The 88677-nt window shown below is 64.8% G+C and carries 50 protein-coding genes and 59 pseudogenes; 50 read left to right on the top strand and 59 right to left on the bottom strand.

Features of this window, described 5'->3' with window-relative positions; all coding sequences use genetic code 11:
* Window positions 1-126 precede the first annotated feature (126 nt).
* The 5 genes and pseudogenes from CSV86_RS33620 to CSV86_RS28970 all read right to left on the bottom strand — a co-directional run bounded on the left by CSV86_RS33620 (window position 127) and on the right by CSV86_RS28970 (window position 4416).
* Window positions 127-755 (bottom strand): annotated as a pseudogene (locus tag CSV86_RS33620) (efflux RND transporter permease subunit).
* Window positions 670-1725, bottom strand: coding sequence for an efflux RND transporter periplasmic adaptor subunit (locus CSV86_RS32840; protein ID WP_311985897.1), 1056 nt, complete (start codon window positions 1723-1725; stop codon window positions 670-672). Before CSV86_RS32840 ends, CSV86_RS33620 begins: the two are co-directional and overlap by 86 nt.
* Before the next feature lie 10 nt (window positions 1726-1735).
* Window positions 1736-1903 carry a hypothetical protein gene (locus CSV86_RS28960; protein WP_170395233.1) on the bottom strand — a complete coding sequence of 56 codons (168 nt, stop codon included), beginning with the start codon at window positions 1901-1903 and terminating at the stop codon, window positions 1736-1738.
* A 28-nt stretch (window positions 1904-1931) separates the two neighbouring features.
* On the bottom strand, window positions 1932-2606 hold the full coding sequence (locus CSV86_RS28965; RefSeq protein ID WP_311985898.1) for an acyltransferase family protein: 675 nt from the start codon (window positions 2604-2606) through the stop codon (window positions 1932-1934).
* Between the two features lie 685 nt (window positions 2607-3291).
* Window positions 3292-4416: pseudogene (locus CSV86_RS28970) on the bottom strand (serine hydrolase domain-containing protein).
* A gap of 237 nt (window positions 4417-4653) precedes the next feature.
* Between CSV86_RS28970 and CSV86_RS33925 the strand changes: the two are divergent.
* On the top strand, window positions 4654-4770 hold the full coding sequence (locus tag CSV86_RS33925) for a LysR family transcriptional regulator (RefSeq protein ID WP_311985907.1): 117 nt from the start codon (window positions 4654-4656) through the stop codon (window positions 4768-4770).
* Here the strand turns inward: CSV86_RS33925 and CSV86_RS33930 are convergent.
* On the bottom strand, window positions 4733-4954 hold the full coding sequence (locus CSV86_RS33930; RefSeq protein WP_240160669.1) for a hypothetical protein: 222 nt from the start codon (window positions 4952-4954) through the stop codon (window positions 4733-4735). The two genes, CSV86_RS33925 and CSV86_RS33930, sit on opposite strands and share 38 nt — an antisense overlap.
* A gap of 69 nt (window positions 4955-5023) precedes the next feature.
* On the opposite strand from CSV86_RS33930, the gene CSV86_RS33935 reads away from it, so the two are divergent.
* Together CSV86_RS33935 and CSV86_RS28980 are read left to right on the top strand one after the other, a co-directional pair.
* Window positions 5024-5362 carry a LysR substrate-binding domain-containing protein gene (locus CSV86_RS33935; protein ID WP_311985899.1) on the top strand — a complete coding sequence of 113 codons (339 nt, stop codon included), beginning with the start codon at window positions 5024-5026 and terminating at the stop codon, window positions 5360-5362.
* A gap of 474 nt (window positions 5363-5836) precedes the next feature.
* Window positions 5837-5992: a hypothetical protein gene (locus CSV86_RS28980; protein ID WP_158487737.1), complete on the top strand. Its 156-nt coding sequence runs from the start codon at window positions 5837-5839 to the stop codon at window positions 5990-5992.
* A gap of 279 nt (window positions 5993-6271) precedes the next feature.
* Here the strand turns inward: CSV86_RS28980 and CSV86_RS28985 are convergent.
* Window positions 6272-7274: pseudogene (locus tag CSV86_RS28985) on the bottom strand (AbrB family protein).
* Window positions 7275-7456: 182 nt separating this feature from the next.
* Between CSV86_RS28985 and CSV86_RS28990 the strand changes: the two are divergent.
* Window positions 7457-8354, top strand: a pseudogene (locus CSV86_RS28990) (LysR family transcriptional regulator).
* Between the two features lie 434 nt (window positions 8355-8788).
* On the opposite strand, the pseudogene CSV86_RS32845 reads toward CSV86_RS28990, so the two are convergent.
* Window positions 8789-9677 (bottom strand): annotated as a pseudogene (locus tag CSV86_RS32845) (LysR family transcriptional regulator).
* 146 nt (window positions 9678-9823) lie between these two features.
* On the opposite strand from CSV86_RS32845, the pseudogene CSV86_RS29000 reads away from it, so the two are divergent.
* The 14 genes and pseudogenes from CSV86_RS29000 to treS form a co-directional block, all read left to right on the top strand.
* Window positions 9824-10892, top strand: a pseudogene (locus CSV86_RS29000) (4-oxalomesaconate tautomerase); the annotation flags it as partial.
* 276 nt (window positions 10893-11168) lie between these two features.
* Window positions 11169-11306: pseudogene (locus CSV86_RS32850) on the top strand (dicarboxylate/amino acid:cation symporter); the annotation flags it as partial.
* A gap of 139 nt (window positions 11307-11445) precedes the next feature.
* Complete coding sequence (locus tag CSV86_RS29005; RefSeq protein ID WP_283811628.1) at window positions 11446-12063, top strand: cation:dicarboxylate symporter family transporter; 618 nt, start codon at window positions 11446-11448, stop codon at window positions 12061-12063.
* Window positions 12064-12080: 17 nt separating this feature from the next.
* The gene (locus CSV86_RS32315) at window positions 12081-12236 is read left to right on the top strand and encodes a hypothetical protein (RefSeq protein ID WP_240160638.1); all 156 of its coding nucleotides are present in this window, start codon (window positions 12081-12083) and stop codon (window positions 12234-12236) included.
* Window positions 12237-12375: 139 nt separating this feature from the next.
* A pseudogene (locus CSV86_RS29010) lies at window positions 12376-13675 on the top strand (CitMHS family transporter).
* A 225-nt stretch (window positions 13676-13900) separates the two neighbouring features.
* Entirely contained in the window at window positions 13901-14041 is a 141-nt protein-coding gene (locus tag CSV86_RS33875) for an OprD family porin (protein ID WP_240160639.1), read from the top strand.
* Window positions 14038-14229 carry an OprD family outer membrane porin gene (locus tag CSV86_RS33880; RefSeq protein WP_446532482.1) on the top strand — a complete coding sequence of 64 codons (192 nt, stop codon included), beginning with the start codon at window positions 14038-14040 and terminating at the stop codon, window positions 14227-14229. The genes CSV86_RS33875 and CSV86_RS33880 overlap by 4 nt, the downstream gene beginning before the upstream one ends.
* A gap of 130 nt (window positions 14230-14359) precedes the next feature.
* Window positions 14360-14718, top strand: a pseudogene (locus CSV86_RS33640) (OprD family outer membrane porin); the annotation flags it as partial.
* Between the two features lie 73 nt (window positions 14719-14791).
* Window positions 14792-14944: an OprD family porin gene (locus tag CSV86_RS33645; RefSeq protein WP_240160670.1), complete on the top strand. Its 153-nt coding sequence runs from the start codon at window positions 14792-14794 to the stop codon at window positions 14942-14944.
* A gap of 24 nt (window positions 14945-14968) precedes the next feature.
* Entirely contained in the window at window positions 14969-15358 is a 390-nt protein-coding gene (locus CSV86_RS32860) for a methyl-accepting chemotaxis protein (RefSeq protein WP_283811629.1), read from the top strand.
* Window positions 15292-15767, top strand: a pseudogene (locus CSV86_RS32335) (methyl-accepting chemotaxis protein); the annotation flags it as partial. The gene CSV86_RS32860 and the pseudogene CSV86_RS32335, both read left to right, overlap by 67 nt.
* Window positions 15768-15794: 27 nt before the next feature.
* A complete protein-coding gene (locus tag CSV86_RS33650) occupies window positions 15795-16889 on the top strand; it encodes a methyl-accepting chemotaxis protein (protein WP_376699784.1) in 1095 nt (364 codons plus the stop codon).
* Window positions 16890-17087: 198 nt separating this feature from the next.
* A pseudogene (metC, locus tag CSV86_RS32345) lies at window positions 17088-18094 on the top strand (cystathionine beta-lyase).
* 166 nt (window positions 18095-18260) lie between these two features.
* Window positions 18261-20323: pseudogene (treS, locus tag CSV86_RS29030) on the top strand (maltose alpha-D-glucosyltransferase).
* Window positions 20324-20434: 111 nt separating this feature from the next.
* Here treS and CSV86_RS29035 read toward each other — a convergent pair.
* From CSV86_RS29035 to CSV86_RS29055, 6 genes and pseudogenes are all read right to left on the bottom strand, one after another.
* Window positions 20435-22617: pseudogene (locus CSV86_RS29035) on the bottom strand (malate synthase G).
* A 28-nt stretch (window positions 22618-22645) separates the two neighbouring features.
* Window positions 22646-23044: a heme-binding protein gene (locus CSV86_RS29040; protein ID WP_009407955.1), complete on the bottom strand. Its 399-nt coding sequence runs from the start codon at window positions 23042-23044 to the stop codon at window positions 22646-22648.
* A 146-nt stretch (window positions 23045-23190) separates the two neighbouring features.
* Window positions 23191-24406 (bottom strand): annotated as a pseudogene (gene glcF / locus CSV86_RS29045) (glycolate oxidase subunit GlcF).
* A gap of 6 nt (window positions 24407-24412) precedes the next feature.
* The gene (gene glcE, locus CSV86_RS29050) at window positions 24413-25465 is read right to left on the bottom strand and encodes a glycolate oxidase subunit GlcE (protein ID WP_009407957.1); all 1053 of its coding nucleotides are present in this window, start codon (window positions 25463-25465) and stop codon (window positions 24413-24415) included.
* Complete coding sequence (locus tag CSV86_RS33655; RefSeq protein WP_376699785.1) at window positions 25465-25704, bottom strand: FAD-linked oxidase C-terminal domain-containing protein; 240 nt, start codon at window positions 25702-25704, stop codon at window positions 25465-25467. Before CSV86_RS33655 ends, glcE begins: the two co-directional genes overlap by 1 nt.
* 80 nt (window positions 25705-25784) lie before the next feature.
* Window positions 25785-26961 (bottom strand): annotated as a pseudogene (locus CSV86_RS29055) (FAD-linked oxidase C-terminal domain-containing protein); the annotation flags it as partial.
* A gap of 208 nt (window positions 26962-27169) precedes the next feature.
* Here CSV86_RS29055 and glcC point away from each other — a divergent pair.
* The 4 genes and pseudogenes from glcC (at window position 27170) to CSV86_RS29075 (ending at window position 31532) form a co-directional block, all read left to right on the top strand.
* Window positions 27170-27928 (top strand): transcriptional regulator GlcC, encoded by a 759-nt coding sequence (glcC, locus tag CSV86_RS29060; RefSeq protein WP_009407960.1) that lies wholly within the window; start codon window positions 27170-27172, stop codon window positions 27926-27928.
* Window positions 27929-28122: 194 nt separating this feature from the next.
* On the top strand, window positions 28123-28524 hold the full coding sequence (locus CSV86_RS29065; RefSeq protein WP_009407962.1) for a YybH family protein: 402 nt from the start codon (window positions 28123-28125) through the stop codon (window positions 28522-28524).
* 72 nt (window positions 28525-28596) lie between these two features.
* Window positions 28597-30095 (top strand): annotated as a pseudogene (locus CSV86_RS29070) (purine-cytosine permease family protein).
* A gap of 7 nt (window positions 30096-30102) precedes the next feature.
* Window positions 30103-31532 (top strand): annotated as a pseudogene (locus CSV86_RS29075) (aldehyde dehydrogenase family protein).
* 137 nt (window positions 31533-31669) lie between these two features.
* On the opposite strand, the pseudogene CSV86_RS29080 reads toward CSV86_RS29075, so the two are convergent.
* Window positions 31670-33059 (bottom strand): annotated as a pseudogene (locus CSV86_RS29080) (aldehyde dehydrogenase family protein).
* A gap of 126 nt (window positions 33060-33185) precedes the next feature.
* Between CSV86_RS29080 and CSV86_RS32350 the strand changes: the two are divergent.
* The 4 genes and pseudogenes from CSV86_RS32350 to CSV86_RS33660 all read left to right on the top strand — a co-directional run bounded on the left by CSV86_RS32350 (window position 33186) and on the right by CSV86_RS33660 (window position 35081).
* Window positions 33186-33349: pseudogene (locus tag CSV86_RS32350) on the top strand (helix-turn-helix domain-containing protein).
* A gap of 56 nt (window positions 33350-33405) precedes the next feature.
* Window positions 33406-34116, top strand: a complete 711-nt coding sequence (locus CSV86_RS29085; RefSeq protein ID WP_311985900.1) for a LysR substrate-binding domain-containing protein — start codon at window positions 33406-33408, stop codon at window positions 34114-34116.
* An 84-nt stretch (window positions 34117-34200) separates the two neighbouring features.
* On the top strand, window positions 34201-34557 hold the full coding sequence (locus CSV86_RS32355) for an alpha/beta fold hydrolase (RefSeq protein ID WP_240160640.1): 357 nt from the start codon (window positions 34201-34203) through the stop codon (window positions 34555-34557).
* 71 nt (window positions 34558-34628) lie between these two features.
* Complete coding sequence (locus tag CSV86_RS33660; RefSeq protein WP_376699786.1) at window positions 34629-35081, top strand: alpha/beta fold hydrolase; 453 nt, start codon at window positions 34629-34631, stop codon at window positions 35079-35081.
* Here the strand turns inward: CSV86_RS33660 and CSV86_RS32365 are convergent.
* The 10 genes and pseudogenes from CSV86_RS32365 to CSV86_RS29105 all read right to left on the bottom strand — a co-directional run.
* Window positions 35017-35671: pseudogene (locus tag CSV86_RS32365) on the bottom strand (efflux RND transporter permease subunit); the annotation flags it as partial. The gene CSV86_RS33660 and the pseudogene CSV86_RS32365 sit on opposite strands and share 65 nt — an antisense overlap.
* A 64-nt stretch (window positions 35672-35735) precedes the next feature.
* Window positions 35736-36472: pseudogene (locus CSV86_RS32865) on the bottom strand (efflux RND transporter permease subunit); the annotation flags it as partial.
* Window positions 36454-37253: pseudogene (locus CSV86_RS32870) on the bottom strand (efflux RND transporter permease subunit). The pseudogenes CSV86_RS32870 and CSV86_RS32865, both read right to left, overlap by 19 nt.
* Before the next feature lie 67 nt (window positions 37254-37320).
* A pseudogene (locus CSV86_RS32875) lies at window positions 37321-37680 on the bottom strand (efflux RND transporter permease subunit); the annotation flags it as partial.
* Window positions 37668-38051, bottom strand: a complete 384-nt coding sequence (locus CSV86_RS33885) for a hypothetical protein (RefSeq protein ID WP_446532483.1) — start codon at window positions 38049-38051, stop codon at window positions 37668-37670. The gene CSV86_RS33885 and the pseudogene CSV86_RS32875, both read right to left, overlap by 13 nt.
* On the bottom strand, window positions 38036-38323 hold the full coding sequence (locus CSV86_RS33940; RefSeq protein WP_240160641.1) for an efflux RND transporter periplasmic adaptor subunit: 288 nt from the start codon (window positions 38321-38323) through the stop codon (window positions 38036-38038). Before CSV86_RS33940 ends, CSV86_RS33885 begins: the two co-directional genes overlap by 16 nt.
* 48 nt (window positions 38324-38371) lie before the next feature.
* A pseudogene (locus CSV86_RS33945) lies at window positions 38372-38536 on the bottom strand (hypothetical protein); the annotation flags it as partial.
* Between the two features lie 205 nt (window positions 38537-38741).
* Window positions 38742-38966 (bottom strand): annotated as a pseudogene (locus CSV86_RS33950) (efflux RND transporter periplasmic adaptor subunit); the annotation flags it as partial.
* Between the two features lie 161 nt (window positions 38967-39127).
* Window positions 39128-39280 carry a hypothetical protein gene (locus CSV86_RS33955; protein WP_240160642.1) on the bottom strand — a complete coding sequence of 51 codons (153 nt, stop codon included), beginning with the start codon at window positions 39278-39280 and terminating at the stop codon, window positions 39128-39130.
* 17 nt (window positions 39281-39297) lie between these two features.
* Window positions 39298-40453: pseudogene (locus tag CSV86_RS29105) on the bottom strand (TolC family protein).
* Window positions 40454-40703: 250 nt separating this feature from the next.
* Here CSV86_RS29105 and CSV86_RS32390 point away from each other — a divergent pair.
* From CSV86_RS32390 to CSV86_RS32400, 4 genes and pseudogenes are all read left to right on the top strand, one after another.
* Window positions 40704-40991 carry a hypothetical protein gene (locus tag CSV86_RS32390; protein ID WP_240160643.1) on the top strand — a complete coding sequence of 96 codons (288 nt, stop codon included), beginning with the start codon at window positions 40704-40706 and terminating at the stop codon, window positions 40989-40991.
* Window positions 40992-41091: 100 nt separating this feature from the next.
* Complete coding sequence (locus CSV86_RS32895; RefSeq protein WP_283811633.1) at window positions 41092-41157, top strand: hypothetical protein; 66 nt, start codon at window positions 41092-41094, stop codon at window positions 41155-41157.
* An 11-nt stretch (window positions 41158-41168) separates the two neighbouring features.
* A complete protein-coding gene (locus CSV86_RS32900) occupies window positions 41169-41354 on the top strand; it encodes an OprD family outer membrane porin (protein WP_311985903.1) in 186 nt (61 codons plus the stop codon).
* Between the two features lie 147 nt (window positions 41355-41501).
* Window positions 41502-42137, top strand: a pseudogene (locus CSV86_RS32400) (OprD family outer membrane porin); the annotation flags it as partial.
* A gap of 637 nt (window positions 42138-42774) precedes the next feature.
* Here the strand turns inward: CSV86_RS32400 and CSV86_RS29115 are convergent.
* The 3 genes and pseudogenes from CSV86_RS29115 to CSV86_RS29120 all read right to left on the bottom strand — a co-directional run bounded on the left by CSV86_RS29115 (window position 42775) and on the right by CSV86_RS29120 (window position 44570).
* A complete protein-coding gene (locus CSV86_RS29115; RefSeq protein ID WP_311985904.1) occupies window positions 42775-43452 on the bottom strand; it encodes an MFS transporter in 678 nt (225 codons plus the stop codon).
* On the bottom strand, window positions 43422-43643 hold the full coding sequence (locus CSV86_RS32405; protein WP_240160644.1) for a hypothetical protein: 222 nt from the start codon (window positions 43641-43643) through the stop codon (window positions 43422-43424). The genes CSV86_RS29115 and CSV86_RS32405 overlap by 31 nt, the downstream gene beginning before the upstream one ends.
* A 226-nt stretch (window positions 43644-43869) precedes the next feature.
* Window positions 43870-44570 (bottom strand): annotated as a pseudogene (locus CSV86_RS29120) (GntR family transcriptional regulator).
* Between the two features lie 195 nt (window positions 44571-44765).
* On the opposite strand from CSV86_RS29120, the pseudogene CSV86_RS29125 reads away from it, so the two are divergent.
* The 3 pseudogenes from CSV86_RS29125 to CSV86_RS29135 all read left to right on the top strand — a co-directional run bounded on the left by CSV86_RS29125 (window position 44766) and on the right by CSV86_RS29135 (window position 48131).
* Window positions 44766-45815 (top strand): annotated as a pseudogene (locus tag CSV86_RS29125) (Rieske 2Fe-2S domain-containing protein).
* Window positions 45815-46735: pseudogene (locus CSV86_RS29130) on the top strand (PDR/VanB family oxidoreductase). The pseudogenes CSV86_RS29125 and CSV86_RS29130 overlap by 1 nt, the downstream one beginning before the upstream one ends.
* A gap of 376 nt (window positions 46736-47111) precedes the next feature.
* A pseudogene (locus CSV86_RS29135) lies at window positions 47112-48131 on the top strand (gamma-aminobutyric acid-binding protein).
* An 85-nt stretch (window positions 48132-48216) separates the two neighbouring features.
* Here CSV86_RS29135 and CSV86_RS31480 read toward each other — a convergent pair.
* The 3 genes and pseudogenes from CSV86_RS31480 to CSV86_RS29150 form a co-directional block, all read right to left on the bottom strand.
* Window positions 48217-48378: a 2OG-Fe(II) oxygenase gene (locus CSV86_RS31480; protein ID WP_205346504.1), complete on the bottom strand. Its 162-nt coding sequence runs from the start codon at window positions 48376-48378 to the stop codon at window positions 48217-48219.
* Between the two features lie 163 nt (window positions 48379-48541).
* The gene (locus tag CSV86_RS29145) at window positions 48542-48682 is read right to left on the bottom strand and encodes a hypothetical protein (protein WP_170395236.1); all 141 of its coding nucleotides are present in this window, start codon (window positions 48680-48682) and stop codon (window positions 48542-48544) included.
* A pseudogene (locus CSV86_RS29150) lies at window positions 48669-49365 on the bottom strand (2OG-Fe(II) oxygenase). The gene CSV86_RS29145 and the pseudogene CSV86_RS29150 overlap by 14 nt, the downstream one beginning before the upstream one ends.
* A 358-nt stretch (window positions 49366-49723) precedes the next feature.
* Here CSV86_RS29150 and CSV86_RS32905 point away from each other — a divergent pair.
* The 5 genes and pseudogenes from CSV86_RS32905 to yfcF all read left to right on the top strand — a co-directional run.
* Window positions 49724-49879, top strand: a pseudogene (locus CSV86_RS32905) (gluconate 2-dehydrogenase subunit 3 family protein); the annotation flags it as partial.
* A gap of 175 nt (window positions 49880-50054) precedes the next feature.
* Entirely contained in the window at window positions 50055-50375 is a 321-nt protein-coding gene (locus CSV86_RS32910; protein WP_311985905.1) for a gluconate 2-dehydrogenase subunit 3 family protein, read from the top strand.
* Window positions 50376-50412: 37 nt separating this feature from the next.
* Window positions 50413-52179, top strand: a pseudogene (locus tag CSV86_RS29160) (GMC family oxidoreductase).
* Between the two features lie 11 nt (window positions 52180-52190).
* Window positions 52191-53518: pseudogene (locus CSV86_RS33665) on the top strand (c-type cytochrome).
* 183 nt (window positions 53519-53701) lie between these two features.
* Window positions 53702-54241, top strand: coding sequence for a glutathione transferase (yfcF, locus tag CSV86_RS29170; protein WP_376699782.1), 540 nt, complete (start codon window positions 53702-53704; stop codon window positions 54239-54241).
* Window positions 54242-54243: 2 nt separating this feature from the next.
* Here yfcF and CSV86_RS29175 read toward each other — a convergent pair.
* A pseudogene (locus CSV86_RS29175) lies at window positions 54244-56415 on the bottom strand (ATP-binding protein).
* Between the two features lie 399 nt (window positions 56416-56814).
* Between CSV86_RS29175 and CSV86_RS32915 the strand changes: the two are divergent.
* Window positions 56815-58404 (top strand): annotated as a pseudogene (locus CSV86_RS32915) (SulP family inorganic anion transporter).
* Here the strand turns inward: CSV86_RS32915 and CSV86_RS33125 are convergent.
* From CSV86_RS33125 to CSV86_RS32450, 5 genes and pseudogenes are all read right to left on the bottom strand, one after another.
* Window positions 58405-58848 (bottom strand): annotated as a pseudogene (locus CSV86_RS33125) (DUF421 domain-containing protein).
* 9 nt (window positions 58849-58857) lie between these two features.
* A pseudogene (locus CSV86_RS29190) lies at window positions 58858-59365 on the bottom strand (hypothetical protein).
* A 52-nt stretch (window positions 59366-59417) separates the two neighbouring features.
* Window positions 59418-59867: a CinA family protein gene (locus CSV86_RS29195; protein ID WP_446532484.1), complete on the bottom strand. Its 450-nt coding sequence runs from the start codon at window positions 59865-59867 to the stop codon at window positions 59418-59420.
* A gap of 265 nt (window positions 59868-60132) precedes the next feature.
* A pseudogene (locus tag CSV86_RS32445) lies at window positions 60133-60817 on the bottom strand (IS3 family transposase); the annotation flags it as partial.
* A gap of 129 nt (window positions 60818-60946) precedes the next feature.
* Window positions 60947-61114 (bottom strand): hypothetical protein, encoded by a 168-nt coding sequence (locus CSV86_RS32450; protein WP_240160650.1) that lies wholly within the window; start codon window positions 61112-61114, stop codon window positions 60947-60949.
* Between the two features lie 790 nt (window positions 61115-61904).
* Between CSV86_RS32450 and CSV86_RS29205 the strand changes: the two genes are divergently transcribed.
* From CSV86_RS29205 to CSV86_RS29215, 3 genes and pseudogenes are all read left to right on the top strand, one after another.
* Window positions 61905-62171 carry a hypothetical protein gene (locus CSV86_RS29205; RefSeq protein ID WP_170395241.1) on the top strand — a complete coding sequence of 89 codons (267 nt, stop codon included), beginning with the start codon at window positions 61905-61907 and terminating at the stop codon, window positions 62169-62171.
* A 31-nt stretch (window positions 62172-62202) separates the two neighbouring features.
* A complete protein-coding gene (locus CSV86_RS33670) occupies window positions 62203-62451 on the top strand; it encodes a hypothetical protein (RefSeq protein ID WP_170395245.1) in 249 nt (82 codons plus the stop codon).
* 93 nt (window positions 62452-62544) lie between these two features.
* Window positions 62545-63055, top strand: a pseudogene (locus tag CSV86_RS29215) (ferritin-like domain-containing protein).
* Between the two features lie 43 nt (window positions 63056-63098).
* Here CSV86_RS29215 and CSV86_RS29220 read toward each other — a convergent pair.
* Window positions 63099-63970: pseudogene (locus tag CSV86_RS29220) on the bottom strand (manganese catalase family protein).
* Window positions 63971-64061: 91 nt separating this feature from the next.
* Window positions 64062-64416, bottom strand: a pseudogene (locus CSV86_RS29225) (con-10 family general stress protein).
* 332 nt (window positions 64417-64748) lie between these two features.
* On the opposite strand from CSV86_RS29225, the gene CSV86_RS29230 reads away from it, so the two are divergent.
* Window positions 64749-65054: a hypothetical protein gene (locus CSV86_RS29230; protein ID WP_009406421.1), complete on the top strand. Its 306-nt coding sequence runs from the start codon at window positions 64749-64751 to the stop codon at window positions 65052-65054.
* Between the two features lie 45 nt (window positions 65055-65099).
* Here CSV86_RS29230 and CSV86_RS29235 read toward each other — a convergent pair whose 3' ends face one another.
* From CSV86_RS29235 to CSV86_RS33970, 4 genes are all read right to left on the bottom strand, one after another.
* Window positions 65100-65396 carry a DUF6555 family protein gene (locus CSV86_RS29235; protein ID WP_009406423.1) on the bottom strand — a complete coding sequence of 99 codons (297 nt, stop codon included), beginning with the start codon at window positions 65394-65396 and terminating at the stop codon, window positions 65100-65102.
* A 103-nt stretch (window positions 65397-65499) separates the two neighbouring features.
* Window positions 65500-65718, bottom strand: a complete 219-nt coding sequence (locus CSV86_RS33960; RefSeq protein WP_512700236.1) for a hypothetical protein — start codon at window positions 65716-65718, stop codon at window positions 65500-65502.
* The gene (locus tag CSV86_RS33965) at window positions 65688-66023 is read right to left on the bottom strand and encodes an MmyB family transcriptional regulator (protein WP_512700237.1); all 336 of its coding nucleotides are present in this window, start codon (window positions 66021-66023) and stop codon (window positions 65688-65690) included. The genes CSV86_RS33960 and CSV86_RS33965 overlap by 31 nt, the downstream gene beginning before the upstream one ends.
* Window positions 65909-66364 carry a helix-turn-helix domain-containing protein gene (locus tag CSV86_RS33970; RefSeq protein ID WP_512700238.1) on the bottom strand — a complete coding sequence of 152 codons (456 nt, stop codon included), beginning with the start codon at window positions 66362-66364 and terminating at the stop codon, window positions 65909-65911. Before CSV86_RS33970 ends, CSV86_RS33965 begins: the two co-directional genes overlap by 115 nt.
* 58 nt (window positions 66365-66422) lie before the next feature.
* Here CSV86_RS33970 and CSV86_RS29245 point away from each other — a divergent pair.
* Both CSV86_RS29245 and CSV86_RS29250 read left to right on the top strand, forming a co-directional pair.
* A pseudogene (locus tag CSV86_RS29245) lies at window positions 66423-66754 on the top strand (DUF2834 domain-containing protein).
* A gap of 29 nt (window positions 66755-66783) precedes the next feature.
* Window positions 66784-67712, top strand: a pseudogene (locus CSV86_RS29250) (LysR family transcriptional regulator).
* Here CSV86_RS29250 and CSV86_RS29255 read toward each other — a convergent pair.
* Window positions 67713-68988: pseudogene (locus CSV86_RS29255) on the bottom strand (MFS transporter).
* Between the two features lie 133 nt (window positions 68989-69121).
* On the opposite strand from CSV86_RS29255, the gene CSV86_RS29260 reads away from it, so the two are divergent.
* From CSV86_RS29260 to CSV86_RS33680, 5 genes and pseudogenes are all read left to right on the top strand, one after another.
* A complete protein-coding gene (locus tag CSV86_RS29260) occupies window positions 69122-69298 on the top strand; it encodes a DUF2986 domain-containing protein (protein WP_009406434.1) in 177 nt (58 codons plus the stop codon).
* An 18-nt stretch (window positions 69299-69316) separates the two neighbouring features.
* Entirely contained in the window at window positions 69317-69853 is a 537-nt protein-coding gene (locus CSV86_RS29265) for a sigma-70 family RNA polymerase sigma factor (RefSeq protein ID WP_037062101.1), read from the top strand.
* A gap of 49 nt (window positions 69854-69902) precedes the next feature.
* Window positions 69903-70790 (top strand): FecR domain-containing protein, encoded by an 888-nt coding sequence (locus CSV86_RS29270; RefSeq protein WP_240160651.1) that lies wholly within the window; start codon window positions 69903-69905, stop codon window positions 70788-70790.
* A 170-nt stretch (window positions 70791-70960) separates the two neighbouring features.
* A pseudogene (locus CSV86_RS33675) lies at window positions 70961-72063 on the top strand (TonB-dependent siderophore receptor).
* A pseudogene (locus tag CSV86_RS33680) lies at window positions 72030-73315 on the top strand (TonB-dependent siderophore receptor). The pseudogenes CSV86_RS33675 and CSV86_RS33680 overlap by 34 nt, the downstream one beginning before the upstream one ends.
* 420 nt (window positions 73316-73735) lie before the next feature.
* Here CSV86_RS33680 and CSV86_RS29280 read toward each other — a convergent pair.
* The 15 genes and pseudogenes from CSV86_RS29280 to cyoB all read right to left on the bottom strand — a co-directional run bounded on the left by CSV86_RS29280 (window position 73736) and on the right by cyoB (window position 88640).
* A pseudogene (locus tag CSV86_RS29280) lies at window positions 73736-74358 on the bottom strand (glutathione S-transferase family protein).
* Between the two features lie 93 nt (window positions 74359-74451).
* Window positions 74452-76966: pseudogene (locus CSV86_RS29285) on the bottom strand (TonB-dependent siderophore receptor).
* 88 nt (window positions 76967-77054) lie between these two features.
* A pseudogene (locus CSV86_RS29290) lies at window positions 77055-78042 on the bottom strand (FecR domain-containing protein).
* On the bottom strand, window positions 78012-78527 hold the full coding sequence (locus CSV86_RS29295; protein ID WP_009406446.1) for a sigma-70 family RNA polymerase sigma factor: 516 nt from the start codon (window positions 78525-78527) through the stop codon (window positions 78012-78014). The pseudogene CSV86_RS29290 and the gene CSV86_RS29295 overlap by 31 nt, the downstream one beginning before the upstream one ends.
* Window positions 78528-78840: 313 nt before the next feature.
* Window positions 78841-80199 carry an 8-oxoguanine deaminase gene (locus tag CSV86_RS29300; RefSeq protein ID WP_009406447.1) on the bottom strand — a complete coding sequence of 453 codons (1359 nt, stop codon included), beginning with the start codon at window positions 80197-80199 and terminating at the stop codon, window positions 78841-78843.
* 335 nt (window positions 80200-80534) lie between these two features.
* A pseudogene (locus CSV86_RS29305) lies at window positions 80535-81010 on the bottom strand (surface-adhesin E family protein).
* Window positions 81007-81651, bottom strand: a complete 645-nt coding sequence (locus CSV86_RS29310) for a hypothetical protein (RefSeq protein WP_009406450.1) — start codon at window positions 81649-81651, stop codon at window positions 81007-81009. Before CSV86_RS29310 ends, CSV86_RS29305 begins: the two are co-directional and overlap by 4 nt.
* Before the next feature lie 154 nt (window positions 81652-81805).
* A pseudogene (locus CSV86_RS29315) lies at window positions 81806-82084 on the bottom strand (ASCH domain-containing protein); the annotation flags it as partial.
* A gap of 40 nt (window positions 82085-82124) precedes the next feature.
* Window positions 82125-83103, bottom strand: a pseudogene (gene metE, locus CSV86_RS33685) (5-methyltetrahydropteroyltriglutamate--homocysteine S-methyltransferase).
* A pseudogene (locus CSV86_RS33690) lies at window positions 83037-84073 on the bottom strand (5-methyltetrahydropteroyltriglutamate--homocysteine S-methyltransferase); the annotation flags it as partial. The pseudogenes CSV86_RS33690 and metE, both read right to left, overlap by 67 nt.
* Window positions 83967-84407 (bottom strand): hypothetical protein, encoded by a 441-nt coding sequence (locus tag CSV86_RS33695; protein ID WP_376699783.1) that lies wholly within the window; start codon window positions 84405-84407, stop codon window positions 83967-83969. The pseudogene CSV86_RS33690 and the gene CSV86_RS33695, both read right to left, overlap by 107 nt.
* A gap of 106 nt (window positions 84408-84513) precedes the next feature.
* A pseudogene (locus tag CSV86_RS29325) lies at window positions 84514-85637 on the bottom strand (mechanosensitive ion channel family protein).
* 96 nt (window positions 85638-85733) lie between these two features.
* Window positions 85734-86062, bottom strand: a pseudogene (gene cyoD / locus CSV86_RS29330) (cytochrome o ubiquinol oxidase subunit IV); the annotation flags it as partial.
* A 4-nt stretch (window positions 86063-86066) separates the two neighbouring features.
* Window positions 86067-86669: pseudogene (gene cyoC, locus CSV86_RS29335) on the bottom strand (cytochrome o ubiquinol oxidase subunit III).
* Window positions 86670-86672: 3 nt separating this feature from the next.
* Window positions 86673-88640, bottom strand: a pseudogene (cyoB, locus tag CSV86_RS32925) (cytochrome o ubiquinol oxidase subunit I).
* Window positions 88641-88677: the final 37 nt, after the last annotated feature.

Here is an 88677-nt window from a genome sequence, read left to right on the forward strand (position 1 = left end):
GGGCGACATCGCGCAGGTAGGTGACGCCGCCGTCGGGCAGGCTCCTGACCACGATCCGGGCGAACTCTTCCTCGGTCTTCAGGCGGCCCTGGGTGTTCACCGACAACTGCAGCGGCACCCCGGCCTTCATCGGCGAGGCGCCGATGACCCGGCCGCGACCTGAACGTTCTGCTCGCGGATCGCCTGCACCACTTCGCCAGCGCTGAGGCCGCGCTGCGCCACGCGATCGGGGTCGATCCAGATGCGCATGGCGTAGTCGCCACCGCCCCAGATGCGCACCTCGGCGACGCCGGGGATGCGTTCGAGCTGGCTCTTGATGTTGAGAATGCCGTAGTTGCGCAGGTAGTTGGCGTCGTACGCGTTGTTCGGCGACACCAAGTGGATGGCCAGGGTCTGGGTGGAGGACGACTTGCTGGTGTTGACCCCAGGCTCAGCACGTCCGGCGGCAGGCGCGGCAGCGCCTCGGAGACGCGGTTCTGCACCAGTTGCTGGGCCTTGTCCGGGTCGGTACCGAGGGCGAAGGTGACGTTGATCGCCAGGCTGCCATCGCTGTTGGCCTGGGATTGCATGTACAGCATGCCTTCCACGCCGTTGATGCGCTCTTCCAGCGGCGCGGCACGCTTTGCGCCACCACCTCGGGTTGGCCCGGATACTGGGCGTTGACCACGATCAGCGCGGCACCACGTCGGGGTACTCGATACCGGCAGGCGCGTCAGCGCCAGCAGGCCGGCGAGCAGGACCAGGGCGCTGAGCACGCCGGAGAAGATCGGGCGGTCGATAAAGAATGCGGAGATATTCATCATTGCTGCGCCTGTGGTCGGGAGGCACCTGGACCGGCGTGACCTGGCTGCCTGGCGTGGCCAGGTGCAGGGAGCTCACCACCACCTGTTCATCGGGCTCGATGCCCTGGTCGATGACCCGCAGCGCACCCTGGCGGATGCCGGGTTGACCTGGCGGTACTGCACGCGGCCCTCGGCATCGACCACCAGCACGTATTTCTTGTCCTGGTCGGTGCCGATGGCGCTGTCGTCCACCAGCGTGGCCGGCCGGCTGGCGCTGCCGGCAGCAGCACCCTGGCGAACAGCCCGGGCGCAGCTCGCCGTTGGCGTTATCGAAGCTGGCCCTGACCCGGATGGTGGCCGAACGGGTATCCAGGCGGTTGTCCAGGGAACTCAGGGTGCCCTGGCGCGGGTAGCCTTCCTCGTGGGCCAGGCCGAGCCTGACCGTTACCGGCTCGCCACCCTGGCGGTTGCCCAGGTAGCGCAGGAAGGTGGTTTCGTCTACGTCGAAGTCGGCATAGATCGGTGAGATCGATACCAGGTTGGTCAGCGCCGTCGAGCGTTCGCCGACATCGACGATGTTGCCCGGGGTGACCTCGACCCGCGAAGCACGCCCGTCGAAAGGCGCCAGGATGCGGGTGTGCTCCAGGTCCAGGCGCGCCAGTTCGACCCGCGCCTGCGCCTCATCGACCCGGGCCCGGGCTTCGTTGGCGCTCTGCACGCGTTTGTCCAGGTCGGTCTTGGCGATGGCATTGCTATTGATCAGGTGCTCGTAGCGTTGCAGTTCCTTGTCCGCGAACTGGCTCACCGAGCGCGCTGCCACCAGCGCCGCCTGGGCCTGTTGCAGGGCGGCGGCGTAGGGGCGCGGGTCGATCTGGAACATCAGGTCGCCCTTGCGCAGCAGTGCGCCATCCTTGAAATGCACGCTGACCAGGGTGCCGGCCACCAGCGGCTGATCACCACCGTGTCGGTGGCGACCAGGCGGCGGTGTAGCCCTGCCAGTCAACCACGTCGCGGCTGACCGCGTTCATCACCTGGACTTGCGGCAGCGCCGCCGGGGCGTTGGTGGCCTGGGCCCGGGGCGCGCAGGCCCATGGCGAGCCGGCGAGCGCTATAAGGGTCAACCGGCCAGGGCCCAGGCGGGCACGCCAGTCAATTTGCGAAGGTACGAAGACATGGCAAGCATCCTTTCGAATGGAATGGTTCAGGCCAGGGGCACGCCCAGTGGCTGTGGCGCCGGGCGGGCCTTGCCCCAGCGGCGCATGGCGGGTTGCTCGACGAGGCGAACAGCAGCCAGCCGCCCAGCAGCGACAGGGCGAAGGTGGCGATGAGGATCAAGGCGGCGGGGCCGGCGGCGAAGGTCTGGCCGCCGAGCAGGTTGGTCACACAGGTCATGATCAGCAGGTGGATCATGTAGAAGCCGAACGAGATCTCGCCCAGCCAGACCATCAGCGGATGACGGAACCAGGAGCGGCGCCGGGTCACATCGGCGGCCGCCAGGCTGGTGATCAGCAGGGCGATGGGGATCACGGTGGTCAGCGACAGGCTATAGATGAAGGGCACTTCGCCGGCGAGGAAATAGGCCAGCGCCGCCAGCGCCATTGTCGGTGCGACCGGGATCGCCGGCCAGCGCCCGGCCATGAGAATGCGCGCCATCAGCATGCCGAGCACGAACTCGAACAGGCGCAGCGGCGGGAAGTAGTAAGCCAGCCACCACTGTTGGAGGGAGATCGGGTACTCGGCAATCTGCGGCGTGGCGCCGACGAACCTGGCGATCGCCCAATGGGTGGCGGCCAGCGCGCCACGGTCAGGCCCGCGCTCAGCCACAGGCGCTCCTCGCGGACTTTCCACAACGCCCGCAGCAGGAACGGAAAGCCAGGTAGAACAGCAGTTCGCAGCACAGCGACCAGGATGGCCCGTTGACGCTGAGGAACACCGACATGTCCGGCACCCAGGCATGCACCAGCAGCAGGTTGGCAGCCAGGCGCCGATGGCCCCAGCGGCACGGCGAACAGCACCATCGCCAGGACGAAGGTCACCAGGTGGTTGGGGTAGATCTCACCAGGCGCCGGCGCCAGAACGCCACCAGGGTGTCGTTGCGCCGCGCCGACCAGGTGATCACGAAGCCGCTGAGACGAAGAAGAACGACACCCCGGTCCAGCCGCCGACGCTGAACAGGCGCTGGAAGCCTGCGATGATGTCGGGTCGGCGAAGGGGTTGAAACCGATGATCTTGGTCAGGGAGGCGTGGAAGAAGAACACCAGGCAGCGGCGATGAAGCGAAACCCGGTAAGGGAATCCAGGCGCGCGTGGGGGTGCTGGTGGTACAGGTGTGAATGCGTCATGAGTCGATACCTTTCATTAAAGATCCGGCGCCGTCGGGGATCGACGGGCCTGGTCAATTCCATGGGGCAGCTAGACGGGGCCACTCAAGCGGCATTCGCAGCAGGACCGGCGGGGCGGCCGGTCCTGTAGTCATGGGCTCCTTGTTTGCAGCGTGCAGGCGGGTGGGGTCAGGCGCCGTAGACGGCGTTGCACAGATCGACGGTGAACTGGCCGAACATGCCTTCGAAGGCGGTGTTGGTGAAGGCCACGACCGACAGTTGCTGCGCCGGATCGACGAACCACGAATGGCCGAAGGCGCCACCCAGGCGCCAGGTGCCGACGGATTCCGGGGTCTGCGCGGCCTGTGGGTCGGTCAGCACGGTGAAGCCCAGGCAAAGCCGCGGCCGGGCCAGTTGGCCAGTTCCAGTTGGCCGGTCTGCACGCTGCCCAGTTCCTTCACCAGGCTCGCCGGCATCAGGGCGCCGCCGCCCTGGCGCAGGTTTCGAGCAGGACCAGGAACTCCCCGGCGGTGCCGACCATCCCCGAGCCGCCGGACGCATAGGCGTTGTCATCCAGGACACGGTCGGCGTCCATGCGAATGCCGGCGGTATTTTCGAATACCTCGATCACCTCGACGCCCTGCATGCGCCGTGGCGCCGGCTCGGCATTCAGATAGGCAGCGGTCAGGCGCGAGCGGTCCACCACCTGGAAGCGCGTATCGGTCAGGCCCAGGGGCTTGCTCACCAGTTGCTCGATCGCTTCGGCCAGGCCGGTCTCGGTGACCCGTTCGATCAGGCACCGAGCACATCGGTAGCGATCGAGTAGCCCCAGTCGGTGCCCGGGCGATACAGCAGCGGCGCGGTGGCCAGGCGGCGGATGTTCTCTTCCAGGCTCAACGGGGCGTTTTCCAGGCCGTCGCAGACCCCGGCGCGGGCATAGGCGCCACCGCCCTGGGCTTCAAGGAAGCCGTAGCCCAGGCCCGCGGTGTGGCTGAGCAACTGGCGCACGGTGATGGCTACGCGCGTGCCGTCGGCCAGGGTCGGCTGGAACTCCGGCAGCCAGCGGGCGATAGGGTCGTCCAGGCCGATACGGCCCTGGGCGACCAGGGCCAGGGCGGCGGCGGAGGTGATCGGCTTGGTTACCGAGGACAGCCGGAACAAGGCGTCGGACGCATGGCGAGCCGGCCTCGCGGTCGGCCAGGCCGACGGCCCGGCGGTAGGTGACTTCGCCGCGCGGGCCACCCAGGACCACGGCGCCGACAGGCGCTGTTCATTGATGGCGCTGTCCAGCGCGGCGTCGATGCGTGCCTGCATCGGGTCGGTGGCGACGGCGTTGGCGAGCTGGATGGTTTGTTTGACGGTCATGTCTGCATTTCCCTGCTGTAGTAGACGGCGCCATGCTAGGGCGCGGACATCTGCGGAAACAGAGGCTAGAATTCCGGACACATCGGACATCGGGTTCCGTAATCAGGAGCCCAGGACTCAAGGACAGAGCGTGGATAACCTCAGTGGTATCTCGTTTTCGTGCAGGTTGCCGAAACCCGGAGTTTCGTGGCGGCGGGGCGGCAGTTGGGCGTTTCGTCATCGGCCATCGGCAAGAGCATCGCCCGCCTCGAGCAGCGTCTCGGGGTCAGGCTGTCCCACGCAGCACCCGCAGCATCAACCTGACTGCCGAGGGCGCGCTGTTTCTCGGGCGCTGCCAGCGTGTGCTGAATGAACTGGAGGCGGCGGAGCTGGAACTGTCCAGCAGTAGCAGCGAGCCGCGGGCAAGCTGCGGGTCAGCCTGCCGCTGGCCGGGCAGTTCCTGTTCAGCCTGCTGTCCGGCTTCGCCAATCGCTACCCGGACATCCATCTGAACTGGACTTCAGTGATCGCCTGGTGGATGTGGTGGAGGAGGGCTTCGATGCGGTGATCCGCACGGGTGCCCTCAACGACTCGCGCCTGGTGGCCGGCGCCTGGGCGCGTTCCGCTTCCTGCTGGTGGGCGCCCCGAGCTATTTCCAGGCCCACGGCGAGCCCCGCTGTGCCGACGACCTTGGCCAGCACGACTGCCTGCTGTACCGCGTGCCCTCCACCGGCAAGCTCGAGCGCTGGCCGCTGCCGGAGCAGGCGCCCAATGGCCCGCAGAACCTGCGCGTGGTGCTGGGTGCAACAACATCGACATGCTGCTCAACGCGGCGCTGGCCGGGCGCGGCATCGCCTGCCTGCCCGAGTTCTCGGTCAAGGCCGCCCTCGATGCGGGCAATTGCAGGCGGTGCTGACCGAGGAAGTGACCCGCACATCCACTTCAGCGTGCTATGGCCGCCTAGTCGGTTCATTGCGCCGAAGCTGGGGTGTTTTGTGGATTTCATTTCCATGCATATGTGAGGGGGGTCGTGCTGGTCCTTGTCGTGCTGGTGCTGGGTATTGGGGTTGATCCGTTTGCTTGGGTGACGCTTAGTCACCTTTTCGCCTTTACGGCGACCCACTTTTGAAGAGCGCAAAGTGGCGGTTCGGCGGTCCGACAAAACGCTTTCGCTCCCACATCCGGCCCTACGCTTCGCTCCGGGTTCCCTCCCTCCGCGCTGATTCCGGGGCCGCGCCATACGGGCATCCTGCCCTATGGCGCTTTCCGGGCCATCCATGGCCCTCCACCCCCTCCATCAGCGCTCCACTCGGCCTCCTGAAGTCGCAGGTAGATCAAGATCAAGAGCACAATTCGCTTCGCTCTGCCGGGCGATGGGGTCTCAGGAGTGGTGACTGCGCTTCGCGCTCTGGCTGTTGCTGTTGCTGTTGCTGTTGCTGTTGCTGTTGATCTTGATCTTGATCTTGATCTTGATCTTGATCTTGATCTTGATCTTGATCTTGCTTTTGATCTTGCTTTTGATCTGCCCGCGACTTCAGGAGGCTGAGTGGAGCGCTGATGTAAGGGGTGGAGGGCCATGGATGGCCCGGAAAGCGCCATAGGGCAGGATGCCCGTATGGCGCCCCTGGAATCAGTGCGGAAGGAAGGGACCCGGAGCGAAGCGGAGGGCCGGATGTGGGAGCAAGAGCGTTTTGTCGGACCGCCGAACCGCCACTTTTGCGCTTTTCAAAAGTGGGTCGCCGTAAGGGCGAAAAGGTGACTCAGCGTCGCCGGAGCAAACGGATCAACACCCAATACCCTGCACCAACACACCAAAGCCAACCACTTACCGCTCGGTCAAACGAATAATCTGCCTGGCACAAAACGCCCCGGTGAGAATCACCCGAACAGCCGCAAGGTCTGCATGGCCAGAACCAGGCCGACATCCGCGTGGGTTTCCACCGCGATGATGGCCATGGCATCCAGCCCGCCGGGGCTGGTGGCCAGGTACATGGACAGGAAATCGGTCCGGCGACACGGGCGAGCAGCCAGGCGCAGCCCGCGCAGAGGAGGATCAGCACCAGCGCGCCGCTGATCATCGCCGGCAGGCGTTTGCCGACGTAGCCCAGGGTCTGGCGGTCGAAGCGCAGGCCGATGTAGCAGCCGATGGCACCGTAGGCGAAGGCCAGCAGCCATTCGGGCATTTCGATCACCAGCACGCCGCCCAGCTGCAACGCGCCGCCGAGCAGCAGCGGCATGAGCAGGGCGCCGGCGGGCATGCGGTTGCCGAGGGTGATGCCCAGCAGGATCACCAGCAGGCCCAGGGCCAGGTTGACCGGGTCCGGATCGCTGACCCGCGCCGCAGCCACCAGCCCCTCGGCCGGGACACGCCCAGGGCATGGCTGACCAGCGAACCGACCATCACCACGCACACCACCCGCACGTACTGCATGGTCGCCACCACCCGCCCGTCGGCACCGTATTCCTCGGCCATCGACACCATCGCCGAGGCGGCGCCCGGCGCCGTGCCCCAGCCGCGGTACTGCCGGGAATCCCGCCGAAACGTACGGTGCCCAGGCCGACCAGGGCGCTCAGCACCACCGTCACCAGGGTGGCGAACAGCATCAACGGCCAGGCCTGGCCAGCGACACCAGCACCGCCCAGGTCACCGAGGGGCGACCAGCAGCCCGACGCAGCCCTGGCCGAAGCGGAACACCTGGCGATGCAGGTGCAGGTTGCGCCGCTAACGCCGAACACGATGGCCACCAGCATGGGCCGAGGAACAGCCCGGCGGGCACCGACAACGCGTGGAGCAACTGGCCCGTAGCGCCGGCGCTCAGCGCCAGCATCAGCCAGCGCAGCCAGGAAGGTCGGGGTGGGCGCTCCAGAGTGGGGGAAGGCAAGGTCGAAGGTCTCCTGCAGGTGGGACAGCGACCGGAACGCAGCCCGGCCGGCAGGAAAATTATCGACGTCGCCAATCATCAAGTCTATTTTCTACTTTCGATCAATCGATAACTGAAATTCATGAATCATGGACCTTCGCGACCTTAAGTATTTCGCCACCATCGCCGAGCTCGGCCATCTCGGCAAGGCGGCGGAGAAGCTCAACCGCAGCCAGCCGGCCTTGAGCAAGAGCATCCAGCGCCTGGAGGAGTCCCTCGGTGCACGGCTGTTCAAGCGCGACGGTCGGCGCATCAGGCTGACCGATGTCGGCGAACTGTTGTTGGCGCGGGGCGGCAATTGCAGATGAGCATCGCCGAGACCGAGCGCGAGATCCGTGATTTCGCCGGCGGCCTGACCGGCACCCTGCGCCTGGGCTGCGCGGCGAGCATGGCCGAATACCTGCTGCCGCAGCTCACTGCCGCGTTGCTGGAGCGGGCGCCGGAACTGGTGGTGAAGCTGTCGATCGCTCAGGATGACGTGCTCAGGGAATCGCTGCGCGCAGACCGGCTGGATGTGATCATTTGCCCTTTGGTTACGGATGATGAGCACTTCGTCTCCTACCCGTACTCGAGGATGAAATGGTCGTCGTGGCCAGCGTCGATCATCCGCTGTGGACGCGCCGATCCAGATGAAGGACCTGTGCCGCTACCGCTGGGTGCTTGGCGGGCCTACCGTCAGTGCCAGGCGCTGGATCGACAATGCCTTCATCGCCCAGCAGTTGCCGGTGCCGCAGGTGCAGGTCGAGACCAACTCGATTTCCCTGTTGCCGCGGCTGATCGCCCGGACCCGGCTGCTGAGCTTCGTCGCCCGCGAAATTCTCGAACATGGACAAGGCATGTCGCGGCTGCGCGAGGGCCGCTGGCGCAGACCACCATGCAGCGTTCCATCGGTATTTTCCTGGCGGCGGGCCGCTATGTTCCGCGGCGGCGGCAGCGCTGGTGGAGTTGCTGAAGGCAGACGGGCGGCGGTTTTTCGGTGAGGCGTGAGGCTATTGTGGCCTTTCGGTGTAGGCATGGGTGTTTACTGCGAGTGCCCGTCTGAGAGCCCCGTTATGGCCACCAGGCGCATGCCGGAAGATCTTCAGCGCCTTGAGATCGAGCGCCGCCCGCGCGGCGCATCGCTGGCAAGCCAGCTCCCACATTTGCTGCAACGTGCCTATGTCTGTCAGGCCATGGTTGACCGCCTTGTTCGGACGACGCGATACCGCGTTGAGCCCAACAGCCTCCCCGCACTAGATCGTCGACCATCCAAAGGCTGCCAACGGAGATCTCACAGGCCATGGCACGTTGCAGCAAATGTGGGAGCTGGCTTGCCAGCGATGCGCCGCGCGGGCGGCGCTCGATCTCGAGGACGCTGAAGATCTGTCGGCATGCGCCTGGTGGCCATAACGCGGTTCTCAGGCGGTATAGGCGGGGCGGACTCACCGCTCCCGCCATTTCTCCAGCAGGATCGCCACGAATTTCTCCGCCGCCGGCGACAGCGACGCACCGCGGCGATAGACCAGGCCCAGGGTGCGGGTCACCTCCGGCTCGGCCAGCGGGATGCTGACCAGGGTCGGGTGATCGGCATCCGGCATTGCCAGGCTGGGCATGGCGGACACCCCCAGTCCGGCTCGACCATGCCCAGCGATGTGGACAGGTGCTGCACCTCATAGAACCACTTGGCCTGATGTTCAGGCCGCTCAAGGCATGGTCGAGGAGCATGCGGTTGCCGCTGAGGCGGCCCACGCCGATCAGCCGGTAGGGCGCCAGCTCCGACCAGGTCAGGGCCTTGCGCTCGGCCAGTTCGTGGTCGCGACGGCAGGCCAGGACGAACTTCTCCTCCACCAGCGGTACGAATTCGATGTCGGCGTGCTGGCCGCTCATCATGTTGATGCCGAAGTCCGCTCGCCGCGCAGTACCGCCTCCAGCCCGTCGTTGGCACTGAGGTCGAGCAGGCGGATACGAATCTTCGGGTATTGCTCGTTATATTGGCCGATCACCGACGGCAGGAAATAGAAGGCCGCGGTCGGAATGCAGGCCAGGGTGACCTGGCCGCTCTGGCGCTCGGCCAGTTCGCGGATGCTGAGGATCGAGTCTTCGAAGTCGTCGAGCAGGCGCCGGCCTTGGGCAGGAAGTCACGTCCGACGCTGGTCAGCCCGACCCGACGGGTGGTGCGTTCGAGCAGGGGCGTGCCCAGGCCTTCTCCAGTTTCTTGATACGCCGGCTTAGGGCCGGCTGCGACAGGTGCAATGCTTCCGCAGCCTCGTGGAAGCTGCCAAGTTCGGCGATTTTGACGAAAGATCTCAGATCTTGAAGCTCGTATTCCATCGGAAGGGCCTTGTTCGAGGTACCTGTGATTAATGTTTGAAGCGCAATAATCCGGACGATCTTTGCATTGGATTGATCTATCCAAGCCTGTCACTCTTGTTCGCACAGCATCAATTGTGTCGATTGATAAACGAGAGTCAGTAGTCATGCAACGTATTCCTTGTGTGCTCATGCGGCGGTACCTCGAAAGGCCCGATCTTCCATGCCTGGGATCTGCCAGCGAACGTGGTCGAGCGCGACGAAGTCCTGCTCAACCTGATGGGCTCGGGCCACGAGCTGGAAATCGACGGGATCGGCGGCGGTAGCCCGCAGACCAGCAAGGTCGCGATCGTCAGCCCGTCGCTGCATGCCGATGCCGACGTCGATTACCTGTTCGTCCAGGTCATGGTGGCTCAGCGTCGGGTCGATACTGCTCCGAACTGCGGCAACATGCTCTGCGCGGTCGGGCCCTTCGCCATCGAGCAGGGCCTGGTCAAGGGCCAGGAAGGGCGCACGCTGGTGCGCATCCGTAACCTGAACACCGGTACCTTCGTCAATTCGCTGGTGGAAACTCCGGGCGGCATCGTTCGCTACGAGGGCCGTACCGCCATCGATGGCGTGCCGGGCACCGCCGCGCCGATCCACCTGACCTTCCTCGACGCGGTGGGCAGCAAGACCGGCAAGCTGTTCCCGACCGGCCAGCCGCGCGACGTGATCGATGGCGTTCCGGTGACCTGCATCGACATGGCCATGCCGATGATGATCGTCGATGCCACCCAACTGGGTGTCACCGGCTCGGAAACCCCGGCAGACCTGGACGCCAACACTGCCTTGCTCGAGCGCCTGGAAGCGCTGCGGCTCAAGGCGGGCCGGGCGATGGGCCTGGGCGATGTCAGCAATATGGTCATTCCCAAGCCGGTACTGATTTCGCCACCGCGCCAGGACGGCACGCTGCAGGTGCGCTACTTCATGCCCACAACTGTCATCGTGCATTGGCGATCACCGGTGCCATCGGGCTGGCGACTGCCTGCGTCAGCCCGGGCACGGTGACCATGGACATGCTCGGCGACAGCGCCGCGGAACTGACCGAGGTGCGCCTGGAACATCCGGTGGCGCATCGATATCGCACTGTCGCGCAGCGGTCCGGACGGCAAGACCATCCAGGCCTCCGTGGTACGTACCGCCCGACGATTGTTCTCCGGTTTCGTCTACGCACCTGCCTCGCGACGACTTGCGGCTGATACTTGTAGCAAACAGTCACAACAGCGCATCCGCACAAATTCAAGAATGGGTGATGCCTCATGAAACTCGCAAAATCGCTGTACTTCCAGATCATCTGCGCCGTCCTGCTCGGCGTCCTGGTCGGCCATATCTGGGGCAGCAGGCAATCGCCCTGAAACCCCTGGGTGACGCCTTCATCAAGCTGATCAAGAATGATGATCGCCCCGTGGTGTTCTGCACCATCGTCACCGGTATCGCCGGATGACCGACAAGAGCAGCCTGGGCCGCCTGATGAGCAAGACCCTGCTGCTGTTCCTGGTGCTGACGGTGATCAGCCTGGCCATCGGCCTGGCCGCGGTCCATCTGTTCAAGCCCGGCGTGGGCATGAACATCGACCCGTCCACCCTGAGCATGGCGGGCCTTAGCCAGTACACCGATTCAGCGGCGAAGCTGGGCGTGGTGGACTTCTTCATGCACATCATCCCGAGACCTTCGTCGGCGCCTTCAACAAGGGCGAGGTGCTGCCGGTGCTGTTCATCGCCGTGCTCTGCGGTTTCGCCTGTCTGCCATGGGCGAGCGCGGCCGGCCGGTGCTGGATGTGCTGGAAGCGGTTTCGCAGATGGTGTTCCGCATCTTCGGCTACCTGATGCGCTTCGCTCCGGTCGGTGCCTTCGGCGCGCTGGCGTTCACCGTCGGCCAGTACGGCATCACCTCGCTGGGCTCGCTGGCCAAGCTGGTGATGACCCTGTACATCGCCTGTGCCTTCTTCGTCATCGTGGTGCTGGGCGCAGTGTGCCGCTTCCATGGCTTCAGCCTGTGGAAGCTGCTGCGCTACTTCCGCGAAGAGTTCCTCGTGGTCCTTGGGTACTTCGTCCACCGAGCCGGTGCTGCCGCGGATGATCGAGAAGCTCGAAGGCCTGGGCTGCCGCAAGGGTGTGGTCGGGCTGGTGCTGCGACCGGCTACTCCTTCAACCTCGACGGTACGGCGATCTACCTGTCGCTGGCCGCGGTGTTCATCGCCCAGGCCTGCAATATCGAACTGGGCCTGGGCCAGACCCTGACCATGCTGGCGATCATGCTGCTGTCGTCCAAGGGCGCGGCAGGGGTGACCGGCAGCGGCTTCGTCGCGCTGGCTTCGACCCTGACCGTGATCCACGACCATCCCTGGCCGGCCTGGCCCTGCTGATCGGCATCGACCGCTTCATGTCCGAGGCCCGCGCCCTGACCAGCCTGGCCAGCAACGCGGTTGCCACCGTGGTCATGTCGCTGTCGGAAAAGGCCTGTGACCGCGAGGTGCTGATGCGTGCCCTGGAGGAGGGGCACCAGGCGCCTGTCGCCGAACCCGCGAGCAGGCGGTGACCTGGACTGCCGAGCAGCCCCAGCGCCACAGCTGATCCATACCGCGTTACCCGATACAACACTCCGATATCCCTGTCCGGCAGTCATACTGCCGGTAGCGGATACGGCTGCCTTCACAATAAAAACAAGAGTGAATCCTATGCTCGCATTGCTTGGTTTGATCATGGTGTGACCTTACCTACCTGATCATGAGTAAACGTCTTTCCCCGATCGTCGCCCTGACGGTGGTACGATCGTCTTTGCCCTGATCGGCGGTTTCGCCCCGGACCTGGGCAAGATGATGCTCGACGGCCTGAAGATGGTCGCGCCGTCCGCCGCGCTGCTGCTCTTCGCCATCCTGTTCTTCGGCCTGATGATCGATGCCGGCCTGTTCGACCCGCTGATCCGCAAGATCCTCAAGCGGGTCAACGGCGACCCGATCAAGATCGCCATCGGCACCGCGCTGCTGTCGCTGCTGGTGGCCCTGGACGGTGACGGCACCACCACCTACATGATCACCTGCGCGGCGATGCTGCCGCTGTACAAGCGCATCGGCATGAACCCGATGATCCTGGCGACCATTTCCATGCTCTCGCTGAGCATCATGAGCGGCATGAGCCCTTGGGGCGGGCCGGCGACCCGGGCGATCGCAGCCCTGGGCCTGGACGCCACCGAGTACTTCATCCCGATGCTGCCGACCATGATCGGCGGTGCGGCGTGGGTGGTCTTCACCGCCTTCCTGCTGGGCCGGGTAGAGCGCAAGCGCATCGGCAACATCAAGCTCGAGTCCGGCGGCGGCAACTGCTACATCAAGGCGATCCTCGAAGATACCCCGCACAAGCGTCCGCGCCTGGCCTACGTCAACCTGCTGCTGGTGATCGTGTGATGGTCGCCCTGGTGATGGGCCTGATGCACGCGGCCATCCTGTTCATGATCGGCTTCGTTGCAGCCCTGATGATCAACTACCCGCAGCTGGAACTGCAGAAAGAGCGGATCCTTGCCCATTCCGGCAACGCCATGACCGTGGTCCTGCTGGTGTTCGCCGCCGGTATCTTCGCCGGGATATTTCTCGGGCACCAAAATGGTCGACGCCCTGGCCCAGACCCTGGTCGCCTGGATTCCCGACGCCTGGGGCCACTGGTTCCCGCTGGTGGTGGCGCTGACCAGCATGCCGCTGACCTTCGTGCTGTCCAATGACGCCTACACTTCGGCGTGGTACCGATCCTGGCCAACGCTGCCGCGGCCTACGGTATCGACCGATCGAAATCGCCCGCGCCTCGGTGCTCGGCCAGCCGGTGCACTTGATGAGCCCGCTGGTGGCCTCGACCCTGCTGCTGGTGGGCATGGTCGATCGCGATATCGGCGATTTCCAGAAGGCCACGGTGAAATGGGCGGTGCTGACCTCCCTGGTGATCACTGCACTGGCCGTGCTGACCGGCGCCATTTCGTTCTTCGTCTGAAAACACCCAATAAAAATAAACCGAGGTTTTCATCATGACCCGTATCTACAGTCGTGCGCCGCCTGCGGCCTGTGTTCTGCTACCTGCCCGGTGTCGGCGCCGCAGGCTTCATCGAAGACAGCAGCTCAAGCTGCAAACTGCGCAATGTCTATTTCAACGAAAACTCCGTGACGAGCAGGGCATGAGCGCCCGCGCCGCGGCCACCGCGAAAAGCGAGCGGGTCGAGTGGCCCAGGGCTTCCTGCTCGATTACCAGTCCGGGTTCACCCAGGGCACCTTGGCTTCGGGGTCGATGGCCTGGCCCTGGTCGGTGTGCGCCTCGATTCGGGCAAGGGCCGCAGCGGTACCGGCTGCTGGCGGTGCATGACGATGCCGCGCGGCCGACGAATTCGCCAGTGCCGGGGCGACGGCCAAGGTCCGCCTCGGCCAGACGGTGCTGCGCCACGGCACCCAGTTGCCGAAGAACCGTTGCTGGTCTACAACGACGCCAGGTTGCTGCCGCAGACCTACCAGGGCACCGAACTGGTGAGCAAGGACATCGCCGGCCTGACCTGACCGCCGGCCATCTGGACCGCTTCAAGCTGCGTGATTCCACCGACAGTGTCGCGCTGTTCCTCGATGGCTACAGCGGCGGCGCCTCCGGCGATTCAACTACGCCGGTGCCGACTACGCCTTCAGCAAGCAACTGCGCCTGAGCTATTTCCACGGCGAGCTGCAGAACTTCTATCGCCAGGACTTCGCCGGCATCCAGCACGACCTGCCGCTGGCCGGCGGCGTGCTGACAGCGACCTGCGCTACTTCAAGAGCCAGGACAGCGGCGCAGCCCATGGCGGCAAGATCGACAACGATATGCTCAGCGGGCAGTTGTCCTACGCCCACTCCGGGCACACGGTCGGGGCCGGCTACCAGGTGCTCCAGGGTGACGCGCCTGCCTTTATCAGCGGCGCCACCGTGTATTCCTTCAGTAACGTGGGTATCGGCAAGTTCATCGAGGAAGACGAAAAGACCTGGATGGCCACTACGCTACAACTTCGCTGCCGCCGGGATCCCGGCCTGACCTTCATGGCCCGCTACCTCAGCGGTGACAACGACCATTCCGCAGCGCCAGCCGCCAGGAATGGGAGCGCGACATGGAGCTGGCCTACGTGGTGCAGTCGGGCACCTTCAAGGCCTGGGCGTCAAGGCGCGCAACTATGTGTACCGCTCCGACTATTCCCGCGGTCGCGACAGCAACCGGATCTACCTCACCTACGACATCGCGATCTGGTAGCGGATCGTTCAAGGACGCACGGATATGTTCAGCTGGCTTGCCAACCTCCCTGTCGCCCGGAAGCTGATGATCGGCTTCGGTCTGTTATGCCTGATGAGCGTGCTGATCTTCTGCGCCGGCCGGCATGCGATCGACAGCCTTTCCTATCGCATGGACCGAATGAGCGCCGTGAATCGGCTGATGGACGATTTCTCGAAGTTGCGCCAGGAGCGCAGCGCGTTCGTCGAGAGCGAAGGCGGCGGGCAAGCGGCCAACGAGCTGAAGGAGAAGATCCGGCAGGTCGCCCGCACCTGGAAGCACTGGGTATTTCTTCACCCAGGAGCAGAACAGGCAGCGAATCGAGGAGAATGGCCCGGCACCTTGCCGCTTACCAGGCGAACATCGGTGAGCTGGAAAAGGCCTACCGGCAGATAGAGGAGGCGCGGGCCACCCGGCGCCTCAGCGGCGACCAGGCCTTGAAAGGCCTGGACCAGCTGAATGCGTTCCTGGAGGGCGAAGGCTACTCCAGTGAACGCCGCCTCGAACTGTACAAGGCGATCAAGGACGTGCAGATGCAGTTTCTCTATGCACGTTTCGAGACCCGCGCCTATACCTACGGCGCCAATCCAAGCAGTACTCCGCGGCAACCGGCGCCATCGATGCGGCGCTCGCCAGCCTGGCCCCGGTACGCGAAGTCCTGGGAAACACGGATGCCACGCTATTCAACGAACTTGAACGCGCCATGCGCACCTACCGGCAGTCGCTGGACAGCCATCAAGCGGCCCTGGCCCAGGCCAGCGCCACCACCCTGCACGTACAGAATGACGGCGATGCGCTGGTGCGCATCAGCCAGGAACTCTACGAACACCAGATGCAACTGCGCGAGGAGGATACCCGCGAGGCGGCCTGGACGCTGACCAGCGGCCTGGTCCTGGCGCTGGTCTTCGGCGTGCTGGGGGCATTGCTCATTACCCGGCAGATCGTGCCGCCCCTGCGCAGTGCTTTGCACAACGTGCAGCGCATCGCCAGTGGCGACCTGAGCCACCAGGCGCTGGTGCAACGCACGGATGAAATCGGCCAGTTGCAAACGGCCCTGCAGCGCATGACCGATAGCCTGAGGGGGCTGATCGGGCACATCGGCGAGGGGGCATCGCGTATCGGCAGCGCCACCGGGGAACTGGCGGCGATTACCCGGCAGACCGCCGCCAGCGCCAACGAGCAGAAGCTGGAAACCGAACAGGTGGCCACGGCCATGCACGAAATGACCACCTCGATCCAGGACGTGGCGCGCAACGCCGTGGAAACGGCGCGCAGCGTAGACCAGGCGGCAGAGGAGGCCGCCAGCGGTGCACAGGTGGTCGCCGGTGCGGTGGTGCAGATCGAATCCCTGGCCAGGGAAGTGGAACTGACCGGTGAAGCGGTCGGCAGCCTGGCGCGGGAAAGCAGCCGGATTGGCGGCATGCTCGATGTGATCAAGGCGGTGGCCGAGCAAACCAACCTGCTGGCCCTGAACGCGGCGATCGAGGCGGCCCGGGCCGGCGAAGCAGGGCGCGGCTTCGCGGTGGTCGCCGATGAAGTCCGCGGCCTTGCCCAGCGCACCCAGCAATCGACCGAAGACATCGAAGTGCTGATCGCCGCCCTGCAGCAGGGCACCCAGCAGGCGGTGCAGCGCATGGAGGCCAGCCGCGACCTGACCGGCGAAAGCGTCAGACTGGCGCGCGACGCCGGCCAGGCGCTGGGCAGGATCACCACCCGCATGAGCGGCATCCAGGGCATGACCCAGCAGATCGCCACGGCGGCCGAACAGCAGGGCGCGGTCGCCGAGGAAATCAACCGCAGCGTGCTCAGCGTACGCAACATCGCCGACCAGGCCCATGCCGCAAGCGGGCAGGTCAGCGCGGCCAGTGTCGAAATGGCCGGGCTGGGCGAGGTCTTGAACGACCAGGTACAACGCTTCCGGCTGTGAAGGCTTTCGCGCCTGCCTGTCGATTTGTCGCGCCGGATGGGGTATCAGTAGGGCAACCGCCGCCATGTGCGCATGGCGGCATGTCCCGGGTTGAATGACCATGAGCCGCTGATGACCGATTCCAACGACGCCTTTTCCCTCGCCACGCAACTGACCCGCCTGGGCCGTGACCACGACATGCAGCACGGCTTCGTCAATATGCCGGTGTTCCGCGGCTCCACCGTGGTGTTCAAGACCCTGGCCGACCTCGAGGCGAACCGCGGCCGCTACACCTACGGGACCAAGGGCACGCCGACCATCGAGGCGCTGGAAAATGCCTGGAGCGCACTGTCCGGTGCGGCAGGCACGGTAATGTCGCCGTCCGGGCTTGGCGCCCTGGCGCTGGCGCTGTTCACCACGCTGAAAAGCGGCGACCACCTGCTGATGCCTGACTCCACCTACCAGCCGACCCGCATGCTCTGCGACAACCTGGTGAAGAGGTTCGGCGTCGAGGTGACCTACTACGACCCGCTGGTGGGCGCCGGTATCGTTGCATTGCTCAAACCCAACACCTCGACCATCTTCCTTGAGTCCCCCGGCTCGCAGACCTTCGAAGTCCAGGACGTACCGGCCATTACCGCCGTGGCCAGGTCGCGCGGGATCAAGACCATCATCGACAACACCTGGGCCACGCCGGTGTTCTTCCGTGCCCATGAACACGGCTGCGACCTGGCCGTGGAGGCGGGACCAAGTACCTGGGCGGGCATTCCGACCTACTGATGGGGCTGGTCACGGCCAATGCCGAAACCTGGCCGGCACTGCGCAAAACCTACGACGCCATGGCCATGCTGCCAGGGGCCGAGGATTGCTTCCTGGCCTTGCGCGGCCTGCGCACCCTGCACCTGCGCCTTGAAGAAGCGCAGCGCCGCGGGCTGGAAATGGCCCACTGGATGGCCGCGCAGGCCGAGGTTGCCACGGTGCTGCATCCGGCCTTCCCGGAATGCCCGGGGCATGAGATCTGGAAGCGTGATTTCACCGGCTCCACCGGGTTGTTCTCGGTGATCCTCAAGCCCGGCTACAGCAAGCGCAACCTGGCCCATATGCTCGATCACCTGGAAATCTTCGGCATGGGTTATTCCTGGGGCGGGTTCGAGAGCCTGGTCATTCCTTCGACTGCAGCGGCTACCGCACCGCCACCCGTTGGGCCCCTGGCGGGTTGGCGCTGAGGTTGCAGATCGGCCTGGAAGGCATGGAAGACCTCAAGCGCGACCTGCGCGCCGGGCTCGATCGCCTGGCTGGCTGAGGCTCCATGGCGCCGCATCACTTCCATCAGAACGTTTGCGTCGCCGTACCGTCAGAGTTAGCAACGACCCTGCTGCTGAGGAGGCGGTAATGACGGCTGCAAACCGCGACTATGTGGAATGGCTGGTGGCGCAATCCATGCTCAAGGCGGCCCGGGACCGGGCGCGCAGCTATGCCGGGCAGTCCCGGCTGTGGATGAACCCCTATGCCGAGGCGCGGCCGCGGCGGGCCATCGAGATCGCCTCGGTGTGGCTGACGGTCTACCCCGACTCGATCATCGCCCCCGAGGACGCCAGCGTGCTCGACGCCCTCGGCGCCGACAGCCTGTGGAAAGCCCTGTCCGAACTGGGCGTGCAGGGCATGCATACCGGCCCGATCAAGCGCTCGGGCGGTATCAGCGGCCGTGAGTTCACCCCCAGTGTCGACGGCAACTTCGACCGCATCAGTTTCGATATCGACCCGCTCTATGGCAGCGAGGAGCAACTGGTGCACCTGAGCCGCATGGCGGCGGCGCACAACGCCGTGACCATCGATGACCTGATTCCTTCCCACACCGGCAAGGGCGCCGATTTCCGCCTGGCGGAACTGGGCCATGAGGAATACCGGGCATCTACCACATGGTCGAGATCCGCGAGGAAGACTGGGGCCTGCTGCCGGACGTGCCGCCGGGCGCGATGCGGTCAACCTCAGCCCGGCCCAGTGCGATGAACTCAAGCAGCGGCACTACATCGTCGGCCAGTTGCAGCGGGTGATCTTCTTCGAGCCCGGGGTCAAGGAAACCGACTGGAGCGCCACCCCGGCGGTCACCGGCGCCGACGGCAAGACCCGGCGCTGGGTCTACCTGCATTACTTCAAGGAAGGCCAGCCGTCGCTGAACTGGCTTGACCCGACCTTCGCCGCCCAGCAACTGATCATCGGCGATGCCCTGCATGCCATCGACTGCCTCGGTGCCCGCGGCCTGCGCCTGGACGCCAACGGCTTCCTCGGCGTGGAAATGCGCCCCAACGACACCGCCTGGTCGGAAAGCCACCCGCTGTCGCTGACCGGCAACCAGATCCTCGGCGGCATGATTCGCAAGGCCGGTGCCTTCAGCTTCCAGGAACTCAACCTGACCCTCGATGACATCGCCCAGATGTCCAAAGGCGGCGCCGACCTGTCCTACGACTTCGTTACCCGTCCGGCCTACCAGCACGCGCTGCTCACCGGCGACGCCAGCTTCCTGCGCCTGATGCTCGGCGAAATGCACCGCTTCGGCATCGACCCTGCCTCGCTGATCCACGCCCTGCAGAACCACGACGAACTGACCATCGAACTGGTGCATTTCTGGACCCTGCACGCCAACGACATGTTCCTCTACAAGGGCCAGACCTTCCCCGGCAGCATCCTGCGCGAGCATATCCGCGAGGAAATGTACGAGCGGCTGTCGGGCGAGCATGCCCCGTACAACCTGCGCTTCGTGACCAATGGGGTGTCGTGCACCACGGTGAGCATCATCACCGCAGCGCTGGGAATCCGTGACCTGGGCCTGATCACCGCCGAGCAACTGGCGCTGATCCAGAAGATCCACCTGCTGCTGGTGATCTACAACGCCATGCAGCCTGGGGTAGTGGCGTTGTCGGGCTGGGACCTGATCGGCGCCTTGCCGCTGGAAGCCGGGCAGGTCGCCGAGCGCATGGCCGATGGCGACACCCGCTGGATCCATCGCGGTGGCTACGACCTGGTGGACCTGGCGCCGCAGGCTGACGAATCGCTGCGCGGCATGCCTCGGGCGCGCTCGCTGTATGGCAGTTTGTCCAGCCAATTGCAGCAGCCCGACTCTTTTGCCAGCCGGGTAAAGAAAGTCCTGGCGGTGCGCCAGGCCTATGGCATAGCCAGCAGTCGCCAGGTGTTGGTGCCTGAGGTGCAGCATCCGGGGTTGCTGGTCATGGTCCATGAATTGCCGGCCGGGAAGGGCACGCAACTGACGGCGCTGAACTTCGGTAGCGAGGTGATCTCCGAGGAGATCGTCCTGGAAGGCTTCACCCCGGCCGGTGGTGGACATGCTGGGCGAAACGCTGGAAGGCGACCTGCACGAGGACGGGCGCCTGCTGATCAACCTGGATCCGTACGAAGCGTTGTCGTTGCGGATCGTCAGCAGTAGCGGGCATTTGTGATGACAGTGCCGGCCCCATCGCTGGCAAGCCAGCTCCCACAGGTATGGCGTGCGCCGCGAACCCTGTGGGAGCTGGCTTGCCAGCGATAGGGCCATCAGCCTTACCCTTTGATTACCTGCTGACGTCTTCCTTGAACCGCCGCCGCCAGGCATGCAACAACGGCTCGGTATAGCCGCTCGGCTGCTCCACGCCCTTGAACACCAGGTCACAGGCCGCCCGGAATGCGTGCGAGGCATCGAACCCAGGCGCCATCGGCCGGTACGCCGGGTCGCCGGCATTCTGCCCGTCAACCACCGCCGCCATGCGCTCCAGGGTGTTGCGCACCTGCGCGGCATCGACCACGCCGTGGTGCAGCCAGTTGGCGATGTGCTGCGCCGAGATGCGCAGGGTCGCGCGGTCTTCCATCAGGCCGACATCATGGATATCCGGCACCTTGGAGCAACCCACGCCCTGTTCCACCCAGCGCACCACGTAGCCGAGGATGCCCTGGCAATTGTTGTCCAGTTCCGCCTGGATATCCGTGGCGCTCCAGTCCCGCGAGGCGCTGACCGGAACGCTCAGCAGGCCATGCAGCAACGCCGTGCGCTCGGCATCGGCATCGATGGCTTCGAGCCCGGCCTGGACCTGCTGCACATCCACCTGGTGATAGTGCAGGGCATGCAGGGTAGCGGCGGTGGGCGAGGGCACCCAGGCGGTGTTGGCGCCGGCCTGCGGATGGGCGATCTTCTGTTCGAACATCGCCGCCATCAGGTCCGGCATGGCCCACATGCCCTTGCCGATCTGCGCCCGTCCGCGCAGGCCGCAGGCCAGGCCGACCAGCACGTTGCTGCGCTCGTAGGCCTGGATCCAGGCGCTGCCTTTCATATCGCCCTTGCGCAGCATGGCGCCGGCCTGCATGGCGCTGTGCATCTCGTCGCCGGTGCGGTCGAGGAAGCCGGTGTTGATGAACACCACCCGCTGCGCCGCCTCGGCGATGCAGGCCTTGAGGTTGACGCTGGTGCGCCGTTCCTCGTCCATGATGCCCATCTTCAGGGTGTGGCGCGGCAGGCCGAGCAGGTCCTCGACACGGCCGAACAGCTCGTTGGCAAAGGCCACTTCCTGCGGCCCGTGCATCTTCGGCTTGACGATATAGACGCTGCCGGTGCGCGAGTTGCCCTTGCGCTGGAGGTCGTGCAGGGCGGCGAGGCTGGTGACCACCGCATCGAGGATGCCCTCGGGGATTTCCGCGCCGTCCTGGTCGAGGATCGCCGGATTGCTCATCAGGTGGCCGACATTGCGCACGAACAGCAGCGAGCGGCCGGGCAGGACCAGCTCCTTGCCGTCCCGCCCGTGGTAGCGGCGGTCCGGGTTGAGCGTGCGCGAGAAGGTCTTGCCGCCCTTGCTTACCGCTTCGCTCAGGTCGCCTTTCATCAGGCCCAGCCAGTTGCGATAGACCAGCACCTTGTCCTCGGCATCCACGGCGGCCACCGAGTCTTCGCAGTCCATGATGGTGGTGATCGCCGATTCCACCAGCAGGTCCTTGAGCCCGGCCGGGTCGGTCGCGCCGATGGGGCTGGTGCGGTCGATCTGCAATTCGATATGCAGGGCATGGTTTTGCAGGAGGACCGCGTCCGGGGCCTCGGCGGCGCCTTGATGGCCGGCAAATTGCGCAGGGTTTTTCAGCGCCGTATCCCGGCCATCGGCAAGGGCAACCTGCAACGTCCCTGCAACCACGCGATAGGCCACCGCGTCGGCGTGGGACGCGTCTTCAAGGGTAAATACCTGGTCGAGAAACGCCTTGGCCCAGGCCACTACCCTGGCGCCGCGGGTCGGGTTGTAGCCGCCGCTTTTCTGTGCGCCGTCCGCCTCGTCGATCATGTCGGTGCCATACAGCGCGTCGTACAGCGAGCCCCAGCGCGCATTGGCCGCGTTCAGGGCATAGCGCGCGTTCATCACCGGAACCACCAATTGCGGCCCGGCCTGGGCGGTGATTTCGTGGTCGACCTGGGTGGTGGTGACCTTCACGCTGGCGGGTTGCGCCACCAGGTAGCCGATGTCTTCGAGAAACGCCTGGTAGCCCGGCAGGTCCGTGACCGGGCCCGGGTGTTCGCGGTGCCAGGTGTCCAGCAACGCCTGGAGGCGGTCCCGCTCGGCCAGCAGGGCGCGGTTCTTCGGTGCCAGGTCGTGGACCAACTGGTCGAAGCCGGCCAGAAGCGTGCCGGCTCCACAGGGGTGCCCGGCAGGACTTCGTCATCGATGAATCGCTTGAGGTTTTCCGCCACCTGCAACCGGTGGCTGGCAATACGCTGGTTCACGGCCAGTACTCCTTGGTAAATGTTCGGTTCAAAGCCCGGCGACGCCTGCCGCCGCCACCTGTGCATCCTGGTCCGCCTTCACCCCGGACACGCCTACGGCGCCGACCACCTGGCCCTGGACCAGCACCGGCACGCCGCCTTCGAGCGAGGTCAGCAGCGGTGCGCTGACGAAAGCGGTGCGGCCGTTGTTGACCATCTCCTCGTAACCCTTGGTTTCGCGCCGGCCCAGTGCGGCCGAGCGGGCTTTTTCGGTGGCGATATAGGCGCTGATCGGTGCGCAGCCATCGAGGCGTTCCAGGGCCAGGAGATGGCCGCCGTCGTCGACGATGGCGATGGTGACGTTCCACGCGTTGCGCCGGGCCTCGTCGCGGGCAGCGGCGAGGAGACGGGCGACGTCGGTGTTTTCCAGGACTGCTTTTTGCTGCATGAGAGTTCTCCTTTTAACGACGTTCGACAGCGATACGCGGACCCTGTGGGAGCGGGTTTACCCGCGATTACGATGGTGAATTCACCGATGTCATCGCGGGTAAATCGGACCGCCGAACCGCCGCTCCCACAGGGGCCGCATATCGCTTATGCCAGTGCTTCTTCCACCAGCTCGATCCAATGCCGCACCGGCGTGCGCCCGGCCCCGTCGAGGTGGGTCTGGCAACCGATGTTGGCGGTGACGATGACTTCCGGATTGCCGGCCTCCAGCGCATTCAGGCGGTTGTCGCGCAAGCGCCGCGACAGCTCCGGCTGGGTCAGCGAATAGGTGCCCGCCGAGCCGCAACACAGATGCCGTCGCTCACGGCAGTGAGGCTGAAACCCAGGCGCTGGAGGATCGCTTCTACCGCCCCGCCCAGTTTCAACGCATGTTGCAGGGTGCACGGGCAGTGAACGGCCAGGCGCCGTTCGGCATGAATCCCCAGGCGCTCCAGTGGCTCGGCACCCAGTACTTGGGCCAGGTCGCGGCTCAGCGCGCTGACCCGTGCCGCCTTGGCGGCATAGGCCGGATCCTGTTCCAGCAGGTGCCCGTAGTCGCGGACGAAAGCGCCGCAACCACTGGCGGTCTGGACGATGGCCTCGGCCCCGGCCTCGATCGCTGGCCACCAGGCGTCGATGTTCCGCCGTGCCCGCTGCAAGCCTTGTTCCTGGCATTGAGGTGGTAGTCGATAGCACCGCAGCAGCCAGCCTCCCGTGCCACGACCACGCTGATGCCGAGGCGATCCAGCACCCGTGCGGCGGCCGCATTGGTGTTGGGCGACAGCGATGGCTGCACGCACCCTTCCAGCATCAGCACCTTGCGCGGATGCTGGTTGGCCGGTCGCGCCTTGGCCGGCACGGGGTGGCGGGGCAACTTGGCCTGCAGGTGCTCCGGCAGCAACGGACGGAACACCTGGCCGGTGCGGGTCAGTGCCTTGAACACCACGGGGTTGGGCACCAGCGTGCGCAGCCCGTGGCGCAGCAGGCGTTCGCCAAGGCCGCGCGGCACCTGCTCCTCGACCACCGCGCGGCCGATATCCAGCAGGTTGTGGTATTCGACGCCGGACGGGCAGGTGGTTTCGCAGTTGCGGCAGGACAGGCAGCGGTCCAGGTGGTCCCGGGTACTGCGGGTGACGTCCTGGCCTTCCAGCACCTGCTTGATCAGGTAGATGCGCCCGCGCGGGCCATCGAGTTCGTCGCCCAGCAACTGGTAGGTCGGGCAGGTGGCGGTGCAGAAACCGCAATGCACGCAGGAACGCAGGATACGTTCGGCCTCGGCGGCCCGGGGCAGTTGCCTGGCGTGTTCGCTCAGTTGGGTTTGCATGGCGTTTCAGACCTCCGCATAGAGTCGGCCAGGGTTGAAGATGCCCCGGGGGTCGAGCTGCTTCTTCAGGTTCTGGTGATAGCGCAACAGCAGCGCGGGCAAGGGCTGGAACGGCGTTTCGTCAGGGCCGTAGCGGGTCGCATGGCCGCCGGCGGCACTTACCTGCCGACGGATGTCCTCGGCGGGCGCGTCCGAAAGCAGCCAGCGCTGTGCCCCGGCCCAGTCCAGCAATTGCTCGCCGGGCAGGTCGAGCAAGGGCGTGGCATTGGGCAGGGACAGGCGCCAGAGCGGCCGAGTGCTGGCGAAGAATGGCAGTTGCCGCTCGCGCAGTTGCGTCCAGTAAGCGCTGTCGATGTGCTCGCCTCCGAGGCGCTGGCAGGCGGATTTCACCGAGCCCTCGCCACCTTCCAGGCGCAGGTGCAGGTACTCGCCGTCGTGGCAGGCGGCGCTGATCGGGACAGGTTGCTGGCCCCACTGGGCCAGCTCCTCCAGTGCTTCGCCGGCGTCCATCTCCAGCCTGAGGCTGACGCAGGCGCGTGGCTTGGGCAGCACCTTGATCGATACTTCGGTGAGCAGCCCGAGGCAGCCGAAGCTGCCCGCCATCAAGCGCGACAGGTCATAGCCGGCGACGTTCTTCATGACTTCGCCGCCGAAGCGCAGCAGCTTGCCGTGGCCCGTGATCAGGCGGGTGCCGAGTACATGATCGCGCGCCGCGCCCGACCAGGGTCGGCGCGGCCCCGACAGGCCGCTGGCGATGGCGCCGCCCAGGGTGGCGCCAGCGCCGAAATGCGGGGGCTCGAACGGCAGCATCTGCCCCTTGGCCTGCAACGCCGCCTCGATTTCCGCCAGCGGTGTGCCGGCGCGGGCGCTCAGTACCAGCTCGGTGGGGTCATAGCTGACGATGCCGCGATGGCTGCGGGTGTCGAGCAGTTCGCCACGGGTGCGACGTCCGAGCAGGGCCTTGGTATCGCCACCCTGGATACGCAGGGCGACACCGTCGTTCAGGGCCTGCGCGACCTGTTCCAGCAGGGCCGCGCTGTTGTCGTGATCGAGGTTCATCAAAAGCGCTCCAGTTCGGGAAAGGGCAGCTTCCCCTGGTGGACATGCATCGAGCCGAATTCGGCGCAACGGTGCAGGGTCGGGATGTTTTTGCCGGGGTTGAGCAGGCCCAGGGGATCGAAGGCCTGCTTGACCGCGTGGAACAGGGTGATTTCGTCGCTGCTGAACTGGGCGCACATGGCGTTGATCTTTTCCCGGCCGACGCCGTGTTCGCCGGTGATGCTGCCGCCGACCGCCACGCACAGTTCGAGGATCTTCGCCCGAGGGCTTCGGCGCGCTCCAGTTCACCCGGCTGGTTGGCATCGAAGAGGATCAGCGGGTGCATGTTGCCGTCGCCGGCATGGAAGACGTTGGCTACCCGCAGGCCGAACGCCTGCGACAGCGTTTCGATGCCGCGCAGCACCGCGGGCAATTCGCGGCGCGGAATGGTGCCGTCCATGCAGTAGTAGTCCGGGGAAATCCGCCCGACCGCCGGGAAGGCGTTCTTGCGCCCGGCCCAGAAGCGCACGCGCTCGGCTTCGTCGCGGGCCAGGCGCACGTCGCTGGCGCCGGCCTGGCGCAGTACCGCGTCGACCCGCGCGCAGTCGTCGTGAACGTCGGCCTCGACGCCATCCAGCTCGCACAGAAGCATGGCTGCGGCGTCCACCGGGTAGCCGGCGTGGATGAAGTCCTCGGCGGCGCGGATCGACAGGTTGTCCATCATTTCCAGGCCACCGGGAATGATCCCGGCGGCGATGATATCGGCCACCGCACGCCCGGCCTGTTCCACCGAGTCGAAGCTGGCCAGCAGCACCCGCGCCACCTGCGGCCTGGGCAGCAGCTTGACGGTGACTTCGGTGACGATGCCGAGCATGCCTTCGGAGCCGGTGAACAGCGCGAGCAGGTCGAAGCCTGGCGAATCCAAGGCGTCGCTGCCCAGGGTCAGGTGCTCGCCCTCGACGGTGAGGATGTCGACCCGCAGCAGGTTATGCACGGTCAAACCGTACTTGAGGCAATGCACCCCGCCGGCGTTCTCGGCCACGTTGCCACCGATGGAGCAGGCGATCTGCGAGGACGGATCGGGCGCGTAGTACAGGCCGTGGGGCGCGGCGGCCTGGGAAATCGCCAGATTGCGCACCCCGGCTGGACCGAGCGAAGCGGCCTTGCGGGTTGACCTCGATGATCCGGTTGAAGCGTGCCATCACCAGCAGGATGCCCTTTTCCAGGGGCAGCGCGCCGCCGGACAGGCCGGTGCCGGCGCCACGGGCCACCACCGGCACCCGATTGGCGTGGCACAGGCGCAGCAGGGTCTGCACCTGTTCCAGGCGCTCCGGCAGTACCACCATCAGCGGCACCACGCGGTAGGCGGAGAGGCCGTCGCACTCGTAGGGGCGCAGGTCTTCGGCGCGGTGGAGGATCTCCAGGTCGGGCAGGGCCTGGCGCAGTTGCGCCAGCAGGCGGGGCTTGTCCACGGCGGGCAGGGCACCATCCACGCGTTCGTCGTAAAGGATGTTCATTGGCTGGGGCGTCCGGTCTTGTTATTGGCTGAACGCCTGCCAGACTGCTCGCCCGGCGCGTTGCCCGTCGATGTGGAAGCACACTGGTCCTACCAGTTTTTGTCAGGGTGTGTTCCCTAAGGTAGCTATATCAGCGGTTTCAGCCCTGGACTCCGGAAGAAGTCATCGCAGTATTTGTACTGGTCCTACCAGTTATAGGCATTCTTCAATGACCGATGTCACTCCCGCAAAGAGGCAGGTCGCCGACCAGGTGGCCGAGCGTATCGAGAAGCTGATCGTCGATGGCGTGCTCAAGGTCGGGCAGGCGCTGCCCTCTGAGCGACGCCTGGTGGACAAGCTGGGCTGTTCGCGCTCGGCCCTGCGCGAGGGGTTGCGGATCCTGCGTGGGCGGGGAATCGTCGAGACCGAACATGGGCGTGGCTCCTATGTCGCCGACCTGAGCCGGGCCGATGACACCACGCCGTTGATGCACCTGTTCGCCTCGCAGCCGCGGACCCTGTTCGACCTGCTGGAAGTGCGCGCGCTGCTGGAAGGCGAATCGGCGCGGCTGGCGGCGTTGCGTGCCACGGAGGTCGACCGCCTGCTGATCAAGCGCCGCTTCGATGAAATGTCCGGCGCCCAGGAGCAGGATGCCCGCGAGCAGGCCCGTCTCGATCACGCCTTCCACCGCGCCATCAGCGAGGCCTCGCACAACCCGGTGCTGGTGCATACGCTGCAGGGGCTCAACGACCTGATGCTCAGTACCGTGTTCGCCTCGGTGAACAACCTCTACTGCCGCCCGGCGCAGAAACGCCAGATCGACCGCCAGCACGCGCGGCTGTACCACGCCGTGATGGAACAGCAGCCGGAGCAGGCACAGCGGGCAGCGCGGGAGCACCTGGGAAGCATCAGGGACAACCTGCGGGAGATCGAGCAGGAAGAGCAAAGGCTGGTGCGGGCGACGATGCGGTTGGAGGGCTGGGAGTAGGATGTTGCCTGATCCGGCCTCATCGCTGGCAAGCCAGCTCCCACAGGGTTCCTGTGGGAGCTGGCTTGCCAGCGATGAGGCCATCAAAGGTTTAGAAAAATCTGAACTGATTATTTGCCCGCAGCGATTCTTCCGGCCCTGGCCCCTCGCCAGAATCCCTCACGACAACTACAAAAACCGTGAGTGCCACACTCGTGAATCCGATCCTTACGCGCGAAACCCAGGTTCTGCAGGCCGCCGCCGCCCTGGTCGAGGCTTTCGCCAGCAACCACGCCGAGCGCTACTTCGCCTGCTTCAGCGAAGACGCTACCTTCCTGTTCCACACCGTCCCGCAGCCCCTGATGTCACGCCTCGCCTATGAGCAGCTGTGGGCAGAGTGGCAGGCCGAAGGCTTTGCCGTGCTCGGCTGCCAGTCGAGCAATGGCCAGGTCAGCCTGCAGGGCGACGTGGCGATCTTCATGCATGACGTTGCCACTCGCCTGCGCATCGGCGGCGAAGAGCTTCGCCTGCAGGAACGGGAAACCATCGTCTTCCGCCTGCATGGCGGGCGCTGGCTGGCCTGTCATGAGCACCTGTCGGCACTGAGCGATAGCTGAGCCCTTTTCGACGGCCTTGCCGTTACTGCCAACGCACTCAACAACAATCAAGACAGGCGCTGGAGCACCATCATGAGCCATTCCTCCGGGATCGAAACCAACGGGGTCGAGCAGATTCCCGATAACCAACGCGATGCCTCGCCACTAGATCTTTTCCGCCTGATCTTCGGCGGCGCCAATACCTTCGCCACGGCGGTGCTGGGCAGTTTCCCGGTGCTGTTCGGCCTGTCGTTCCAGGCCGGGGTCTGGGCGATCCTGCTCGGCGTCGGGGTCGGTGCGCTGATCCTTTCGCCCATGGGCCTGTTCGGCGCGCTTAATGGCACCAACAACGCGGTGTCGTCCGGGGCGCACTTCGGTGTGCACGGGCGTATCGTCGGCTCGTTCCTGTCGCTGCTGACCGCGGTGGCGTTCTTCTCGCTGTCGGTGTGGAGCTCCGGCGACGCCCTGGTGGGCGGTGCCAAGCGCCTGGCGGGGTTGCCGGAAACCGACCTGACCCTGGGCCTGGCCTACGGCCTGTTCGCGGTGCTGGTGCTGATCGTCTGCATCCACGGCTTCCGCTTCATGCTGTGGGTCAACAAGATCGCGGTATGGGCCTCCAGCCTCCTGTTCCTGCTCGGCATCCTGGCCTTTGCCGGGCCTTTCGATGCGGGCTTCGCCGGCAGCGTCAACCTCGGCCAGCCGGGCTTCTGGGCGGCCTTCATCGGCTCGGCACTGCTGGCCATGAGCAACCCGGTGTCCTTCGGTGCCTTCCTGGGTGACTGGTCGCGCTACATCCCGCGGGAAACATCCAAGGCGCGGATCATGCTGGCGGTGATCGCCGCGCAGGTCGGCACCCTGATCCCGTTCCTGTTCGGCCTGTGCACCGCGACCCTGGTGGCGACCCAGGCGCCGCAGTACATCGAAGCGAACAACTACGTTGGCGGCCTGCTGGCCGTGGCGCCCACCTGGTTCTTCCTGCCGGTGTGCCTGATCGCAGTGATCGGCGGCATGTCCACCGGCACCACGGCGCTGTATGGCACCGGCCTGGACATGTCCAGCGTGTTCCCGCGCCTGCTCAGCCGCGCCGGGGCGACCCTGCTGATCGGCGTCGCTGCCATCGCCTTCATCTTCATTGGCCGCTTCACCTTCAACCTGGTGCAGAGCGTGTCCACCTTCGCCGTGCTGATCATCACCTGCACCAGCCCGTGGATGGTGATCATGATCCTCGGCCTGATCACCCGTCGCGGCTTCTACCACGCCGATGACCTGCAGGTGTTCACCCGTGGCGAGCGTGGCGGCCACTACTGGTTCCACCATGGCTGGAACTGGCGCGGCATGGGCGCCTGGATCCCCAGCGCGATCATCGGGCTGTGCTTCGTCAACCTGCCCGGGCAGTTCGTTGGCAGCCTGGGCGAGCTGGCAGGCGGCATCGATATCAGCCTGCCGATCACCCTGGGCCTGGCCGCCGTGCTGTACCTGGCCCTGATCAATATCTTCCCGAGCCCGCCGCGGTATATGGCCCCAAGGGCCCGCGCTGGGTATTTCGCAAACCAGCGGCGCAAAGGTCGCTGACCACTGCCGAAACGGCCTGAACCGGAGCTGCACATGACTCATTACATCGATGGCCGCTGGGTGAATGGCGCCAGCGCCGACTGCATCAAGGTATTCGACCCTTCACTGGGCGAGCCTTTTGCCGAACTGCTGGCGGCCACGGCCGCCCAGGTGGACGAGGCGGTGGCCGCCGCGCGCAAGGCGCTGCCGGCCTGGAAAGGCCTCGACGTGGCCACCCGCGCCGGCTACCTGCGCGGTTTTGCCGAGCACCTGGGCCTGCGCCGCGAGGAACTGATCGCCCTGCAAATGCGCAACAACGGCAAACCGCGCCATGAAGCCGAAGTGGACCTGGACGACGCGGTCGCCACCTTCACTTACTACGCCGACCTGATCGAGCAGCAGGCCCGCAAGGATTTCAACGTGGCCCTCGCCGCGCCGGGCTTCAGCGCCCGGACCCGGCTGGAGCCGGTGGGCGTGGTCGGCCTGATCGTGCCGTGGAACTTCCCGCTGGTGACCAGCGCCTGGAAACTGGCTCCAGCCCTGGCCGCCGGTTGCACCGTGGTACTCAAGCCATCCGAGTCACGCCACTGATCGAGCAGAGCTACGGGCAGATCGCCGAGCAACTGGGCCTGCCGGCGGGGGTGCTGAACATCGTGGTCGGCAAGGCCGAGACGGGCATCGCCCTGAGTAACCACAACGGTCTGGACAAGCTGTCCTTCACCGGCAGCAACACCGTCGGTAGCCAGGTCATGCGCAGTGCCTCGGCGCAGTGCCGGCCGGTGACCCTGGAACTGGGTGGCAAGTCGGCCATCGTGGTGTTCGATGACTGCGACCTGGACCAGGCGGTGGACTGGATCGTCGCCGGGATCTGCTGGAATGCCGGGCAGATGTGCTCGGCCACTTCGCGCTTGCTGATCCAGGAAGGTATCGCCGACGCGCTGCTGGCGCGCTTGAAGGTGGCGCTGGAAAAGCTGCGGGTCGGCAATCCGCTGACCGAGGACGTCGACATGGGCCCGCTGACCAGCCAGGGGCAGTGGCTGAAGGTTGCGGCCTATTTCGCCGTGGCGAAGGAAGAGGGCCTGGACTGCCTGACCGGCGGCGAGCCGCTGGACCGGGCCGGCTGGTTCGTCAGTCCGACCCTGTATGCCGACGTTCCGGCGCACAGCCGCCTGTGGAAAGAGGAAATCTTCGGGCCGGTGCTGTGCAGCCAGCGTTTCCGTAGCGAGGAAGAAGCGATCGCGCTGGCCAATGACAGCCGTTTCGGGCTGGTGGCGACGGTGGTCAGCGCTGATCTTGAGCGTGCCGAGCGGGTCGCCGATGCCCTGGAAGTGGGGCATGTGTGGATCAACTCGATCCAGGCGGTGTTCGTCGAAACGTCATGGGGCGGCACCAAGGGCAGCGGCATCGGCCGTGAGCTTGGGCCTTGGGGGTTGTCGGCGTATCAGTCGGTCAAGCATGTGACCCGTTGCCTGGGGTGATATCTCAAGGCCTGTGATAAACCTTGTGGGAGCTGGCTTGCCAGCGATGAGGCCGGCACTGACAAAGATGTTGTCAGGTCGGCCCTATCGCTGGCAAGCCAGCTCCCACAGGGGTTTTGCGTTTGCCCTGGTTACGATCAGTTCCGATCCAGCCACACCGTCTGCGCATTGCAGAATTCACGCACGCCAAAGTGCGACAGCTCGCGTCCGAAACCACTCTTCTTTACGCCACCGAAGGTCACCCGTGGATCGCTGGCGCAGTAGCCGTTGATGAAGATACCGCCGGTGTCCAGTTCTTCCACCAGTCGCTCGGCCAGTTCCACATTGGCGGTGTAGATGGTCGAGGCCAGGCCGAATTCGCTGTCGTTGGCCAGCTGCAGGGCATGCGCGCATCACGGGCGGTGATGATCGAGGCCACCGGGCCGAACAGTTCCTGCTTGAACGAGGTCATCTGGTCGGTGACATCGGCCAGCACGGTCGGCTGGTAGTAGTTGCCTTCGCCCTCGACCTTGCCACCGCCCAGCAGCAGGGTCGCGCCTTCGGCCAATGTAGCCTGGACCTGGCCGTCGAGCTCGTCGCGCAGGTCGAAGCGTGCCATGGGGCCGATATAGGTCTCGGCATTGCGCGGGTCGCCCATCACCAGCTCGCGGGTCAGCGCGACGAACTTCTCGGTAAAGGCCTGGACCACGCCTTCCTCGACGATCAGGCGCTTGGCAGCGGCGCAGACCTGGCCGGTGTTCTGGTAGCGGCCGATCACCGCGGCCTTCACCGCTTCATCCAGGTTGGCATCGTTGAGCACGATGAACGGGTCGGAGCCACCCAGCTCCAGCACGCATTTCTTCAGCGCGGCACCGGCCTGGGCGCCGATGGCGGTACCGGCGCGCACGCTGCCGGTCAGGGTCACGGCGGCGATGCGCGGGTCGGCGATAGCCCTGGACACGCCATCCGGGGTGACGTTGATCACTTCGAACACGCCCTCGGGGAAGCCGGCACGCTTGAACGCATCCAGCAGCAGGTAGGCACTGCCCATCACGTTCGGCGCATGCTTGAGCACGTAGGTGTTGCCGGCCAGCAGGGCCGGAACGGCGCCGCGCAGCACCTGCCAGATCGGGAAGTTCCACGGCATCACCGCCAGCAGCGGGCCAAGCGGACGGTATTCGATACGGGCCTTGCCCACCGGAACCGGGGCGGCTCCGGCGCCAGCATGGCCGGGCCCGCTTCGGCGTACCAGTCGCAGAGCTGGGCGCATTTCTCGATCTCGCCGCGGGCCTGGGCGATCGGCTTGCCCATTTCATTGGTGATCATCAGCGCCATGGTTTCGGCGTTGTCGCGCAGGGCAACGGCCAGAGCACGCAACTGGCCCACGCGGCCTTCGATCGGCGTCCGGCGCCACACCGCGTAGCCGGCAGCGGCCCGGGCCAGCGCGGCGTCGAGCACGGCATCGCTTTCATAGGGGTAATGGCCGATCCGTTCGCCGGTGGCGGGGTTGATCGACAGGGCATGGGTCTGGTGGCTGATCACGGTCATCTCGGCGTCCTGATGGAAGGAGTACGAACCGAAGCCTACTGCGTTGTATGTTTCCCTTAAACTGAATAATAATGAGCGAGACATTCACGCAGAGAGAATGATTGTATGGATCTGGTCCAGCTTGAGATGTTCAAGGCCGTGGCAGAGCAGGGCAGCATCAGTGCGGCGGCCCAGCATATTCATCGGGTGCCGTCGAACCTGACACGCGGATCCGCCAACTGGAGGAAGAACTGGGCGTCGACCTGTTCATTCGCGAGAAAAGCCGCCTGCGCCTGTCGCCGGCCGGCTGACCTTCCTCGACTATGCCCGGCGCATTCTCGACCTGGTCGGCGAAGCACGGCAGACCGTGGCCGGCGACGAACCCCAGGGCCCGTTCGCCCTCGGTTCCCTGGAAAGCACGGCGGCGGTGCGCATTCCGGCGTTGCTGGCGGCCTATAACCAGAGCTATGCCAAGGTCGAGCTGGACCTCAGCACCGGGCCTTCCGGTGCGATGATCGATGGTGTGCTGGCCGGGCGGCTCAGCGCCGCCTTCGTTGATGGGCCGGTGCTGCACCCGGCGCTGGAAGGCGTGCCGGTGTTCATCGAGGAAATGGTGCTGATCGCGCCGCTCAACCATGGGGCCATTACCCGTGCCGCCGAGGTCAATGGCTCGACTATCTATGCGTTCCGCGCCAACTGTTCGTACCGCCATCACTTCGAAAGCTGGTTCGCCCAGGACGGCGCGGTACCGGGGAAATCCTGGAAATGGAGTCCTACCACGGCATGCTTGCCTGCGTCAGTGCCGGGCCGGGCTGGCGCTGATGCCGCGCAGCATGCTCGACAGCATGCCCGGGTGCAGCACCGTGAGCGTCTGGCCGTTGTCAGAGCGGTTCCGCTATCTGCGCACCTGGCTGGTATGGAGGAAGGGATGATGTCGCGGTGCTTGAGCACTTTTGTCGAGTTGCTCAGGGAAAGGGGGATGTGTTGGATATCGAGGCCTGACGGTGTATTCGAGGCCTCATCGCTGGCAAGCCAGCTCCCACAGAGAACCCTGTGGGAGCTGGCTTGCCAGCGATGAGGCCCGAGAGATCACCCCAACACGACCGGACACATCTGTATAAACTATCCCCTCATCCCAAGCGTCACCCCTGGAGTCCTTCCGTTGTCCCGCAACAACCTCCCGCTCGTCCTGCTTCCCGGCCTGCTCAACGACCATCGCCTGTGGGCCCACGCCCAGGCCACCTTCGAATCCGACCGCGAGATCCTGGTCCCGGACCTCAGCCAGCACGAGTCCATCGTCGCCATGGCCGATCACGTGCTGGAGCAGGCGCCACCGCGGTTCGCCCTGGCCGCGCTGTCCATGGGTGGCTATGTCGCCTTCGAAATCCTGCGCCGCGCGCCGGAGCGGGTCGCGCGCCTGGCCTTGCTCGATACCACGGCCCGTCCCGACGAGCCGGAGCGGGCACGGTCCGTCGTGGCCTGCTGGAACTGGCCGGGCTGGGCAAGTTCAAGGGGGTGACCCCGCAACTGCTGCCGCGCCTGATGCATGCCCGCGCCCTCGACAGCCAGGTGCCGCAGGTGGTGATGGACATGGCCGATGCCATCGGCCGCGAGGGCTTCATCCGCCAGCAGCGGGCGATCATCGAACGTGCCGATTACCAACCGCTGCTGGCCGCGATCAAGGTGCCGACCCTGGTGCTGTTCGGCGCCCAGGACGAAATCACGCCGCTGACCGAGGCCCGGGTGATCCAGGCCGGCATCCCCGGTGCCCGTCTCGAAGTGATCGAGGCCTGTGGCCACCTGCCGCCGCTGGCACCCGGAGCGCACCAGCGAGTTGCTCGGTCAGTGGCTGGACGGCCGCTTCGACGCCTGACGGCGTGTTACTGCCCGGCAGTTCCTCGTCGCGCCGATACGCCCACTGATACAGCGCTGGCAAGACCAGCAGGGTCAGCGCCGTCGACGACAGGATCCCGCCGATCACCACGGTCGCCAGCGGCCGCTGGACCTCTGCGCCGGTGCCGGTGGCCAGGGCCATTGGAATGAAGCCGAGGACGCCACCAGCGCCGTCATCAGCACCGGCCGCAGGCGGGTCAGGGCGCCTTCGGTCACGGCGCTGCTCAATGAAGCGCCTTCCTCGCGCAGGTTGCGGATGAAGGAAATCATCACCAGGCCGTTGAGCACCGCCACCCCCGACAGGGCGATAAAACCCACGCCCGCCGAGATCGACAGCGGAATATCCCGCAGCCACAGGGCCAACACGCCGCCGGTGAGGGCGAAGGGGATCCGGTAAATACCAGCAAGCCATCCTTGAGGTTGTTGAACATCAGGAACAGCAGGGTCAGGACCAGCAGCAAGGCCACCGCACCACACCTGCAAGCGCTTGCCGCCGATTGCAACTGCTCGAACTGGCCGCCCCAGGTGGTCCAGTACCCCCGGGATCTGCACGTCCGCACCAGCGTGTCGCTGGCCTCCTCGACGAACGAGCCCAGGTCGCGTCCGCGCACGTTGGCACTGACCACCACCAGACGCTTGCCGTTTTCCCGGCTGATCTGGTTCGGGCCCGGTTGCAGGTCGAGGCTGGCGACCTGCGACAACGGGATGAAAACCGATCCGCTCGGCACCCAGGGCGGCATTGGCCGGCACCGGGATCAGCAGGTCGGCAAGCCCGGCGACATCGGTGCGCAGGGTTTCGGACAGGCGCACCACCAGGTCGAAGCGGCGGTCGCCCTCGTACAGGGTGCCGGCCTGGCGCCCGCCGACGGCGATCGCCACGGCATCCTGCACTTCGCCGATGTTCAGGCCATGGCGCGCTGCTTTCTCGCGGTCGATATTGATGGTCAGCACGGCAGGCCGGTGGTCTGTTCCACCTTCACCTCCGAGGCACCCGGCACACCCTGCAAGGCCGTGGCGATCTTCGCCGCCGTGCGGTTGAGGGTGTCCATGTCGTCGCCGAAGACCTTCACCGCGACATCGCTGCGGACCCCGGAAATCAGTTCGTTGAAACGCAACTGGATCGGCTGCGACAGCTCGTGGCTGCTGCCCGGAACGCTGGCGGCGGCCTGTTGCACGGGGCGATGATGGCGTCCCGCGATTTGCCGGATCCGGCCATTGCGCCTTGGGCTTGAGCATGATGTAGGCGTCGAAATGTTCGGCGGCATCGGGTCGGCGGCGATTTCCGCCGTGCCGGTGCGGGCGAACACCCGTTGCACTTCCGGCACCTGCTGCAGCAGGGCCTTTTCCAGGCGCTGCTGCATCTCCACCGACTGGCTCAGGCTGGTACCCGGTACCCGCAATGCCTGCAGGGCCAGGTCGCCCTCGCTGAGGCTGGGGATGAACTCGCTGCCCATGCGGCTGGCCATGGCGCCGGTCAGCACCACCACGCCCACCGCCGAGGCAAAGGCCAGGTTGCGATGCTTCAGCACCCATTCCAGCACCGGGCGTAGCCCAGGCGCGCCTTGCGCATGACCAGGCCTTCCTCCTCCTTGACCTTGCCGGTGACGAACATGGCGATCGCCGCCGGGACGAAGGTCACCGACAGCAGCATGGCGCCGAGCAGGGCGATGACCACGGTAAAGGCCATGGGGTGGAACATTTTGCCTTCGACCCCGGTCAGGGCGAAGATCGGCAGGTACACCACCATGATGATCAACTGGCCGAAGATCAGCGGCCGGCGCGCCTCGCGGGCGGCGGCGAAGACTTCATGGAAGCGTTCGGCGCGGGTCAGGATGCGCCCGTGCCTGTGCTGGGCATGGGCCAGGCGGCGGATGGCGTTCTCGACGATGACCACCGCGCCGTCGACGATGATGCCGAAGTCCAGGGCGCCGAGGCTCATCAGGTTGGCGCTGACCTTGTTGTGGAACATGCCGGTGAAGGTGAACAGCATCGACAGCGGATGACCATCGCGGTAATCAGCGCCGCGCGGATGTTGCCGAGGAACAGGAAGAGGATGGCGATCACCAGGATCGCGCCTTCGACCAGGTTCTTCTTCACCGTGGCGATGGCTTTTTCCACCAGGTGGGTGCGGTCGTAGACGGTTACCGCGACTACGCCCTCGGGCAGGGTGCGGTTGATCTCGGCCAGCCTGGCGGCCACGGCCTGGGATACCGTGCGGCTGTTTTCCCCGATCAGCATGAACACCGTGCCCAGCACCACTTCGCGGCCGTTCTCGGTGGCGGCGCCGGAGCGCAGTTCCTTGCCGATGCTGACTTCGGCCACCGCTGCTGACCCGGATCGGCGTGCCGTCCACGCTGGAGATCACGATGTTGGCGATATCCTCGAGGCTGCCCACCTGGCCCGGTGCGCGGATCAGCAACTGCTCGCCGTTGCGCTCGATATAGCCGGCACCGACGTTGCCGTTGTTGCGTTCCAGGGCCGTGACCAGGTCGCGAGGGTCAGCCGGGTAGGCGGCCAGGCGCCGCGGATCCGGGGCGACCAGGTATTGCCGGGCGAAGCCGCCGATGGTGTTGATCTCGGCCACGCCGGGCACGTTGCGCAACTGCGGCTTGATGATCCAGTCCTGGATCACCGCAGGTCGGTGGGGGTGTAGGCGTGCCGTCTTCCTTGCGCGCTCCGTCCTCGGCTTCCACGGTCCACAGAAGATCTCGCCGAGGCCGGTGGATACCGGGCCCATCAGCGCTTCCACGCCGTCGGGCAGTTGCTCCCTGGCGACCTGCAGGCGTTCGTTGACCTGCTGCGGGCGAAGAAGATGTCGGTGCCATCGGCGAAGATCACCGTGACCTGGACAGCCCCGAGCGCGACAGCGAGCGCGTTTGCTTGAGCCCGGGCAGGCCGGCCATGGCGGTTTCCACCGCGAAGGTGATGCGCTGCTCGGTTTCCAGGGGCGAGTAGCCCGGGGCTGCGGTGTTGATCTGCACCTGGACGTTGGTGATATCCGGCACCGCGTCGATGGGGCAGCTTCTGGTAGCTGTAGATTCCCAGGCCGGCCATCAGCAGCACGGCGATCATCACCACGATGCGCTGCTCGATGGCAAAGCGAATCAGACGTTCAAACATGGAGGGTCATCCTGTACGGGCGCATCAGTGGCTGTGCTCGGCGGAGGCCTTGCCCAGCTCGACTTGAGGGTGAAGCTGCCACGGGTGGCGACCAGGTCGCCGGCCGCCAGGCCGTCGAGGATCTCGACGTAGTCGCCGTCGCGGCGGCCCAGGGACACCGGTCGGGTATCGAAGCCGTCGGCGTTGCGCACGAATACCGAGGGCTGTTCTTCCACGCTCTGTATCGCCTCGTGGCGCACGGTGACGGCTGCCGGCGCTACCTGCCCGGCCACTGCGACATTGACGAACAGCCCCGGCCGCCAGGCGCCATCAGGGTTGGTCAGGGTGACGCGAACGGTGGCGGCGCGGTTCTGCTCGCCAGCAGGCTGCCGACATAGCCGATGGCGCCGTCCACGGTGCTGCCCAGGTCCGGCGACGAAACGCGCACGGGCCGGCCGCTGACAACCTTGTCCAGGTCCCGTGGCGGCACGGCGAAGGTGGCCCAGACCCGCGACAGGTCGGACAGGGTGAAGGCATTGCTGGCCTCGCTGACCACCTCGCCGAGGGCCAGGTGTTTCTCCACCACCACCGAGTCGAACGGCGCGCGCAGTTCATAGCGATTGCCGCCGACCGCGCCGACCGAGTGCCCAGCGCGGCGACCTTCTGCCGGGCGTTGCCCAGGCCGATCTCGGCTTCCTGCAAGGCCTGCCGTGCCTGCAGGTAATCCTGTTCGGCGGAGATGCGCTCCTGCCAGAGCTGCCGTTCCCGTTCGAAGGTCACCCGTGCCAGTTCGACCCGGCGCTGCGCGGCCTGCTGCTCGCTGCGCAGGTCGGAAATCTGCTGGCTGGCGATCACCGCCAGCAACTGGCCCTTTTTCACGGTCTCGCCGAGATTGGCATGGACACTTTCCACCACGCCCGGTACCCGGGGCACCACATGGGCGGTGCGGTCCTCGTCGAAGCGGATTTCGCCGGGAAGCTGACCACGCTCTCCAGGTTCCGCGGGCAGCGGCCTCCAGCTCGATGCCGGCGGCCTGGATCTGCTGTTCGGTGAGCATCAGCCGACCTTCTTCCTCGTGGCCGGCTTCGCCTGGTTCTTCATGGTCGTGGTCGTCCCGGGCGGCGGTTTTTCCGCACCGTGGCCGTGCCCATCGTCCTTGCCGTGGCGGCTTCGTCGTTCCAGGCCAGCCCGGCAAAGCCGAGGGCCGCCGCCACGGCCAGCGCGAGGGCGATCTTGCGTGAGTTGTTCATCGGATGCTCCGTAGGATTCAAAGGATGTCGAGGTCGCCGTAGACCCGCTCGACCCGGGCCCGGCGTCGCTGGCAGCGGCGAGGGCGGCGAGGTACTGCTCGCGGGCGCCGATCAGGGTGCGCTGGGCGTCGAGCACTTCGATAAAGCCGAACTTGCCCATCTCGAAGCCGCGGGTGGCGGTTTCCACGGCCTGGCGCGCGGCGGGCAGGATGGTGCGGTCGTAGGCCCCCACCTCATCCATCGCCGTGGCCCACTGGTTCAGGGCGCTGCGGGTCTCGCTGCGCAGGCGCAGTTCCACGGCATTGCGCAGGTCGCGGGCCTGGTCGGCGCGGCGCGCGGCGGCCAGGACGTTGCCCTGGTTGCGGTCGAACAGCGGCAAGGGCAAGGACAGGCCGACCACATTGACCCGCTCGCGCTCGGCGCGGTCGTACTGGCTGCCGAGGCTGACGGTCAGGTTGGGAATGCGCAGGGCCTTTTCCGAGCCCAGTTCGGCTTCGTTCTGTTCGATCTGCGCAGCGGCCTGGCGCAGTTCGGCGGTCTGTTCCAGGCGAGCGAGCATCCGCTCTGTGTCCGGAGGCAGGCCTGGCGACAGTGAAGGTGACAGCAGTTGGTCGAAGGTGGCGACAGGGCTGCCGATCACCTGGGCCAGGTGTCGCCAGGCCACGTCCTGCTCGCGTTCGGCGCGGCCCAGTTGCAGGCGTGCCTCGGCCAGTTGCACCTCGGCACGTGTGGCTTCCACCGGCGAGGACTTGCCCGCGCCGACCTTGCCCGTGACCACGCGCAGGCCACGCTCGGTCAGCTCCAGGGATTGCCGTGCCAGTTCCACCCCGCCTCGGCGCGCAGGGCGGCATGGAAGGCCTGGGTCACTTCGGCACGCAGGTCGTTGACCTGCTGTTCCAGGCGAAGTCGAGCGAGATTCTGGCCGAGGCTGGCGACCTCGATCCGCGCGCCGCGCTTGCCACCCAGTTCCAATGGCTGGCTAAGGGTCACGGTGGTGGTGCTGGTGTTGCGCCGGGTGTCTTCGACCTCGTAGGACAGTTCCGGGTTGGGCATCAGCCCGGCCTGGCGCCGGGCGCCGTCGGCGATGCCGATCTCCTGGCGTGCGGCAGCCATGGCCGGGTTCCGCTCCAGGGCTGCAGCCAGGGCCTGGGGCAGGCTCAGGCTGTCTGCCATGGCCGGCGATACGGCCAGGGCGGCGCACAGTGAGAGGACGGTTCTGGGCAGTAACGGGAGGCGGGGCACTGACGGTTCCTCGTGCTCGGAAAGCCCGACGGAAAACGCCGAAGGTGCCGCCAGGCCCGGTTGAGTGGATGGCGGCACTCTAGGGAGCTGCAGCTATCAAGGGGTGGCGGCAGGATGACAATTCTGTAATCAGGACAGTCGCCGGCTAACAGCGCGATGACGGGAATGTAATGCCCCGCTCATGCTGGCGTATCTGCGTCAGCAATGCTCTGGCCGGGCGAATCACAATTCCAGCAACGCCCGTCGAACTCACAATAAAAACTGCCGGACCTCGAAGGAGCATTGCATGAGTCGCAGGTTACCGTTGTATCTGGCAGCGCTTTGCGCGCTGCCGGCAAGCCAGTTGGTCAGCGCCGGTGAACAGGAGGAAGGTTTTGTCGAAGGCAGCAGCCTGTCGGTGTTGACCGCAAATTCTACTTCAACCGCGATCATCGCGATGGCCCGGCGCCAACCTATGCAAAGCCGGTGATATAACGGTTATTCCGAAGCCTGGGCCCACGCCGTTATCGGCAGGTTTTCTTCCGGCTTCACCACAAGGTACGGTCGGCTTCGGCGTCGATGCCTTCGCCATGCTCGGCCTGAAGCTCGATACCGGCGCTGGCCGCAACGGCGGGCGCAGTTTTCCTTCGATGTAGTGCGGTGGCGCGTGATTGGCCAGGCCCGGGACGAGTACACCAAGGTCGGCGGCGCGGCGAAGGTGCGCTTGTTCGACACTGTGGTGCGGGTCGGCGATGTGTTTCCGGTGACCCCCGTGGTCGCCGCCGGCGACTCGCGCCTGCTGCGGAAAGTTCCGTGGAGTGACGGCGGAAAAACACCAGTTTCGATGGCCTGACCTTGCAGGCAGGGCGCCTGCATGCCATGAGCCAGCCGGTATCGAGCAACATGCTGTGACGGTTTCGTGACCTTCTATGGTGGTGCAGTGGATTCGCCGTGGGTTGCCTATGCGTGGTGACTATGCGATCACCGACAATCTCAGTGTCAGCCGTATGGCAGTCGTCTCAAGGATGCCTGGAACCAGTACTACGTCGGCACCAGCTTCACTTATCCGCTGGCCGACGACCTGGACCTGATTACCGTTTCAACGCTATCGCGCCGTCGACGAGGCAAGCAACTGCTGGGCGAGTTCGACAACACCATCTGGAGCGGCAAGCTGGGGCTGCGTTTCGGTGCGCATACCGTGGCCCTGACGCACCAGCGCAACAACGGTGACGATGACTTCGACTACCTGCGCCAGTCGGACTCGATTTTCCTCGACAACTCCATCCAGTACAGCGACTTCAACTCACCGAAAGAACGCTCGTGGATGCTGCGCTACGACCTGGACATGGCCAGCTACGGCGTGCCGGGGCTGTCATTCATGACCCGCTATGGCAAGGGCAGCGATGCGGACTACTCCAATGCCAACAGCGTCTACATGCGTCGCGATGGCAATGGCGATCCGCTCACCGACCAGAAGCGCTGGGAGCGGGAATATCGAAGTGAAATACGTGGTGCAGGAAGGCGCAGCCAGGACCTGTCGCTGCGCGTGCGCCAGGCCACCACCCGCGCCACCGCGTTCGAATCCGACCTGGACGAGGTTCGCCTGATAGTGGAATACCCGCTGTCGGTACTCTGATTCACCTTGAAGCTCCCCTGCTCCTTGGTTAAAGGTGGATGTCCTTGGCGCCCGTTGGGCGCCTTTTTTTGTGTTGCTCTTACCGGCCTCATCGCTGGCAAGCCAGCTCCCACAGGTTTTGAGCTGCCCCCCGGACCCTGTGGGAGCTGGCTTGCCAGCGATGAGGCCCGAAAGCTCACCTCATTTCTCCCTGTCCAAACGCCGAAACACCAACCCGGCCCCAGACACATCAGGCTCACCAGCACCAAGGTCACCTGAATATCCCCGGCCTCCGGCTGGCCATGCCCCTGCACCCGCTGGATCCCGCCCAGCAACATCGCCGCCAGGCACACGGCCAGGCTCAGGCTGATCTGCACGCTGGTCGCCGACAGCGTCGCCGCGCTGGCCGAGCGCTCCGGCGGGATATCGGCGTAGGTCAGCGCGCCCATCGCAGTCATTTGCAACGAGCGCGACAGCCCGCGACGAACAGCATCGACATCACTACCAGCGGTGCGGTGTCCTCGGTAAACAGCGCACACAGGGCAATGGAAAGCGCCCCAGTACGGTGTTCCACATCAGCAGGTCGCGAAAGCCGAAACGCCGCGCCAGGGCACCGAGATGAACTTGATCAGCAGGGCTCCGGCGCCGCCGGCGAAGGTCAACAGCCCGCCTGCAGCGCGCTCATGCCATATCCCAGCTGAAACAGCAGCACCAGCAAGAACGGCAGCGAGGCACTGCCAGGCGAAACAGGGTGCCGCCCCATAGCACCAGGGCAAAACTGGGAATGCGCAGCAACGACAGGTCCAGCAGCGGCGAAACTGCGCGCCGTGCATGGCGCACATAGGCGCAGGCGAAACCCGCGCCGGCCAGCAGCAACAGGCACGACCATTCCCAGCGCAACGAACCGTGCCCGAGGCTTTCGAATGCCAGCACCAGGCAGGCCAGCGCCGGGCTGCCGAGCAGGAAGCCGCGCAGTCCAGCGAGCGGGTGCGTTGCCCCGGGTAGTCCGGCACATGGCGCAGCACCAGCAGTATCCCGAGCAGGCCGATGGCAGGTTGAGCAGGAAGATCCAGTGCCACGACAACCCGGTCACCAGCAATCCGCCCAGCGGCGGGCCGAACACCGGGCCGAGCAGGGCGGGCATGGTCAGGTAGGCCATGGCCTTGAGCAGGTCGCCCTTGCTCGACCAGCGCAGCAGGATCACCTGGCCCACCGGCACCATTAGCGCTGCGGCCATGCCCTGGCAGAAACGCGCCAGGGCCAGTTGCCAGAGGCTGGCGGACAGCGCACAGGCCAGCGAGCTGGCTACGAACAGGCCGATGGCGGCGATGAACACCCGGCGCGGCCCAAGCCGTTCGGCCAGCCAGCCGCTGAGGGGATGAACATTGCCACCGCCAGCAGGTAAAGGGTGACCACCAGGTTCATGCGCACGCTGGGCTCGCCGAAATCCGCCGCCAGTTGCGGCAGGGCGGTGAGCACGGCGGTGGAGTCGAGCAGCTCCATGAACAGCGCGCAGCCGATGATCATCGGCACCTTGCGCTGGAAGGTCGGTGGTGCGTCCGGTCGGGTCAGGGCGTTCAGGTCGTCCGCCTTAGCGCAGGGCGGGTTTCTGGGCGGGACATGGTTGGGTTCTTCATCACTTGGGATGGCGAACAGGGTAGGGGCGGAGGGCTGTGTTGTGAAATACCGCTTGGTGCTTTGTTAATAACGATGTTTTGTTTTCATGCAAAATTTACATGTTTTGTCCGTACGGTCATTGAATGATCTTCAATCCTTCCTGCCTTGGTCCGCTGAAGATCTTCATGTACCTGATGGTCACCTGCGCATGCTCGCGCATGATCGCCTCGGCCCGTGCGCCCTGTCCGGCCAGCAGGGCATCGACCAGGGTGTGATGCTGCATGTTGGCGAAATTGAACCGGCGAAACTCCTGGGCCAGGTTGCTGCGGTCCACGGCGATCGAACTCACCGAGGCGAACGGCAGGTGTTCGTTGCGCGACAGCGCTTCGGCCACCGCGGCGTTGCCGCTGGCTTCGATGATGGCCTGGTGGAAGCGCTTGTTGATGTCGTGGTAGGCCGCCAGGTCTTCTTCGCTGACGAAGCCCTTGTCGAACAAGCTGTCCGCCTGCTCCAGGCACTCCAGCAGTACTGCGCGCGTCGCCATGCTTATACCGCGCTCGGCCGCCTGCCGCGCCGCCAGCCCTTCCAGTACGCCACGCACCTCCACGGCATTGCCGAGGGTTTGCGCCGTCACTTGCTTCACCGCGAAACCCCGTGCCCCGTGGCGAACCAGCAGCCCTTCCTGTTCGAGCGCGCGCAACGCCATGCGTACCGGCATCCGCGAGACTTCCAGCAATTCGGCGGTGGGTACTTCGGCGATGCGCTCGCCGGGGCGAACTGCCCGTCGAGGATCATCCTGCGCAGCAGGTTCAATACACGTTGTCCGGATCCACTCACTGCGGCCTCCACGGCCAAAACCCTTCATGCGCGGCACTGTAGCGGCTTTGCCGGCCGCTGCGAAGAGCGGGCGGGAAGAAAAAAGCCGGGCGATTATCGAACCGTTAATGGATCCATTAAGCGTGCATATATTGCGTTTTTAACGGGTTAAATCCAATTTATGGATCCATCACAACAACAAAACGAGCCTGACCCATGCACCCGAAAAACGCCTGGTACGTCGCCTGCACCCCGGACGAGATCGCTGAAAAGCCCCTGGGCCGCAAGATCTGCAATGAAAACATGGTGTTCTACCGCGGCGACCACTCCCGCGTCGCCGCCCTCGAGGATTTCTGCCCGCACCGTGGCGCGCCGCTGTCGCTGGGCTTCGTCCGCGACGGCAAGCTGGTATGCGGTTACCACGGCCTGGAAATGGGCAGCGATGGCCGCACCGCCACCATGCCGTGCCAGCGGGTGCAGGCCTTTCCGGCGATCCGCAGCTTCCCGGTCGAAGAGCGTCATGGCTTCATCTGGGTCTGGCCCGGTGATCCCGCCCGTGCCGACACGGCGCTGATCCCTAACCTGCATTGGGCTGACAGTCCTGACTGGGCGTACGGCGGCGGGCTCTACCACATCGCCTGCGACTACCGGCTGATGATCGACAACCTGATGGACCTGACCACGAAACCTACGTGCATGCTTCGAGCATCGGCCAGAAGGAAATCGACGAGGCGCCGGTCAACACCCGGGTCAGTGGCGACGAAGTGATCACCAGTCGCTTCATGGAGAACATCCTGCCGCCGCCGTTCTGGCAGGCCGCCCTGCGCGGCAACGGCCTGGCGACGACGTGCCGGTGGATCGCTGGCAGATCTGCCGCTTTACCCCGCCCAGCCACGTGATGATCGAAGTCGGCGTGGCCCATGCCGGTACCGGCGGCTACGACGCACCGGCGCATTGCAAGGCCGGGAGCATCGTGGTCGATTTCATCACGCCGAGAGCGACACCTCGATCTGGTACTTCTGGGGCATGGCGCGCAACTTCAAGGCCGATGACCCGGCGCTGACCGAGACCATCCGCAGCGGCCAGGGCAAGATCTTCGCCGAGGATCTGGAAATGCTCGAGCGCCAGCAGCGCAACCTGCTGGAACACCCGCAGCGCAGCCTGCTCAAGCTCAATATCGATGCCGGCGGCGTGCAGTCTCGACGCATCATCGAGCGGATCATCGCCGCCGAGCAGGCACCGGTGATTGCCCGGAGTGCATCGTGATGGAACTGCTGATCAAGGCTATGCGCCTGGAGGCCGAGACATCGTCGGCCTGGAGCTGGTCCGCGAAGACGGCGCGCCATTGCCCGCGTTCACCGCCGGGGCGCATATAGACGTGCACCTCGACCAGGGGCTGGTCCGCCAGTATTCACTGTGCAACGACCCGCACGAGCAGCACCGCTACTGCATCGGTGTGCTGCATGATGCGGCGTCCCGCGGCGGCTCGCGCGCGGTGCACCAGCGGTTGCGGGTGGCCAGCGAGTGACGGTCAGCGAGCCGCGCAACCTGTTCGCGCTGGACAGCGGGGCAGGGCGCTCGCTGTTGTTCGCCGGTGGTATCGGCATCACGCCGATCCTGGCCATGGCCCACAGCCTGGCCCGCGAAGGACGGCCATTCGCCGTTCACTACTCGGCGCGTTCGGCGCAACGTGCGGCGTTTCTCGACCAGCTCGGCGAACTGCCGGCCAGGTGCTATTTCGACGACGGCCAACGCCTCGACCTGGCTACGGTCCTGGCCAACGAGCCGGCGGATACGCATCTGTATGTCTGCGGTCCGGCAGGCTACATCGACCATGTGCTCGAAGGCGCCCGGGCGCTGGGCTGGGACGAGTCGCGACTGCATCGCGAATACTTCGGCGCAGCGCCGCTTACCCAGGCTGAAGACGCGGCCTTCGAGGTGCGCATCCACGCGACGGGGCAGGTCTTCGAGGTGCCGGCGGATCGTTCATCACCCAGGTGCTGGACGACGCCGGAATCATCATCCCGGTATCCTGCGAGCAGGGAATCTGCGGCACCTGCATTACCCGGGTGGTGGATGGCGAGGTGGATCACCGCGACCAGTTCCTAACTGCCGAAGAGCGCCGCGGGCAAATGACGCCTTGCTGCTCAAGGGCCCGGGGTGGCTGCCTGGTACTAGACCTGTAATTGGATGGACTCGCCCCCACCGTGGCGCACAGACGCCTCGGCGGGGGCGAGTCCATCCAATTACGGGATCGGGTTGGCCCGTCGGTCACTACAAAGCTTTTTCCTGCCCAGCCCAACATTTTAATAATTTGCCTAACCCCCGCTCTGCTCCATCATCCTCCTCACCCGAAGAATAAAAAACGACGCGCATTCCAAGCGCTCGAAACCCGGCCGGTGTCAGGGCCCGAACAGAAGAGCCCGCGCCCGCCTTACTGCCCTTTCAAGACTGTCTTTGCCAACCATGTCGGGGTCGACGACCCGCGCCTGCTGTTCGCGGCTACCCGGCATTTACCTTGAGTAGTAGGGAGGAAGTGTCGATGTCTTTGAAAATGCGTGCGTGCGCGTTGGCTGTGGTTTCCACTCTGGCGGCGGCAATGCCCTGGCCGCGACGGACAAGCTCACCGTGATTTCCTTCGGCGGCGCCACCAAGGCCGCCCAGGACCAGGCCTATTTCAAGCCGTTCGAGCAGAGCGGGGCGGGCAAGGTGGTGGCCGGCGACTATAACGGTGAGCTGTCCAAGGTGAAGGCCATGGTCAGCGTCGGCCAGGTTTCCTGGGACGTGGTCGAGGTGGAAAGCCCCGAACTGCTGCGCGGTTGCGAAGAGGGGCTGTTCGAGAAGATCGACCCGGCGCTGCTTGGCAACGGCGAGCACTACCTGGCCGATACTGTCAGTGAATGCGGCGTCGCCAGCTATGTCTGGTCCATGGTCATGGCCTACGACCGGCGAAGCTGTCCTCGCCACCCGCCTCCTGGGCCGACTTCTGGGACACCGCCAAGTATCCCGGCAAGCGCGGCCTGCGCAAAGGCGCCAAGTACACCCTGGAAGCCGCCTTGCTCGCCGATGGCGTCAGCCGTGCCGACCTGTACAAGGTGCTCGCCACCCCTGCCGGCGTGACCCGCGCCTTCGCCAAGCTCGACCAGATCAAGTCCTCGATCCAGTGGTGGGAAGCCGGCGCCCAGCCGCCGCAATGGCTGGCGGCCAATGACGTGGTGATGTCCGCCGCCTACAACGGACGCATCGCCGTGGCCCAGAAGGAAGGCACCCACCTCGGCATCGTCTGGAACGGCGGCCTCTATGACCCGACCACTGGGCCATCGTCAAGGGCTCGCCGAACAAGGCCCTGGCGAGAAATTCATCGTCTTCGCCAGCCAGGCGGCCAACCAGCAGCGCTTCTCGTCGAGCATCCCCTACGGCCCGGTCAACAAGCAGGCGCTGGATGCCTTGCCGCTGGACGTCCAGGCCCAGTTGCCGACCGCGCCGGCCAACCTGGAGCAGGGGCTGCTGGTGGATTCCGGATTCTGGGTGGACCACGGCGAGGAACTGGAAGAGCGCTTCAACGCCTGGGCTGCGCGCTAAACGAAGCGCGCTCACAGCAGATCGAAGAACAGCTCCAGGCCCAGGCGCTCGCCGCTGTGGACCCGGCTGATGGCGTGGCGCGTCGTCACCCGGGAGTGGCGTACCGGGCGGCGGCCGGCGGAATGATCGCGATGTCGCCCCGGCGCAACGGCACCACGATGGGCCGGGATTGCAGGCGCGGGCGGTGCTCGGTGAGCAGCAGGTCGCCACCGCTGAAGTCCTTGCCGGAGTGCACAGAAGAGCGCACAACAGCAGCGGAAAAGCCGTCGGCGATTGGCGCAACGGCTGGTGCTCCTGCTCGCGCAGGCGGGTATAGCGTGAAGGATCCAGCGCACGGCCCGCTTCGCGGCAGCGCGCCTGCAGTGCGGCCAGTTGTGGCGGGTAGGCTTCCTGTTCACTCCAATGGTTGGCTATGCTGCCAGCGGCGGATAGAAGGTCGTCTTCAAGGTGTTGAGCAGGCCGCAGGAGCCGAACCGGTCGGCGTCCAGGTAGCCGGGGAGCAGCAGGTAACCGTCCCGCTCGAGGCCGGCGAGCATGTCAGCGAGCGTCATGGAAGATCACCCCCAGGGTGTGCCGGCTGCCGCTCGATACCTGGCTGACACCATGCCTGACCTGCACCCTGCGCCAACCACCGCGCCGCCCCGGCACTGGCCGTATCGCCACCGGGAAAACCACGCCGTCGCCCTGCTGCAATGGTACGACCTCGGCGCGGTGCTCCTGGCTGGAATACTCGGTGAGGCAGAATTCGCCGCCCTCGAAATCAACGCCGGGACGTGACAGCAGGATCGCCACCTGCAGAGGGAAGGACAGGTCTCCATAGAGGTCCTGGTGCAGGCAGTTGTAATCGCCGGGCCGGTACTGCAACAGCAGGGGCGTGGGCGCATCTGGCCTGCCCGGTGACACTGCCGGAGAAAGCTGGAGAGGGAGGGCGGGTAAGACTCCTGGCGCTTGAGCCGGCTGTTCCACAGGTTGGCGATCCCGGCAAGCACGGGGTAGATGCGCTGGCGCAGCCGCTCGACCTGCGAAGGCAGGGGATAGCGAAAGTACTGGTATTCACCGCTGCCAAACCGTGGCGAGACATGACGATGCGCGAGCGGAACCGTTCGCTTTGCCGATACAGGGCGACCAGTTGCCGGCATTCGTCGCCGCTGAGCAGTGCCGGGAGCAGGGCGTGGCCCGTGTTATCCAGGGACTGCACAAGGCTGGGGTTTTCAAAAGAAAAACGGGTCTGCATGCCGTTGCACCTGAGTGGGATGGACTCAGTTTGCCGAGGCAGCGGCCCAGGACACTCCGTTCCTTGCGCTGGTCTTGCGCAATCCGACCGAACTTCCCCGGACATCCCGCGGACAAAGCCATAGCAACGCCGGTTTTGAAATGTCTTGTAACAAGCAAGGCAGGCACCCCGGCCACTTTGCCCGTGATGCCAAAGCCTGCCCGTCGATACCCCCAAGAGCGGTCTCCAGCCTGCCGGGTCGATATGCAGCACGCCATCCGGGTTCCCTGCGCAAGGTAATAGGTGAACCTGCATGTTGTCAGCCAAGCAAAACTCGCGAAGAAAGTTCCTGCTGTCTTCGCTGATCGCCTTGCCCGCCATGGGCATCGCCCTCGACGGCCTGAGCGCGGCAGTGGCGGCGGAGATCATCGCGCCGAGCCTCGACAGCTACACCCCGGTGTTCTTCAGCGCCGCCGAGTGGACCTTCATCAAGGCCGCCTGCGACCGCCTGATCCCCGCCGATGGCCGCGGCCCCGGCGCACTCGAATGCAACGTGCCGATCTTCATCGACCAGCAACTGGCCGGCGACCTGGGCAGCGAGGTCTACCTCGAAGGCCCCTTCGACCTGAACGCGCCCGCCACCCTCGGCTACCAGTTGCCCTTCACCCGCAGGAGGTCTACCGCAAGGGCATCGCCGCCCTGGAGCGCGCGTGCCAGGCCAGTCACGGCACGCATTTCGCCTTGCTCGACTGCCCACTCGCGGGCAGGTCCTGGGCCAGTTGCAGAACGGCCAGATCGATTTCGCTGCCCACGGCGAGCCGGTGCTGCCGGGCAAGCTGCTGTTCACCGACCTGCTCAACCACACCCGCCAGGGCTGGCTCGCCGATCCTATTTACGGCGGCAACAAGGGCATGAAGGCGTGGATCGCCATCGGCTTTCCCGGTGCCCGTGCCAGCTATCTGGAATGGGTGACCCAACACAACGTGGCGTATCCGCTCGGGCCGGTGAGCCTGAGTGGCCAGCGCGCCTGAAGCCGTCATCCGACGCCACAGCATTCAAGGGGCAAGCATGAGCAGCATGAGCAATGACGAAGTCGATGTGGTCGTGGTCGGCCTGGGCTGGACCGGTTCGCTGATGAGCATCGAACTGGCCCAGGCGGGGCTCAGGGTGCGCGCCCTGGAGCGCGGCGCCGACCGGCCCAACGCCGATTTTTCCTACCCCAGGCCGGCGGACCAGTACGCCTACGGCCTGCGCAACAAGGTCATGGTCACGCCCAGGGACGGTGCCCTGACCGTACGCCATGACCTCGCCGGCAACGCGCTGCCGACCCGGCAGTGGGGCGCCTTCGTCCCGGGTACCGGCGTCGGCGGTTCCGGCCTGCATTGGACCGGGGTACTGATCCGGCCGACGCCGACCGATATCAAGCTCAAGACCTATGCCGACCAGGCCTACGCACCGGGCAGCCTCGACGAGCGCATGCAGATCCAGGATTACCCCTTCACCTGGGACGAGATCGAGCCGTACCTGGACCGTTTCGACAAGATCTGCGGCCTGTCCGGCAACACCGGCAACCTGCGCGGGCAGATCATCGCCGGCGGCGACCCGTTCGAGGGCCCGCGTTCCAGCCCGTTCCCGCTGCCGGCGCTGGAAGACACGCTGAACAACAGGATGTTCGCCGAGGCCGCGCGCAAGCTGGGTTACCACCCGTTCCCCAACCCCTCGGCCAACGTTTCGCGCCCTGGAAAAACCCCTACGGCAACCAGATCGCGCCGTGCAACTACTGCGGCTTCTGCAGCAAGTACCCGTGCCTGAACTATTCCAAGGCCTCGCCGCAGACCGCCGTGATGGACGCCCTCACGCGCATGGACAACTTCGACTACCGCACCGGCTGCAACGTGCTGCGGGTCGATCTGCACCCCGACGGCAAGACCGCCCGCGGCGTTACCTACGCCGATGCCCAGGGCAACGAGGTGTTCCAGCCGGCGAAGATCGTCATCCTGGCCGGCTTCCAGTTCGTCAATGTGCGCCTGATGCTGCTGTCGGGCATCGGCAAGCCCTATGACCCGCACACCGGCGAGGGCGTGATCGGGCGCAACTATGCCTTCCTCAGCGTCGGCGGAGCGACGCTGTTCTTCAAGGACAAGCACTTCAATCCCTTCGCCACCGCCGGCGCCACCGGACAGATGTTCAACGATATCTCCCGGGCAATTTCGATGGCCCGGGGCTGGGCGTGATCGGCGGGGCCAAGATCCACAGTTCCCAGGCCACCGGCACGCCCATCGGCACCTCGCTGCCGTCGGGGACGCCGGAATGGGGCCAGGGCTGGAAGGAGGCGATGCAGGACTGGTACGGCCATTCGATGACCATCAACATCTCCACCGGCTGCATGTCCTATCGCGACCACTATGTGGACCTCGACCCGACCTACAAGGACCCGTGGGGCCAGCCGCTGTTGCGCATCACCTTCGACTGGAAACCCAACGAGCTGAAGCTGCAGCAGTACCTGCGCGGCATTGTCCTCGACATCACCCGGGAGCTGGGGCCGGACAGCTACAGCGAAAACTTCCTGGGCATGGACTCGCACTGGGATATCACCAAGTACGTGTCCACGCATAACGTCGGCGGCGCGATCATGGGCGACTCGCCGAAAACCAGCGCGCTCAACCGCTACTTGCAGAGCTGGGATGTGCACAACGTCTTCGTCCCCGGCGGCAATGCCTTCCCGCAGAACTTCCAGGCCAACCCACCGCGCTGATCGGCGCCCTGACCCTGATGTCGGCCCAGGCCATCAAGGAGCAGTACCTGAAGAACCCTGGCCCGTTGGTACAGGCCTGAGGAGCGCGACCATGACAACCCGATCCCGCTCCCTGCTGTTGTCGCTGTGCCTGGTCCTGCTGGTCGGGGCCCTGCTGGCCTGGCTGGGCGCCGGGCTGCTCAACCGGTCCGGGGATGCCGCCGAAACGATGTCCCAGGCGGTCACCCCCGAGCTGCTGGACAAGGGCGCCTACCTGGCCCGCGCCGGCGACTGCGTCGCCTGCCATACCGCCCGCGAGGGCGGCAAGCCGTTCGCCGGCGGGCTGGGCATCGCCTCGCCGATCGGCACCATTTACTCCACCAACATCACGCCCGACCCGGACACCGGCATCGGCCGCTGGACCTATGGTCAGTTCGAACGCGCCGTGCGCCGCGGCATCGGCCACGACGGGGCTGCGCTGTACCCGGCCATGCCGTTTCCGTCCTACGCCCGCCTGACCGACGCCGACACCCGGCGCTGTACGCCTGGTTCATGCAGGGCGTACCGGCGGTGCGCCAGGAGAACCGTGCCAGCGACATTCCCTGGCCGCTTTCGATTCGCTGGCCGCTGGCCTACTGGCGCGCGTTGTTCTCGCCAGCCCCGAGTCGGTGGCAAGCAGCGAGGCGGCCGTCAACGGCGACGACATCGCTCGCGGTGCCTACCTGGTCCAGGGCCTGGGGCACTGTGGCTCGTGTCACACCCCGCGGGCCCTGACCCTGCAGGAAAATGGCCTGGACGAGCGTGCAGCCGCTTATCTCACCGGTACCGAACTCAATGGCTGGAACGTTCCGGCCCTGCGTGGCATGCCGCACTGGAACGAGGACGAGATCGCCGAGTACCTGGGCAGCGGGCGCAATGCCAAGGCCTCGGTAGCGGGGAGATGACCGACGTGGTCGCCAACAGCACCTCGCACCTGAGCGATGCCGATCTGCAGGCCATGGCGGCTTATCTGAAGTCGCTGGACCCGGGGCAGGCGAGGGCTCACCAAGCCGACGCCGAGCGTGCCGGCGCCACGGCGCGCAAGCTTGCCGCTGCGCGCGACCTCAGCCTTGGCGAGCGCCTGTACCTGGATAACTGCAATGCCTGCCACTTCGTCTCCGGCAAGGGCGCGGAGCGGGTCTTCCCGCAACTGGACGGGCCACGGTGGTCACCGCTGACAAGCCGGACGCGCTGTTGCACGTGATACTCGCCGGCGCGGCCACGCCCTCTACCGAGCGCGCGCCGTCGGTGCTGCCGATGCCAGGCTTTGCCAAGCGCCTGGACGATGCCGAGGTTGCGCAGTTGGCCACGTTCCTGCGCCAGGGGTGGTCGAACCGGGCGTCGGCGGTGAGTGTCGAGCAGGTGGAGCGGGTGAGGGCGGGGATCGCCGGGCAGCCGTAGGCCAGCCCTATTCCGCCCTGGAATACCTCCATGAAAAGCTTGAATTGTATTTCCCTCGAAAACCTCATAGCGTGATCTCCTCAACCAAGGAGATTGCGCCATGAGTCAGTTGCGCCTGTTCGTCGATGCCCGCTACACCAGCCTTATGCCATGTCGGTGTATGTGACCCTGCGGGAAAAGGGCTTGGATTTCGAAACCGTGCCGGTCGACCTCGACCAGGGGCAAAACCAGGCGGATGACTATAGCCGGCTGTCTCTCACCCAACGGGTACCTACCCTGGTCCATAACGGTTTCGCCCTGTCCGAGTCCTCGGCCATCAGCGAATACCTGGAAGACCTGTATCCCGAACGTCCGGTCTATCCCCGCGATCCGCGCCAGCGCGCCCGCGCCCGGCAGGTCCAGGCCTGGTTACGCAGCGACCTGATGCCGATCCGCGAAGAGCGTTCCACCCTGGTGGTGTTCTACGGCGTGAAGCAGGGCCATTGTCGACGGCGGGCAGGCGGCGGCACGCAGGCTGATCGCGGCGGCGCAGGCGTTGTTGCCGGAGGGGCGGAGTATCTGTGCGGGGAATGGTCCATCGCCGATGCGGACCTGGCCGTGATGCTCAACCGGTTGATCCTCAATGGCGATGAAGTGCCGCAGCGGCTGAAGGATTATGCGGCGCGGCAGTGGCAGCGGGCTTCGGTGCGGGAGTGGGCGGAAAAGGTGCGGCCGGCGTTGTAATCTCAAGCCCTGATCATTTCCCGCACCCGCCCTGCCAGGGTTTCCAGGGCGAATGGCTTGGTCAGCACCTGCATCCCCGGTTCGAGTTGCCCTTCACCGATGGCGGCGGTCTCGGCATAGCCGGTGATGAACAGTACCTTCAGGTCCGGCCTGTTCATTCGCCGGCATCGGCCATCTGCCGGCCATTCATGCCGCCGGGCAGGCCGACATCGGTGATCAGCAGGTCGATGTGCACGTCGAGCGCAGCACCTTGAGCCCCGAGAGGCTGTCGCCCGCCTCGATAAGGCTGTAGTCGAGATCGCCCAGCGCATCCACCAGCAGCATGCGCACGCTGGGTTCGTCGTCGACGATGAGAATGGTTTCCCCGGACACGCTCGGCATGATCGCATTGAGATCGCTGCCGGCGCTTTCCTCGTCGAGGGCGCCCTGGTAACGCGGCAGGAGGATCTGCACGCTGGTGCCGCCACTCGATTCCGAGCTGATGCGCACCTGGCCACCTGACTGCTTGGCGAAACCGTAGATCATCGACAACCCCAGCCCGGTGCCCTGGCCGATCGGCTTGGTGGTGAAGAACGGGTCGAAGGCCTTGGCGAGGACGTCCGGCGTCATGCCGATGCCGGTGTCGGCCACCGTCAGCAGGACGTATTCACCCTCGGCGATTTCCTGGGCCCGGGCACCCTCGGCATCCAGGCTGGTATTGGCGGTTTCGATGCGGATGCGCCCGCCATCGGGCATGGCGTCGCGGGCATTGATGCACAGGTTGAGCAGGGCGTTTTCCAATTGGCTGGCGTCCACCAGGGTCGGCCACAGGCCGGGTGCTGCCGATGTCTCGACCGCGATGCCCGGGCCCACGGTGCGCTGGATCAGTTCGCCCATGCCCTGCATCAGCCGGTTGACGTCGGTGGGCCGCGGGTCGAGGGTCTGCCGGCGGGAGAACGCGAGCAGCCGGTGGGTCAGGGAAGCGGCGCGCTTGACCGCGCCCTGGGCAGTGTCCAGGTACTTGTCCAGCTCCTGGATACGGCCTTGGGCGATACGGGTCGCCATCATTTCCAGGGCGCCGGAACCCCCGCCAGCAGGTTGTTGAAGTCGTGGGCGATACCGCCGGTGAGCTGGCCGACCGCTTCCATTTTCTGCGACTGGCGCAGTTTCTCTTCGGCCTGCATCAGCTCCAGGGTGCGCGCGGCGACCCGCTGTTCGAGGTTTCGTTGAGGCTGCGCAACGCGGCGATGGCGCGGTCGCGCTCGGCCTCCACCAAGCGCCGCTCCTCGACGTCGATCACCACACCCGGGAGGCTGCTGGGGCTGCCGTCGTCGGCACGATCGACGCGGCCATTGGCTTCGATCCAGTAATAGCGGCCATCGCTGCGCTTGACCCGTATTGATGGCATAGGGCTTTGCCGCTGGCAATCACGCGCCGATGGCTTCGGTCAGGCCGTTGCGGTCATCCGGGTGCACCGATTGCAACACCTGCTCGAGGGTCAGGCCTTCGGTGCCCCAGGCCGGATCCAGGCCGCAGGCACGGGCAAAGGCCTCATCGATGCTGAACCGGCCGTTGTGCAGGTCCCAGTGCCAGGTACCGATGATCGCGCCGGCGGCCAGGGCCAGTTGCACGCGTTCGATGTTCTGCCGCCGCCAAGGCCTCGCTGCGGCGCAGGCGTTCCTCGGCGTTACGGCGTTCAGTGACGTCGCTGAGATGATCGCGATCAAGCGCTCCTCGGGTTCGCCGACCTTGACCGCGCGCACGTCGAACCAGCGCTTGAAGGCTTCGGCATAGCTTTCGAAGGTGGCCGGCTCGCCGGTCCTGGCCACGTGGCCGTAGGTCTGGAACCAGAAGTCTTCCAGGTCCGGAGCGAACTCGGTGACCCACTTGCCGCGCAGATCGACCCCGGCCTGGCGTTCGAAGGCCGGGTTGGCCTCGACGAACTGGTAGTCGATGGGACGGTCATCGGCGTCGAACTTGACCTTGACCAGGGCGAAGGCCGACTCGACCGTTTCGAGGATGGTGCGAAAGCGTTCCTCGCTCTTGCGCAAGGCGACCTGGGCCTTGTGCATGGCGGTGGTTTCGAAGGGTTGGTAATGGGCTGACGGCGGGTCGGGATCGAGCCCCGCATTCTCCAGGGCCATGCGCAAACGCAGGATTTCCGCCTCCAGCGCTTCACGGGTCAGGTGCTTCATCGCGTTCCACCGGTGTTTCTTTTCATTCGTTCTTGCCCGCAGGGCCAGGGAGCCAGCCGGCGTTGGACTGGCGCGCGCGCCGGGACGTTCCGCTTCGGCATGGGAAAACCACAGGTTGCCTGCCGCCCTGATGTTCTAGCACAGCCGTGCTGGCAATTGAATATTGCCCAGCGCACCAAACATTGACCGCCGCCGGCTGCGGGAGCCAATAACCTTGCTAGATTTGCTCAGGCGTTCTGCTCGTCGCCCAAGGAAATCTATGCAGCCTCCATCGTCCAAGCCCGCCGCGTCCCCTGGCAACGTGATTGGCAGCGCTGGCTGCCGGGCCTGCAGGTGCTGAGCAGCTACCCGCTTGCCTGGTTGCCCAGGGACCTGCTGGCCGGCCTGGTGCTCACCGCCATGCTGGTCCCGGTGGGCATCGCCTACGCCCAGGCCTCGGGGTGCCGGGCATCCATGGCTGTACGCGACCATCGTGCCGCTGCTGGCCTATGCCCTGTTCGGGCCGAGCCGGATCCTTGTGCTCGGCCCCGATTCGGCCCTGGTCGCGATCATCATTGCCGTGGTGTTGCCGTTGTCCGGCGGTGATCCGCTCAGGGCGATCACCCTGGCCAGTGCCATGGCCCTGGTCTCGGCCTGGTCTGCCTTGCGGCCGGGATACTGCGCCTGGGTTTCATCACCGAGCTGCTGTCCAAACCGATCCGCTACGGCTACATGAACGGCATCGCCCTGACCGTGCTGATCAGCCAGACGCCAAGCTGTTCGCATCAGCGTCGACAGCGAAGGGCCGGCGCGGGATATCTGGCACCTTGTCCAGGCCCTGCTCGACGGCAAGGCCAACTGGCATGCGTTTGCCTTGGGCGCCGGCAGCCTGGCGATCATCCTGCTGCTCAAGCGCTTCGAGCGCGTGCCCGGGATGCTGGTCGCCGTGGTGGCTGCGACGCTGGTCGCGTGGTCGTTGCAGTTCGAGGCCAGGTACGGCGTCAAGGTCACCGGCTCTTTGCCCCAAGGCTTGCCGGATTCGCCTTTCCGTTGATCGATGCTGCCGACGTACAGGCGATCCTGATCGGCGGCTTCGCGGCGGCGCTGGTGTCCTTTGCCGATACCAGCGTGCTGTCGCGCACCTATGCCGCCAAGACCCGTACGCCAGTGGATGCCAATCAGGAAATGATCGGCCTGGGCATGGCCAACATTTGCCACCGGGCTGTTCCAAGGCATTGCGGTCAGCAGCAGTTCATCGCGTACGCCGGTGGCCGAAGCGGCCGGGGCGCGTACGCAGATGGCCGGGGTGTTCGGTGCGCTGGGGTGGCGCTGTTGCTGCTTCTGGGGCCCGACTTGCTCAAGCATCTGCCGGCAGCGCCCTGGCTGCCGTGGTGATCGCGTCCGCCATCGGCCTGTTCGAGTTCAAGGACCTGCGGCGCATCTACCGTATCCAGCAATGGAGTTCTGGCTGTCGATCACCTGTTTTGTCGGTGTCGCCGTGCTCGGCGCGGTGCCAGGCATCGGCCTGGCGGTAGCCATCGCGGTGATCGAGTTTCTCTGGGATGGCTGGCGTCCGCACTACGCCGTACTCGGGCGGGTCGCCGGAATTCGCGGCTATCACGACGTCAGCCGCTACCCGCAGGCGCGGCTGGTGCCGGGGCTGGTGCTGCTGCGCTGGGATGCGCCGCTGTTCTTCGCCAACGCGGAGCTGTTCCAGAACTCTGTACTGCAGGCGGTGCAGCAGGCACCCGGGCCGGTGCGACGGGTCGTGATCGCGGCAGAGCCGGTGACCAGCGTGGACGTGACCTCGGCAGACATGCTGGTCGAGCTGGAACAGAGCCTGCGCGGGCAGGGCATCGAACTACGCTTCGCCGAGGTTAAGGATCCGGTGCGGACAAGCTGGAGCGCCTCGAAGTGCTGGCGCATATCGGCCGGGACGTATTCCAGCCGACGGTGGAAGCGGCAGTGGAGGTGTATCTTGAGGAACATCAGGTGGACTGGAAGCCCTGATCACTGTTCTTGTGGGATCACCGAAATCTTGCCGTTGCGCTCCACGATCGCGAACTTGATCTGCTCCACCCGTTCGATGCCTTGGCTGTCCCGCGCCGATTCCAGGATGTCGTCCTCGGTCAGGCGTGCCGGCGCATGCGCTGGTGGAGAAGCGGCCGTGCTCGACCACCAGGGTGGCATGGCCGTCCAGCAGCCGGGCCAGGCGGCGCGAATTGAGCTTGGCCAGCGACAGCCCGACGTCCAGGGCGATCAGCGTGGCGATGACCAGCATGGCGTTGATGAAGGAGAAGTCGTCGCCCAGCAATGCCTGCTGGGTGGCTTCGCCGATGATCAGCAGTAGGACGAAGTCGAAGGTGGTCAGGTCGGCCAGGGAGCGGCGCCCCGCGATGCGGAATACCAGCATCAACGCCAGGTACATGCTGCGGCGCGGAGAATGGAATCCATGGCTGGCTCCTAGGGAAAGAAAAAGGTCGAGAAGGTTGTGGTGCTGCCCTGGCCAAGGCCGACGCGTCCTTCCAGGCGGCCCACGTGTTCGCTGCGCAGGGTCAGGTACAGCGTCGCGATGCCATCCTCGCCGGTACCCAGGCGCATGAGGATTTCTTCACCGCGGGACTGTGCCGACAGCGGCTCGGGTTGCAGGGTCTCGATGCTGGCTTCGCGCAGCAGCGAGCCCCCGAGCAGCAGCTGCACCGGCTGGCCCGGGGTGCCGCGGACCTGGATGCGCATGCTGTCGGTCGTGCCGCTGCGGCTCAGACGCTGGTATTCCACGCGAATGCGGCCGTCGGCGCTGGTGGCTTCGGCATCGCTGAGCGGACCGTTGCCGAACAGGCCGGCCAGGGCCAGCAGCACGATCAGCACCAGCACGTACCAACCGACCCGCTCGAAGCGCCAGACCCGCTGCTGCAGGGTCATGTCTTCCTCGACCGCGGTAATGGCGCGAGACCAGCTCGTCGTTGTTCATGGTCAGGCACGCTCGCCGCGCAGCCAGCGCTGGTGGTAGTGCTCCAGTTGGGTCAGGCCGAACAGCGCGCCCTGGCGCATGACCTCGGCACGCTCGCCGAAAAAACGCTGGCTACGGTGAAGGTGGCAAGCGGTTCGCCGGCGAAGGCCCAGGCAAAGCACAGGGTGCCTGGCTGGATGCTGCCTTCGCCCTCGGGGCCGGCGATGCCGGTGGTGGCGATGGCGACATTCGCCTGGCTGTCGCGCAGGCGCCGCGGGCCATTTCCCAGGCCACTGCTTCGCTGGTCAGGCCATAACGGTCGATGGTCTCCTGGCTGACGCCGAGCAGGCGTTTCTTGCAGTCGGCGAATACACCACATAACGCTTTCCAGCACTTCGCCGGTGCCGGGTATCGCGGCCAGCATGGCCACCATGTCTCCCGCCGTGCAGGACTCGGCGGTGGTCAGGACCAGTTGGTGATGCTTGAGGTATTCGAGCACGCTCTCCACGGGATCTTTGGTCATCGTCATGCACCCTGTTGCTGTTTTGCGGTTGACGCAACGGCCCGGGCGTTGGTTCCAGCGAAGAGCGTGGGTATCTAGACATCTTTCTGAATAGTGGTGGCTGCGAGGTGCCCGTCTGAGAACCGCGTTATGGCCGCCAAGTGCATGCCGGTAGATCTTCAGCGCCTCAAGATCGAGCGCCGCCCGCGCGCGCATCGCTGGCAAGCCAGCTCCCACATTTGTGGACTGCCCCGAAAAGTTGGACAGTTTTAGCTAGCAGCTTGGGCCTGTAATCGACAGGGCTTAAGCCGTTTAACCTCAGCTTGATGCGGTCATGGTTGTAGTAGCGGATGTACTCGTCCAGACCGGTGGTCAGCTCTTCGATGCTCTCAAACCGCTTCAAATAGAAAAACTCAGACTTGAGTGTGCCGAAGAAGCTTTCCATAGCGGCGTTATCCAGGCAATTCCTTGCGCGACATGCTCTGCTTTACGCCACGCTGCTCAAGCTTTTCGCGGTATTGGCGCTGCTGATAATGCCATCCCTGATCAGAGTGGATGACCAGCTTCGGCTCCTTTCCCAAGCTACTCAGAGCTTTTTCCAGCATATTCCCCACCAGCTCATAGCCTGGGCGGCGAGCGATCTCGTAGGCCACGATCTCACTGTTGTACAAGTCCATCACTGGTGAGAGATAGAGCTTTTGCTGAGCCACTTTAAACTCGGTTACGTCAGTCACCCACTTCTGATTGGGCCGCTGGGCGATGAAGTTTCGCTCCAGCAGATTCTCGGCAATCCTGCCTATCTCTCCTCGATAGGACCGATACTTTTTAGGCCGCACAACCGCCCGCAACCTTGGTCGGCCATCAGCCGCTCCACAACCTTCTTGTTCACCAGGATGCCTTGATTCTTGATCGCAAGCGTCACGGCGCCGATACCCATAGAGCCCTTTTTCCTTGTGATAGACCTGACTCACCAGCTCTTTCAGATCGGCATGTTATCCGGCTTTTGAAGGCTTTGAGCTGGTAGTAGAAGGTACTGTTCGACAACTCGACCAGGGCCAACAACGCTGACAGCGGGAATCGGGTTCGGAGTCTTGAGACGATCAGCGTTTTTTCTCTGGCCTTCGCTCCTTCTGCTCTCTCAAAGCCTTCAGCTCCTTTAGGACAGCGTTCTCCATGCGCAGATACTCGAGTTCTGCCATGAGCTGATCTCGCGGCTTCAGCGCGTCGTCAGTGTCAGTGGGTTTGAGTGGCTTGATCTTCTTGGACACGTCGGCAGGCTTTTTTCGTTGAGTGGCAGTAGAGGTGGCAAGGTTGCCACTGTAGTACTGGTGCTCCCAAATGCCTACCCGGGAGGACTGTCCCAAGCCGAAGTGAGCTGCCGTTTTACGCAGGAAAGCCGATGCTCGCGCATGTACTGCACAACCCTGCGCTTGAAATTGATGTCGTAGCGCTGACCGTGAGGTATGGGACTGATAGTGGAACGGGCTTTATAGCTCGCCACCCAGCGCCTCAGCAGGCTGAAATCGATACCGAAATGCCGGGCTACCTTTCGGAAACCATCGGTGCCTCCAGGTAGGCAGTGATGGCTGTGAGCTTGAACTGCTCGGTGTACTTACTCATAACTCCCCAAGGGTTGGATTAGTCTCCAACTTCTTGGGGCAGTCCATTTGTTGCAACGTACCATGGCCTGTGAGATCTCCGTTGGCAGCCTTTGGATGTTCGGCGATCTACTGCGGGGAGGCTGTTGGACTCGACGCGGTATCGCGTCGTCCGAACAAGGCGATCAGACATGGCCTGACAGGCATAGGCACGTTGCAACAAAATGTGGGAGCTGGCTTGCCAGCGATGCGCCGCGCGGGCGGCGCTCGATCTTAAGAGCGCCAAAAAAATTCATGACAAGCACCTGCCAGCCCTGATGCGATCTACTAACGAGCCTTCTTTCCTCAAAAGATGTGTAGATACCCATCAGCGAAGAGCCGAACGACCGCTGGCGTACTCGCGTTGAACCCCGTCCGCGCCATGGCGCTCCACCCTGTAGGTAGAGGAGGACGGCGATGAATGCAATCGATGAGTCGTGTGGTGCACAAGCAATGGGGCCCGAGCCCTGGATGCCTGTTTGCGATCTACGACGACCATCGCTTGCGCCGCGAGCGCCCGGACGACTACCACGATGAGCTGCTAAGACGTGCCGACGAGATGGACCGCCAGGGGCTGGTCGGCTGGCAGCAATGGCGCGACCTCAGGACCCTGGCCGATCGCAGTTACCTGCGGGCCGTGGCGGGAGACGACTTCGTCGCTCCCGCTGCGTCGTGTCACGGCTGTTGATAGTGCCTGGCGTGGTGCCGGGCTCGTGGTCATGTTCCAGGCGTTGCACCTGCACATCGCTGAACGAGGCCGCATCGCCGCGCTGCAGGCCCTGCAAATGGGCGGCGGCCTGTTCGGGCGTCAAGGTTTCCTCCTCGCTGTACAGCTCGCAGGTGCCGGGCTGGTTGTTCTGGATATAGCTGATCAGGAAAAGATGCCTGGCCATTTCGCTTGCCTCCTGGGGGTGAGTGAGTTGCCGTTCGAGAGCGGCACGGGCTTGCAGGTTCAGCCTTTTCGATGACCGGGGCGCACAGGCACCGCCCGTCGCGACAAGGATCTGCGCGCCTGGCCAGGCCTCTCAATTACTCCACTCATGGAAACAGGAGTCTTCCCTATGACCACCACACCACAGGAACACCTGCTGGACTGGCTGCGTGATGCCCACGCCATGGAGCAGCAGGCCGAAAGCATGCTCAAGGCCCAGGCCGAGCGCCTGGAACACTACCCCTTGCTCAAGACCCGGATCGTCAAGCACATCGAGGAAACCCGCGGCCAGCAACGCCAGTTGGTGGGCTGTATCGAACGCCTGGGCGGCAGCACCTCGACCCTCAAGGACCTGGCGGGCAAGTTGATGGCTTTTGCTCAGGCGTAGGTGGCATGACCATGAGCGATGAGGTGGTCAAGGGCGCCATGGCCGGTTACGTGTTCGAGAATCTGGAAATCGCCAGCTACACCGTGTTGATCGAAGCCGCCGAGGCGGCGGGAGACGTGGCCACCGCCGAGGTCTGCCGCTCGATCATCAAGGAGGAGATCGCCATGGCCGACTGGCTGAGGGAGCACCTCCGGAAGTGACCCGAGCCTTCCTTGAACGTTCGGCCGATCCGGATGCCGAGGCCAAGCGCTAACCAGAAAAAAACCGCGCCGGGCCAAGCGCCGGCGCGGTTTTTTTTACGCCTCGTCGTTATTGACCTTGCCAAGGTCAGCCGCGGTGATCGGCTGCGCGTTGGGTTGGACATGGTCCTGAGCTTCATGCTTTCAAGGTGCTTGCGGAAAAATCGTCCAGTTCAACCGAGGCCGAACCATCGCCACCATCCACCGCCGGTTGCGGCTCTTCCACGTATACCCAGTCTTCGCCCTCGTTCCACGGCCCGCGCATTTCGCCGCGCTGGAGAGGTTGAAGTAGGTCCGGTTGAATTCCGGATGGCCGGGCAGTTTGCCTTGCGGGAAGTTCGGCTGGATCGAGTGCAGGGCCTTTTCGAAGGACTGCTGGTGGGCGATTTCCCGGCTCATGAGAAAGCCCAGTGCGTCCTTGATGCCTGGATCGTCGGTGACGTTGATCAGGCGCTCGTAGACGATCTTGGCCCGGGCCTCGGCGGCGATGTTCGAGCGCAGGTCGGCCGTCGGCTCGCCGATGGTGTCGATATAGGCCGCCGTCCACGGCACGCCGGCGGAATTCACCAAGGGCGCGCCGGCGCCGTATAGCAGGCTGGTGATGTGCGAGTCATTGCCCGCGCCGGTCAACGAGCGATACAGCTCGCCTTCCGCTTCCACACCTTCGGCAAGCCGGCCCTTGGCGCCCTGTTGAGCATCACCACGATGGAGCCGATGACTTCCAGGTGACTCAGTTCTTCGGTGGCGATATCGAACAGCATGTCCTTGCGTCCTGGGTCATCCTCGCTGACCGCCTGGGTAAAGTAGCGCATCGCTGCGGCGAGTTCGCCCTGGGGGCCACCGAACTGTTCCAGCAGCAGGTTGGCCAATGCCGGATCCGGCGCGCTGACGCGCACGGTGTACTGCAATCGCTTGTTGTGCATGAACATGAGATTCTTCCTCGGCGAGCAGCCGGGGCGATTGCCGCCCCGGCAGGTTTACACGGTCTGCAAGCTTCACTACCTACGCTTCAAGCACCGGTCAGCGATTGTCGTCATCGCTTTTGCGGCCACCGCCATGACTGTGCTGGCCGCCGACCCGTCGGCCTCGGAGGCTTTCTCACGGTCGTTGGCGAAATTGCCACCGGAGGCCTGGCCGCCTTTGTGGCCGGCTTCGGAGGCACGTTGCGGGTCATTCTTGAAGTTCCCACCGGAGGCCTGGCCGCCTTATGGCCGGCTTCGGAGGCACGCTCCGGATCGTTCTTGAAATTGCCGCCGGACGCCTGGCCACCTTTGTGCCCTGCCTCGGAAGCCTTCTCACGGTCATTGGCGAAGTTGCCCGGGTTGGTATTGGCGTTGCCGCCCTGGTTGCCGCGTTTGTCCTGATTGTCAGCCATGATCTTTCACCTCGTATCTGTCACACAGGTTGGTCTGTGTTCAGTAATGACCGAGGGCAAGCGGCGAGGGTTTTTACTGTATTCGACAGTAGCGGACGAAGTGCATTAAGAGCATCAAGGCTAACTGCTGGCGCCTTTTCGAACACTTAGCCAATAGTTGGTGTGCGAAGCGTTATGTATAACTTTTCGAAAAAGTTGTACGGCACAAATTCCCAGGTATAACTTTGTTTTCCGTCGATCCGGCTAGCGGATTATTTGCGCAATAAATTTCCAGTCGTTCAAACAAAGGGCTACTGTGTCGGTTGTCGTTTCATCAACTTTCAGGAGGGCCGATGAGAATTCGAGGAGAGGTATTCTGGTCATGGGCGGATCCCGGCCTTCACCATCGCTCCTACGACGAAATACTCGATGATGGCAGCCATATTGATATTCAGGTCAGGCTGTCGCGTACTGGCAATACGCAATTGTTCATCGGCATTTATGCCGCCGATGGTCAGGCGTTACATGAGGAAGCCTTCGATTCGCGTCCTGGCGAGTCCATGTCCAAGGCCCTGGCGTTCGGCGTGGTGCATGCCAGGCGCCTGGCCGCGACCCGTCTGGCACGGGGCGGCGGGTATGCCAGCGTGCGGGAAGGTTGAAAGAAAAAGCCCGACCTGAGGTCGGGCTTTTTGCTGCGGGCTCCTTCAGTCCGGCAGCGTGCTGGTCTCGGCGAACTTCTTCGGGTCCACGGGTGGTGGCTGGAAGGCCGGTCCGTCCCCGGCCAGTCGCCAGCGTACATTCTCCAGGCCATAGCGTTCTGCCATCGGTTTGCTCACTTTCTTGATCTTGTGCTGACCGAAGCGCGGAATAACGCCTATTCCCGCATCGCAACTTGCCCAATGCCAGGCCTCGGCATTATCCATGCGTTCCAGCCTGATGATGAAAGTGCGAGGTTCGCCGCGCAGTTCATAGTCGATTACATACAGTTGGGGTCCCTTCATGGCGATCTCCTTCATCAGATACCGGATACATGGAGAGGCGCGGTTCGGAAAAATTCAATTCGATTGAATGAGTGGAAATGTTGGGCGGATTTACAGTGTCTGCTTATTGATCCGGATCAACGCCGGGGTTATCGACAAAGGCGCTGCGCATGACTGCCCAAGTGTGTTCGTCGGCAGGAATCAAGTGCTCGATGCGCAGCGACGCCACGCTGATATCCAGGGGCATGCCGAAGGTAGTGAAGGTGGAGAGAAACCTGAGTTCGGCATCCGCCGTTCCGATCCGGGTCAGGATCAACGGTGAAGCATCGGCGTCCTCTGGCACGCTCTCTGGTCTTGGCAGATCTTGCAGGCGCCGGGCAAGCGCGGGATTGCCCAGCGCTTCGCGATTCGCCCTTTGCCAGGTGATGGCGCGGATCTGTGCAGCATTGACCAGGCGATCGCCGAGCCCGCCTGAACACAGCAGGGTCTCCAGCAGGTTGAGCCCCGGGCCGCCACTGGCGCGCCGGCCATGGTCAACAGCAGGTTGGCTGCGGTATTGGCGGCAATGATGTTCCAGTCGCTATCGAGGGCGATCGCGGGGGCCGGGTTTTGCGCGCGGAGCAGATGCTCGATGGCGTCACGGACCATGGCCAGCGATGGCGTGTCCAGCGCCGTGCCTGGTAGCGCGGTGCATAGCCAGCAGCGAGAAATACCTCGTTGCACTGCTCCAGCGGCACATCCAGCGCCGACAGCAAGGCATGCAGGGTACCGGGCCCGGCCTTGGCGCGGCCGGTCTCGATGCAACTGAGGTGACGCTGGGAAATGCCGCAGGCCAGGGACAGGCCTAGCTGGCTCAGGCCGGCCTGCCGGCGCAACTGGCGCAGATGCTGTCCGGCGTGGGTGGCCGGGCTCAGGGTGTGAAAAGGGCGTGGGCTCATGGCGCGACTGTGACGGTCCTTGTACGGGGCGTCCATGACCTGGGAGGTCATTGAGGGCGGGGCACCCTATCACTACTTTGATGGCGTTGCCTAATCGTGAGGGTCGGGAATGTTCATACGTGTCGTGGCGTTCGTTCTGTTCATCGTATTCGCGTCGTATACCGCCTGGACAATGACGCTCGCCGAGCAGTCGTTGCTGGCGTTCGGTTGCAGTTGATGTCTCGGCCGGATACGGCGCAGGTAGTGATTGACCTGTACCTGATGGCGTTCCTGGCCGGGATATGGATGGTCGCTGATGTGCGGTCGCGCGGCGGAGCCTGGCTAAGTGTCTTGCCCTGGTTGCTGTTGACGGCACTGTTCGTCTCGTTGGGGCCGTTGTTGTATATCGCATTGCGCGGCGCAGGGCCGCACCATTGCGTTGGCGACCGTCCTGGGAGCTAATACACCTTTCGTCAATAGCAGGACTGCGCATGTTCTCCTCCGAACGGCTCAAGGGCATCGATGTATTCGTCGCCGTTGCCGACCTGGGCAGCTTTACCGCTGCGGCACAACGCTTGAGCCTGACCGGCTCCGCCGTGAGCAAAAGCGTGGCGCGCCTGGAAGGGCGCCTGGGCACTCGCCTGTTCAACCGGACCACCCGCAGCCTGGCGCTGACCGAAGCCGGGCTGACCTTCTACCGTACCTGCACCTCGGTGCTGGCGGACCTGGAGGAAGTCGAGCAGGCCCTGGCCTGCGAGGGCAACGAGCCTCACGGGCGGGTACGGATCGAACTGCCGGCCTCCTACGGTCGCTTGCACGTGCTGCCGTTGATCATGGATTTCCTGCGCCTGCATCCACTGTTGCAGCCGCATGTTTCCTTCTCCGACCACTTTGTCGACCCCGTCCAGGAGGGCATCGATATCGTCGTGCGCATCGGCGGTGCGGACGTCTGGCCGGCCAGTCTCGGCCATCGTTATTTCGGTGCCCAGCGCCAGATCTTCTGTGCTTCTCCCGACTACCTCGAGCGCCATGGGGTGCCACGCACCGGGCAGGACCTGGAGCACCATCAGTGTGTGGTCTACGGGCACAGCAACGGGCTGGTCAGCCCTTGGTTCTTCAAGGGCGCCAGCCCGGCGAGATGGAACGTCGGACCATGCAGGCGCGCATCGCGGTGGGCGATGGCGAGGGCGAGGTGGCTGCGGTGCTCGCCGGCCATGGCATTGGCCAGCTACCGACCTGGCTGACCCAGCGGCATGTCGATGCGGGCACCCTGGTCGAGGTGCTGCCGGACCTGGCCCACGATGGCTTGCCGATGCACCTGGTCTGGCTCAAGAGCCGGGAAAACCTGCCGAAGGTCCGCGCCTTGCTCGATTACCTGCTACCGCGCCTGGCTCCCCACGGGACCCGCGCCGAACCCTGATCAGCGCGCTGGATCGAGCCTGCGCACCAGCGGCACCATCAGCAGGGCCAGCAGCGCGACCAGCGCGGCCATATAGCCGATCCATTCGACCCAAGGGCCGGGATGGTCAGCCCACCGATCACCGCACCGATGCCGATACCGGCGTTCGCGGCAGACACGTTGGTGCTGCCGGCCAGGCCTGGGCGTGGTTGACCGAAGCCATGACCCGCACTTGGCTGACCGGGTACAGCGCCGTATTGGCGATACCCCAGAGCCCGAGCGCGGCAGCGAACAGCACGCCTGCATGGGCCAGGGAACGATCGCCGCCATGCCGATCGCCAGCAGCGCCAGGAACAGCGCGGTGGCCTTGATCGGCGAGCGGTCCACCGCCTTGCCACCTATCCAGTTGCCCACCAGGCCGATCGCGCCGAAGCCCATCAGCCACCAGCCCACCTGCGCCGCCGGGACGCCTGCGACCCGTTCGAGGATATCGGCGAGGTAGGTGTAGCCGATGAACATGGCGCTGAACACCACGACCGACAGCAGCACGTTCGCCAGGAACAACGGCTCCTTGAAGATCCGTGCCTGTTTCATGAAATCGACCTTGGCGGTTCGCGCGACGCTGGGCATGCACAGCGTCACCGCCAGCGCCATCAGCAACGACAGGCCCGCCAGCATCCAGAACGCGCCTCGCCAGCCGATGGCGCTGGCGGCCACCGTGCCGAGCGGGATGCCCAGCAGCATGGCCGCCGAGATGCCGAGGTAGACCCTGGAAATCGCCTGGCCGGCTTTCAACGGGCCGCCAGATGTCCGGCGGTTTCGCTGGCAGTGCCCCAGAACACCGGCAAGGCCAGCGCCGGGATGATCCGTGCCAGGGCCAGGACCACGAAACTGTCCGAGGCGGCCGCCAGTGCGTTGGACGCGGCGAAGATCAGCAGGATGGCGATGAACAGTTTCTTGCGGTCGACATGGGAGAGGGCGGCGGTCAGCGGCGGGCCGAACAGCATCACGGTGAAGGCGAACAGGGTGACCAGTTGCCCGGCCATGGAAATCGAAATGCCCAGGTCCCGGACAGGGCGGGCAGCAGGCCGACGATGAGGAATTCGGTAGTGACGATCAGGAAGGCTGAAAAGGCGAGGATGGCGATGCTGATCCGGTGGAGCGGGTAGATGCCAAGCGAGGGACGGGCTGGTGGACGGACATGAACGAGGGGCTCCAATGAACAGCGCCCCAGTCTATTTGTTAAAAGAGGTCTTATTTTTGGTGTTTTTTCTCTTGTTTGAGGAAATGGATTCATTAATTCGTCATTGCTTGAGTGAAGCCACTACCGTAATCGCTGGCTTCACATGACGGAACCCGAACAGGTCCATGGACACGACCCGGCTGACTCCGTACTGTGTGCGACCGCCGTTCCAGCCGAGTACACCGCCATGAATCGTCAAAAAAAGCTCCAGCAACTGTTCAAGGCCAAGGCCAAGAAGGCCAGTGCCAAGCTGGCGCCCAAGAACAGGAACACCTATGTCTCCAAGGCGGACCGGTTGAAGCTGGCCCAAGCGAATGAACTCGAAAACGTAGTGGCTGCGTCACCTACGTCGGAATTGATCTGATAATCGTTACCATTTACGATGCGCCCTTCCATCGGAGGGCACCCCGTGATCAACGACGAACTGACCCAGGTCTACACCGAGCACAACGGCTGGTTCAAACAGTGGCTGTACCGTCGTCTCGGCTGCTCGGCGCAGGCTGCCGACCTGGCCCAGGACACCTTCCTGCGTATCCTCCAGGCGCAACGCAAGGCCGGTGCCAGCCTCGGCCTGCAGCGTCCCCGCGCCTATCTCACCACCGTCGGCCGCCGCCTGGTCTACGACCATTTCCGCCGCCTGTCCCTTGAACGTGCCTACCTGGAAATGCTCGCGCAATTGCCCGAGCTGTTCGCTGCGTCCGAGGAAGAACTGGCCTGCATGCGCGAAACCCTGCAGCAACTGGACGCCTTGCTCGACGGGCTGAAGCCGGTGGTGCGCTCGGTATTCCTGATGGTCCAGCTGGAGGGCGCGACCTACGTTCAGGTCGCCGCGCGCCTGGGCATCGGCGAGCGCACGGTGAAGCGCCACATGGCCTCTGCACTGGAAGCCTGCATCCTGTTCGAAGACGATTTCCTGTGAGCCAGTCGCCTCCCCGGATTACTACCGAAGTCGCCCGCCAGGCCGCCCATTGGCAGATGCTCATGCTCGATGCGCAGGTGAGCCCGGCCCAGCAGGCCGCCTGCGCGCGCTGGCGGCGGCAGCGGCGGAGCATGAGCAGGCGTGGCAGAAGGCGCAGCGCGTACAGGCGCGCCTGGGCCTGCTGCCGCCGCAGCTGGCCATGGGCACGCTCAACCGCGAGCGGCGCCAGGTGCTCAAGCAACTGCTGGTGCTGGCGATCCTTGCTCCCGCCGGTTATGTCGGCTATCGCCAGTTCGCGCAGCAGGAGCGTTACGCCACTGCCGTCGGCGAGCGCAGGCGCCTGACCCTGGCGGACGGCACGGTGCTCGACCTGAATACCGACAGCATCGTCGAAGTGGTATTCGACCAGGCCCAGCGCCTGGTGAAGCTCAAGCGCGGCGAGATCCTCGTAGACAGCGGCGCCGACCCGCAAAGTCCCCACCATCGACCACTGCGTGTCGCCAGCGACGAGGGCCTGATGGAGGCGCTCGGCACCCGCTTCCTGGTTCGCCAGCGCGATGCCCGTACGCAGTTGAGCGTGTTCCAGGGCGCGGTGCGGGTCAGCCCGCTCAGCGGCCCGCAGCAAATCATCGCCGCCGGCCAGCGCTTGACCTTCAGCGCGCTAGGGCAGGGCAGCTCTGGCCCCGCGCGGGAGCAGGACAGCCAGTGGACCCGCGGCCAGCTGATCGCCGAGGAAATGCCGCTGGCGGAATTCCTCGATGAACTGGGCCGTTATCGTCATGGCTGGCTGAGGTGCAGGCCCGAGGTGGCCAGGCTGCTGATCAGCGGTGCGTTCCAGCTCGACAACAGCGAGCGGATCCTCGCCGCCCTGCCTGCCACCTTGCCGGTACAGGTCGAATACCGCACCCGCTATTGGGTCACCGTCGGCGCCCGTTGACGGAAGGCCTGGCCCCTTTTTCGAACTCGTCAGTCCTTGTGTATGGAACTGCCAAAACATAGGGACCCTCCGTTCATGATCCGCTCTTCTTCATCCGCAACCCCGGCTATCGCCACCTGCTGGCGCTGAGTGCACTGACCCTCGCCTTGCAGGGGGCGAGCCTGCCCGCCATGGCGGTCCAGGCGCCACAGGCCTACAGCATCGCCTCCGGCAGCCTGGCCCAGGTGCTGGCGCGCTTCGCCAGCGAAGGCGGGGTTACCCTGCAATACAGCCCCGCGCTGGTTGGCGAGCTTTCCAGTCCCGGCCTGCAGGGCAGCTACGGGATCGAGGAAGGCTTCCTCAAGCTGCTCGCCGGGACCGGCCTGCAGGCCGTGCGTCGTGGCGACGACGTCTACGGCCTGGAGCCGCTGCCGGCCTCGGGCTCGCTGGACCTGGCACCCCTGAACGTCACCGGCCTCTACGCCGATGCCACCACCGAGGACACGGGCAGCTACACCTCCAACGCCGTCACCATCGGCAAGTCGACCCATCGCCTCAAGGAAATTCCCCAGTCGGTCAGCGTGGTAACGCGCAAGGCCATGGACGACCAGCGCCTGGACACCCTCGACGAAGTGCTGGAAAAGACCACGGGTATCACCACCTTCCAGAGCCCGTCCGGGGCAAGTACATCTACTCCCGGGGCTTCGAGGTGGAGACCATCCAGTACGACGGCGTGCCGCTGGACCGTCGTTACTACGCGATCGGCAGCAGCTTCACCTCCGACACCCTGCTGTACGACCGCGTGGAAATCCTGCGCGGCGCCAACGGCCTGCTGCAGGGCAGCGGCAACCCGGGTGCGGCGATCAACCTGGTGCGCAAGCGGCCAAAGGCCGAGGCGGCGTTGTCCGTCACCGCCAGTGCGGGGTCGTGGGACAGTTACCGGCAGACGGTCGATGCCAGCGCGCCACTGACTGCAGATGGCTCGCTGCGCGGGCGCATGGTCGCCGCCCATGAAGACCAGGATTACTTCTACGATACCGCCGAAAGCCGCAAGAACGTGCTCTACGGCATCCTCGAATACGACCTCGGCGACCGCACCACGGTGGCGGCCGGCGCCAGTGTCGAAGACCTTCACGCCGTGCCGTTCTTCAGCGGCCTGCCGCGCAACAAGGACGGCAGTGCGGTGAACGCCGGGCGCTCGACCTTCACCGGCGCAGACTGGAACAATGGAACAACAAGCAGACCACCTACTTCGCCGACATCACCCATGACTTCAATGACGACTGGCGGCTGAAGGCCTCCGGTAGCTACATGCGCGAAACCAACTACATCCTCTACAGTTTCGGGCGCGGCGCGGTCGATCCGGCGACGGGCGACGGCATGCGTTCCCGTGCCTATCTGTACGACTTCGAGAACATCAACAAGGGTGCCGATATCAACCTCACCGGCAAATGGCGGGCGTTCGACCTGGAGCACGAGGTGGTGCTGGGGGCCAACGCCAGCGACCTGCAAACCGACGACCTGCAAGGCGGTCTGCTCAACCTGGGGGCGATCAACCTATACGATCCGGTCTCGCCGCCGCGGCCGACCCTGGAGCAACTGCTGGGCACCACCTATGCCGGTACGTCCACGGGCAAGATCAGCCAGAACGGTATCTATGGCGTGGCGCGCTACAAGCTGGCGGAGCCGCTGACCCTGGTACTGGAGGGCGCAGCAGCAACTACCGCTACGACTATGACCTGCACCGTTTCAACGCCGCCTCGCCGGACCCGGCGCGGTCGCGGGAGAGCGGCGAGTTCACGCCCTACGGCGGTCTGATCTACGCGCTCAATGATCAGTGGTCCACCTATGTCAGCTACGCCGATATCTTCAAGCCGCAGACCGAGTTGACCGCACAGAGCACCACCCTTAAGCCGATCACCGGCTCCAACTACGAACTCGGGTTGAAGGGCGAACTGCTCGACGGGCGGGTCAACACCAGCTTTGCGCTGTTCCGCGTCGAACAGGAAAACCGCGCCCAGGTGACCAACAACCCGGCGTGCAACAACGATTGCTATGTCGCCGGGGGCAAGGTGCGGGCGCAGGGCTTCGATGCCGAGGTCAGCGGCGAGGTGCTGGCGGGGCTGCAATTGTTCGCCGGGTACACCTACACCACCACCGAGTACCTCAACGACCCGAACGATGACGTGTCCACGGCCGGTTCCACCTTCAACAGCTACACGCCGCGGCACCTGCTGCGCTTCTGGGCGGACTACAACCTGCCGGGCCGACTGGAGCAATGGACGGTGGGAGGCGGGGCGAATATCCAGAGCGGCAACTACCACACCAACTTCGGTGGTACCGATGGCGTGGGGGATATCGAGCAGGCGGGGTATGCGGTGTGGAATGCGCGGTTGGCGTACCGGATCGACAAGCACTTCAGCGTGGCGCTCAATGGCAACAACCTGTTCGACAAGAAGTACTACTCGACGATTGGCTGGCTGCATGCGGCGAACCACTACGGCGATCCGCGCAACTACACGGTGACCTTGCGGGCTGATTTCTGATTCGATCAGCTTGCCGCAGGCGTCCGCCCAGCCTGTGGGAGCTGGCTTGCCAGCGATTTGCCAGATCAGGCAGCCTCATTGCCCTTGCCGGTCCTATCGCTGGCAAGCCAGCTCCCACAGGATTTTGAGGGTGGCACAAAACCTTGGTTGACTCGGACTTTGTGGGAGCTGGCTTGCCAGCGATTTGGCCAGATCAGGCAAGCATCACTGCCCTTGGCGGCCCTATCGCTGGCAAGCCAGCTCCCACAAGGTCATCCCTGCAAATCAGAGATATGTTTTGTTCTATGGGCGCAAGGCTTGTCGCGTCTTGCTGCTTTTTACACCTCGATGGTCACCGGTGAGGCCGACAACGCCACGCCCAGGGGGAAGTTTCGCCCTCAAATGCAACATCTTTTCCGACGCATTCGAGGGACGCTGGTTTCAAGGCGTGCCGTTTCGTCCGTGCAGCAGATACCCGCTGCGTTCGCTCAGTCGCTCGTAGTACTCGCTCACCGCCGGCAGGTGCGGCCGCTCGAAGGGCGTTCCGAACCAGCGGTTGACCGACAGCCCCACGGGGATGTCGGCCAGGGTGAAGCGTTCGCCGGCGACGAAGGCGCCCGTACGGGCCAGTTGCTGGTCGAGGATGCCCATGTACCGCGACCATTCCGCCTGCCCGGCGGCAAGCGCCTCGGGCGATTGATGCAAGGGCGAGCGGCGCACCAGCGACATGAAGGTGTAGCTCCACGACCGGTTGAGATCGGACGCCTGCCAGTCGATCCATTGATCGACCGGGCCCGGGCCTGCGCCTCCAGCGGATACAGGGCTTCTTCGCCATAGCGGGTGGCTAGGTAGCGGATGATGCTGTTGGATTCCCACAGGGTGAAATTGCCGTCCTGGATCACCGGGATCATGGCGTTGGGATTGAGGGCCAGGTATTCCGGAGTATCGAGGGCCCGGAAGCCCGAGCCCCAATCTTCGCGCTCGAAAGGAAGGCCGATTTCGGCGCAGGTCCAGAGGACCTTGCGCACGTTGATGGAGGTGGCTTTGCCTAGAATCCGTAGCATCTGTTCGTCCTTGTACAGGGAGCGGCAATCATCCATGGTGGCGATTTGTTGGTCAATGTGCAGGACGTGAAACCAGTGAGTTGCAGGTCGCGGTCAGAACGCTCCCTGCACCGTGACCATGAAATTCCGCGGTTCCCCGTAGTAGTTCCCCCATCCCGGTGCACCGATGGTGGCGTAGTACTTCTTGTCGAACAGGTTGTTGCCGTTCAGCGCCACCGTCCAATTCTGGTCGACGCGATATTGCACGCGGCCACTCCACAGGGTGTAGCCCGGCTGTTCGATCTTCAGGGTGCGGTTGTAGCGCGAGTTCTCGCTCTGGCTGCTGACCCCGGCACCGAGGCTCCAGCGTTCCAGCGCGCCGTCGAGCTGGTAATCACCCCAGACCCGCAGCATGTGCCTCGGTACGAAGCTGGAACTGAAGGTCAGGTCGTTGCTGTCGACCTCGTTGATGCTCTTGAGGAATTTGGTCTGGGTGTAGGTGTAGCCGGCCAGCACTTGCAGGCGCTCGACCGGCGAGCCGCTGATTTCCGCCTCGAAGCCCTGGGCGCGGACCTTGCCATTGTCGGTGTAGCAATACTGGTCGCCGGAGCCCATGCAGGTGCCGACATAGTCGGTTTCGGCACGATGCTCCTCGATGGTCCGGAACAGGTTGAACGCGGTATTCAGTTCGCCATTGAACAGCTCGCCTTGATACCGATCTCGTAGTTGGCACCGGTCTTGGGTTGCAGCGTCTGGCCGTCGGCGGTGACCTTGTTGCTTTGTGGCTGGAAGATATCCGCATAGCTGGCGTAGGCGGTCCACTGCTCGTTCAGGTCATACAGCACCGCGGCGAACGGGGTGACCTGGCCGTTTTCCTGGCTGCGGTTGGGCACCCAGTAGTCATAGGCCTGGGTATAGGAGTCGCTGTGGTTGCGGTACCAACTGACCCTGCCTCCGAGCACCAGGGTCAGCGGCTCGGCCAGCTTCAGGCGCACATTGGCGTAGGTGCCGAACTGGCGGGTGAGGGAGTCGGTCGGCACGCTGCGCCCGGGTCGGGTTGACCAGGTAATCGGCCTTGGAGGGATGAGGGAAGTCCGACGACGGATCGAACGGGTTCTGCGAGCCGCTCAGGCGCATCAGGGCAAAGTAGTCGTGGTTCTTCTGGCGGCTGGCGTTCATCCCGACGATGACTTCGTGCTCCAGGCCGAACGCGCGGAATTTGCCGTCCAGGTAGGTATCGAAGCCGTAGTCGGTCTGGTCGTAGTCGAAGCGCCCGGCATAGCGACCCATGGCCGCTGTGCTGGCGCCCACGGCAACGGCACCCTCGGAGTAGCCGTATTCGATGTCCTGGTCGTTATGGGTATAGACCGAGGCGAAGTTCAGCGACCAGTCGTCGTTGAAGCGGTGCTTGAGGTCGGCGAAGCCGGTGATGCGCTGGCTTTGCAGGTCGTTCCAGCTGGCGCCGAGGCAGGTCGAGCGTGACAGCTTGAGGTCGCTGCCGTCGGCGTAGCGCGGCAGGCCGTGGTAGCAGGGCGAGGCATCGACGTCCTCGTAGGCCAGGCCGAAGCCGAGGGTGGTGTCCGGGCTGATGTCCCAATCGAGTGCGCCGTAAAGCACCTGGTCCTGGCGCTTGGCGTTGTCGTAGAAATACTGGCGGTCCTGCAGGGTGGCCACGGCGCGGCCGCGCACGCTGCCGGACTCGTTCAACGGGCCGCCAACGTCGATCTGGCCGCGGTAATCATCCCAGCTGCCGGCGGACATCGTCAGCTTGGTCGCCGTGGTTTCCAGCCCGCGCTTGCGCACGAAGTTGACGCCGCCAGCGGAGCTGCCCGAGCCCTTGAGCATGCCCGCCGCACCCTTGAGCACTTCGACCCGGTCATAGAAGGCCATGTCGCTGGAGAAGCTGTTGGCCTGCACATAGTTGCCGCCCACATCCAGCGGCACGCCGTCGTACTGGTACTGGCCGTCCATGTTGAAACCGCGGAGAAGAAGTACTTGCCGCCCATGGGCGAGTCGTAGACGGTGATGCCCGGGGTCTTTTCCAGGACCTTTTCCAGGGTGTTGAGGTTCTGGTCGTCCATCATCCTGCGGGTGATGACGGTCAGCGACTGCGGGTTTCCTTCAGGGTATGCACGCCCTTGCCGATGGTCACGGCACGGGCGGTGTAGGAGTCGGTGCCTTCGGTGGTGGGGTCGAGGCGCTGGCTGCTGATGGTGGTGGCGTCCAGTTCCATCGAGCCCTGCTCGTTGTGCAAGGGGCGCAGCGCGTAGGAGCCGTTGCTCTGCGGCACCGCTTGCAGGCCGCTGCCTTGCAGGAGGATGGCGAAGCCCTGGTCAACGCTGTAGGTGCCGTCTAGCCCGCCGGACTGACGGCCCTGGAGCAACGCCGCATCGAACGACAGGGCCGTGCCTGACGCCGAGGCAAAGGTGCTGAGAACGGTGGCAAGGCTGCCGGCCGGGATGTGCCAGGATTGCATCGCGCCGGCTTCGGCAGCGTGGGCCAGCCCTGGCAGGCTGAGCGCGCCGAGTGTGCAAAAGCCCAGGCGAATGGCTACGGCTACCGTGTCAGCAGGCGTGCGTGCGGGTACTTCATGGTGTTCCTCCCAAAATGAAACCGTGCAAAACGGCATCTACTGAGGATTGGCCGAGCAGGGCGGGCAAACAGTGCAACCTGAATCTAAGTATTTTTCGTTCGCATCTTTCGACGGCAATTCATCCCTATGCCGGCTGTACGCTGACCCAGTAGGCGGTGCGCCGCACGATGCGCAGGCCGAAGCCGCTTTCCAGGGCGGCGAGGGCGCGGTCGGTATCGTCCAGGGGGAAGGCGCCGGAAATCTTCAGGTCGGCGATGGCGGGATCGCAGCGCAGCCAGCCATGGCGATAGCGCGACAGTTCGTCGAGCAGATCGCCGAGGGGGCGCTGGATGGCGATCAGGCTGCCGCTGCGCCACGAAGCGACGCTGGCATCACTCTGCCAGGGCTTGCCGAGGCGCAGGCGGTCGAAGCGCACTTGCTGCCCGGCTTCGACGCGCATGACGCGCTCACCGACAGCAGGGCGGACCTCCACGGCCTTCTCCAGCACCGCCACTTCGCAGAACCGTGCTTCGGTCTGCACCGTGAAGCGGGTGCCAGGGCGCGGACCTGCCCTTGCGCGGTCTCTACCACGAAGGGCCGGGCCAGGCCATCGACCGCCGTCTCCACCAGCAGCCGACCGCTGAGCAGGCGCAGCAAGCGGCGCTCGGCGTCGAAGTGCACGTCCAGGGCGCAATGGCTGTCGAGCAGCACCTGGCTGCCATCGGCCAGGGCCAGGCGGCGTTGTTCGCCCACGGCGGTACGGTGGCTGGCCATCAGCGCCGCGCGCCATTGGCTGTCCCAGCCGTTCCAGCCCACCACGCCGACCCCGGCCAGCAGCAACAACTGGCGCAGGACCCGCGCCGGGATTCCCGCGCCTGGCGCAGGGCCGAAGCCGCCACATCGCCCGGCACGCCCTCGACCATCTGGCGTATCGACTGAACCTGTTGCCAGGCCCGACGGTGCAGCGGATCGGCGTTGTGCCAGTGCTGCCAGCCGAGACGGTCGGACTCGGTCTCGATACCGGACGACAGGCGCGCATACCACTGCGCCGCACTGCGCAGGGCTGCGCGTTCGGCAGGGTCCAGGGCAGGGCGGGCGCTGCTCACAGCAACCCCATGCGGATCAGGCAGCATTGCTCGATGGCCTTGGCCATATGGTTGTTCACCGTGCGCAGGGAGATGCCCTGGCGCTCGGCGATCTTCGGATAACTCAGGCCTTCGAACTGCGACAGGATGAAGGTCTGGCGCACCTTGTCGCCAAGGCTGTCGAGCATGCGGTCGATCTCCATCAGGGTCTCGAGGACGATGGCCTGGGTTTCCTGGGAAGGCCAGGTTTCCTCGGGCAGGGCGGCGAGGGCTTCCAGGTAGCTGTGCTCCAGGGCGCGGCGACGGAACAGATCGATCATCAGGCCCTTGGCCACGGTACTCAGGTACTGGCGGGGCTGACGAATGTCCGTGGCCTGCCGCGCCCTGAGCACCCGCACGAAGGTGTCCTGGACCAGGTCGGCGGCATCGCTGTGGTTGTCCAGGCGCTTGCGCAACCAGCCACGCAGCCAGCCGCTGTGGCTGCTGTACAGATCATGGACGGCGGAGCGCAGGGCGAAATCGTCGGCAGACATGGGAAAGAGTCGCTAATGAGAATTTTTTGCAATTTCACCCTTTTGCAGCAGGTTTGGCAATCCCCGGATAAAAGCAGCTTCTTTCGGCGGCGTCTCAACCTGCGGCGGCTCTCATTGAGCAAGACATAGCTATTTGATTTGCAAGGACCTTGCGGATTTACCTGGCGATGACGATGGTGAATCCACTACCGCTATCGCTGGCAAGCCAGCTCCCACAGGGTGGACTGCACCGGCCGCAGAATTCCAGCTCGACTCAATCGACTGTGGGAGCTGGCTTGCCAGCGATGAGGCCATCAGCGGTAGCGGAGATCGTTTACTCGCCGATCACCAACTGCCGCGCCAGCTGGTTATGTCGCTCCAGCACCAGTGGCAGGTCCACCGTGGTGATGCGTCCGTCCTTCACCACCACCCGGCCGTTGATCACGCTGGTATCGACATGTGTCGGGGTGCAGAACACCAGGGCCGCCAGCGGGTCGTGCAGGGCGCCTGCGTAGGCTACATGGCCGAGGTCGAAGGCGACGAAGTCCGCCACCATGCCCGGGGCGAGGGCGCCGATGTCGTTGCGGTTGAGCACCTTGGCGCCGCCCAGGGTGGCGATCTCCAGGGCTTCGCGCGCAGTCATCGCATCCGGACCGAAGCCGACCCGCTGCAACAGCAGGGCCTGGCGCACTTCGCCGATCATGCTGGCGCCATCGTTGGACGCCGAGCCATCGACGCCCAGACCCACCGGTACACCGTGATCGCGCATCTTGCGGATCGGCGCGATGCCCGAGGCCAGGCGCATGTTCGAGCACGGGCAGTGAGCGACGCCGGTGCCGGTGCGGGCGAACAGCTCGATGCCGTGCTGGTCGAGCTGCACGCAGTGGGCGTGCCAGACATCGTGGCCGACCCAGCCCAGGTCCTCGGCGTATTCGGCCGGGGTCATGCCGAATTTTTCGCGGCTGTAGGCGATGTCGTTGACGTTCTCCGCCAGGTGGGTGTGCAGCGAAACCCCATGCTCACGGGCCAGCACCGCGGCCTCGCGCATCAGGTCGCGACTCACCGAGAACGGTGAGCAGGGCGCGACCACGACCCGCAGCATCGAGCCATGGCTGGCATCGTGGTAGTCCTCGATCAGGCGCTGCGACTCCTTGAGAATGTCGCTTTCCTTTTCCACCACCGAATCCGGCGGTAGGCCGCCCTGGCTACGGCCGACGCTCATGCTGCCGCGAGCGGCATGGAAGCGCATGCCGATCTCGCCGGCGGCGTGGATGCTGTCGTCGAGCTTGCAGCCGTTGGGGTAGATGTACAGGTGGTCGCTGGACGTGGTGCAGCCCGACAGGATCAGCTCGGCCATGGCCGTCTGGGTCGAGACCGCGATCATCTCCGGGGTCAGCCGGGCCCAGATCGGGTACAGGTTGGTCAGCCAGTTGAACAGTTCGCCATCCTGGGCGGCCGGGACCACGCGGGTCAGGCTCTGGTACATATGGTGGTGGGTGTTGACCAGGCCGGGGATGACCACCTTGCCGGTCATGTCGAGGATTTCGTCGGCCTGTTGCGGCAGCGCGTCGCTGGGGCCGACCTGCTGGATCAGGTTGTCGACGATGTACAGGCCGCCACCTCTGATTTCGCGGCGTTCGCCGTCCATGGTGACCAGCAGCGTGGCGTTCTTGACCAGTAATGTCTTGGGCATGGGTATTCCTCTCCTGATGGGAGTGCGGTTTCGATGGGATGCCTTGGCGGCGATTCGATCAATGCGAAGGGGGCGAGAAGGCGGTCGGGGCGCGGGGCCTCGATGGGTCCAGGCGTTCGCGGGAACGGAATTCATCGTCGGCGGCCAGGCGCACGACAAGCGACATCGGGAGAGGGCGCCCGAGTGGTTCGGGCAGGATCAGGTGTTGCATGGTGTCAGACCGTCGCTATACGCATGGGCGATTGCCAATGTCGTAGGCGCCGGAGGATTGTAGTTGTATTTATATTTTTTGTATACAGTTCCGGCGCTACGGCCCCTGCCGTTGCGCCGGGTGTTCAGTGGCCAGCGGCCCTGAGGCGTTTGGCATCGATCGCGCAGACCAGATTGCGCAGCTCCCCGAGGATCGATTGGCGCTGCAGGGGCTCCCACTGTGGGGTCTCGTCCTGCGCGCGATCTCTTCGCCGCTGGCGAAATAGTCGGTGAAATAAACCCGGCCGAACTGGGCCGTTTCGTCCCGTTCGCAGTTGATCACCCGCAAGGCGCTCGAACTGCGCACATAGGTCTTGCCTGCGCCGATCTGCTCGGGCTTGCCGTAATTGTGAACCAGGTTGAACTGGCGCAACTGCGGCTTGCCCTGGTAAAGGGCGACGGAGTTGGCCGCGAAGAAAGTGGCCACTTCGGGCGTGGACATGATTTCGAACATGCCCGCAGGCTTGACCCGTGGTGCAGCCGGCGTCGCTTCGGGCTTCGCCCCATCATGGGCGCAGCCGGCCAGGAGCAGGGCGGCGGTCAGGCACAGGACAGGTTTCATTGTCCGGCTCCTGGTACGACATCCGGGCGCTCGCGCTGCAGCAACGCGGTATCGATGCTGCCTTGCAGCGAGCACAGCAGACGGGTCTTGCCGTTCTCGGTGCTGAGCATCAGCAGCTTTTCCGCAGAGCCTGCCGCCGGCGCGACGCCCGATGCCGCGCTCGGGTTGTCCTGCCAGGCGTCACTGCCGCGCGGTTTGATCTGCGGTCGGGAAATGAAATATTCCCCGGCTTCTTCCCATTGGGCCTGGGGCAGTTTCGCCATGACCTCCTCGCGGCTGGCCACGGTTTCGAAGCCCCAGAAGTAATAGGTACCTTGCGCGCCCAGGTCGAAGGCCCGGTCATACCAGGCGGTCAACGGCAGGCCGTCGTCATCCACGGGATGGGCAAAGGTCAGCAGCGCACCCTCCGGGCTCGTGCGGTCGGCGACCGATATCCAGGCCACGCCGGCCTTTTCGTCCTGGCTCAGCTTCACCTGACGGGCCAGTTCGCCACGTTGGGCATGCAGGTTCTTGAAGAACGAAGGCTGGCATTGCAGCAGCCCTTCGGCCAGGCCGGTCGCCAGCGAGTTGCCGGCCCACAGGCCGAGCAGCAGCGCGAGGGCGGGTTTGATCGTGCGGGGGGAAATGCGGGTCAGTTCCATTGAGACGGATATCCTGGACGGGTGGGAAACTACGGATGCAGGGCCGGGAAATCCACTTCGTAGATGCCTCGCTCGGCCGCATCGGCACCGGTGCTGTGATCGCCCTCAGGTCGGTGAGTTCCCAGGCGAGCCAGCCTTCTTCGTGATAACTCGCACAGGCCGCCTCGATATCGCCGACTTCGAAGGGGCGAACTGCCTTGACCCGCACGATGGCGACGGCAAGTCCATCGTCCTGCTCACCGTCGTTATGCAAAAAGCGCTTGTTCTCGACGATCAGCAGGTCTTCGGAGGGCTCAAGGCCAGGCTGCCAGCGACGGATTTCGAGGGTTTTCTGCCCGCAGGCGATCCTCGTGCCGCCGGGGCTGACGATGGACAGGGCTTTCATGCGCATTCCGGTTATTCCTCCAACGGGCCACCACGGCACTGCTGTCATGCCTGTGTGGCGGCCCGTGCCTGGATGGCGGCAAGGATAACTAGATTTGAACCCGCCTGCGCAGCTCTCGTGCCGCAGCCACCATGTTCACCAGTGCCGCTTCGGTTTCCGGCCAGCCGCGGGTCTTCAGGCCGCAGTCCGGATTGACCAGAGTCGCTGGGCCGGAATGCGCCGCGCGGCCTTTTCCAGCAGCTTGATCATCTCGTCCTTGCCCGGCACCCGCGGCGAGTGGATGTCGTAGACCCCGGGGCCGATCTCGTTCGGGTAGTCGAACTTCTCGAAGGCGTCGAGCAGTTCCATGTCCGAGCGCGAGGTTTCGATGGTGATCACGTCGGCGTCCATGGCCGCGATCGATTCGATCACGTCATTGAACTCGCTGTAGCACATGTGGGTGTGGATCTGGGTTTCGTCGCGCACGCCAGAGGCACACAGGCGGAAGGCTTCGGTGGCCCATTCCAGGTAATGTCCCAGGCGCTGCGACGCAGCGGCAGGCCTTCGCGAAAGGCCGCTTCGTCGATCTGCACGATGCGGATGCCCGCGGCTTCCAGGTCCTGCACTTCGTCGCGGATGGCCAGGGCCAGTTGCCGGGCCTGGACCTCGCGGCTCACGTCCTCGCGCGGGAAGGACCACATCAGCATGGTCACCGGGCCGGTCAGCATGCCTTTCATGACCTTGCTGGTCAGGCCCTGGGCATAGCTGATCCAGTCCACGGTCATCGCCTGCGGACGGCTCAGGTCGCCGAAGATCACCGCCGGTTTAACGCAGCGCGAGCCGTAGCTCTGGACCCAGCCGAAGCGGGTGAAGACGTAGCCGTCCAATTGCTCGGCGAAATACTCGACCATGTCGTTGCGTTCGGCTTCACCGTGCACCAGCACGTCGAGCCCGAGGTTTTCCTGGATTTCCACGGCGTGGCGGATTTCGCTGTGCATGGCTTCGACGTAGTCGGCCTCGGTCAGCCGGCCTTGCTTGAAGGACTGGCGCGCCAGGCGAATGGCGGCGGTCTGCGGGAACGAGCCGATGGTGTGGTGGGAAACGCGGGCAGGTCGAGGTGGGCGCGCTGTTTGCCGATCCGCTGGGCGAACGCCGAATGACGCTGGCTGTCGGCCGGCTTGATCGCTGCCAGGCGAGCCTGCACGGCGGGCTTGTGGATGCGAGGCGAGGCAGCGCGGCTGGCCTGCACGGCGTGGCTCTGCTCCAGCGCACTGCGCACGTCGGCGGCGTCTGGCTGGTCGATGGCCTTGGTCAGCAGGGCGACTTCCCGGCATTTCTGCACGGCGAAGGCCAGCCAGCTTTTCAGTTCGGCATCCAGTTGGTCTTCACGCTCCAGGTCCACCGGGCTGTGCAGCAGCGAGCAGGATGGCGCGATCCACAGGCGATCGCCCAGGCGTTCGGCGGCGTGACGCAGCACCTCCAGGGCATTTTCCAGGTCGCAGCGCCAGACGTTGCGGCCGTTGACCACGCCCAGGGACAGGATCTTGTAGGCCGGCAGGCGGTCGAGGATGGTCGGGTACTGCTCGGGGGCGCGCGCCAGGTCGATATGCAGGCCGTCCACCGGCAGGTTGGCGGCCAGGCCGAGGTTGTCCTCCAGGCCGCCGAAGTAGGTGGCGACCAGCTTCTTCAGCGGTTCGCGCTGGATCAGGTTGTAGACGCGCTCGTAGGCGTTCTTCCAGTCCTGGGGCAGGTCGAGGGCCAGGATCGGTTCGTCGATCTGCACCCATTCCACGCCTTGCGCGGCCAGGCGCTGGAAGATCTGGCCGTACAGCGGCAGCAGGCGGTCCACCAGCTCCAGTTTGTCGAAGTCGCCGCCCTTGGCCTTGCCCAGCCACAGGTAGGTCAGCGGCCCAGCACCACCGGCTTGACCGCATGGCCCAGCGCCAGGGCTTCATCGACTTCCTCGAACAGCTGGTCCCAGCTCAGTTCGAACTGCTGGTCGGCCGTGAATTCGGGGACCAGGTAGTGGTAGTTGGTGTCGAACCACTTGGTCATTTCCTGGGCATGGGCGCCGCAGCACCCTTCGCTGACGCCGCGAGCCATGCGAACAGGGTGTGCAGGTTCGGCTTGCCGGTGTGGTTGCGAAAACGCTCGGGATCACGCCGAAGGTCAGCGAATGGGTCAGGACCTGGTCGTACCAGGCGAAAATCGCCGACCGGCAGCAACTCGATCCGGCGTCCTTCTGCACCTGCCAATGGCTGGCACGTAGCGCGCGGCCCACGGTGCGCAGGCCGGCTTCATCCAGCTCGCCTTTCCAGAAGGCTTCCTGGGCCTTTTTCAGTTCACGGTCGCGTCCGATGCGCGGGAAACCGAGGTTGTGTGCCAGTGCCATGCTGCAATCTCTCCATCGAAAAAATCAGTGGAGGGATTTTCGGGATTGCGCCTTGGTGAGACAAACTCATTTTATTCGCGAAGAACTTTAGGTTTGTTCATGGTCTTTAAGCCTGCCCGAACGCCGCTCCGCGCTCGGAAAGCTGCTGCGCCTGGATTTCCTGCGGCAGTGCCGTGACCTTGATCGCCCGCACCGGCACGGCGAACTTCGCGCCGATCCTGGAGAAGCGCTCGAGCAGGTGAAATTGATCGCCTGCTGGATATCCATGTACAGGTTGTAGCCCGGATCCTTGACGATATACACGCACTCGAACTCCAGCGCTTCCTTGCCGAAGCCGCGCAGGTGGGCACGGTCGAAGCGCACCTGGTCCTGCGCGCGAATGGCCTGCTCGACGATCTCCGGTGCCTGCTTCACCGCCTCGGTCGGGGTGTCGTAGGACAGGCCGAACTCGAACACGATGCGCCGTTCCTGCAGGCGCTTGTAGTTCTGGATGGTGCTGCTGATCATGCTGGCGTTGGACATGACGATCTGTTCGCCACCCAGGCTGCGGATTCGCGTGGTCTTCAGGCCGACGTTCTCGACGGTCCCGGCCAGCGGGCCGATGACGATGAAATCGCCGACCTCGAACGGTTTATCCACGGCGATCGCCAGCGAGGCGAACAGGTCGCCGAGGATGTTCTGCACTGCCAGGGCCACGGCGATACCGCCCACGCCCAGGCTGGCGACGAAGGCGGTGATGTTCACCCCCAGGTTGGACAGCATCGCCAGCAGTACCACCGACCACAACAGCACCCGCGCACCCCAGGCCGACAGGGTGGCCAGGGCGCCGCGCTGGTACAGGCCGTCGCTGCTCTGCCGGGCGAAGTAGCGCGACAGGCCAAGGGCAATGGCACGGTTGGCCCACAGGCCAATCTGCAACGCCGCGACTACGAACCACAGGCTGCCGACCCGGTTCAGCCAGCGCTCGGGCAGGTCGAGCATGCCCAGGCCGACCAGCAGCGAGGCGAGGAACAGCAGCAGGTTGCTGGTACCCGCCAGTACCTTGGCCAGCACCTGGCTCAGCGCGCCGTCATGCTCCGACCAGCGCCGCACCCGGCGCAGCAGGAAGCTGATGGCGGCGCGCGAGACGAGGAAGGTCAGCAACGCTACGCACAGCGCCAGGAGCAGGTTGAGAAGGGAAATGCCGAACAGCGTGGTGTCGGTGAACAGTTCGATGATGCGATCGTTCATGGGTGGTCAGCCTCCGGGTTGTCCTCGGGTGGTTTGCTCAGGGTCCTTCTTATGGGGTGCCCTGCGACCGTCACAGTTCGATCCGATTTCACAACCCAGCATATTGGCGTGCACGTAGTACATGATCCACAGCGACAACCCTACCAGCAGGGCGATGATCACCACGCTGAACACCAGCGCCACCAGGCTCCAGCGCTGCTCGCGGGCGGTGGTCAGGTGCAGGAAGAACACCACGTGCACCAGGATCTGCAACACCGCGCAGCCAGGATCACCGCGAAGGTGACCCGCCGCGACATGCTCGGGTACAGGGCCAGGGCAAAGGGAACGAGGGTCAGGATGGCTGCCAGCAGGAAGCCGATGTTGTACGACCTGGCGCTGGACTGGCTGGCGCCGGCGCTGCTGTGAACCTGGCTTTCACTGGACATCAGATCACCCGAACAGATAGACGACGGTAAACACGCAGACCCAGACGATGTCCAGGAAGTGCCAGAACAGGCTCAGGCAACTCAGGCGCGTGGAATTGACGCAGCACAGGCCGCGCTGCCGGACCTGGAGCATCAGCAGCGCCATCCACACCAGGCCGATCAGCACATGCAGGCCGTGGGTGCCGACCAGGGTGAAGAAACCGGTAAGGAAGGCGCTGCGCTGCGGGCCGTTGCCCTCGGCGATCAGCGTATGGAACTCGTTGAGCTCCATGGCGATGAAGCCCAGGCCGAGGACGAAGGTCACCCCAGCCATTGCAGGACCCGGCGCTTGTCCTTGCGGTGGTTGGCGAGCATGGCGTAGCCGTAGGTGATGCTGCTGAACAGCAGCAGGAAGGTTTCGCCGAGTACGTAGGGCAGCTCGAAGATGTCGCCGCGCTCGGTCCGCCGCCGTGGCCTGGCCCAGTACCGCATAGGTGGCGAACAGCGTGGCGAAGAGGATGCAGTCGGTCATCAGGTAGATCCAGAAGCCGAACAGGCTCAGCGAGCCGGCATCCTCGTAGCCGTGCTCCTGCTGGTGGGCGGTCTCGTTCAGGACGATCTGCGACATGGTTCAGGCCTCCGCCATCAGTTGGCGCCGTTCGGTTTCCAGGCGTTCCACTTCCCTGGCCTCGACGTAGTATTCGGTGTTCTGGTCGTAGCTGCGCACGATCAGGGTCGCGACGGTCGCCAGCAGGCTTGCGATCACCAGCCACCAGATATGCCAGACCAGGGCGAAGCCCAGCACCGTGCTCAGGGCACCGATGACCAGGCCCAGGCTGGTATTGCACGGCATATGGATCTTGCGGAAATCGGCCTTGGCCAGGGTTTCCACGCCGCGCTCCTTCATTCCCCAATAGGCGTCGATGCCATGTACCACGGGCTGTTCGGCGAAGTTGTAGAACGGCGGCGGCGAGGCGGTGGCCCATTCCAGGGTGCGGCCGTCCCAGGGGTCGCCGGTATAGTCGCGGTTCTCGTGGCGCTTGCGGATGCTCACCACCAGCTGCGCGACCTGGCAGGCCACGCCGCACAGGATGATGCACACGCCGAACATCTCCAACAGCAGCAGCGGGCGCCATTGCGGTACGTCGAAGTGGTTCAGGCGCCGGGTCATGCCCATGAAACCGAGGAAATACGACGGCATGAAGGCGAAGTAGAACCCTGCCAGCCAGCACCAGACGCTGCCCGTCCCAGCGGGTCGTAGAGCTTGAAGCCGAAGGCCTTGGGAACCAGTAGGTCAGCCCACAGAGATAGCCGAACACGGCGCCGCCGATGATCACGTTATGGAAATGGGCGATCAGGAACAGGCTGTTATGCAGCAGGAAGTCGGCGCCCCGGCACTGCCAGCAGCACGCCGGTCATGCCGCCGATACTGAAGGTGACGATGAAGCCCACCGTCCACAGCATCGGCGTTTCGAAGCGCACCCGGCCGCGGTACATGGTGAACAGCCAGGTGAAGATCTTCACCCGGTGGGCACGGCGATGATCATGGTCATGATGCCGAAGAAGGCGTTGACGTTCGCCCGGCGCCCATGGTGAAGAAGTGGTGGACCCAGACGATGAATGACAACAGAGTGATGACGATGGTCGCCCAGACCAGCGAGTAATAGCCGAACAGGCGCTTGCGCGCGAAGGTCGAGGCCACTTCGGAGAAGATCCCGAAGGCCGGCAGGATCAGGATGTACACCTCCGGTGGCCCCAGGCCCAGATCAGGTTGACGTACATCATCGGGTTGCCGCCCAGCTCGTTGGTGAAGAAATGCATGCCCAGGTAGCGGTCGAGGCTGAGCATGAAGAGGGTCGCGGTGAGGATGGGGAACGCCGCGAGGATCAGGATCGAGGTGCACAGCACCGTCCAGGTGAACACCGGCATGCGGAACAGGGTCATGCCGGTGGTGCGCATCTTCAGGATGGTGACGAAGAAATTCAGCCCCGTGAGCAGCGTGCCGACCCCGGATATCTGCAGCGACCAGATGTAGTAATCGACGCCGACCCCGGGGCTGTAGCCGATCCCCGACAGGGCGGGTAGGCCACCCAGCCGGTGCGGGCGAACTCGCCGATGCCCAGGGAGATATTCACCAGCAGCGCGCCGGCGACGAACAACCAGAAGCTCACCGCGTTGAGGAACGGATAGGCCACGTCGCGGGCGCCGATCTGCAGCGGGACCACGATGTTCATCAGGCCGACCACGAAGGGCATGGCCATGAAGAAGATCATGATTCCCCGTGGGCGGTGAAGATCTGGTCGTAATGCTCCGGTGGCAGGTAGCCTGGCGAGCCGTCGGAGGCCATGGCCTGCTGGGTACGCATCATCAGGGCGTCGGCGAAGCCCCGCAGGAGCATGACCAGGGCGACGACGATGTACATTACGCCGATGCGCTTGTGGTCCACCGAGGTAAACCACTCCTTCCACAGGTAGGTCCACTTGCGCTTCCAGGTGATCGCGCCCACCCCGGCGAAGCCGATCAGGCCAACGATGGCCAGGGTGTACATGATGATGGGCTCGTCGACGGGGATGGCGTCCCAGCTCAGCTTTCCGAACATATCCATTACTCCTGGCTGCCTTGCGCCGACGCGTTCC

The sequence above is a fragment of the Pseudomonas bharatica CSV86 genome (assembly GCF_000319305.2).
GTDB lineage: Bacteria > Pseudomonadota > Gammaproteobacteria > Pseudomonadales > Pseudomonadaceae > Aquipseudomonas > Aquipseudomonas bharatica.

Excerpts from the sequence above, each read along its gene's own strand:
- CSV86_RS32315 (WP_240160638.1), top strand. The coding sequence starts at position 12,081 with ATGTCCGAGGCCCGCGCCCTGACCAGCCTGGCCAGCAACGCGGTTGCC.
- CSV86_RS29265 (WP_037062101.1), top strand. The coding sequence starts at position 69,317 with ATGCGCCCTTCCATCGGAGGGCACCCCGTGATCAACGACGAACTGACC.
- CSV86_RS29205 (WP_170395241.1), top strand. The coding sequence starts at position 61,905 with ATGCAATCGATGAGTCGTGTGGTGCACAAGCAATGGGGCCCGAGCCCT.
- CSV86_RS29195 (WP_446532484.1), bottom strand. The coding sequence starts at position 59,867 with ATGACCAAAGATCCCGTGGAGAGCGTGCTCGAATACCTCAAGCATCAC.
- CSV86_RS33930 (WP_240160669.1), bottom strand. The coding sequence starts at position 4,954 with ATGGATGTCCGGGTAGCGATTGGCGAAGCCGGACAGCAGGCTGAACAG.
- CSV86_RS33650 (WP_376699784.1), top strand. The coding sequence starts at position 15,795 with ATGCAACTGCGCGAGGAGGATACCCGCGAGGCGGCCTGGACGCTGACC.
- CSV86_RS33670 (WP_170395245.1), top strand. The coding sequence starts at position 62,203 with ATGTTCCAGGCGTTGCACCTGCACATCGCTGAACGAGGCCGCATCGCC.
- CSV86_RS32390 (WP_240160643.1), top strand. The coding sequence starts at position 40,704 with ATGCTGGCGTATCTGCGTCAGCAATGCTCTGGCCGGGCGAATCACAAT.
- CSV86_RS33695 (WP_376699783.1), bottom strand. The coding sequence starts at position 84,407 with ATGGCACTGGCACACAACCTCGGTTTCCCGCGCATCGGACGCGACCGT.
- CSV86_RS33880 (WP_446532482.1), top strand. The coding sequence starts at position 14,038 with ATGACGATGCCGCGCGGCCGACGAATTCGCCAGTGCCGGGGCGACGGC.
- CSV86_RS32860 (WP_283811629.1), top strand. The coding sequence starts at position 14,969 with ATGTTCAGCTGGCTTGCCAACCTCCCTGTCGCCCGGAAGCTGATGATC.
- CSV86_RS29145 (WP_170395236.1), bottom strand. The coding sequence starts at position 48,682 with ATGACGCTCGCTGACATGCTCGCCGGCCTCGAGCGGGACGGTTACCTG.
- CSV86_RS32405 (WP_240160644.1), bottom strand. The coding sequence starts at position 43,643 with ATGATCATCGGCTGCGCGCTGTTCATGGAGCTGCTCGACTCCACCGCC.
- glcE (WP_009407957.1), bottom strand. The coding sequence starts at position 25,465 with ATGAACCTCGATCACGACAACAGCGCGGCCCTGCTGGAACAGGTCGCG.
- glcC (WP_009407960.1), top strand. The coding sequence starts at position 27,170 with ATGACCGATGTCACTCCCGCAAAGAGGCAGGTCGCCGACCAGGTGGCC.
- CSV86_RS29230 (WP_009406421.1), top strand. The coding sequence starts at position 64,749 with ATGAGAATTCGAGGAGAGGTATTCTGGTCATGGGCGGATCCCGGCCTT.
- CSV86_RS29310 (WP_009406450.1), bottom strand. The coding sequence starts at position 81,651 with ATGGAACTGACCCGCATTTCCCCCCGCACGATCAAACCCGCCCTCGCG.
- CSV86_RS33660 (WP_376699786.1), top strand. The coding sequence starts at position 34,629 with ATGGCCGATGCCATCGGCCGCGAGGGCTTCATCCGCCAGCAGCGGGCG.
- CSV86_RS33955 (WP_240160642.1), bottom strand. The coding sequence starts at position 39,280 with ATGAACAACTCACGCAAGATCGCCCTCGCGCTGGCCGTGGCGGCGGCC.
- CSV86_RS33965 (WP_512700237.1), bottom strand. The coding sequence starts at position 66,023 with ATGGTCCGTGACGCCATCGAGCATCTGCTCCGCGCGCAAAACCCGGCC.
- CSV86_RS33645 (WP_240160670.1), top strand. The coding sequence starts at position 14,792 with ATGGGAGCGCGACATGGAGCTGGCCTACGTGGTGCAGTCGGGCACCTT.
- CSV86_RS29260 (WP_009406434.1), top strand. The coding sequence starts at position 69,122 with ATGAATCGTCAAAAAAAGCTCCAGCAACTGTTCAAGGCCAAGGCCAAG.
- CSV86_RS33885 (WP_446532483.1), bottom strand. The coding sequence starts at position 38,051 with ATGTTTGAACGTCTGATTCGCTTTGCCATCGAGCAGCGCATCGTGGTG.
- CSV86_RS29235 (WP_009406423.1), bottom strand. The coding sequence starts at position 65,396 with ATGAAGGGACCCCAACTGTATGTAATCGACTATGAACTGCGCGGCGAA.
- CSV86_RS29005 (WP_283811628.1), top strand. The coding sequence starts at position 11,446 with ATGGGCGAGCGCGGCCGGCCGGTGCTGGATGTGCTGGAAGCGGTTTCG.
- CSV86_RS29295 (WP_009406446.1), bottom strand. The coding sequence starts at position 78,527 with ATGTCTGCCGACGATTTCGCCCTGCGCTCCGCCGTCCATGATCTGTAC.
- CSV86_RS33970 (WP_512700238.1), bottom strand. The coding sequence starts at position 66,364 with ATGACCTCCCAGGTCATGGACGCCCCGTACAAGGACCGTCACAGTCGC.
- CSV86_RS29300 (WP_009406447.1), bottom strand. The coding sequence starts at position 80,199 with ATGCCCAAGACATTACTGGTCAAGAACGCCACGCTGCTGGTCACCATG.
- CSV86_RS29040 (WP_009407955.1), bottom strand. The coding sequence starts at position 23,044 with ATGCAGCAAAAAGCAGTCCTGGAAAACACCGACGTCGCCCGTCTCCTC.